Annotated in this window: 104 protein-coding genes (1 of these 104 cut by a window edge); 58 read left to right on the top strand and 46 right to left on the bottom strand. The window is 62.0% G+C overall.

Annotated elements, in window-relative coordinates; genetic code table 11:
• The 3 genes from BM079_RS06955 to BM079_RS06945 form a co-directional block, all read left to right on the top strand.
• On the top strand, positions 1-584 hold the 3' portion of the coding sequence (locus tag BM079_RS06955) for a thiazole synthase (RefSeq protein WP_090132273.1). It extends 220 nt beyond the left edge of the window; only the last 584 of its 804 coding nucleotides appear in the window; its start codon lies beyond the left edge, outside the window; the stop codon is at positions 582-584.
• A gap of 31 nt (positions 585-615) precedes the next feature.
• Positions 616-1335 carry a tRNA (guanosine(46)-N7)-methyltransferase TrmB gene (gene trmB / locus BM079_RS06950; RefSeq protein ID WP_090132271.1) on the top strand — a complete coding sequence of 240 codons (720 nt, stop codon included), beginning with the start codon at positions 616-618 and terminating at the stop codon, positions 1333-1335.
• 655 nt (positions 1336-1990) lie between these two features.
• On the top strand, positions 1991-2482 hold the full coding sequence (locus BM079_RS06945; RefSeq protein ID WP_090132269.1) for a hypothetical protein: 492 nt from the start codon (positions 1991-1993) through the stop codon (positions 2480-2482).
• A 376-nt stretch (positions 2483-2858) separates the two neighbouring features.
• Here BM079_RS06945 and BM079_RS06940 read toward each other — a convergent pair whose 3' ends face one another.
• Entirely contained in the window at positions 2859-3716 is an 858-nt protein-coding gene (locus BM079_RS06940) for an FKBP-type peptidyl-prolyl cis-trans isomerase (RefSeq protein ID WP_090132266.1), read from the bottom strand.
• Between the two features lie 105 nt (positions 3717-3821).
• On the bottom strand, positions 3822-4325 hold the full coding sequence (locus BM079_RS06935; RefSeq protein WP_175489629.1) for a TIGR02444 family protein: 504 nt from the start codon (positions 4323-4325) through the stop codon (positions 3822-3824).
• A gap of 50 nt (positions 4326-4375) precedes the next feature.
• Between BM079_RS06935 and BM079_RS06930 the strand changes: the two genes are divergently transcribed.
• Together BM079_RS06930 and chaB are read left to right on the top strand one after the other, a co-directional pair.
• Positions 4376-6292 (top strand): ABC-F family ATP-binding cassette domain-containing protein, encoded by a 1917-nt coding sequence (locus BM079_RS06930; RefSeq protein ID WP_090132263.1) that lies wholly within the window; start codon positions 4376-4378, stop codon positions 6290-6292.
• A 78-nt stretch (positions 6293-6370) separates the two neighbouring features.
• Entirely contained in the window at positions 6371-6601 is a 231-nt protein-coding gene (gene chaB, locus BM079_RS06925) for a putative cation transport regulator ChaB (protein WP_090132261.1), read from the top strand.
• A 111-nt stretch (positions 6602-6712) separates the two neighbouring features.
• Here the strand turns inward: chaB and BM079_RS06920 are convergent, their stop codons facing one another.
• The 4 genes from BM079_RS06920 to thiD all read right to left on the bottom strand — a co-directional run bounded on the left by BM079_RS06920 (position 6713) and on the right by thiD (position 9789).
• Positions 6713-7501, bottom strand: a complete 789-nt coding sequence (locus BM079_RS06920) for an SDR family oxidoreductase (protein ID WP_245742861.1) — start codon at positions 7499-7501, stop codon at positions 6713-6715.
• Positions 7502-7548: 47 nt separating this feature from the next.
• A complete protein-coding gene (gene dtd, locus BM079_RS06915; RefSeq protein WP_090132255.1) occupies positions 7549-7986 on the bottom strand; it encodes a D-aminoacyl-tRNA deacylase in 438 nt (145 codons plus the stop codon).
• A gap of 49 nt (positions 7987-8035) precedes the next feature.
• A complete protein-coding gene (locus BM079_RS06910) occupies positions 8036-8893 on the bottom strand; it encodes a universal stress protein (protein WP_090132253.1) in 858 nt (285 codons plus the stop codon).
• A gap of 95 nt (positions 8894-8988) precedes the next feature.
• Positions 8989-9789 (bottom strand): bifunctional hydroxymethylpyrimidine kinase/phosphomethylpyrimidine kinase, encoded by an 801-nt coding sequence (thiD, locus tag BM079_RS06905; protein ID WP_090132251.1) that lies wholly within the window; start codon positions 9787-9789, stop codon positions 8989-8991.
• A 356-nt stretch (positions 9790-10145) separates the two neighbouring features.
• Here thiD and BM079_RS06900 point away from each other — a divergent pair, with 356 nt between their 5' ends.
• The 13 genes from BM079_RS06900 (at position 10146) to nuoN (ending at position 25289) form a co-directional block, all read left to right on the top strand.
• Positions 10146-10580: an NADH-quinone oxidoreductase subunit A gene (locus tag BM079_RS06900; RefSeq protein ID WP_090132249.1), complete on the top strand. Its 435-nt coding sequence runs from the start codon at positions 10146-10148 to the stop codon at positions 10578-10580.
• Positions 10581-10655: 75 nt separating this feature from the next.
• Complete coding sequence (locus BM079_RS06895; protein WP_090132247.1) at positions 10656-11333, top strand: NuoB/complex I 20 kDa subunit family protein; 678 nt, start codon at positions 10656-10658, stop codon at positions 11331-11333.
• A 63-nt stretch (positions 11334-11396) separates the two neighbouring features.
• Entirely contained in the window at positions 11397-13166 is a 1770-nt protein-coding gene (gene nuoC, locus BM079_RS06890; RefSeq protein ID WP_090132244.1) for an NADH-quinone oxidoreductase subunit C/D, read from the top strand.
• Positions 13167-13168: 2 nt separating this feature from the next.
• Positions 13169-13726 (top strand): NADH-quinone oxidoreductase subunit NuoE, encoded by a 558-nt coding sequence (gene nuoE / locus BM079_RS06885; RefSeq protein ID WP_090132241.1) that lies wholly within the window; start codon positions 13169-13171, stop codon positions 13724-13726.
• Positions 13723-15060 (top strand): NADH-quinone oxidoreductase subunit NuoF, encoded by a 1338-nt coding sequence (gene nuoF / locus BM079_RS06880; RefSeq protein WP_090132238.1) that lies wholly within the window; start codon positions 13723-13725, stop codon positions 15058-15060. The genes nuoE and nuoF overlap by 4 nt, the downstream gene beginning before the upstream one ends.
• An 81-nt stretch (positions 15061-15141) precedes the next feature.
• Positions 15142-17883, top strand: a complete 2742-nt coding sequence (gene nuoG / locus BM079_RS06875; protein ID WP_090132235.1) for an NADH-quinone oxidoreductase subunit NuoG — start codon at positions 15142-15144, stop codon at positions 17881-17883.
• Positions 17880-18857, top strand: a complete 978-nt coding sequence (gene nuoH, locus BM079_RS06870; RefSeq protein ID WP_090132232.1) for an NADH-quinone oxidoreductase subunit NuoH — start codon at positions 17880-17882, stop codon at positions 18855-18857. The genes nuoG and nuoH overlap by 4 nt, the downstream gene beginning before the upstream one ends.
• Before the next feature lie 34 nt (positions 18858-18891).
• The gene (gene nuoI / locus BM079_RS06865) at positions 18892-19440 is read left to right on the top strand and encodes an NADH-quinone oxidoreductase subunit NuoI (RefSeq protein ID WP_090132230.1); all 549 of its coding nucleotides are present in this window, start codon (positions 18892-18894) and stop codon (positions 19438-19440) included.
• A gap of 27 nt (positions 19441-19467) precedes the next feature.
• Complete coding sequence (gene nuoJ / locus BM079_RS06860) at positions 19468-20034, top strand: NADH-quinone oxidoreductase subunit J (protein ID WP_090132228.1); 567 nt, start codon at positions 19468-19470, stop codon at positions 20032-20034.
• Positions 20031-20339, top strand: a complete 309-nt coding sequence (gene nuoK, locus BM079_RS06855; RefSeq protein ID WP_090132226.1) for an NADH-quinone oxidoreductase subunit NuoK — start codon at positions 20031-20033, stop codon at positions 20337-20339. Before nuoJ ends, nuoK begins: the two co-directional genes overlap by 4 nt.
• On the top strand, positions 20336-22189 hold the full coding sequence (gene nuoL, locus BM079_RS06850) for an NADH-quinone oxidoreductase subunit L (RefSeq protein WP_090132224.1): 1854 nt from the start codon (positions 20336-20338) through the stop codon (positions 22187-22189). The genes nuoK and nuoL overlap by 4 nt, the downstream gene beginning before the upstream one ends.
• 121 nt (positions 22190-22310) lie before the next feature.
• On the top strand, positions 22311-23834 hold the full coding sequence (gene nuoM, locus BM079_RS06845; protein WP_090132222.1) for an NADH-quinone oxidoreductase subunit M: 1524 nt from the start codon (positions 22311-22313) through the stop codon (positions 23832-23834).
• 6 nt (positions 23835-23840) lie between these two features.
• Positions 23841-25289 (top strand): NADH-quinone oxidoreductase subunit NuoN, encoded by a 1449-nt coding sequence (gene nuoN, locus BM079_RS06840; protein WP_090132221.1) that lies wholly within the window; start codon positions 23841-23843, stop codon positions 25287-25289.
• 121 nt (positions 25290-25410) lie between these two features.
• Here the strand turns inward: nuoN and BM079_RS06835 are convergent, their stop codons facing one another.
• Complete coding sequence (locus BM079_RS06835; protein WP_090132219.1) at positions 25411-26235, bottom strand: endonuclease/exonuclease/phosphatase family protein; 825 nt, start codon at positions 26233-26235, stop codon at positions 25411-25413.
• 72 nt (positions 26236-26307) lie between these two features.
• Positions 26308-26967, bottom strand: a complete 660-nt coding sequence (locus BM079_RS06830; RefSeq protein ID WP_090132216.1) for a thiol:disulfide interchange protein DsbA/DsbL — start codon at positions 26965-26967, stop codon at positions 26308-26310.
• Positions 26968-27184: 217 nt separating this feature from the next.
• Between BM079_RS06830 and yihA the strand changes: the two genes are divergently transcribed.
• Complete coding sequence (yihA, locus tag BM079_RS06825) at positions 27185-27811, top strand: ribosome biogenesis GTP-binding protein YihA/YsxC (protein WP_090132214.1); 627 nt, start codon at positions 27185-27187, stop codon at positions 27809-27811.
• Between the two features lie 109 nt (positions 27812-27920).
• On the opposite strand, the gene BM079_RS06820 is transcribed toward yihA, so the two are convergent.
• From BM079_RS06820 to argH, 8 genes are all read right to left on the bottom strand, one after another.
• Positions 27921-28259 (bottom strand): hypothetical protein, encoded by a 339-nt coding sequence (locus tag BM079_RS06820; RefSeq protein ID WP_090132212.1) that lies wholly within the window; start codon positions 28257-28259, stop codon positions 27921-27923.
• A 181-nt stretch (positions 28260-28440) separates the two neighbouring features.
• Positions 28441-29163, bottom strand: a complete 723-nt coding sequence (locus tag BM079_RS06815; protein WP_090132210.1) for an HAD family hydrolase — start codon at positions 29161-29163, stop codon at positions 28441-28443.
• A complete protein-coding gene (locus tag BM079_RS06810) occupies positions 29160-30122 on the bottom strand; it encodes a tyrosine recombinase XerC (RefSeq protein ID WP_090132208.1) in 963 nt (320 codons plus the stop codon). The genes BM079_RS06815 and BM079_RS06810 overlap by 4 nt, the downstream gene beginning before the upstream one ends.
• Positions 30119-30817 carry a DUF484 family protein gene (locus BM079_RS06805; protein ID WP_090132206.1) on the bottom strand — a complete coding sequence of 233 codons (699 nt, stop codon included), beginning with the start codon at positions 30815-30817 and terminating at the stop codon, positions 30119-30121. The genes BM079_RS06810 and BM079_RS06805 overlap by 4 nt, the downstream gene beginning before the upstream one ends.
• A gap of 21 nt (positions 30818-30838) precedes the next feature.
• Positions 30839-31669, bottom strand: a complete 831-nt coding sequence (gene dapF, locus BM079_RS06800) for a diaminopimelate epimerase (protein WP_090132204.1) — start codon at positions 31667-31669, stop codon at positions 30839-30841.
• The gene (lysA, locus tag BM079_RS06795) at positions 31666-32952 is read right to left on the bottom strand and encodes a diaminopimelate decarboxylase (protein WP_090132202.1); all 1287 of its coding nucleotides are present in this window, start codon (positions 32950-32952) and stop codon (positions 31666-31668) included. The genes dapF and lysA overlap by 4 nt, the downstream gene beginning before the upstream one ends.
• On the bottom strand, positions 32949-33329 hold the full coding sequence (lptM, locus tag BM079_RS17035) for an LPS translocon maturation chaperone LptM (RefSeq protein WP_090132201.1): 381 nt from the start codon (positions 33327-33329) through the stop codon (positions 32949-32951). Before lptM ends, lysA begins: the two co-directional genes overlap by 4 nt.
• Positions 33326-34753 (bottom strand): argininosuccinate lyase, encoded by a 1428-nt coding sequence (argH, locus tag BM079_RS06785; protein ID WP_090132198.1) that lies wholly within the window; start codon positions 34751-34753, stop codon positions 33326-33328. The genes lptM and argH overlap by 4 nt, the downstream gene beginning before the upstream one ends.
• A gap of 196 nt (positions 34754-34949) precedes the next feature.
• Between argH and hemC the strand changes: the two genes are divergently transcribed.
• The 9 genes from hemC (at position 34950) to BM079_RS06740 (ending at position 46930) form a co-directional block, all read left to right on the top strand.
• Positions 34950-35903: a hydroxymethylbilane synthase gene (gene hemC, locus BM079_RS06780; RefSeq protein ID WP_090132196.1), complete on the top strand. Its 954-nt coding sequence runs from the start codon at positions 34950-34952 to the stop codon at positions 35901-35903.
• Between the two features lie 9 nt (positions 35904-35912).
• Positions 35913-36701 carry a uroporphyrinogen-III synthase gene (locus tag BM079_RS06775; protein ID WP_090132194.1) on the top strand — a complete coding sequence of 263 codons (789 nt, stop codon included), beginning with the start codon at positions 35913-35915 and terminating at the stop codon, positions 36699-36701.
• Positions 36702-36718: 17 nt separating this feature from the next.
• Positions 36719-37978, top strand: coding sequence for a uroporphyrinogen-III C-methyltransferase (locus tag BM079_RS06770; RefSeq protein WP_245742860.1), 1260 nt, complete (start codon positions 36719-36721; stop codon positions 37976-37978).
• Positions 37975-39195 carry a heme biosynthesis protein HemY gene (locus BM079_RS06765; protein ID WP_090132192.1) on the top strand — a complete coding sequence of 407 codons (1221 nt, stop codon included), beginning with the start codon at positions 37975-37977 and terminating at the stop codon, positions 39193-39195. Before BM079_RS06770 ends, BM079_RS06765 begins: the two co-directional genes overlap by 4 nt.
• Before the next feature lie 128 nt (positions 39196-39323).
• Positions 39324-42035 (top strand): M16 family metallopeptidase, encoded by a 2712-nt coding sequence (locus tag BM079_RS06760; RefSeq protein ID WP_245742859.1) that lies wholly within the window; start codon positions 39324-39326, stop codon positions 42033-42035.
• A gap of 83 nt (positions 42036-42118) precedes the next feature.
• Positions 42119-42784 carry a response regulator gene (locus tag BM079_RS06755; RefSeq protein WP_090132190.1) on the top strand — a complete coding sequence of 222 codons (666 nt, stop codon included), beginning with the start codon at positions 42119-42121 and terminating at the stop codon, positions 42782-42784.
• The gene (locus BM079_RS06750) at positions 42771-44090 is read left to right on the top strand and encodes an ATP-binding protein (protein ID WP_245742858.1); all 1320 of its coding nucleotides are present in this window, start codon (positions 42771-42773) and stop codon (positions 44088-44090) included. Before BM079_RS06755 ends, BM079_RS06750 begins: the two co-directional genes overlap by 14 nt.
• Positions 44091-44283: 193 nt before the next feature.
• Positions 44284-46146 (top strand): copper resistance system multicopper oxidase, encoded by a 1863-nt coding sequence (locus BM079_RS06745; protein WP_090132188.1) that lies wholly within the window; start codon positions 44284-44286, stop codon positions 46144-46146.
• Positions 46139-46930, top strand: a complete 792-nt coding sequence (locus tag BM079_RS06740) for a copper resistance protein B (protein ID WP_175489628.1) — start codon at positions 46139-46141, stop codon at positions 46928-46930. The genes BM079_RS06745 and BM079_RS06740 overlap by 8 nt, the downstream gene beginning before the upstream one ends.
• A gap of 162 nt (positions 46931-47092) precedes the next feature.
• On the opposite strand, the gene BM079_RS06735 is transcribed toward BM079_RS06740, so the two are convergent.
• From BM079_RS06735 to BM079_RS06725, 3 genes are read right to left on the bottom strand one after another with little or no spacing between them, the layout of a single operon-like run.
• Positions 47093-48208, bottom strand: a complete 1116-nt coding sequence (locus BM079_RS06735; RefSeq protein WP_090132184.1) for a Gfo/Idh/MocA family protein — start codon at positions 48206-48208, stop codon at positions 47093-47095.
• Positions 48205-49281 carry a sugar phosphate isomerase/epimerase family protein gene (locus BM079_RS06730; protein ID WP_090132183.1) on the bottom strand — a complete coding sequence of 359 codons (1077 nt, stop codon included), beginning with the start codon at positions 49279-49281 and terminating at the stop codon, positions 48205-48207. Before BM079_RS06730 ends, BM079_RS06735 begins: the two co-directional genes overlap by 4 nt.
• 35 nt (positions 49282-49316) lie before the next feature.
• The gene (locus BM079_RS06725) at positions 49317-50303 is read right to left on the bottom strand and encodes a LacI family DNA-binding transcriptional regulator (protein ID WP_090132181.1); all 987 of its coding nucleotides are present in this window, start codon (positions 50301-50303) and stop codon (positions 49317-49319) included.
• Positions 50304-50609: 306 nt separating this feature from the next.
• Between BM079_RS06725 and BM079_RS06720 the strand changes: the two genes are divergently transcribed.
• Entirely contained in the window at positions 50610-51836 is a 1227-nt protein-coding gene (locus BM079_RS06720) for a nucleoside permease (RefSeq protein ID WP_090132178.1), read from the top strand.
• Here BM079_RS06720 and BM079_RS06715 read toward each other — a convergent pair.
• Genes BM079_RS06715 through BM079_RS06705 form a run of 3 tightly spaced genes read right to left on the bottom strand, consistent with a single transcriptional unit; the run spans position 51833 to position 56549 of the window.
• The gene (locus BM079_RS06715) at positions 51833-52756 is read right to left on the bottom strand and encodes a histone deacetylase family protein (RefSeq protein WP_090132176.1); all 924 of its coding nucleotides are present in this window, start codon (positions 52754-52756) and stop codon (positions 51833-51835) included. The two genes, BM079_RS06720 and BM079_RS06715, sit on opposite strands and share 4 nt — an antisense overlap.
• Before the next feature lie 7 nt (positions 52757-52763).
• Positions 52764-54752, bottom strand: coding sequence for a RecQ family ATP-dependent DNA helicase (locus BM079_RS06710; RefSeq protein ID WP_245742857.1), 1989 nt, complete (start codon positions 54750-54752; stop codon positions 52764-52766).
• 36 nt (positions 54753-54788) lie between these two features.
• Positions 54789-56549 (bottom strand): MFS transporter, encoded by a 1761-nt coding sequence (locus BM079_RS06705; RefSeq protein WP_090133223.1) that lies wholly within the window; start codon positions 56547-56549, stop codon positions 54789-54791.
• A 202-nt stretch (positions 56550-56751) separates the two neighbouring features.
• Between BM079_RS06705 and BM079_RS06700 the strand changes: the two genes are divergently transcribed.
• Both BM079_RS06700 and BM079_RS06695 read left to right on the top strand, forming a co-directional pair.
• A complete protein-coding gene (locus BM079_RS06700; RefSeq protein WP_090132173.1) occupies positions 56752-57771 on the top strand; it encodes a 2-hydroxyacid dehydrogenase in 1020 nt (339 codons plus the stop codon).
• 26 nt (positions 57772-57797) lie between these two features.
• Entirely contained in the window at positions 57798-59414 is a 1617-nt protein-coding gene (locus BM079_RS06695; protein ID WP_090132171.1) for an L-lactate permease, read from the top strand.
• 9 nt (positions 59415-59423) lie between these two features.
• Here BM079_RS06695 and BM079_RS06690 read toward each other — a convergent pair whose 3' ends face one another.
• A complete protein-coding gene (locus BM079_RS06690) occupies positions 59424-60626 on the bottom strand; it encodes an MFS transporter (protein WP_090132169.1) in 1203 nt (400 codons plus the stop codon).
• A 217-nt stretch (positions 60627-60843) separates the two neighbouring features.
• Here BM079_RS06690 and BM079_RS06685 point away from each other — a divergent pair, with 217 nt between their 5' ends.
• The gene (locus BM079_RS06685; RefSeq protein ID WP_175489627.1) at positions 60844-61515 is read left to right on the top strand and encodes a DUF2780 domain-containing protein; all 672 of its coding nucleotides are present in this window, start codon (positions 60844-60846) and stop codon (positions 61513-61515) included.
• Between the two features lie 51 nt (positions 61516-61566).
• Here BM079_RS06685 and BM079_RS06680 read toward each other — a convergent pair whose 3' ends face one another.
• Positions 61567-62301: a ParA family protein gene (locus BM079_RS06680; RefSeq protein ID WP_090132166.1), complete on the bottom strand. Its 735-nt coding sequence runs from the start codon at positions 62299-62301 to the stop codon at positions 61567-61569.
• Positions 62302-62493: 192 nt separating this feature from the next.
• On the opposite strand from BM079_RS06680, the gene BM079_RS06675 reads away from it, so the two are divergent.
• Both BM079_RS06675 and BM079_RS06670 read left to right on the top strand, forming a co-directional pair.
• Positions 62494-63387, top strand: a complete 894-nt coding sequence (locus BM079_RS06675; RefSeq protein WP_175489626.1) for an alpha/beta fold hydrolase — start codon at positions 62494-62496, stop codon at positions 63385-63387.
• A gap of 188 nt (positions 63388-63575) precedes the next feature.
• Positions 63576-63977 (top strand): DUF488 domain-containing protein, encoded by a 402-nt coding sequence (locus BM079_RS06670; RefSeq protein ID WP_090132161.1) that lies wholly within the window; start codon positions 63576-63578, stop codon positions 63975-63977.
• Between the two features lie 72 nt (positions 63978-64049).
• Here BM079_RS06670 and fnr read toward each other — a convergent pair whose 3' ends face one another.
• From fnr to BM079_RS06645, 5 genes are all read right to left on the bottom strand, one after another.
• Positions 64050-64793, bottom strand: coding sequence for a fumarate/nitrate reduction transcriptional regulator Fnr (gene fnr, locus BM079_RS06665; RefSeq protein WP_090132159.1), 744 nt, complete (start codon positions 64791-64793; stop codon positions 64050-64052).
• 117 nt (positions 64794-64910) lie between these two features.
• Positions 64911-66323: an oxygen-independent coproporphyrinogen III oxidase gene (hemN, locus tag BM079_RS06660; protein ID WP_245742856.1), complete on the bottom strand. Its 1413-nt coding sequence runs from the start codon at positions 66321-66323 to the stop codon at positions 64911-64913.
• A gap of 105 nt (positions 66324-66428) precedes the next feature.
• Positions 66429-66857, bottom strand: coding sequence for a carboxymuconolactone decarboxylase family protein (locus BM079_RS06655; RefSeq protein ID WP_090132155.1), 429 nt, complete (start codon positions 66855-66857; stop codon positions 66429-66431).
• A gap of 170 nt (positions 66858-67027) precedes the next feature.
• The gene (locus tag BM079_RS06650) at positions 67028-69634 is read right to left on the bottom strand and encodes a TRAP transporter permease (protein ID WP_090132153.1); all 2607 of its coding nucleotides are present in this window, start codon (positions 69632-69634) and stop codon (positions 67028-67030) included.
• A gap of 134 nt (positions 69635-69768) precedes the next feature.
• Positions 69769-70755 carry a TAXI family TRAP transporter solute-binding subunit gene (locus BM079_RS06645; protein ID WP_175489625.1) on the bottom strand — a complete coding sequence of 329 codons (987 nt, stop codon included), beginning with the start codon at positions 70753-70755 and terminating at the stop codon, positions 69769-69771.
• A gap of 253 nt (positions 70756-71008) precedes the next feature.
• On the opposite strand from BM079_RS06645, the gene BM079_RS06640 reads away from it, so the two are divergent.
• From BM079_RS06640 to BM079_RS06620, 5 genes are all read left to right on the top strand, one after another.
• Positions 71009-72250, top strand: a complete 1242-nt coding sequence (locus BM079_RS06640; RefSeq protein ID WP_090132151.1) for a pyridoxal-phosphate-dependent aminotransferase family protein — start codon at positions 71009-71011, stop codon at positions 72248-72250.
• The gene (locus BM079_RS06635) at positions 72243-73472 is read left to right on the top strand and encodes an allantoate amidohydrolase (protein WP_245742855.1); all 1230 of its coding nucleotides are present in this window, start codon (positions 72243-72245) and stop codon (positions 73470-73472) included. The genes BM079_RS06640 and BM079_RS06635 overlap by 8 nt, the downstream gene beginning before the upstream one ends.
• A gap of 71 nt (positions 73473-73543) precedes the next feature.
• Entirely contained in the window at positions 73544-74383 is an 840-nt protein-coding gene (locus BM079_RS06630) for a MurR/RpiR family transcriptional regulator (RefSeq protein ID WP_090132147.1), read from the top strand.
• Positions 74384-74619: 236 nt separating this feature from the next.
• Positions 74620-75804: an amidase gene (locus BM079_RS06625; protein WP_090132145.1), complete on the top strand. Its 1185-nt coding sequence runs from the start codon at positions 74620-74622 to the stop codon at positions 75802-75804.
• Positions 75805-75917: 113 nt separating this feature from the next.
• Complete coding sequence (locus tag BM079_RS06620) at positions 75918-76820, top strand: AEC family transporter (protein ID WP_090132143.1); 903 nt, start codon at positions 75918-75920, stop codon at positions 76818-76820.
• Between the two features lie 38 nt (positions 76821-76858).
• Here the strand turns inward: BM079_RS06620 and puuE are convergent, their stop codons facing one another.
• From puuE to BM079_RS06605, 3 genes are read right to left on the bottom strand one after another with little or no spacing between them, the layout of a single operon-like run.
• Positions 76859-77800 (bottom strand): allantoinase PuuE, encoded by a 942-nt coding sequence (puuE, locus tag BM079_RS06615; protein WP_090132141.1) that lies wholly within the window; start codon positions 77798-77800, stop codon positions 76859-76861.
• Positions 77797-78552 (bottom strand): aspartate/glutamate racemase family protein, encoded by a 756-nt coding sequence (locus BM079_RS06610; RefSeq protein ID WP_090132139.1) that lies wholly within the window; start codon positions 78550-78552, stop codon positions 77797-77799. The genes puuE and BM079_RS06610 overlap by 4 nt, the downstream gene beginning before the upstream one ends.
• Entirely contained in the window at positions 78549-79271 is a 723-nt protein-coding gene (locus BM079_RS06605) for a GntR family transcriptional regulator (RefSeq protein ID WP_090132137.1), read from the bottom strand. The genes BM079_RS06610 and BM079_RS06605 overlap by 4 nt, the downstream gene beginning before the upstream one ends.
• Before the next feature lie 446 nt (positions 79272-79717).
• Here BM079_RS06605 and BM079_RS06600 point away from each other — a divergent pair, with 446 nt between their 5' ends.
• Positions 79718-81178: an NCS1 family nucleobase:cation symporter-1 gene (locus tag BM079_RS06600; RefSeq protein WP_090132135.1), complete on the top strand. Its 1461-nt coding sequence runs from the start codon at positions 79718-79720 to the stop codon at positions 81176-81178.
• A 107-nt stretch (positions 81179-81285) separates the two neighbouring features.
• Here BM079_RS06600 and BM079_RS06595 read toward each other — a convergent pair whose 3' ends face one another.
• From BM079_RS06595 to BM079_RS06570, 6 genes are all read right to left on the bottom strand, one after another.
• Positions 81286-82593, bottom strand: a complete 1308-nt coding sequence (locus BM079_RS06595) for a TRAP transporter large permease (protein WP_090132133.1) — start codon at positions 82591-82593, stop codon at positions 81286-81288.
• Positions 82590-83204, bottom strand: coding sequence for a TRAP transporter small permease (locus tag BM079_RS06590; protein ID WP_090132131.1), 615 nt, complete (start codon positions 83202-83204; stop codon positions 82590-82592). Before BM079_RS06590 ends, BM079_RS06595 begins: the two co-directional genes overlap by 4 nt.
• Positions 83201-84217: a TRAP transporter substrate-binding protein gene (locus BM079_RS06585; RefSeq protein ID WP_090132129.1), complete on the bottom strand. Its 1017-nt coding sequence runs from the start codon at positions 84215-84217 to the stop codon at positions 83201-83203. The genes BM079_RS06590 and BM079_RS06585 overlap by 4 nt, the downstream gene beginning before the upstream one ends.
• Complete coding sequence (locus tag BM079_RS06580; RefSeq protein WP_090132128.1) at positions 84214-85257, bottom strand: LacI family DNA-binding transcriptional regulator; 1044 nt, start codon at positions 85255-85257, stop codon at positions 84214-84216. The genes BM079_RS06585 and BM079_RS06580 overlap by 4 nt, the downstream gene beginning before the upstream one ends.
• A gap of 93 nt (positions 85258-85350) precedes the next feature.
• Positions 85351-86796 carry a sensor histidine kinase gene (locus BM079_RS06575; RefSeq protein ID WP_090132125.1) on the bottom strand — a complete coding sequence of 482 codons (1446 nt, stop codon included), beginning with the start codon at positions 86794-86796 and terminating at the stop codon, positions 85351-85353.
• Positions 86793-87485: a response regulator gene (locus BM079_RS06570; protein ID WP_090132123.1), complete on the bottom strand. Its 693-nt coding sequence runs from the start codon at positions 87483-87485 to the stop codon at positions 86793-86795. The genes BM079_RS06575 and BM079_RS06570 overlap by 4 nt, the downstream gene beginning before the upstream one ends.
• Positions 87486-87737: 252 nt before the next feature.
• Between BM079_RS06570 and BM079_RS06565 the strand changes: the two genes are divergently transcribed.
• The 3 genes from BM079_RS06565 to BM079_RS06555 all read left to right on the top strand — a co-directional run bounded on the left by BM079_RS06565 (position 87738) and on the right by BM079_RS06555 (position 90785).
• Entirely contained in the window at positions 87738-88748 is a 1011-nt protein-coding gene (locus tag BM079_RS06565) for a Bug family tripartite tricarboxylate transporter substrate binding protein (RefSeq protein WP_245742854.1), read from the top strand.
• A gap of 66 nt (positions 88749-88814) precedes the next feature.
• Positions 88815-89273 carry a tripartite tricarboxylate transporter TctB family protein gene (locus BM079_RS06560; protein WP_090132120.1) on the top strand — a complete coding sequence of 153 codons (459 nt, stop codon included), beginning with the start codon at positions 88815-88817 and terminating at the stop codon, positions 89271-89273.
• 3 nt (positions 89274-89276) lie between these two features.
• A complete protein-coding gene (locus BM079_RS06555) occupies positions 89277-90785 on the top strand; it encodes a tripartite tricarboxylate transporter permease (protein ID WP_090132117.1) in 1509 nt (502 codons plus the stop codon).
• Positions 90786-90883: 98 nt separating this feature from the next.
• Here BM079_RS06555 and BM079_RS06550 read toward each other — a convergent pair whose 3' ends face one another.
• Both BM079_RS06550 and BM079_RS16575 read right to left on the bottom strand, forming a co-directional pair.
• Complete coding sequence (locus BM079_RS06550) at positions 90884-92170, bottom strand: exopolysaccharide biosynthesis polyprenyl glycosylphosphotransferase (protein WP_090132114.1); 1287 nt, start codon at positions 92168-92170, stop codon at positions 90884-90886.
• A 185-nt stretch (positions 92171-92355) separates the two neighbouring features.
• Positions 92356-92694, bottom strand: a complete 339-nt coding sequence (locus tag BM079_RS16575; protein ID WP_139215271.1) for a hypothetical protein — start codon at positions 92692-92694, stop codon at positions 92356-92358.
• Between the two features lie 117 nt (positions 92695-92811).
• Here BM079_RS16575 and BM079_RS16715 point away from each other — a divergent pair, with 117 nt between their 5' ends.
• The gene (locus tag BM079_RS16715) at positions 92812-92970 is read left to right on the top strand and encodes a hypothetical protein (protein WP_175489624.1); all 159 of its coding nucleotides are present in this window, start codon (positions 92812-92814) and stop codon (positions 92968-92970) included.
• 134 nt (positions 92971-93104) lie between these two features.
• On the opposite strand, the gene BM079_RS06540 is transcribed toward BM079_RS16715, so the two are convergent.
• Entirely contained in the window at positions 93105-93857 is a 753-nt protein-coding gene (locus BM079_RS06540; protein WP_090132109.1) for an alpha/beta hydrolase, read from the bottom strand.
• A 69-nt stretch (positions 93858-93926) separates the two neighbouring features.
• The gene (locus tag BM079_RS06535; RefSeq protein ID WP_090132107.1) at positions 93927-94928 is read right to left on the bottom strand and encodes a LysR family transcriptional regulator; all 1002 of its coding nucleotides are present in this window, start codon (positions 94926-94928) and stop codon (positions 93927-93929) included.
• Positions 94929-95184: 256 nt separating this feature from the next.
• Here BM079_RS06535 and rhmD point away from each other — a divergent pair, with 256 nt between their 5' ends.
• The 9 genes from rhmD to lldD all read left to right on the top strand — a co-directional run bounded on the left by rhmD (position 95185) and on the right by lldD (position 104443).
• On the top strand, positions 95185-96369 hold the full coding sequence (gene rhmD / locus BM079_RS06530) for an L-rhamnonate dehydratase (protein ID WP_090132104.1): 1185 nt from the start codon (positions 95185-95187) through the stop codon (positions 96367-96369).
• 16 nt (positions 96370-96385) lie between these two features.
• Complete coding sequence (gene rhaM, locus BM079_RS06525; RefSeq protein ID WP_175489623.1) at positions 96386-96724, top strand: L-rhamnose mutarotase; 339 nt, start codon at positions 96386-96388, stop codon at positions 96722-96724.
• The gene (locus tag BM079_RS06520; RefSeq protein ID WP_090132102.1) at positions 96711-97616 is read left to right on the top strand and encodes an amidohydrolase family protein; all 906 of its coding nucleotides are present in this window, start codon (positions 96711-96713) and stop codon (positions 97614-97616) included. The genes rhaM and BM079_RS06520 overlap by 14 nt, the downstream gene beginning before the upstream one ends.
• A 36-nt stretch (positions 97617-97652) precedes the next feature.
• Entirely contained in the window at positions 97653-98711 is a 1059-nt protein-coding gene (rhaT, locus tag BM079_RS06515) for an L-rhamnose/proton symporter RhaT (protein WP_090132099.1), read from the top strand.
• A gap of 11 nt (positions 98712-98722) precedes the next feature.
• On the top strand, positions 98723-99493 hold the full coding sequence (locus tag BM079_RS06510) for an SDR family NAD(P)-dependent oxidoreductase (protein ID WP_090132097.1): 771 nt from the start codon (positions 98723-98725) through the stop codon (positions 99491-99493).
• A 17-nt stretch (positions 99494-99510) separates the two neighbouring features.
• On the top strand, positions 99511-100314 hold the full coding sequence (locus tag BM079_RS06505; RefSeq protein WP_090132094.1) for an HpcH/HpaI aldolase family protein: 804 nt from the start codon (positions 99511-99513) through the stop codon (positions 100312-100314).
• Between the two features lie 86 nt (positions 100315-100400).
• Positions 100401-101678, top strand: coding sequence for an MFS transporter (locus tag BM079_RS06500; RefSeq protein ID WP_217639647.1), 1278 nt, complete (start codon positions 100401-100403; stop codon positions 101676-101678).
• 31 nt (positions 101679-101709) lie between these two features.
• Entirely contained in the window at positions 101710-103152 is a 1443-nt protein-coding gene (aldA, locus tag BM079_RS06495; protein WP_090132091.1) for an aldehyde dehydrogenase, read from the top strand.
• Positions 103153-103288: 136 nt separating this feature from the next.
• Positions 103289-104443: an FMN-dependent L-lactate dehydrogenase LldD gene (gene lldD, locus BM079_RS06490; RefSeq protein WP_090132089.1), complete on the top strand. Its 1155-nt coding sequence runs from the start codon at positions 103289-103291 to the stop codon at positions 104441-104443.
• Positions 104444-104466: 23 nt separating this feature from the next.
• On the opposite strand, the gene BM079_RS06485 is transcribed toward lldD, so the two are convergent.
• Positions 104467-105768 carry a hypothetical protein gene (locus BM079_RS06485; protein WP_090132087.1) on the bottom strand — a complete coding sequence of 434 codons (1302 nt, stop codon included), beginning with the start codon at positions 105766-105768 and terminating at the stop codon, positions 104467-104469.
• 159 nt (positions 105769-105927) lie between these two features.
• Between BM079_RS06485 and hemB the strand changes: the two genes are divergently transcribed.
• From hemB to BM079_RS06470, 3 genes are all read left to right on the top strand, one after another.
• Positions 105928-106902: a porphobilinogen synthase gene (gene hemB, locus BM079_RS06480; RefSeq protein WP_090132084.1), complete on the top strand. Its 975-nt coding sequence runs from the start codon at positions 105928-105930 to the stop codon at positions 106900-106902.
• A gap of 201 nt (positions 106903-107103) precedes the next feature.
• Positions 107104-108135 (top strand): hypothetical protein, encoded by a 1032-nt coding sequence (locus tag BM079_RS16570; protein ID WP_139215270.1) that lies wholly within the window; start codon positions 107104-107106, stop codon positions 108133-108135.
• Between the two features lie 158 nt (positions 108136-108293).
• On the top strand, positions 108294-110486 hold the full coding sequence (locus BM079_RS06470; RefSeq protein WP_090132079.1) for an OsmC domain/YcaO domain-containing protein: 2193 nt from the start codon (positions 108294-108296) through the stop codon (positions 110484-110486).
• Between the two features lie 69 nt (positions 110487-110555).
• Here BM079_RS06470 and BM079_RS06465 read toward each other — a convergent pair whose 3' ends face one another.
• Positions 110556-110897: a hypothetical protein gene (locus tag BM079_RS06465; protein ID WP_090132077.1), complete on the bottom strand. Its 342-nt coding sequence runs from the start codon at positions 110895-110897 to the stop codon at positions 110556-110558.
• A gap of 172 nt (positions 110898-111069) precedes the next feature.
• Here BM079_RS06465 and BM079_RS06460 point away from each other — a divergent pair, with 172 nt between their 5' ends.
• The gene (locus tag BM079_RS06460; protein ID WP_090132074.1) at positions 111070-112653 is read left to right on the top strand and encodes an alkaline phosphatase D family protein; all 1584 of its coding nucleotides are present in this window, start codon (positions 111070-111072) and stop codon (positions 112651-112653) included.
• Positions 112569-112979, top strand: a complete 411-nt coding sequence (locus tag BM079_RS06455; RefSeq protein WP_322787937.1) for a hypothetical protein — start codon at positions 112569-112571, stop codon at positions 112977-112979. Before BM079_RS06460 ends, BM079_RS06455 begins: the two co-directional genes overlap by 85 nt.
• On the opposite strand, the gene BM079_RS06450 is transcribed toward BM079_RS06455, so the two are convergent.
• Positions 112976-113820, bottom strand: a protein-coding gene (locus tag BM079_RS06450; RefSeq protein ID WP_090132068.1) for an IS5 family transposase whose coding sequence is annotated in 2 segments (ribosomal slippage) — positions 112976-113487 and positions 113487-113820 — 846 coding nt in all. Because the reading frame shifts where the segments join, the coding sequence is not laid out codon by codon here. The two genes, BM079_RS06455 and BM079_RS06450, sit on opposite strands and share 4 nt — an antisense overlap.
• 59 nt (positions 113821-113879) lie before the next feature.
• Positions 113880-114574 (bottom strand): DDE-type integrase/transposase/recombinase (locus tag BM079_RS06445; protein ID WP_175489622.1); only part of this gene is annotated, 695 nt, incomplete at its 5' end.

Here is a 114574-nt window from a genome sequence, read left to right as displayed (position 1 = left end):
ATACCATCCTGCCCAATACGGCCGGGTGCTATAACGCGCGTGATGCCGTGCGCACCTGCCAGCTGGCCCGCGAGCTGCTGGACGGTCATGACCTCGTCAAGCTCGAAGTGCTGGGCAACGATCACACGCTCTATCCGAACGTGATGGAGACAATCAGCGCCGCGCGAACGCTGGTCGAGGACGGCTTTGATGTCATGGTGTATACCAGCGACGATCCGATCGTGGCCGCCGAGCTGGAATCGATGGGCTGCTGTGCCGTCATGCCGCTGGGTTCGCTGATCGGCTCCGGTCACGGCCTGCTCAATCCGCACGCCCTGTCATTGATCATCGATAATGCGCGCGTGCCGATTCTGGTCGATGCCGGTATCGGGACGCCTTCGGATGCCGCCATGGCCATGGAGCTGGGCTGTGACGGGGTGCTGGTCAATTCGGCCATCGCGCATGCCCGACAGCCGGTGCTGATGGCCCGCGCCATGAAAAAGGCCGTTGAAGCCGGGCGTGACGCCCGCCTGGCCGAACGCATGGGCAGAAAGACCTATGCCGCCAGTCCGTCATCGCCCACTGAAGGGTTGTTCACCGGTTGATCCCGTTCCACTGTTTTTGACGATACCTGTAATGAAAGAAGAGACAACGCCGAACACCGATGCGGAGGAACAGACGCCGCACCGTGGCATCAAGAGCTATGTGGTGCGCAGCGGCCGCATGACCCAGGCCCAGCGTCGAGGTCTGGAGGATGTTTTTCCCCGGCTGGGCCTGACGCATGAACAGGGGCGGCTGGATCTGGAGGCGCTGTTCGGGCGCCGCGCACCGTGCGTGGTCGAGATCGGCTTTGGCATGGGCGGTTCACTGTTCGAGCAGGCCATGGCCAACCCGGGCACCGAGTTTATCGGCATCGAGGTGCATCCGCCGGGGGTGGGCAAGCTGCTCGATGACGTCGACAAGGCCGGCCTTTCCAACGTGCGCGTTTATCGCGAGGATGCGCTTGCAGTACTTGATGACTGCCTGCCGGCTGAATCGGTCGATACGCTGCAGCTGTTCTTCCCCGACCCCTGGCCCAAAAAGCGCCACCACAAGCGCCGGATTGTTCAGCCGGCCTTTCTTGCGCGTGTGCATCGCGTGCTGCGACCGGGCGGCTGCTTTCATATGGCCACCGACTGGCAGCCGTATGCCGAATACATGGTTGAGACCATGAGCGAGGCGCCCGGCTTTGTGACGATGGCTTGCGACGGTGATTACGTGCCGCGCCCGGACTTTCGACCGCTGACCAAGTTTGAAACCCGGGGCGAACGTCTGGGCCACGGCGTGTGGGATCTGATGTATCAGCGCATCAACTGACTTGAGCGAAGTCACGGAAAGCGCCGGCAAGGCGAAGAATAAAGGGTCGGTAGGACTGACATAAAAAAGCCGCCTCAAATGAGGCGGCTCAAGGACCGTGACTAGCTTGATGAGGAGATGAACCACTCGATACCTGACATATCGGGTTGTTCATGTGGTGACTGGCAATCACCACACCTCAAAGATAACCATTCTCATTTAGGCAGTCAAGGCAAATGAGAATATTTTTTAAATGAATATCTTCTTTTATTCATGTCTGCTGTGTGTGGTTCAGCGCCCGCTGACCAGCCAGGAAACCCGCGGCGAGCGTTAGGGGCATGGGATCTGATGGATCACCACATCAGCTGACAAGCCAAGTCACGAAAAGCGCCGGCAAAGCGAAGAACAGAGGGTCTGTGCGCCTGACGTAAAAAAGCCGCCCAATCGGGCGGCTCAAAGACCGTGACTAGCTTGATGAGGAGATGAACCACTCGATACCTGACATATCGGGTTGTTCATGTGGTGACTGGCGATCACCACATCTAAAAGATAACCATTCTCATTTTTTGCGTCAACAGTAAATGAGAATATTTTTTAAATGAATATCTTCTTTTATTGAAGTCACCCGGCATGGCCACGCTCCGGCCGTGCCTGTCTCATGAGTGGACGCCTGCCCATGTCAACCTCTGCTTCCTCCTCTTCCGTGGCCTCGTTGCGCTGGCTGAATACGCTGGTAGTGGTCACGCTGATCACGGTCACCGTGGCCATTACCTATCTGGGCTACTACTACGTGGGGGCGGGCAGCCGCTCGAGTGTGACCTGGTTTGCGCCCGAGCTTGAGTGTCAGCCGCTTGACGAGCGCTGTTTTACGGCACTGGGACGCTTTGGCCGGATGCAGACGCAGTGGCACTACCGCAATGGAAAGCTGAGTGTCGAGATGGTATTGACCGGTCTTGAAGCCGAGGGCGTCAGCGCGCGGCTTGAGGATGTCGGTGGTCATCGCACCACAACCATGACCCTGGCGCCAGCCACCTCCGATCATTATCGCGGCACGTTCGATCTGCCGCTGTGTGTTGGCAATGCGCATCGCATCCGGGGAAGTCTGGTAGTAAACACCAGCAGAGGGATGCTGGGCAGCTGGTATGATCTATCGCTGCCGTGTCGTTAATGCACAATGTCACCGGTGCTGAAACATGAATTTCACTATCAATTATCCACACGGCGTTAGGAATTTTTGCTTGACAGAAGCGAAAGTTGATCAGTGGTGTGGCTTGCAGGGCCGTCGTCGAAATTATCTGAAATATTTTGAATAAACAGTGTGTTATAAATTTTTCGACGTTTGTCTTTGCAGCAGTTGCCATGACCGGCATGCAGCGCTGCGACATTTATACACAGCTCTTCAGGCGTTGATAAAACAGTACCTCACAACCTTATCCACAGGGTATGTCGGGTCGTTTTATCCACCGATTGTCATGCGATGTCAGGCATAAAAAAACCACCGAGCCTGATGGCCCGATGGTTGTCGATCACTGCGTATTCACGCCTCAGTTGGTCGTCTGGGCCGCGGCACCGCTGTCCTGGGTGGCCTCAGTGTCGTCACTGTCAGCGTTGGTAGCGTCATCGCCTACGCCCAGCAGCTCGACCTTGAAGATCAGGGTTTCATTCGGCCCGATCGGACCGGTACCGGCTTCGCCGTAAGCGAGATCAGCCGGCACGTAGATTTCCCATTCGTCGCCCGGATGCATCATCTTGAGCGCTTCCTGCCAGCCGGGGATGACCTGGTTCACCTGGAAAGTCACCGGCTCGCCACGCTCGTAGGAGCTGTCAAAGACGTTGCCGTCGATGGTGCGGCCCTCGTAGTTGACGCGGACCTGGTCCTCGTCGCCGGGCTGAGCACCGCTGTCGTCACCTTCTTCCATGACACGGTACTGAAGGCCGGAGTCGGTGGTTTCCACACCATCCTTGTCAGCATTTTCCTTGAGGAACTGCTGGCCGGCCTGGGCGTTATCCTCGGCCTCCTGCTTCATCTGTTGCTGCTGCTGAGCCACCATCTGCTGCTGATACTGCTGCAGGGCATCGCCGATCTGCTGATCGCTCAGGCGGATGTCGTTACCACCATAGACATCCTTGATGCCGCTGGTGAAGTTATCAACATCCAGATCCTGCATGTCTTCCTGGAGGTTGCGGGCCAGCGTGACGCCCACGGCATAGGCCAGACGTGCCTGATCGGACTCGAAGTCGTCCTGCTGCTGGGCTTCGCCGCTGCTGTTGCCGTTCTGCTGGGCCTGCTCCTGCTGCGTGGCCTGATCATCAGCGCTGTTGTCCTTGCTGTCGTCGGCGTCGGAACAGCCGGTCAGTATGATCAGCGTGCTCAGAGTGACCGCGCTCAACAGTTTATTCATGAAAGCTCCTTGTACACATGGTCATCAAAAGATGTTGGACAACACCGCTTGAAAAAAATCACGCCGACCCTGAGGGAATTTCGGCTGTCCTTCAACGCACTGTCATTACGATGGGGGCGCCATGCGCTCACTTTCAAGTCGCAGACTGGAAATCAGGCGCTGATGGCGGGGCGCAAGTTGACCGGTCAGAGGCTCAAGACCTGTGTCGATGGCGGCGTGGCCCGGAGAGCGGCTCGAGGCTGACAGGCCCAGCGCTTCGAGTTGGCGCAGGGTTTCGCGCTCGCTTTCAAGTTCGGCTTTCTTGATGTGGGTGCGCATCGGTTCAAGCCATGGCTGTTCGATGGCGCGGGCCTTGAGATCGCGACGCAGCCGGCGCAGCGGCTGCGTATGGCACTGCTGCCAGTGGCGTACGGGGGCCAGCAGCGCATCGATCTCCGCGATCGGTGTCCGGCCGTGCGCCAGTAGCCAGAGCCCCCAGAGCAGCTCGCAGACGTCCAGACCCGCGTCATCCTGCAGTGTCAGCAGGGCTCTGGTGGCACCAGGGCGGTCATAAAGCGCCAGCGCCCAGGGCCAAAGCGGGGGAAGATTTCGGTTAGAATGGGCAGCCATTGACTTGTTCATTCGACCATTTATCGGCAACCGGCCGGACAGGATACTGCATGATCGCATTTCGCCAGCTCGAGCTCCAACGAGGCGGGGTCCCGCTGATCGAGTCCGCAGACTTCATGCTCTCGATGGGGCATCACGCCGGCATTGTGGGCGCCAACGGCACGGGCAAGTCGAGCCTTTTTCAACTGATACTCGGGCAGCTGTCACCCGAGCGCGGCGAAGTGGCGCTCAATGGCGGGGTGCGCATTGCCCACATGCGCCAGGAGATCGTGACGCTGTCCCGCAGTCTGACCGACTTCGTGCTGGATGGTGATCACGACCTGCGCGAGACCCAGACGGCGCTGGACGCCGCCCGTGAGGCCGGCGAACATCACCGCGAGGCCGAGCTGCACGGTACGATCGAATCGCTGGATGGCTACACCGCCCGCGCCCGTGCCGAGCAGTTGCTGGTCGGTCTCGGCTTTGCCCAGCGCGATCTTGACCGCCCGCTGTCGGATTTTTCCGGTGGCTGGCGCATGCGTGCCAACCTGGCCCAGACGCTGTTCAAGCCGTCTGACCTGCTGCTGCTCGATGAGCCGACCAACCACCTCGATCTGGACGCGTTGCTGTGGCTTGAGCAGTGGCTGGTGCGCTATCCCGGCACGCTTTTGCTGATTTCGCACGACCGGGATTTTCTCGATGCAGTGTGCGATCACATCGTGCATTTCGATCAGCGCCACGTGCAGCTCTATCGCGGCAACTTCACCACCTTTGAGCGCACTCGCGCCGAGCGGCTGGCCCAGCGTGAGGCCGAGCGCGAGAAACAGCAGGCCCGCCGCGCCGAGATCGAGGATTTCGTGCGCCGCTTTCGCGCCAAGGCGACCAAGGCCAAACAGGCTCAGAGCCGCCTCAAGATGCTCGAGCGCATGGAGGAGATCGCCCCGCTGCGCGCCGAATCGCCGTTTCGCTTTCGTCTGCCCTGTTCCGACAAGGTTTCCCATCCGCTGCTGTCGATCGATCATGCCGCCATTGGCTATGACGACACGCCGATCGTTGACAATGTGCGCCTGTCGCTGGCGCCGGGCAGTCGCATCGGCCTTCTCGGTCCCAACGGCGCGGGCAAGTCGACGCTGATCAAGGCGCTGACCGGTCAGCTGGCCCTGATCGGGGGCGAACGTACCGAGGGCGAGCATCTGGCGATCGGCTACTTCGCCCAGCATCAGCTGGATGCGCTGGATCTGAATGCCAGTGCCTTCACCCATGTTCAGCGTCTGTCGCCGCAGGCCGCCGAGCAGACGATTCGCGACTTCCTCGGCGGCTTCGGCTTTCGCGGCGATGACGCCTTCGAAGTCATTACCCGTTTCTCGGGCGGCGAGAAGGCTCGCCTGGCACTGGCGCTGATCGCCTGGCAAAAGCCCAATCTGCTACTGCTCGATGAGCCGACCAACCACCTCGATCTGGACATGCGTGACGCGCTGACGGAGGCACTATCCGCTTTTGAAGGGGCTGTGATGATCGTGTCGCACGATCGCCATCTGCTGCGCGCCAGCGTCGATGAATTCTGGTGTGTGGCCGATGGCCGGGTCTTTGCCTTTGACGGCACGCTGGAGGACTATCGGATATGGTTGAAAAATCGCCTCACCGACGACGCACGTCAGCCTGCCGGAGAGCCCGAAGCGGCGGCCGCGCCGAAAGAGGACCGCAGGGCTGCCCGGCGTGCGGCGGCCGAGCTTCGCGAACAGCTCAAGCCGCTGAAAAAGCAGCGCGACGCGGCCGAGAAATCGATGGACAAGGCCCAGAAGGCGCTTGAAGCGGTCGAGGAGAAACTGTCGGATCCGGCCCTCTATGAGCCTGACCAGAAGGCGCGACTCACCGAGCTGCTGCGCGAGCAGGGCGAGTGGAAGGCGCAACTGGAAAGCGATGAGCAGGCCTGGATGGAAGCCGAGGAGGCGCTCGAGGAGATGCAGGCGCAGCTCAGTGCGTCATGAGCCCCTGATTGGCAGGCGCTGACGCGGGACTACACTGGAAGGGTATTTATCGTTAACGGCAGATTTCAGGGAGGAGACATGCCTTACGATCATCGTGATGACATTCCGGACAGCGCGCGCAAGGTGCTGCCACCACATGCCCGAACCATCTACAAGGAAGCCTTCAACAGCGCCTGGGACGAGTATGCCGACCCCTCTGACCGCCGCGGCAACGCCTCCCGCGAGGAGACGGCTCACGCCGTGGCCTGGAAGGCGGTCGAGTCAAAATACAAGAAGGGCGATGACAACAAGTGGCACCCGAAGCACTAGCCGGCTGATGACTTTCGGGAATCCGGGGCTCCCGAGCAAGGGCCGCCACCTCATCGGGGCGGCCCTTTTTGTACCCGGTGGCGGGGGGTATCCGGCAAATGGTGTTGGCGGCTACTCGGCGTAGATCATCTTTCGCGTCATGCCGCCATCCACCGGGAAATGCTGACCGGTAATGAAGCCGGCCTCGGGGCTGGCCAGAAAGGCCACCAGCGCGGCGATGTCATCGGGATGCCCCACGCGGCCGACCGGGTGCTGCTGACGATCAACATCGCTGTGAACGGGCGTTTCCCGGCTGGCGGCCTTTTGATGCTCGCCGGTCTCGATCCAGCCCGGGCAGATGGCGTTGACCCGAATATCGGGGCCCAGGCTCACGGCCATGGCATGAGTCAGCGCCAGCAGGCCGCCCTTGCTGGCGGCATAGCCTTCGCTTTCGGGCTCGGACTGCAGGGCCCGGGTCGAGGCCATGTGGATGATCGATCCCGTTGTGCGGCGCAGCAGTGGGATGGCCGCGCGCGAGCAGAGAAAGGCGCCGGTAAGGTGGTTGTCCAGCCAGTGATGCCAGCGCTCGAGCGACAGCGACTCCAGCGGTCCGCAGTATGGATCGGCGGGACCTGCGTTGTTGACCAGCAGATCCAGCCGGTCCTGCCACTGCTTCAGTCGCTCGAATGCCGCCGCGATCGCCGTTTCGTCGCTGACGCTGGCGGTAACGGCCAGCAGCTGTGCTGCATCATGGCGCTCGCGCATCTCCTCGACGGCTTCTGCATCGATATCGATGATCATGACCTGCCAGCCCCGGGCAATGAGGTCGTCAGCAATGCCGCGTCCGATGCCCTGAGCGCCGCCGGTAATCAGCGCCACGCGCGTGTCGGAAGAGCGCATGTCGGAAGAATGGAAACTCATGATGTGTTGCCTGTTCGAGGTGATGCGTGGGGCCGGCCTTTCAACCTTCAGCTTTCCAGCAGGAACGTGACAGGGCCGTCATTGATCAGCGAGACCTGCATGTCGGCACCGAAGCGGCCGGTTTCCACGACGGGATGCGCCTGTCGCGCGCGCTCGACCAGATGGTTGAAGAGTCGCTCGCCCTCTTCCGGTGTGGCGCCACTGGAAAAGCCCGGGCGCAGCCCCTTGCGCGTGTCGGCCACCAGGGTGAACTGCGACACCAGCAGCAGGCCGCCCTGGATAGTGGCCAGCCCAAGGTTCATGCGGCCCTGTTCGTCGCTGAAGACGCGGTAGTTGAGCATCTTCTGCAGCAGTTTTTCACCGCGCTCCGGGGTGTCGTCTCGCTCGACGCCGATCAGGGCCAGTAGCCCACCCTCGATGGCGCCAATGCGCTCACCGTCAACATGAACGCTTGCCTGGCTGACGCGCTGAATCAGGGCCCGCATGGTCTCTCCGTTATCCGTTTCATGGTCACAACACGCCTGACGCTGCCGGCTACCAGGTGCGACACAGCATCAGATCGCCGCGGGTTTCGGTCAGCAGCCGCTCCAGCAGGCTGTCGGTAGCGCGGCCGATGCCGACGCGTATGTGGCTGCCCAGTGCCAGCAGATCGGGCGGCTGCTGACGCAGCCGGTCCAGCAGCACCTGGGAGGGGTCGCCCTGCTGCAGCACCAGTTCCAGATCGGGCTTTGCATGTAAATCGGCCATCAGGCGCTCGGTTTCAAGCTCGAGCTGCTGGCGCAGGCGCTGGCGCTCCATGTCGCGCCAGTGCTGATAATTGGTGCCCTCGCAGAGCTCCATGGCCACCGGCATGTCCCAGGCATGCAAAAGCGTCAGGCGCACGTTGGGAAAGCGCGTCAACACCTCCTTGAGGGTGTGGCGCGAGGCGAGCGAAAAGTCCACCGGTACCAGGATGTCCTGCCAGTCCGGCTCGCCATCATGCGGAATGCTGACCACCGGGCAGGGGGCCCGGCGCATGACGCGCGACAGGGTCGTGCCGCTGATCAGATCCGGCTGGCCCTGCTTGCGGTGGGTGCCCATGACGATCATCGAGGCGCTGCGCTCGTAGGCCTCGCGAATGATCTCGGCATAGGGTACGCCGCTGACGATGTGAATCTCTGTCGCGGCGGGACGATTGAGCTCGTGATGCTCGCACAGCGTGTTGAGCGTGCGATCGATCTCTTCCTCGATGGCATGCACCAGCGCCGGTAGCGTGTGCTCGGGCAGATAGGGGTCCACGACATGCAGGATGTCCAGTCGCGACTGGCTGCGCTGCGACAGATGCAGCGCCCGCACCAGGGCCGCCTGACATTCGTGGGAGAGATCAGTGGCCAGCAGCAGCGTCGTATTCATGGCTGAATCCTTGCCCGGTCAATAAGAAGGGCGCCCGCAGGTGTCGGTGTTGGCAGGAGCATCGCTGAAAGGATAGTGGTTGCCTGCCCTCGCATCTACCACCAGGCGTGAAAGTGATGGGCCGGCCCCTGGCCCTGACCGACCTCGAGACGGTCGGCAGTTTCCAGTGCCCGGGTCATGTAGGCCTTGGCCTGCCTGATCGCCTCGATCGGCGTGTCATGCCGGGGCAGCAGGGCCGCGATGGCCGAGGCCAGTGTGCACCCCGAACCATGCAGAGACCTTGTATGAACGCGCGGCGATTCCAGCCAGTGCGTTTCTTCGGGCGTCAGCACCAGATCGTTGCTGACGTCGCCGGTCAGATAGCCGCCCTTGAGCACCACGATATCGCTGCCCAGCGTGCCGAGTGCCGGCATCATGGCGGCCATCTCCTCATGGTTTGAGGGAATGTCGGTGTCCAGCAGCACGGCGGCTTCCGGCAGGTTGGGTGTGATGACGTCGGCCACCGGAATCAGGACGTCCCGCACGGCGTGAAAGCCGTCACGATCCACCAGCATGTCGCCACTCTTGGCGACCATCACCGGGTCCAGCACGACATGCGCCGGCTGATAGCGCTCGATGAATTCCTGAATGAGGCGAGCCGTGTCGAGATCGCTGACCATGCCGATCTTGACGCAGTCGATGGCGATATCGTCAAACACGGCCTCGAGCTGGGCACGAATCATGGCCTGCGGCAGCGGCATGACCTTGCGAACACCACAGGTGTTCTGGGCCAGCACGGTGGTGAGAACGCTGGTGGTATAGGCGCCCAGGGCACTGGCCGTCTTGAGGTCGGCGGACTGTCCGGCACCCCCACTGGGATCGGTGCCGGCAATGGAGAGAAAACGGATCGGGCGCATGAAATCTCCAGAAGGGTCAGCACCATCAGGGTGCCATGCAACATTCTTGAAATCGGCGATGCCGTAAAATATAAGACCAAGGTCTAATGCGTCGCGGCGATATTTCGATTGGATACATGAAGGCTACAGGGGGAACATTCCAAAATCGACATCAAAAAAGCCAATGACGGCATTGGAAAAATCCCGCGCTGGCTTCTAATTTAACGATGTGATCTCGACGCAGACCTGACCTTCCGCAACCGAGAATTCCTGTCATCCGGGCAGCTGTTATCCGAATAGTACCTCCCGGGTGGTTGAATAATGAAAGTTCCGATCGATGCAATGTCATCGGAGCAGACCAAGATGAGTGAGCGTCCATGGATCTGGCAGCGCAACTGGCCCAAAACTGGTCAGTCGGTGTTTTCATTGTCGCCGTACTGGCTCTTTGTACCTTCATGGTGACAGCTTCCGCCCTGCTGGGCGGAAGCGCCTGGGGGCACAGGAAAGAAACACCCTACGAGTCCGGCATCGTCCCGACCGGCAGCGCCCATCAGCGGTTTTCGGTCAAGTTCTACCTGGTGGCCATGCTCTTCGTCATTTTCGACGTGGAAGCGCTTTATCTGTTCGGCTGGGCCATTTCCATTCGCGACACCGGCTGGGCCGGGCTGATAGGCGCCAGCATCTTCATCTTTATTCTGCTGGCCGGTCTGATTTATGACAGCCGCGTCGGGGCACTGGACTGGGTGCCGAGACGCCGCACGCAGCCTGACCGGGTGCACCAGCCAGCCCAGCGCAATCACGCCGAAGACTGAGCCCTGATCGGGCGCTTTATAGCCGCCCCGGCAGGACCCGGTAACGATCAATGACGTTTTCAGGGAGGACCACGGATGTCCTACAAGCTGACGCGCATCGACCCTGATGCTCCGCAGGACAGCCAGTACCCGGTCGGAGAGCGCCGCGTCGTCGACGACCCCATGGACGATCAGATACATCGCAACGTGTTCATGGGCAAGCTCGAAAACATCATGCACAACGTGGTCAACTGGGGGCGCAAGAACTCCCTGTGGCCCTATAACTTCGGACTCTCCTGCTGCTACGTGGAGATGACCACGGCCTTTACCGCACCGCACGACATCGCCCGCTTTGGCTCCGAAGTACTGCGTGCCTCACCCCGTCAGGCCGACGTGATGGTGATTTCGGGGACCTGCTTTATCAAGATGGCCCCCATCATCCAGGAGCTTTACGACCAGATGCTGGAGCCCAAGTGGGTGATCTCGATGGGCTCGTGTGCCAACTCCGGTGGCATGTACGACATCTATTCGGTCGTTCAGGGTGTCGACAAGTTTCTTCCCGTCGACGTTTATATCCCGGGATGCCCGCCGAGGCCTGAAGCTTTCCTCCAGGCACTGCAGCTTCTGCAGGACTCCATTCAGCAGGAGCGCCGCCCGCTGACCTGGGTGGTCGGCGATCAGGGCGTCTACAAGGCCGAGATGCCTTCCCAGCGTGAAAAACGACGTGATGAGCGCATCGCGGTTACCGAGCTGCGTTCACCCGATGAAGTGTAACGACCGGCATACGGGCCTCCACGGGACAGGCAGGCCCGGTTCACTGGCGATGGAAAACAACGGATGACGACCGAGACTTCACAGGCAGGCGATATAACCTTCGCCATCGTTGATGAGCTGAAGGCGCGCTTTGGCGATGCGAATCTGGTGGTGCAGCCGACGCTGACCGGCATGCCGGTGGTATGGGTGAAGCGCGAACAGCTCATCGAGGTCATGCACTTCGTGCAGCAGGTCGACAGGCCCTTCGTGCTGCTCTACGACCTGCACGGTGTGGACGAGCGCCTGCGCATGCATCGCAACGGCCTGCCGCCGGCCGACTTCACCGTCTTCTATCAGTTGATGTCGCTTGAGCGTAACAGCGAGCTGATGATCAAGGTGGCGCTGCATGAGGACGATCTGCGCGTCCCGACCCTGTGCCAGGTCTATCTCAATGCCAACTGGTACGAGCGTGAAGTCTTTGACATGTTCGGCATCGAGTTCACGGGCCATCCGCACCTGAGCCGGATGCTGATGCCGCCGACCTGGAACGGTCATCCGCTGCGCAAGGACTATCCGGCGCGCGCGACTGAATTCGACCCCTATACGCTGACGATGGAAGGTCAGGACCGTGAGCAGGAAGCGCTGCGTTTCAAGCCCGAAGACTGGGGTATGAAGCGACAAAGCCGCGACACTGACTACATGTTTCTGAACCTGGGGCCCAACCACCCCTCCGTACACGGCGTGTTTCGCATCGCGCTGCAGCTTGACGGTGAAGAGGTCGTCGACTGCGTACCGGACATCGGCTATCACCACCGTGGCGCCGAGAAGATGGCCGAGCGCCAGTCCTGGCACAGCTATATTCCCTACACCGACCGGATTGACTATACCGGCGGGGTGATGAACAACCTGCCCTACATTCTGGCGGTCGAGAAGCTTGCCGGCATCACCGTCACATCGCGTGCCGAGACCATCCGCGTGATGATGGCCGAGATGTTTCGCATCAATTCCCACCTGCTGTTTCTGGGCACCTTCCTGCAGGATCTGGGCGCGATGTCGCCGGTCTTTTTCACCTTCAGCGACCGCCAGCGGGCCTATCACGTGATCGAGGCGATCACCGGTTTTCGCATGCACCCTGCATGGTTTCGTATCGGCGGTGTGGCGCACGATCTGCCGCGCGGCTGGGAAAAGCTGGTCCGCGATTTTCTGGACTGGATGCCGCCGCGGCTGGATGAGTACGAGCGCGCGATGATGGACAACTCGATCGTGCGTGAGCGTACGGTCAACATCGCCACGCATACCACCGCCGAAGCGCTGACCTGGGGGGTCACCGGGCCCAACCTGCGCGCCACCGGCCTCAAGTACGATCTGAGAAAGGCCAAACCCTACTCGGGCTACGAGAATTTTGACTTTGATATTCCGGTCGGCACCAACGGCGATGTGTTTGATCGCGGCATGCTGCGCATCGAGGAGATGCGCCAGAGCCTGCGCATTATCGAACAGTGTCTGAAAAACATGCCCGAAGGTGGCTACAAGGCCGATCATCCGCTGACCACGCCGCCGCCGCGCGACAAGATGCTTCAGCACATCGAAACGCTGATCACCCACTTTTTGCAGGTCTCGTGGGGGCCGGTGCTCAAGCCCAACGAGTCGTTTCAGATGATCGAGGCGACCAAGGGGCTCAACAGCTACTACCTGACCAGCGATGGCAACACCATGAGCTATCGCACCCGGATTCGCACGCCCAGCTTTGCCCATCTTCAGCACATTCCGGCCGTCATCAACGGCGGGTTCGTGCCGGATCTGATCGCGCACCTGGGCAGCATCGACTTTGTAATGGCCGACGTGGATCGATAACCATGACCATGGATACTCCCGCAACCGGCAATACCCGCGTCAGCAAGGCCAGTCAGGGCAACCTGATTGCCAGCGCTGGGCACGTTAATGATTTCGAGCTCACTGATGAAGAGCGCCACGAAATCGAGCACGAGATGGGACACTACGAAAACCCGCGTGCGGCCTCGATCGGCGCGCTCAAGATCGTGCAGAAGCAGCGCGGCTGGGTCTCGGATGGCGCCGTGATTGCCATCAGCGATGTGCTGGGGATTCCCTCCAGCGACGTTGAGGGCGTGGCGACCTTCTACAGCCTGATCTTTCGTCAGCCGGTCGGGCGTCACGTTATCCTGGTCTGTGACAGCAGCTCCTGCTTCCTGACCGGCCATGACGAGCTGCGCGATGCCCTCTCGAACGAGCTGGGCATCGGCCTGGGCCAGACCACCGGTGACGATCGCTTCACGATGCTCCCGGTGTGCTGCCTGGGGGCCTGTGATCGCGGCCCGGCGCTCATGATCAACGAGGACCTGCATGGGCCGGTAGACCCCGGCGACGTGTCGGCACTGCTGGAGCGCTACACATGACCAGTCATCTCTTCTCTACCAGCACCAATGGCGAAACTCATCCGTTGACCTATCGTCTGCGCGAGGATCGCGGCTACGTCGATCTGGCCGAATTCCAGCAAAAGGACGGTTATGAGGCGCTGCGCACCACGCTGCGCGACCTGTCACCGGATGATCTGATCGAGAACATGAAGACCGCCAACCTGCGCGGTCGCGGCGGCGGCGGTTTCTCCGCCGGCACCAAGTGGAGCCTGACGGCGCGTGGTGAGGACCATCCTCGCGGCTACATCGTCTGCAACGCCGACGAGATGGAGCCGGGCACCTTCAAGGACCGCATGCTGATGGAGGAGATTCCCCATCTGCTGATCGAAGGCATGATTCTGGCCGGCTACGCCAACAACGCACGCATGGGGTACATCTTTCTGCGCGGTGAGTATGTGCTGGCCGCCGAACGAATCGAAAGGGCGCTTGCTGAAGCCCGCGAGGCCGGCATTCTGGGCCCGAAGGTGTGCGACAGCGATTTTGACTTCGACATCTTCTTGCACACCGGCGCCGGGCGCTATATCTGCGGTGAAGAGACCGCGCTGATCAACTCGCTGGAAGGCCGCCGCGCCAATCCGCGCTCCAAGCCGCCCTTTCCGGGACAGAGCGGGGCCTGGGGCAAGCCCACTGTGGTCAATAACGTCGAGACACTGTGCAACGTGCCGGCCATCGCCCTGCATGGCGGCGAGTGGTATCAGAATCTTTCAGGTGGGCGCAGCGAGGATGGCGGCACCAAGATCTTCGGTGTGTCCGGTCGAGTGAAACGCCCCGGGCTGGTCGAGCTGCCGATGGGCGTGAGCGGCGCCGAGCTGCTGGACATGGCCGGCGGTATGCGTGATGGGCTTGAGCTCAAGACCTGGCTGCCGGGTGGCGGCAGCACCGGCTTTTTACTGCCGGAACACCTCGAGCTGCCGCTGGAGTTTGATGCCATCGGCAAGGCCGGCAGTCGTCTGGGGACCGGGCTGATGACCGTAGTGGCCCACAACCAGAGCGTGGTGTCGCTGACCCGTAACCTCGAAGAGTTTTTCGCTCGTGAATCCTGTGGCTGGTGCACGCCGTGTCGTGACGGACTGCCCTGGAGCGTGAAACTTCTGCGCGCCATTGAGCGCGGCGAAGGTGAAGAGGGCGATATCGATATGCTGGTGGCGCTGGCCCATGACATTGGTCCCGGCAAGACATTTTGTGCCCACGCACCGGGCGCGGCGATGCCACTGGAGACCGCCATCGAGCATTTTCGACATGAGTTCGAGGCCGGCATTCGACATGCGCAGCACAAGGCGCACGCCGAGCCGATTCCGGTCGGGTCGGTGTAGGCGCGGGCAGTACCAGACGAGTGGCATAACGATCAAAAAGCCCGGTGACTGCCGGGCCGTGACAGGCAAAAGGCAAGCTTCATGGCAACCATTCATGTAGACGGAAAGGACTACGAGGTCGACGGCAGTGACAATCTGCTGCACGCCTGCCTGTCGCTGGGCCTCGATATTCCCTATTTCTGCTGGCATCCGGCGCTGGGCAGCGTCGGTGCCTGCCGCCAGTGCGCGGTCAAGCAGTACAAGGACGCCGACGACGAGCGCGGCATGCTGGTCATGTCCTGCATGGCGCCGATCAAGGACGATTCGTATATTTCGATCGATGACGAGGAAGCGAAGGCCTTTCGCGCCAGCGTCATCGAGTGGCTGATGACCAACCACCCGCACGACTGCCCGGTCTGCGAAGAGGGCGGCCACTGTCATCTGCAGGACATGACGGTCATGACCGGCCACGACCGTCGCCGCTATCGCTTCAAGAAGCGCACCCACAGGAATCAGTATCTCGGCCCCTTCATCGGCCATGAGATGAACCGCTGCATTACCTGCTATCGCTGCGTGCGTTTTTACAAGGATTACGCCGGCGGCGAAGATCTTGGCGCCTTCGGGGCCCACGAAAACATCTATTTCGGTCGTACGGTAGACGGCACGCTGGAAAACGAGTTCTCCGGCAACCTGACCGAGGTCTGCCCGACCGGCGTGTTCACCGACCGCACCCACTCCGAGCACTATACGCGCAAGTGGGACATGCAGTTTGCGCCCAGCATCTGCCATCAGTGTTCCAGCGGCTGCAATACCAGCCCGGGTGAGCGCTACGGCGAGGTGCGCCGGATCGAAAACCGCTACAACGGCGACGTGAACCACTATTTCCTGTGTGACCGCGGCCGCTTTGGCTACGGCTACGTCAATCGAAGCGATCGCCCGCAGCAGCCGACCCAGCGTACCGGAGATCACGAGCCCGAGCTTTTGGGCGTTGATGACGCGCTGGATCGCACGGCCGAGCGTCTGAAGGGCAGCCGGCGGGTGATCGGCATCGGCTCGCCGCGCGCCAGCCTTGAAAGCAACCACCTGCTGCGCGAGCTGGTCGGGGCTGACAACTTCTCGACCGGTATCGCCCATCGCGAGCTCGAGTGTCTCGAGCTGATCCAGACACTCCAGCGCGAAGGGCACTGGCACATCCCGTCCATGCGCGAGATCGAGGATCACGATGCGGTGATCGTGCTGGGTGAGGATCTGATCCAGAGCGCGGCGCGTGTGGCGCTGGCCGTACGCCAGGCGGCCAACGGCCGCGGTGAAGAAATGGCCGAGGCCAACGGCATTCCGGCGTGGAATGCCAACGCGGTGCATACGCTGCGTCAGGGCCGTACCCGTCCGGTCTTTATCGCCTCGTTGACCGAAACGCGGCTGGATGACATCGCCCGTGATACTTGGCACGGCGCGCCGGAAGAGATTGCCCGGCTTGGTCAGGCACTGGCCCACGCGCTGGCACCTGCCGCGCCCGCCATCGAGGATATGGATGACACCGCGCGGGCGCTGGTCGAGTCCATGGCCGAGGCGCTCAAGGGCGCCGAAAGGCCGTTGATCATCTCCGGCACCAGCCTTGGCAGCACCGCCGTGCTGCAGGCGGCGGCCAATCTGGCGAAGGCACTGAATACGGTTGGAAAAGCGCCGTCGGTGTCGCTGATCAGCGGTGAGGCCAATAGCACCGGTCTGACCATGCTGGGCGGTCACTCTCTGGAGTGGGCGCTTGAGAGCCTGCAGGGCGGCGAGGCTCGCGCCGATGCGGCCGTCATTCTGGAAAACGATCTGTACCAGCGGCTGGCCAGCAGCACGATCGACCAGGCGCTGAAGGCGGTCGAGACACTGGTGGTCATCGACCATCAGCGCACGCCTACCCTTGAACGAGCCCACCTGGCGCTGCCGGCAGCGACCTTTGCCGAGGGCGACGGGACGCTGGTCAGTCACGAGGGTCGCGCCCAGCGCTTCTTTCAGGTCTACGACCCGGGCTATTACCGCCCCAACGACCTGACCCATGAGAGCTGGCGCTGGCTGCATGCGCTGCACACCACCATGGAAGGGCGCGGCGTCGACTGGACTCAGATCGATGACGTGACGGCCGACTGCGCACGGGTGCATCCCGAAATGGTCGGCATTCTCAATGCCGCGCCCAGCGCCTCGTTTCGTATTCGCGGACAGAAGCTGGCCCGCTCGCCACACCGTTCAAGTGGTCGCACCGCCATGCGCGCCAATCTTAGCGTCCACGAACCCCGCGCCCCGCAGGACACGGATTCCGCTTTCGCCTTCTCGATGGAGGGCTACAGCGGCTACGGTGAACCCCGTTCGCAGGTCGCCTTTGCCTGGGCGCCGGGCTGGAACTCGCCACAGGCGTGGAACAAGTTTCAGGACGAGGTCGGTGGCCATCTGAGCGCCGGGGATCCGGGGATTCGACTCTTCGATCAGCAGCGCCTCGAGAGTCGCCCCCGTGACTGGTTTACCGACATTCCGGAGACCTACGAGCCGCGCGATGACTGCTGGTACGTTGTGACCCTGCCGCAGCTCTTTGGCGGTGAGGAGATGTCGGCGCGTGCCGAGCCCATTCAGGCGCGCATGAGCGAGTCCTTCGTGGTGCTGGGTCAGGAGGATGCCGACCGGCTGGGTGTCGCACCGGGCGAATCGGTCTACCTGCAGACGTCAGGTCACCAGCTGCATCTGCCGGTGCGCGTCAGTCGCGACATGCGCGCCGGATTGATCGGTCTGCCGCAGCTGCCGGGCATTCCGCGCGGGCTTGCCGGTGAATGTGCCACTGTCACTGTGGAGGTCAGCGCATGAGCTGGATGAGTACCGATGTGCTGCTTGCCATCACGATCGGCGTTTTGAAGTCGATCGTGATTCTGCTGGCCGCCGTACTCAGCGGCGCCTTTCTGACCGTCATCGAGCGGCGCCTGCTGGGGCTCTGGCAGGATCGCCATGGGCCCAATCGGGTCGGGCCGTTCGGGGCGGGGCAGCTGATTGCGGACATGATCAAGATCTTTTTCAAGGAAGACTGGATTCCGCCCTTTGCCGATCGCAAGCTCTTCGTGCTGGCGCCGGCCATCGCCTTTGCCTCGCTGCTGCTGTCGTTTCTGATCATTCCCATCACGCCCACCTGGGGCGTGGCCGATCTCAACATCGGGCTGCTGTTCTTCTTCGCCATGGCCGGCATCAACGTCTATGCGGTGCTCTTTGGCGGCTATGCCAGCGCCAACAAGTACGCCCTGATCGGCGCCATGCGCGCCTCGGCGCAGACACTCTCCTATGAGGTCTTCATGGGGCTCTCGCTGATGGGGATCGTGGCGATGACGGGATCGTTCAACATGCGCGACATCGTCAACGGCCAGGAGGGGCTCTGGTATATCGTGCCGCAGTTCTTCGGCTTTCTGACCTTTCTGATTGCCGGCGTTGCCGTCACCCACCGGGCGCCGTTTGACCAGCCCGAGGCGGAGCAGGAGATCGCTGACGGTTACCACGTGGAATATTCGAGCATGAAGTTCGGCATGTTCTTCATCGGTGAATACGTGGGCATCGTGCTGATTTCGGCGCTTTTGACCACCCTGTTCATGGGCGGGTGGCATGGTCCGCTGCTGCCGCCGATCGTCTGGTTCCTGCTCAAGACGTCCTTTTTCATCATGCTGTTTGTTCTGGCGCGCGCGGCCCTGCCACGCCCGCGCTATGACCGCGTGATGCAGTTCGGGTGGAAGTTCTGTCTGCCACTGACGCTGATCAATCTTCTGGTGACCGGGGCGGTTGTCCTGCTGACGGCCTGAGTCCCTTCACTGAACAACGAACGAGGCAGAAAACATGCTGCATTCGATCATCAAGGTAGTGACCGGCACCGGGACGCAGCTGCGCACCGGCTGGATGGTGTTCAAGCACGCCTTTCACAAGCGTGAAACGCTCAACTACCCGGAAGAGCAGCCCTATCTGCCGCCACGCTATCGTGGGCGCATCGTGCTGACGCGCGACCCCGACGGCGAAGAGCGCTGCGTGGCCTGCAACCTGTGTGCCGTGGCCTGCCCGGTGGCCTGTATTTCGCTGCAGAAGGGGGAGAAGGAAGACGGCCGCTGGTATCCGGAGTTCTTTCGTATCAACTTTTCCCGCTGCATCTTCTGCGGTCTGTGCGAGGAGGCCTGTCCCACCTCGGCCATCCAGCTGACGCCGGACTTCGAGCTCGGCGAGTACAACCGTCAGGAGCTGGTTTTTGAAAAGCGTGACCTGCTGATTTCGGGGCCCGGCAAGGATCACAACTACAATTTCTATCGTGTCGCGGGCCTGTCGGTAGCCGGCAAGCCCAAGGGCGCGGCGCAAAACGAGGCCGAGCCGGTCGACGTCAAAACGCTTCTGCCCTAGGGCGCAGGCAGCATCGGGGAGTTCGTCGTGGAAATTGCTTTTTATCTGGCCGCACTGGTCGCCATTGTTGCCACCTTTCGCGTGATCACGCACACCAATGCCGTGCATGCGCTGCTGTATCTGATCATCTCGCTGCTGGCCGTGGCCGTGGTCTTCTACAGCCTCGGCGCGCCCTTTGCTGCTGCCCTTGAGGTCATCGTCTACGCCGGGGCCATCATGGTGCTTTTTGTCTTCGTGGTCATGATGCTCAATCTGGGCAGTCAGACCGCCGATCAGGAGCGCCGCTGGCTGGCCCCGCGCATCTGGGTGGGACCCTCGATCATGGCCGCTCTCCTTCTGCTCGTGCTGGTGTTCTCCTTCTGGCACGGCGGTGGCATCGGCACGATCTCCGGTGAGGAACTCAGCGCCAGAGAAGTCGGCACCCGAATGTTCGGTCCCTATCTTCTGGCGGTGGAACTGGCAGCGATGCTGCTGCTGGCGGCGTTGATTGCCGCCTCGCACATCGGCCGCAACGACGAGCCTCAGCTTGAGCGTGACATGAACGAAAGCGTGCAGCGGGCACCGGCCGGCAACGACGAAGGGAGGCAGTCATGAGCGGTATTCCACTGGAACACGGCATGGCGCTGGCCGCCATTCTGTTTGTCATGGGGCTGGCGGGACTGCTGGTGCGGCGCAACCTGCTGTTCATTCTGATGAGTCTCGAGATCATGATGAACGCTACAGGACTTGCCTTCATCGTCGCCGGTATGCACTGGGGACAGCCGGACGGACAGGTCATGTTCATTGCGATCATTACCCTGGCCGCGGCCGAAGCCAGCATCGGGCTGGGCTTTCTGATCCAGCTGCAGCGCCGGTTCAGGACGCTCGACATTGACGCAGCCAGCGAGATGAAAGGATGAATATACTGTTTCTGACCCCTTTGTTTCCGCTGCTGGGCGCGCTGATCCTGGCCTTCAACCCGCGCATGCCGATTCGGCTGGCCGGCGCGGTCGGCGTGGGCTCGGTCGGGCTTGCGGCGCTGGTCATGGTCTGGCTCAACGTGGCCTTTTACGGTGGCGCCAATGACGGCGTGACCCAGACACTCTGGCAGTGGGTCGCGGTGGAAGACTTCCGGATGGCCTTCTCGCTCTATCTGGACGGCCTGTCGCTGACCATGGTCAGCATCATTACCGGGGTCGGCTTTCTGATCCATTTGTTCGCAGCCTGGTACATGCGCGAGGATCTCGAAGGCGGCCCGGGTTTTGCGCGCTTTTTTGCCTACATGAACCTGTTCGTGTTCAGCATGCTGCTGCTGGTGCTGGGCGATAACCTCTTTCTGCTCTATCTGGGCTGGGAAGGGGTAGGCCTTTGCAGCTATCTGCTGATCGGCTACTACTATCAGAGCGAGTACAACGCCTGGTGCGCCTTCAAGGCCTTTATCGTCACCCGTATCGGCGATGTGTTTCTGGCCATCGGCATGTTTTTGCTGTTTGCCCAGTTCGGCACGCTCAATATTCAGGAGCTTTTGCGTCTGGCGCCCGAGGCCTGGGGCCGGGGTGATCTTATGGCGGAACTTGCGGCGCTGATGCTGCTGGGCGGGGCGGTCGGCAAGTCGGCCCAGCTGCCGCTGCAGACCTGGCTTGCTGATGCGATGGCCGGTCCCACGCCGGTCTCGGCCCTGATCCACGCCGCCACCATGGTGACCGCCGGGGTCTATCTGATCGCCCGGACGCACGTGATCTTCGAGCTGGCACCGATGACGCTCGAGCTGGTGGGGCTGATCGGTATGGTGACGCTGCTGGTGGCCGGGTTTGCCGCGCTGGCACAGACCGATATCAAGCGGGTACTGGCCTATTCCACCATGAGCCAGATCGGTTACATGTTTCTGGCGCTCGGCGTTCAGGCCTGGGACGTGGCGATCTTCCACCTGATGACGCACGCCTTTTTCAAGGCGCTGCTCTTTCTCACTTCGGGGTCGGTCATCATCGCCTGCCATCACGAGCAGAACATCTTCAAAATGGGGGGGCTGCGCAAGACGCTCAAGCTGCCCTATGCCTGTTTCCTGATCGGGGGCGCGGCGCTGTCGGCTCTGCCGCTGATCTCTGCCGGCTTCTACTCCAAGGACGAGATCCTGTGGCTCGCCTTTGATCACGGCCATACCTGGCTGTGGCTCGGGGCGCTGTTCGGGGCCTTCCTGACGTCGGTCTATACCTTCCGCATGATCTTTATTGTCTTCCACGGGCGTGAGCATATTCATCCGCATGCCGGGCGGGGGCTTTCGCATCACGTACCGCTGATCGTGCTGGCGCTGCTGTCCACCTACCTGGGGGCGATGATTCATCCGCCACTGGAGAACGTGTTGCCCGCAGGCCCCGGCGGTCAGTACGGCCACAGCGTGCAGCTGATGCTCGAGATTCTGGCCGCCATTGTGGCCGTTGTGGGCGTGGGCATCGCCGCGGGACTGTTCCTCGGCCGTCGCCGACTGGTGGACTCGCTGGTGCAGACGAAAGAGGGCAGCCGGCTATGGCGTTTTTTCAACAGCGCCTTCGCCTTCGACTGGCTCTACGACAGGATCACGGTCAAGCCGTTTCTGTTTATTGCATGGCTTCATCGTCGTGACTGGGTCAACAGCCTGATGAATCTCTGGCCGGGGCTGGCGCTGATGTTCAACGGGCTCCTGTCCGATACCCAGAGCGGCCGGCTGCGCTGGTACGCCGCGGTCATGACGGGGGGCGCCATCGTGATGCTGGTGCTTCTGCTATTGCTATGAGAGGCGCTGACATGACCGAGTCGTCTCGATACAGGGCCGTCACCCTGAAGCGTTCTGCCGCTGGTAGCAGGGCTGCCCGGCCTCTTGTGCCTACAACCACGATCAAGGATGCGATCACGCCATGATGTTGCCCTGGCTATTACTCATTCCCTTCATCGGGGGGCTGCTGTGCTGGCAGTTCGAGCTGATCAGGCCCAATACGGCCATGCCGCGCTGGATTGCGCTGTTCTCCATGGTGCTTTTGCTGGTGCTGGCACTCGGCCTGTGGGTAAGCGGTGATTACAGCCTGTCGCAGGCGGTCGGCAATACGCCCGAATGGCAGAGCCAGTTCCAGCTGCCCTGGATCGATGCCTTCGGCATTACCTTCCATCTGGCGCTCGATGGCCTGTCACTGATCATGGTGACCCTGACCGGGTTTCTGGGGATTCTGGCGGTGGTCTGCTCCTGGAAGGAGATCGATCGGCGCATCGGCTTTTTCCACCTCAACCTGCTATGGGTGATCGGCGGTGTGGTCGGGGTCTTTCTGGCCATTGACCTGTTTCTGTTCTTCTTTTTCTGGGAAATGATGCTGGTACCGATGTACTTCCTGATTGCCCTGTGGGGGCATGAATCGGAAGGCAAATCACCGGTGTCGGCAGCCATCAAGTTCTTTATCTATACCCAGGCCTCGGGCCTTCTGATGCTGGTCTCCATTCTGGGGCTGGTGTTCATGCACTACACCCAGACCGGGGTGTTCTCCTTTGATTACGGTATCCTGCGCGAGACACCGATCACCGGCGTCATGTCGTGGGTGCTGATGCTCGGGTTCTTCATCGCCTTTGCCGTCAAGCTGCCGGTGGTGCCGCTGCACGGCTGGCTGCCGGATGCCCACGCTCAGGCGCCGACGGCGGGCAGTGTGGATCTGGCCGGCATCCTTCTCAAGACCGCCGCCTACGGTCTGCTGCGCTTTGCACTGCCCCTGTTTCCGGAAACCTCGCAGGCCTTTGCGCCCATCGCGATGGGGCTGGGTCTGGTCGGCATCTTTTACGGCGGGGTACTGGCCTTTGCCCAGACCGACATCAAGCGCCTGATCGCCTGCTCCAGTATTTCCCACATGGGGTTTGTCCTGATCGGTATCTACTCCGGCACGCTGCTGGCACTGCAGGGGGTCATCCTGCAGATGGTCGCACATGCGTTTTCGGCGGCGGGACTGTTCATGATCAGCGGTCAGCTCTATGAGCGTCTGCATACCCGCGACATGCGTCAGATGGGCGGTCTGTTCGGCCGGCTGGGGGCGCTGCCGGGCTTTGCACTGGCCTTTGTCATGGCCTCGCTCGGCATGCCGGGCACCGGCAACTTCATCGGCGAGTTCCTGATCCTGTTCGGGGCCTTTGATGTCGCGCCCTGGGTGGTGGTGATCGCCAGTGGTGGTCTGGTGCTGTCGGCCGTCTACTCGCTGATTCTGATGCATCGGGTCTACTGGGGCCCGCCGCGCGAGAAGAGCACCATCGCGCATCTGGATGGCCGCGAGTACGCGATGCTGCTGGGCACGCTGGTGCTGACCATTGCGCTGGGGCTCTACCCCCAGGTGGTGCTCGATATTTCGCAGGGCGCGATGCATGAAGTGCGTCACTGGTTTGCTGTTTCACCTTCGTTTGCGGGCTGAGCCGACATGAATCTGACCCTGTCACATCTGATCGCCCTGTTACCGCTTCTGATCGTCTGCGCCACGGTCATCGTGGTGATGCTGGGCATTGCCTGGCGTCGCCATCATTTTGCGACTGCCACGCTGACCACGATCGGTCTCAACGCAGCGCTCTTTTCGCTGCTGGCGGTACTGACGGTCACGCCGATTCGCGTGTCGCCGCTTTTGCTGATCGACAACTATGCCGTGCTCTACATGGCGTTGATCCTGATTGCGGGACTGGCCTCGACGACACTGGCCCATGCCTATCTGGAGGGCTTTGACGATCAGAAGGAAGAGTTCTACATGCTGCTGGGCTGCTCGGTACTGGGCGGTCTGACCATGGTGGGCAGCGATCACCTGCTGTCGCTGTTCTTCGGGCTCGAGCTTCTCAGTGTGCCGCTCTACGGCATGGCGGCGTATGCCTATCGCACCCGGCTGTCCCTGGAGTCGGGTATCAAGTACATGGTGCTGTCGGCAGCCGCTTCGGCCTTTCTGCTCTTTGGCATGGCGCTCTTGTATGCCGAGTCGGGCTCGCTGGCCTTCGCCGATCTGGGCGCGCGTCTCACCGAGGGCGGTGGTCATGCCAGCTGGCTTTTGATGGGCATCGGCATGATGGTGATCGCGATGGCCTTTAAGCTGTCGCTGGTACCGTTTCACCTCTGGACGGCCGATGTCTATGAGGGCGCCCCGGCACCGGTAACGGCCTTTCTGGCCACGGTCAGCAAGATTGCCGTCTTTGCGCTTGTGATGCGTCTGTTCATGAGCGCGCCGGTCACCGATATGGCCAGTCTGCATACGATGGTGGCGGTCATTGCGTTTCTATCGATGCTGGTGGGCAACCTGATGGCGCTGCGTCAGGACAACATCAAGCGGCTGATGGGCTACTCCTCCATCGGCCATCTGGGCTATCTGCTGACCGTGGTGGCCGCCAGCGACGACATGGCGCTTCTGACCACCGGCATCTATCTGATCACTTACGTGGCGACGACGCTGGCCACCTTCGGGGTCATCGCGCTGGTCTCCAGCCCCTGGCAGGGCAGTGATGTGGCCTCATTGAAGTTCTATCGCGGCCTGTTCTGGCGCCGGCCCTATCTGGCGGCCGTCATGACGGTCATGATGCTGTCTCTGGCCGGCATTCCCATGACGGCAGGCTTCATCGGCAAATTCTACGTGCTGGCAACCGGTGTGGAGGCGCAGCTCTGGTGGCTGGTGGCCGGTGTGATCATCGGCAGTGCCATCAGCCTCTATTACTATCTGCGGGTGATGGTCATGCTCTATCTGCATCCCACCGAGGAGGAGGAGTATGACGCCTCCAGCGACTGGGGGCAGCGTGCCGGCGGCATCATGGTCATTCTGCTGGCACTGGCCGTGCTGGTGCTCGGGGTCTATCCGCAGCCGATGATCATGCTGGTCAGTGGAGCTTCGCTGGGCTGAGCCGTTGCTTTTGCTTCGTGGTCATGTCAGAGCGCCCCATCCTTTGGGATGGGGCGCTCTGCGTTTTACTGCGTCGTTGTGCTGCTTTGCATTGTGCTGTGTGGTACGGCCGCTGCGATGGCTAGCGCACGCTCTCCGGGGTGGTGCCCCCAAGCCCTGCAATGGAGATGCTGCGCGCACAGGGCAGCGGCAGGGTGATCTCCACGGCCAGCGGCAGATGATCGGAGTAAAGCGGCGGCAGCGCGCGCAGATGATGCATCTTCAGCGCCGGTGAGCCGAGGATGTGATCCAGCGCACGATTGGGCTGCCAGGCCGGATAGCTGGGAATGCCACGGCCCTGATCAAGGGCCAGCGCGCGGGAAAAACGCGGATGGGCCCTGAGCTTTTCAAGCGTGCAGTTCAGATCGCCCATGATAATGACGTTCTTGAGCGGAGCGATCAGTTCGCTGATGTAGTCGAGCTGGAGATGCTGAGTGCGCGTGCCCAGCGCCAGATGCAGCACGAAAAGGTGCAGGGCTTCAGGGCCTTCACCGAAGCGGATATGCATCGCGCCGCGCCCCTTGGGGCCCGGCAGTCGGTGATTGCTGGTATGGCTGATGGCCAGACGACTGAGCAGACCGTTGCTGTGCTTGGCAAACCGGCCGAAGTCGCGGTTGAGCTGCTGCGAGGCGTAGGGGAAGCCGGCCTGAGCGGCCAGATATTCCACGTGATTGATATTGCTTGAGCGAAAGCTGCCACCGTCCACTTCCTGCAGCCCGATTACATCGAACTCCCGGAAGGTGTCACACATCGCATCGAGCCGGGTAGCGCGACCGCGATTGGGCAGAAAGTGCTGCCAGCTGCGCGTGACGTAGTGATGATAGGCGTGCGTGTGGATACCCACCTGCATGTTGAAGGTGAGCAGCTTCAAAGAGGTTGTGCGATCGCTTTGGCTGTCGTCCTGCATTCAATATCCCGATGGGCAGAGCAGAGGAGAGCCCGACACGGCATTGCCGTATCGGGCCACCGGCACGAGGAATCAGTCGTTGCCTTCCTGCTCCTGACGCGTTTTCTCGATCAGGGCCTCGGCGATTTTAGGCATGTTGTCCAGGCCGTTGGCCGAGCGCGGCGTAATGACGTAGCGGCCATCGACAACCAGCGCCGGTACGCCCATGAGCTTGTAGGCCTTCATACGGGCATTGGCCTGATTGAGCTGGCTCTTGACGCCAAAGGAGTTGAGCGCCTTGAGGGCCTCATCCTTGCTGACGCCGTAATGGGTGAAGAACTCGGCGATCTCGTCGTCATCGGTCATGCGATGACCATCCTTCTGGATGGCGTCAAAGAAGGCACGATGAAACTTCGTGTTGAAGATGCCCAGCTCCTGTGCCGCATAATAGGCCGTGGCGTGACGCATCCAGACCTTGCCCATGGTGGCCGGCAGACGTTCGAAGGTGACGTCGTCAGGCAGGGTGTCTACCCAGGCTTCCAGCGGCTCTTCCAGTGCGTAGCAGTGCGGGCAGCCATACCAGAAGACTTCGGTCACACCGATCTGGCCATCGGGCAGTTCACTGGAAACCGGTTTATCGAGGACTTCGTAATCCTGTCCGGCGACCGGCTCGGCCGCCACGGCCATGCTCGACAGACCACAAACGGCAACGACGGCGATCAGCCAGCGAGCGCCCGGAACATTCTTCAGCATCACAGCGTTTCTCCCTGAACAGCCAATATGATTCGATATTCGAGTGCTGTTGTTATCAGCATGTTATGTCGCGTTACTTTGAACGTTCAACGCTCGAAGGGTTCCCTGCCATCATGGCAGACCCGGACACGACTGACGAGCGAGGCGTTCATCCGGGGTGTTACACTCGCGCCATTGTCTCATCGTTGCCCATTGCCTCATCGTTGGAAATAGCCCCATGTCGGATGTCATGCGTCATCATTTTCAGTCGGCCACCTTTCTGACCAGTGCCCCGACGCTGGCGAGCTGTCCGGCGGATAACGGGCTCGAGGTGGCCTTTGCCGGACGCTCCAATGCCGGCAAATCCAGTGCCATCAATACCCTGACCCAACAAAAGGCGCTGGCGCGCACGTCGAGAACGCCTGGACGCACGCAGCTGATCAATTTTTTCACCGTGGGTGATCCGCAATATCGGCTGGTCGATCTGCCCGGCTACGGCTATGCGAAGGTGCCGGAGGCCGTGCGTCGCAAGTGGCAGGAGCATCTGGCGCACTATCTGCGCGAGCGGCGCTCCCTGCAGGGGACGGTGCTGGTCATGGACGTTCGCCATCCGCTGACCGAGTTTGATCAGATGATGATGGGCTGGGCGGATGACAACGATATGCCCCTGCACATCCTGCTGACCAAGGCCGACAAGCTCAAGCGTGGGGCGGCCATGGGTGTGCTGTCGAAGGTGCGCCATCAGCTCAGGGAGTGGGAAGATCTGGTCAGCGTACAGCTTTTCTCGTCGCAGGAACGACAGGGCGTGGAGGCGCTCAACGACCGGCTCTGCCGCTGGCTGACGCCGGGCGAAGAGCCGACCTGATCAAGCGGGTCCGGTATGTTCTGGAGGCCGTGGGCTCTGAAGGGCTGGAAGCGACGGACCCTGAAAACGACGATTTTTCAGGAACGACGGCTTTTCATGAACGACAGGGTCAGAAGCTATAGATCTGGCGGCCGGCCGGGTAGCGCATGCCCATGGTGGGCGCAGGCGTTTCCGGGGCATGTAAAACCCCCGGCACGCTCTGCATCAGACGAGCGCCGTCACTGGAGCGGTCGGGGTCAAAAAGCGTGGGCCGTGACTGACCCTGCTCGCCCTCAAACTGCCAGAGCGCGCTGGTCTGTCTCTGCTGCCCCGGGTAGTGCAGGGTCGCACTGCGCTGCTCGACGCTCTGTTGATTTGAAAGCGTCACCTTGTCTGCCATGGGCAGTGCAATGACCAGTGCCATGCCACAGAGCACCAGCGTAATGCTGAGAATGTCGAGAGGACGCATGATCCGGAGAGCCTATCAGGGTCGATGAAAAAGGATGAACACCCGCGCCAGGCAGTCATTATTGTCGATCGGGGCATGCTTTGATGCCTCGTGAAGCGCTATAAAAGCGTGCTTATTATTTCATGACCCAATAATAGTCGAGTGTTTTAAAAGGTAACTGAATTTTTCCGGATTTCCGCTGTCACCGCTGATCATCACCTGAAGACTCAAGCGTTGCCAGCAGCGTTTCGAGCTCGCGAATGTGGGTCAGCCGGTGGATACCGCCGGGGGGCTGCTCGGGCAGTCCGGTATTTTTGGCATCGATCCAGGCCACATGCATGCCCAGGCGCTGTGCCGGCAGCGCATCCTCGGCCCATGAATCGCCCACATGGACCGTCTCGCGCGGTGCGGCCATGCCGAGCCGGGCCATGGCCGACAGAAAGCAGCGCGCATCGGGCTTGGGCGCCAGCGCCACGCCGGCCTTGATGATGACGTCAAAGTGCTCGGCGATGACCAGACGTTCCAGATCCACATTGCCGTTGGTGATCGCGCCCAGACGTATCCCGCGACCGCGCAGTCTTTCCAGCATGGCCGGCACTTCTTCAAAGATCGTCACGTCGTGGCGCAGCGTCAGCATGTGCTCGATGGTGTCATCGGCCCAGCGACCGGCCTCATCACCGGCCAGACCGAACTCGACCAGCATGTCGGTGAGGGTCTTGCGCCGCAGCCAGGTAAAGTCCCCCCGATACAACGGATACTGCTGTGCCAGCGCCATGCGGCGACGCTGATACTCCTCCAGCGGGAAGCGGGCGGCATGGCCGATCTGCTCATCGAGCCATTGGTAGTGACCGGGCTCGGTGGCGGCCATCACCGGGCCGTTGTCCCAGAAGGTGTCGTCGAGATCGAAAGTGATGGCCTTGATCATGAGGGCGTGTCCTGATTGTCCGAGGTCCCGGAAGGCGCGGCCTCACGGGAGGATGAGTGGCGTTCGGTGCCGGGGCGGCGGTGCGCGCGTGGATGAGCGCGATCAAAGGTGTCGGCCAGATGCTGCCAGTCCAGCCGGGTGTAGACCTGGGTGGTGGAGAGATGGGCATGGCCCAGCAGCTCCTGTACGGCGCGCAGGTCTTGGCTGGATTCCAGCAGATGGCTGGCAAAGCTGTGGCGCAGGCGGTGCGGGTGCAGATGCTCCGGCAGCCCGCGTTCGCGTCCAAGGTGCGCCATGCGCAGTTGAATGGCGCGATGGCCCAGGCGCTGCCCGCGGGTGCTGACAAACAGGGCCGGCTCATGCGGGCCGGCCAGCATGCCCCGCACCTTCAGCCAGTCGGCCAGTGCGGTAGCGGCACGCCGGCCGATGGGGACCTGGCGAGGCTTGTCGCCCTTGCCGCGGACCCGGGCGCGCTGCGCATCGATATCGCTCAGGTCGATACCGGCAAGCTCGGCCAGGCGCAGGCCGCTGGAATAGCAGAGCTCCAGCATGGCCTGGTCGCGCAGTGCCAGCGGTGAACCGTCATGCGGTGTATCGAGAAACTGTCCGAGCACATCGACATCGACCGGTCGCGGCAGATGCCGTGGCATTTTGGGCGTGTCCAGCAGCCGGGCGGGGTTGTGGCTCAGCAGATTCTGCTCGACCAGCAGATCGCAGAAGCGGCGGATGGCCGCCTGACGCCGTGCCAGGCTGCGTGCGGCCAGGCCACGGGTACGCTCACGGCCCAGAAACCGGCGCAGGTGATGCATGTCGAGCGCGTCCCACGAGGGAATCTCCTCGCGGTCCATGAATGCCATCAGCGCCGCCAGATCGCGACGATAGGCATCGATCGTGGCCGGGCTGTGCCGATGGCGCAGGCGTTCGATAAAGGTCTCGACCAGTGGCAGCAGGGCGCTCATGACGGGGTTCGCTGCAGCAGGCAGGCCGTGACCTGACCCAGCCAGGTCATGTTCTCCGTGGCCATGATCCAGGGCAGGGTGGTATCAAAGGGATGCGCCAGCACCAGATAGCCGTGACGCTCGCCCAGCGCCAGCCGGGTCGCGACGCAGCGGCCGCCCGCCAGGGATGTGCCGGGCAGCAGACGCTCGGCGGTGGTGCTGTCCAGCGTCAGGCCGTCACCGGCTGTCGGCAGCCGCGTGGCAATCCATTGATCGGTATCGTCATCAAGGGCATGGGTGGGCGGCTGGGCCCATTCACCGGGAAGAAGCTGTCGCCACAGCGCCAGATGCGACACGTTGAAACGCTCCCCCAGTTCGGCCGTCAGTGTCTGGGCCAACGAATCCCGGCTTTCCGACTGCAAAAGCGACAGGGTCAGTGCGCGCATGGCGCCTGCCTGCTGGTCGAACTGGCGCGCGGCATTCAAAAGCGCCTGATGCTGGCCCTCGGCCTGCTCGGTGCGCGCGCGCAGGGTTGCAATCAATCGCTCGACCAGCGATACGGCGCCGCCGGTCTGCGGGTGGGCAATGTGCAACGAGGCCAGCAGTGCCTCACGCCCTTCAAAAAAGTCGGGGTGGCGTGAAAGCCAGTCGCTGACCTGATCGGCGTCAAGTGTCTCGGCGCCGGGTTGATCAGGGGCAGTGCTGTCATCGGTCATGTCATCTCCCGAAGGGGCATGCTATATCACGATACGCCCGTCAAAGACGCGCTCGGCCGGCCCGGTCATGATGACCGGATGTTCCGGACCTGCCCACTCGATGCTCAGGGTACCGCCGGGCAGGGTCACGTCAACGTGCTGATCCAGCAGGCCGCGGCGAATGCCGCTGACCACGGCGGCGCAGGCGCCGGTGCCGCAGGCCAGGGTCTCGCCCACGCCGCGCTCGAACACCCGCAGCCGCACGCTCTGGCGGGACACGATCTCCATGAAGCCCACGTTGACGCGCCTGGGGAAGCGCGGATGCGCCTCGATGCGCGGCCCGAGGGTCGCCACCGGTGCGTGATCGACGCTGTCAACGTCGATCACGGCATGGGGGTTGCCCATCGACAGGGCGTCCAGATGCACCGTTTCACCGTCGACGTCCAGCGCGTAGTCATGCGCCGGGGCGTCGGCCGTCAGCGGAATGTCGGCAGGCGCGAAACGGGGCGCCCCCATATCGACACGAACCCGACCGTCGTCAACCACCTTCAGCAGCAGATTGCCACCGGCGGTCTGAACAGCAATCTCGCGTTTGGCAGTGAGCTTCTGATCCAGCACGAAGCGGGCAAAACAGCGGGCACCGTTGCCGCAGTTTTCCACTTCGCTGCCGTCGGCGTTGAAGATACGATAGCGAAAGTCCATGTCCGGACGCAGCGGTGGCTCGACCAGCAGCAGTTGATCGAAGCCGATGCCAAAGCGTCGGTCGGCCAGCGCGCGAATGCGCTCGCTGTCCAGCCGCGCCCGCTGGGTGACCAGATCGACCACCATGAAGTCGTTGCCCAGCCCGTGCATCTTGGTGAAATGCAGCATCATGAGGCGTGACTTCCCTGCGGGGCGATGGCCGCCTCCGGCAGCAGTGCCTCACCGGCCCAGAGCGTCTGCAGGGGTTCGCGCTCGCGCACCAGATGCATCTGATCACCGACCACCATGACCTCCGGCGGCCGCGACCGGGTGTTGTAGTTCGACGCCATCACGAAACCGTAGGCACCGGCGGAATGCACCGCCAGCAGATCGCCCTGGGCAATGGCAAGCTCCCGATCCTTGCCCAGATAGTCACCGGACTCGCACACCGGACCAACGATGTCCCAGTGCTTCATCTCGCGCGTCGCGCGCCGGTCCACGCCGGTGATGTTCTGCCAGGCCTGATAGAGCGTCGGCCGAATCAGATCGTTCATCGCTGCGTCGACGATGGCAAAGTTTTTCGCCTCGCCGGGCTTTAAATACTCGACCCGGGTCAGCAGGACACCGGCATTGGCGGCGATCGAGCGGCCGGGCTCGAAGATCAGTTCGACGCCGCGGCTGCCGATGCGCTGGCGCAGGGCGGCGATATAGTCCGCCACCGGCGGCGGCGTCTCGCCGGCATAATCCACGCCCAGACCACCGCCCAGATCCAGATGCTCGATGTGAATGTCCAGCTCCGAGAGCCGATCATACAGGGTGAGCAGGCGATCCAGTGCGTCCAGAAACGGCGAGAGCTCGGTGAGCTGCGAGCCGATATGGCAGTCAATGCCGACCGGGTTGACATGACTCAGCGCAGCGGCGCGCTGATAGACGCGTTCGGCATCGGCAATTGCGATGCCGAACTTGTTGTCCTTGAGTCCGGTGGAGATATACGGATGCGTACGGGCATCGACATCCGGATTGACCCGGATAGAGATCGCAGCCACCTGATCGCAACGCCCGGCCACCTCGTTGAGGCGCTCAAGCTCGGCTTCGGATTCGACGTTGAAGCACTTGATGCCCGCCTCCAGCGCCCGGACCATTTCGTCCTCGCGCTTGCCGACACCGGAAAAGACCACCCGGCCCGGGTCGCCGCCGGCGGCCAGCACGCGCTCGAGCTCACCGATAGAGACGATGTCAAAGCCTGCCCCCAGACGGGCCAGCAGGTTGAGAATGGCCAGGTTCGAGTTGGTCTTGAGGGCGTAGCAGATCAGATGACGCGTGCCCTCGAGCGGCCGGGCATAATCCAGAAAGTGCTGGCGAAAGGCGGCAGCTGAATAGACATAGCAGGGCGTGCCGAAGCGCTCGGCCACGCTTGAAAGCGGCAGCTGCTCGACGTGAAGCTGCTCATCATGCCAGACAAAATGCGTGCTCATGTGCCCCCCTGACCGGCAGCGGCCGGTGCAGCAGGCGCCCCGGTCGAGGCGGCACCGCCGACCTGACCTGCCGTCGTGGTTTCGGGGCTGCTGTCGCCTTCGGGAACGCTGACCGCGCTCTGGCCTTCAGCGTTATCGTTCTGCGGTGCATTGTTTTGCGGTGCATTGTTTTGCTGTGCATCGTTTTGCTGTGCATCGTTCGGCTGGGCGTTGTCCTGCTGCGCACCTTCCTGTTCCTGGTTGCCCTGTGGACCGTAGTCACCCTGCGGGTCGTATCGGTCGCGGGCCTGTTGGTTATCAGGCATATAGAGCGGGCCGGTCTGGCCGCAGCCGACCAGTACCAGAGCGGCCATCATGGCCATCAGCAGACGGTTCATTGGGTAGCCTCCTTCTGATCAAGGGCGTGGGCAGGGAGCGTCGCCAGTGCCTCGCGGGCGCGCTGGGCCGCGGCGCGGACCTGATCGGGGGCCGTGCCGCCGATGTGATTGCGCGCGGCTACCGAGCCTTCCAGGGTCAGCACCTCGAAGATGTCATCCCGGATGCTGTCAGAGAAGCGTTGCAGCTCTTCGAGCGTCATCTCGGACAGATCGCGACCTTTTTCGATACCAAAGGCAACCGCCTTGCCGACGATTTCGTGGGCATCGCGGAAGGCCACGCCCTGACGCACCAGGTAATCGGCGAGATCGGTGGCGGTGGCGAAGCCGCGTTTGGCCGCGACGTACATGTTGTCGCTTTTGGCGCGGACTGCCGGGATCATGTCGCCAAAGGCGCGCAGGGAGCCAAGCACGGTGTCGAGCGTATCGAACAGCGGCTCCTTGTCCTCCTGATTGTCCTTGTTGTAGGCCAGCGGCTGGGACTTCATCAGGGTCAGAAGGCTCATCATGTGGCCGTAGACACGCCCGGTCTTGCCGCGCACCAGCTCGGGCACGTCGGGGTTTTTCTTCTGCGGCATGATCGAGGAACCGGTGCAGAAGCGATCGGGCAGGTCGATGAAATCAAACTGGGCGCTGGTCCAGAGCACCAGCTCTTCGCTCATGCGCGACAGGTGCATCATCAAAAGGCTGGCAAACGAGGTGAATTCGATGGCGAAGTCGCGATCACTGACCGCGTCCAGCGAGTTCTCGGCCGGGCGCTCAAAGCCCAGCAGCTCGGCGGTCACGTGACGATCAATCGGATAGGTCGTGCCGGCCAGCGCTGCAGCGCCCAGCGGCATGATGTTGACTCGCTTGCGGGCGTCGAGCAGACGCTCCTGGTCACGGGCGATCATCTCCTGCCAGGCCAGCAGGTGATGGCCGAAGGTTACCGGCTGAGCGCTTTGCAGATGGGTAAAGCCCGGCATGATGGTGTCGGCCTCGCGCTCGGCCAGCTCGATCAGGCCCCGGCGCAGACGCGAGAGTTCGCCGGCCACGGCATCGATGCCGTCACGCAGATACAGGCGAATGTCGGTGGCGATCTGGTCGTTGCGCGAGCGGCCGGTATGCAGCTTCTTGCCGACAATGCCGATGCGCTCGGTCAGACGCGCCTCGATGTTCATGTGAATATCTTCAAGCGCCACGGACCACTCGATCTCGCCGCGCTCGATCTCGGCCTCGATCTGCTCAAGGCCGCTCACGATGGCGTCACGCTCATCCGTGGTCAGCACGCCGACGCCAGCCAGCATGGTGGCATGGGCAATCGAGCCGCGGATGTCGTGATGATAAAGGCGCTGGTCGAAGCCGATGGAGGCGGTAAAGGCCGCCACGAAGGCGTCGGTCGGCTCGCTGAAGCGACCGCCCCAGGATTGATTGGTGGTTTGTGTCATCTGCTGGCGATCCTGCATCGAAAGGGTCGGGACCGGGAGGCCGGGACATTGCCGCCTCCATGGGCGCGCCAGTGTAACAAGAAGTCGATGGCCTGTCGGCAGGCCACACGCCCGTCGAGGCAGGTGATGACTGTTTTTTGCCGGGCGCCACTGCTTTATCATGCCCTCCTCGTTTTGACCGCTATCAGGAGCGCTCGTGTCCGACAGAGCCACGATCAGAATTGCCACCCGCAAGAGTCAGCTCGCCCTGTGGCAGGCGGAACACGTCAAGTCTCGCCTTGAGGCCCTGCATCCGGGCATCGAGGTCGAGCTTGTCGGCATGTCCACGCGCGGGGACCGCATTCTGGATACGCCGCTGGCCAAGGTCGGCGGCAAGGGGCTGTTCGTCAAGGAGCTCGAGGAGGCGATGCTGGCAGGGCTTGCCGATATCGCTGTGCACTCCATGAAGGACGTGCCGATGAGCTTTCCGGACGGGCTGGGTCTGCATGCGATTCTGGATCGCGGTGCGCCGACGGATGCGTTTGTTTCCAATGATTATCCGAATTTCGATGCCTTGCCGCAGGGCGCGCGTATCGGTACTTCAAGCCTGCGTCGCGCGCTGCAGATTCGCGCCGCCCGCCCTGACCTGGAGGTGCTCAGCCTGCGCGGCAACGTGCAGACCCGGCTGAGCAAGCTGGATGGCGGCGAGTTTGACGCCATCATCCTGGCCACCTCCGGGCTTGAGCGGCTCAATCTGGACATGCGTATTGCCGAGCGTCTGGCGCCGGAAGTGATGCTGCCGGCCTGCGGTCAGGGGGCGCTGGGCATCGAGTGTCGCAGCGATGACGAGGCTCTGCGGGCTCTGATCGCTCCGTTGATCGATCCGCTCTCCAGCCTGCAGGTGCTGGCCGAGCGCGCCATGAACACGCGACTGGAAGGCGGCTGCCAGGTGCCCATCGGCGGCTATGCGGTGCTGGAAGATGATAACCAGACGCTGTGGCTGCGGGCGCTGGTCGGGGCGCCTGACGGCTCTCAGGTCATCCATGCCGAAGCGCGTGGTCCGGCCGACGACCCGGAAACGCTGGGCATTCGGGTGGCCGAGGATCTGCTGGCCCGTGGGGCCGGCGCTATCCTTGATGCCGTGTATGCTGACGAGCGGCCACCGCGCTGAAAATCTGACATGTCTCGATCGCCCTCGAATCATGACCGTGTTGCCCTGATCGCCCGCCCCGGTGCCCGTGCACAGGCGCTGGAGGAGGCACTCGTGTGGGTCGGTCTTGAGCCCTGCTCGCTGGAGATCATGACTTTGGTCGCACGCGAGCCGGGCCCACAGGCGCGTACGCTCCTGTATGATCTGGATGATTTCAGCCACATTATCTGCACCAGCCCGTTTGCCGCCGGTTGTCTGATCGAGGCCATCGAGGCGCGCTGGCCTCAGCTGCCCATGGGTCTGGAGTTTCATGCCACCGGGGTAAGTACCGCCGAGGTGTTGAAAACGGGGCTGGGCGTTGAGGTCAGCGCCCCGGCACCGGGCAGTGGCAGTGCCAGTGAGGCGCTTCTGGCGCTGCCCGGCCTTCAGGCCGTCGAGGGCGTGCGCATCGCGCTGGTATGCGGGGAAGGGGGGCGTGAGCTGATTGAGCAGACACTGACCGAGCGTGGCGCCCGGGTGTCTCGACTGGCACTCTATGAGCGCCGGCTTCAGCCACCCGATGAGACGGCCCGCGAGCGACTGGCGCGAGGGGAGTTTGCGGTATTGATCGTGACCAGTCAGGAGCAGATTGAGTACCTTGAACAATGGTGTACCCCGGTGGCCCGGACGCGACCGCTGGTCGTTTCCAGTCAGCGATTGGCTACAATGGCAGGCAGATGTCATTTTGAATGTGTTTTCATTGCCGGCGATGCCACGCCGCAGACATTGGCAGAGACCTCGGCCATGGCCTGGCAGCAGGCGCCGGGCATACCCGATTAAAAAAAGGGCAGCGATAAATGAGCAAGCAGGAAAACGATAACGACGATCGCAGCAAGGCTTCTTCCGACAGTGCCGCCACTGGCGGTACGTCTGCCACCGGTGCCTCGACGAGTGCCGGCACCGGGACAGGGGGCGCGGCGGAAAACGCCGCGGTGACCGGAGAGGGCGCACGTACCGGCGACACGGCCTCGCCGGAAACCGGGGTCAGCAGCAGCGGTCGCCCGTTTGAACCCGGTGACATGCGCCCCGAGAACCGCCCGCGTCAGAAGAAAGGGCGGCGCTCGGTCATGTTGCCCATCCTGCTTGTCCTGCTGTTGCTGGCTCTGGCAGCGCTCGGCTTCGGTGCCTGGCTGTTCGAGCAGCAGCGCAACGAGATGGATCAGCTGCGCCAGGACGTCAATCAGGTTCAGCAGAGCAGCAGCCAGTCCTCTCGTGAGGTCTCAAGCGCCCTCGACTCGCGCGATCAGCGTATCAACCAGCTTGCGTCACAGCTCGAGGACAATGATCAGGCGCTGTCGCGCGTGATGGAAGAGCTCACGCGCAGCCAGCAGACCGATGAGCGTCAGTGGCAGAGCGCCGAAATCGAATACCTGCTGCGCATGGCCAACCAGCGCCTGCAGCTCGAGCGTGACGTCAGCGGTGCTCGTTCGCTGCTTGAAACCGCTGACCGGCGGCTTCAGCAGATCGACAACCCGGCCCAGCTGCCGGTTCGTCGGGCGATCGCCTCAGAGCTTTCACAGCTGGAAAGCCTGCCCAACGTCGATCACAACGGTCTTTTCCTGACGCTGTCCGCGATGGCCGATCGTGTTGACGAGCTGCCGCTCTCTCAGGAAAGCGAGGCCTTGGCGGCCCAGCAGGATGATGGCTCGCTCTTCAGTGGTGGCTGGCGCGAGCAGCTCTCGCGCATGGGCACCCAGCTCAAGGATCTGGTGACGGTACGTCGTCATGACGAGCCGCTGGAAGCGCTGATCACGCCGACCCAGGAAGGCTATCTGCGCCAGAACGTGCGCCTGCTGCTTGAACAGGCACAGCTGGGCGTGATGCGCAGTAACCAGGAGATCTATCAGGACAGCCTCGAGCGTGCCGAGACGCTGATCACGACCTACTTCCGCACCGAGGACAGCAACGTTCAGCGCCTGCGCGACCAGCTTGAACAGCTGGGTCAGCAGAACATCAGCCCTGAGCTGCCCGATATCAGCGGCTCGATCGAGGCGATCAACAAGCTGCAGAGCGCCCGTCGTAGTGGCCAGAACAGCGGGCAGGGGGCGTCCTCATGAGAAAGCTGATCCTGTTCATTGTCGTCGGGCTGGCGGCCGGGGCGCTGATCGGCCAGCTGATGATGTCCACGCCGGGCTACATCCTGATCCGGGTCGGCGACATCTCGCTGCAGACCTCCTTCTGGTTCGGGCTGCTGCTGCTGTTCGCGCTGTTTCTGGTGGTGCATTTCGTCCTGCGCCTGCTCTGGCGCCTGCGCCGTCCGGTCAGCCGCATGAAGCTGTGGAATGCCCGTACCCGCAACCGTCAGGCCATGCACCGTACCGTCAAGGGACTGGTGGCGCTGGCCGAGGGCCGCTGGAAGCGCGCCGAGCAGTCGCTGACCCGCTCGGCCGAGGACTCCTCCACGCCGCTGGTCAACTATCTCTCCGCGGCACTGGCAGCGCATTATCAGGGCCGTCACGAGCAGGCGGACGAGCTGTTGAAAAAGGCGCACAACAGCACCGAGGGCGCCGACAGCGCCGTGGGGTTGATGCAGGCTCAGCTGATGCTGGATCGTCAGCAGTCCGAGCAGGCGCTGGCCACCCTGACCCGTCTTCAGACCCAGATGCCCGAGCATCCGCAGGTGCTCAAGCTGCTCAAACAGGCCTATCTCAACGTGGAAGACTGGGAAGGTATGCGACAGCTCCTGCCGAAGCTCGAGCGTCACGACCTGATCAGCGAGGAAGAGCGCAAAACGCTCGAGCGTCGCACCTATCTGGCGTTGCTGACCCAGGCCGATCAGCAACAGGACACGGATCGGGCCCGCACGCTCTGGGCCGAGATGCCGGAATCGCTCAAGGGCGATGTGGATCTGGTGCTCCTGCAGGCGGCCATTCTGGAGCGCGGCAACGACGCCGGCGAAGCCGAAAGCATGATCCGTCAGTCGCTGCGCAGCCGCTGGGACAGCCGGCTGGTGGCGCACTACGGTCTGCTGTCCGTCGAGCCCGAGCGTCAGCTGGTGACCGCCGAGAAATGGTTGCAGGAGCGTCCCAACGATCCGGAGCTTCTGATGGCGCTGGGGCGGCTGTCGCTGCGCAACGCCTACTGGGGCAAGTCGCAGGAGTACTTCGAGGCCAGCCACCGCCAGCGGCCCAGCGGTGTGGCCTGCGCCGAGCTGGCAAGGCTTTATGCCAGTCTGGGCCAGCACAGCAAGAGCCAGCACTATTATCGCAAGAGCGTGGAGCTGCTGGATCGTTCGTTGCCGGCCCTGCCGCAACCCAGCGAGCATACCAGCTAGTCTCGATGGTTTACTGATAGAGCGCCCCCGGGCGCTCTTTTTCATGGCGATGTCACGTCTTTTCAGGTCAGTCCGTACGGTCCGGCAAGCGGCCGTGTGGTGAAACAGGGTCTCAAGGATCAGCGAGCATGCAGTCAGCAGGCATCATGGATAACGTCAGCTCCCGCGGGTGGAGCGGAGTCTCACGGTCGAGGCGTCTTCTTGCGGGGCTGTGTCTGGTCGTGGCGAGTATCGGGATCGCTCAGGCGCAGGAACAGCCGGATGACGTCCTGCGCACCACGCTTGATAACGGTCTCGAGGTCGTAATCGTGCACAGTGATCTGGCGCCGGTAGTGACTACTCAGGTCAATTACCACGTCGGTTCCAGCGAAGCGTCCAGTGAGTTTCCCGGTACCGCGCACGCCGTCGAGCACATGATGTTTCGCGGAGGACCGGGCCTGTCAAAGGATCAGCTTTCCGTCATTTCGGCCAATATGGGCGGCAACATGAATGCCTTTACCGAAAATGACCGCACTCAGTATCACTTTACCGTGCCGGCCGATGACCTGAACGTGGCTTTGAACATCGAGGCTTCGCGCATGAAGGCGGTCGATATGAGCGAAGCGGACTGGGCACAGGAGCGCGGTGCCATCGAGCAGGAGGTGTCGGGCAATCTCTCCAATCCGGCCTTTCGTTTTTATACGCAGCTGGTCGGTGAACTCTATCGCGGGACGCCCTACGCCTGGACGCCGCTTGGCACGCGTGATTCCTTCGACAACACTACCGCGGCCGATCTGAAGGCGTTCCACGATCAGTGGTACGTGCCCAATAACGCCACGCTGGTGATTGCCGGCGACGTGGACCCGCAGCAGGCGCTCGGCCAGGTAAAAACCCTTTTTGGCGATATTCCCGAGAAAACGCTGCCCGAGCGGCCCGACTTTGACTTCGAGCCAGTCACCGCGCGCACCATCGAGCTGCCGACCAACAGCCCCTACGGTTCGATCTATATGGGCTGGCGTACACCGGGCCTTCAGGACGACGACTTTGCGGCAACCCAGGTACTGCTGGATGTGCTGGGCTCCGAGCGCGGGGAACTGACCGCCATGGGTTATGACGGCACGGCACTGGCGGGGGGCATGGGCGGTCAGCTGCAGCCACACGCGGGTCTGGCCATGGCCGTCGGTGTCTTTCCCCGCGGCGGTGACCCGGCGCCGATCAGGGCCCGTATGCAGGAGATCATTGCGGACGTGGTCAAAACCGGCGTGGATCCTTCGCTGGTCGAGGCCGCCAAACGCCGAATCATTGCCGAGGTGGATGCCAGTCGCGAATCGGTCTCCGGGCTGGCCAGTGCCTGGTCTGATGCCCTGATCAAGCGCGGACTCGACTCCCCGCAGGATATGAAGGCGCAGTATGAAGCGGTCACGGTGGATGACGTCAACGCACTCGCCAAAAGACTCCTGACTCCCGAGCGGGCGGTGACTGCAATACTGACGCCGGAAGCGTCCGGTGCCCCGACCAGCAGCGAAGGCTATGGCGAGCCCGAGAATCTGACGTCGGCGCCCGAGGGGCCGGTCGAGCTGCCGACCTGGGCCGAGCACGCCTTTGATAATCTCGATATCCCGGTCTCGACGCTTGCGCCAAAGGACTATCGACTGGACAACGGTCTGCGCCTGATCGTCCAGCCCGAGACCGCCAGTGACCGCGTCATGGTGAGTGGCGCCATCGATACCAACGCCAATGTGCAGATGCCCCCGGGCAAGGAGGGAGTCAGCGATATTCTGGAAGGCATGTACGGTTACGGCAGCCAGACGCTGGATCGCCGAGCGCTGCGCGCCGCTGTCGATGCGCTGGGCGCCGAGGAGAGCGCCGGCACCAGCTTTGGGCTGGTCGTGCCGAAGGCGCACCTTGATGAGGGACTGGCGCTGCTGGCCGACCATCAGCTCCACCCGAATTTTTCCGAAGAGGCCTTTAATACCATCAGGCAGCAGAGCGTCCAGGCGCTGCCGGGCCGTCTGGAAAGCCCGGGTTTCCAGAACGCCTATGCCATGCTCGGGGCATTGTTGCCCGAGGATGACCCCCAGCAGCGACACGCGACGCCCGAAACCCTCGACAGCATCACGCTCGAGGACGTTAAACAGTACTTTGCGCGTATTTCGCGTCCGGACATGACCACAATGGTGGTGGTCGGCGACGTCAATCCCGAGCAGGTGCGTGATCAGGTCGAGCGTTACTTCGGTGACTGGCAGGCGCAAGGGCAACAGCCTGATGTAGAGTATCCGTCAGTGGCGCTCAACGCCGCCGGTGCCTATCACACGCCCGACAGTGCCGCCAGCCAGTCGCAGGTCATCATGTCACAGATGCTCAATGTGAATCGCGACAGCCCTGACCGGTTTGCGCTGTTTCTGGGCAATCAGGTCCTCAGCGGTGATTTCGCCTCGCGCCTGCATCAGGACCTGCGAGAAAAGCGCGGTCTGGTCTACGGCGTCAGTTCGAATCTGAGTCTGGATGCCCATCGTGGGCGTTTTAATGTCAGCTTTGGCAGTGACCCTGACAAGGCCGCCCGGGCAAGGGATCTGGTCGTTCAGAACCTGAAGCGGATGCAGAACGAGCCGGTCAGCGACAGTGAATTGCATCGGGCCAAGAGTATCCTGCTGCGTGCCATGCCGATGCAGGCGGCAAGTTACGGTGCCATCAGCAGCTCGCTGCTGAATCTGGCGCTCTCCGACAAGCCTCTGGACGCCACGACCCGCGCCGCAGAGCAGTTCGTAAAGCTGACCAGCGATGACGTGCAGGAGGCCTTCAGGGCCCACATTCGCCCGGACGGGTTTGTCACCGGGGTTCGGGGGCCTGCAATGCAGTAACCGGCAGACGTCCGGTTTCAGCCGGCATTCAGGCAGGCGGTGCAGTCTGGATCATCGAGGCGCTGGACGCTCAGGGAATCTTGATGAAGCTCTTGCTGGTGGAAGATGATGCACTCCTGTCGGAGAGTCTGGCCGAGTGTCTGGAAGACGCCGGTTACAGCACGGATATCTCGGCCACGGTCCACGCAGCCCGCGCGCTGGCGGGAACCGAAGACTATTCGCTGGTCATTCTTGATCTCGGGTTGCCGGACGGGTCGGGACTCGAGCTTTTGAAACAGTGGCGGGCCCGGCGCTGGTCGGTGCCCATACTGATTCTGACGGCTCGTGATGGCTGGACCGACAAGGTGGAGGGGCTGCGCGCCGGTGCCGATGATTATCTTGTTAAACCCTTTCATGAAGAGGAGCTGCTGGCACGCCTGCAGGCGTTGCTGCGCCGGCACTCGGGCGCCATGGCCAGCGTTCTGGAAGTCAACGACATCTCCCTTGACGAGGATCGTCAGCAGTATCGGCTGGGGCAGGGAGCATGGCAGGTGCTGACCTCGACCGAGTTTCGCCTGCTTCGCTATCTCATGCATTATCCCGACCGTGTTCACTCCAAGCGTCACCTGCTGGATCAGCTGTATGCGCTTGAGCAGGATGCGGCCGCACCGAATCTGATCGAGGTCTACATTGCGCGGTTACGCCATCGCCTTGGGCGCGAACGCATCGTGACCCGACGGGGTGAGGGGTACATGCTTGTTTCGGCCTGATCGACGCAGCCTTCGCCTGCGCCTGCTGGGGACGCTGGCCATTGTGGCGCTGATGGTGGTCGCTCTGACCTGGCTGTTGCATGGCATGCTGCTCGACCGCCTGGCGCGCGAGTTTCTGTCCGATCGACTGCAGCAGGAGGCGCTCTACAGCGTCCGGCATCTTCAGAACACCAATGATCCTGAAAGACCAATGGCTCGGACGGTGACCGGCAATGTCGAAATCTTTCATCACTTCTATCTGCTGGACGCAGAGGGTCATGTTCAGAGCTCTCATCCCGATCTGATGTCAGCATTGGCCCCCTTGCTGAAAGGCCCCACCGAGCAGGCAGAAGAAGTGCAGTGGCGCGATCACCGGCTTCTGCTCTGGCGTACCCGCTTCATGCTGGACGGGCATCCCGCTACCCTGGTCATCGGGGAAGATTTTGCCAGCGTTGAGCGGGGGCTTGCACGCCTGCACCTGTGGATTGGCGCCATCTCCGCTGCGGTGCTTCTGGTGCTGCTGTTGCTGAATCTGGTGGCCGTCAATCGAGCACTGCGTCCCTTTTCACGCCTGGCCCGCCAGCTGGTCGAGCTGCAGCGGGGGACGCGCGCGCGCCTTGAAATCGAAACGGTTTCCGAGCTGGATGCGCCGATCGAACAGCTCAACGCCTTTCTGGATGATCAGGAGCGGCGCCAGCAGCGCTCGCGGGAGTCGCTGGCCAATCTGTCGCATGCCATCAGGACGCCACTGACGGCCGTCATTCAGTCGTTGCGTTCACGTCGCACGCTGGATGAGACGCGGCGGGCACGTCTTCTGGAGCGTCTTGACGACATCGATGAAAAGCTGGATGCCGAGCTGCGGCGTTCGCGCATTGCCGGTCCGCACACCGGGCAGCAGTGCACGACAATGTCGGACATCAACTCCCTGCTCGAGATGTTTTCGTCGCTCTATCCCGAGGTCATGTTTGCCCTGGAGGCCGGGACGCACACCGCTGATTACCAGCTGCCCATGGAGCGCCAGGATGGTATGGAAATGCTGGGCATTGTGCTGGATAACGCCGGTAAATGGGGGCGCCAGCGCGTTGAGCTGACCCTTTGCAGCCATCCGCCCGGTTTGAGACTCGAAGATGACGGCCCCGGCGTACCGGAGGCGCGATTGCCTCGGCTCGGTCAGCGTGGCTGGCGTCTGGATGAACAGCGTCACGGTCACGGGCTGGGACTCTCCATTCTGGCGCAGCTCATGGAGCGCTATGGTGGCCGGATACGCTACGCGAGAGCCTCGATGGGCGGGCTGCGCATCGATATCGATTTCCCGCCTGCCCGATAACCGCGCTTCGAGTGCGTTTCTTTCAGGCTCCTCTCAGGGAGTGCCTGCAGGATAGAGACACCACTACCTGACGCCATGCGTTGTGCCTGCTCCAGCGGTGAACCCGGGGCTGGTCGATCACCTGCCGCGGTGACGACGCCGAGGTCAATGTGTGGCGCAGGTTCACTCTCTATCCTATCGGGTTCGACACGCCATGACACATCATTCGATGGACCGCGAGCGACGCCGTCTGCTAATGGCCCTGGCCGGTACCGGCGTTCTGGCGGGTCTTGAAGGTCTGTTGCCGGGATATGCCCGGGGGGATGCGCTTTCGCCGCGTGCCGGACTGATCGGGCAGGTCAACGGTGGCGCCTCACGGTCGGTATCGCTGGATTTCAACGTGCGGCGCGAGCAGGTGGCCATCGCCAGCGGACATGGCGCCGGGGTCACGGTCAATCATGTGATTCCGGCGCCCCTGATCGAGTTCTGGGAAGGACAGAACGCGTCTCTGCGTGTCCATAACCATCTGGACGAGGACACCTCGATTCACTGGCATGGCCTGCTGCTGCCCTTTCAGATGGATGGCGTCCCGGGAGTCTCCTTTCCGGGTATCGCGCCGGGCACAAGCTTCGAGGCCCGATTTCCGGTGCGTCAGAACGGTACCTACTGGTACCACAGTCATTCCGGCATGCAGGAGCAAACCGGCCTTACCGGCCCGCTGATCATTCATCCTGCCGAGCCACCGCGACATCGTGTCGATCGGGAATACGTCATCATGCTCAATGACTGGACCTTTGAGGACCCTCATCGGGTCATGGCGCGGCTCAAGAGTCAGAGTGATTATTACAACCATCATGAGCGCACCGTCGGGGATTTTTTCGAGCATGTGGATAAAAAGGGCTGGGCCGCGACGCTTCGCGACCGTCTCGCCTGGAATAACATGCGCATGAGCCCTCGTGATATCGCGGATGTGACCGGCTCGACCTACACCTATCTCATGAACGGGCGCCATCCGGCGGTGGGCTGGGAGGGGCTTTTTACACCGGGTGAGCGTCTCCGGCTGCGGGTGATCAATGCCTCGGCGATGAGTTACTTCAACTTTCGCATTCCGGGGCTGGTCATGACGGTGGTGGCGGCCGATGGCAAGGAGGTGGTGCCGGTTGACATTGATGAGTTCCAGATCGGTGTGGCGGAAACCTACGATGTGATGGTTGAGCCCCGCGATGCGCTTGCCTTTACCCTGATGGCGGAATCGATGGATCGCAGCGGTTTTGCAGTGGGAACGCTCGCATCGCGCCCCGGGCTGAGGGCCGAGGTGCCCCCGCTGCGCCAGCCTCCCCGGCGAACCATGAAGGACATGGGCATGGCGATGGACATGAACATGGAAAAAGACATGGGCATGGGAAAGGACATGAACATGTCCCATGACAGTATGGGCGATATGTCCCATGAGGATATGACGTCACACATGGGTCGCCATGACGATTCCGGTGGTCATGCCGATTCCGATGAGCATGGCGCTGCCAGTGGCGTCGTTGCTCGCCACAATGCAGATCATCACGGTGCCGGTAACATCAGCGTCGCGCAGGTACAGTACGATCGGCTTGATGAGCCCGGCACCGGACTGGCCGAGGTCGATCATCGCGTGCTGGTCTACAGCCAGCTGCGCAATGTCGAGGCCATGCGTGACCGGCGCCCGCCCTCGCGCACCATCGAATTGCATCTGACCGGTAACATGGAGCGTTACATGTGGTCCTTTGATGGTCGTGAATATTCGCAGTCCACGCCCCTCGAGTTTCCCTATGGTGAGCGCATTCGACTGGTGCTGGTCAATGACACCATGATGGAGCACCCCATCCATCTGCATGGCATGTTCATGGAGCTGGAAAATGGTCAGGACGGGCATCTACCGTTCAAGCACACCATCAGCGTATTGCCGGCATCGCGGGTGTCACTGCTGGTGACGGCCGATGAGCCGGGACGATGGGCCTTTCACTGTCATCTGCTGTATCACATGGATGCCGGCATGTTCCGGGTCGTGCAGGTACGTCCGCAGGAGGCCGCCCATCATGTCTGATCAACGCCTGATCCTGCCGGCTCTGTCGATGACGACAACCCTGCTGCTGACGCCCATGATGGCGCATGCTGAGCCGACGCTGCCCGGTCGCGCATCACCGGAGAGTGTCACCCCCGATGGACCGGTCAATCCGCGTAGCGGCGCCCCGAGGAACTGGGAGGAGCCCGTCCATGATGATGCGCTCTATAGTCAGGTCATGGTGGATCGTCTGGAGTATCGCAGTGGCTCGGGCAGTCCGGATGCCTGGCTATGGGATGCTCAGGGCTGGTGGGGCAATGATCGAAACCGGTTCGTGTGGAAAACCGAAGGAGAGGGGCCTGTCAGCAATGGCTCGCCCGAAAGCACCGAGTTTCAGGCCCTGTACAGTCATCTGGTCGCGCCGTTCTGGAGTCTGCAGACCGGAGTGAGATATGACGTCAATCCCGATCCTGATCGCGCCTATGGCGTGCTGGGCATGCAGGGCACGGCCCCGGGCATGATCGAGACCGATGTGGCGCTCTTTGCCAGCGAGGAGGGGGACGTCAGCCTGCGAGGCGAATTCGAATATGACATGCGCCTGACTCAGCGACTGATTCTGCAGCCGCGCGTTGAAATCAATGCATCGCTGCAGGATGTGCCCGAATATGAGCGTGAGCAGGGGATCAACAGCACTGAAGCAGGGCTGCGGCTGCGCTATGAACTGATGCGTGAAGTGGCCCCCTATATGGGTATCAGTCACGAGCGCGATCACGACCGGAATGAGTCGACGACGTCGCTGGTGGCCGGGCTTCGGGTCTGGTACTGACCACGCCGCAGAGCTTTATCGGCGGCAAGCGTCTCGGTGATTGACGCGACGTGCGCTACGGCCATCTCTCCCCCTTTGCCGAGACACTGGCCGGCCCGGCAGGCTCGGCTTCCAGGGGCTCTGGAAGCCGAACGTAACGGTGATACGTTCAATCCCCTGCGATCACTCTTCCGGGTACGCCAAAGCGGTCCAGGCGCTATCCGCGCGGGCACTGGCCAGCATGGCCTCGACAAAGGCAAGCCCCCGACAGCCGGTATCGACATCGGGAAGCGTCACGTCGGCAGGCAGCTCGCCACGCAGATGGCAGGCAAAGTCGCGATACAGCTGGGCAAAGGCTTCGAGATAGCCCTCGGGATGGCCGGCCGGGACACGGCTGGCATGTTGATCCGCCGGGCCACTGCCGGGGCCGTTGCGAGACAGGCGCTGCATCGGCTCGCCCAGTTCTGCGAACCACAGCGTTTCAGGGCTTTCCTGATCGAAATACAGGCCACCCCGGCTGCCGTACACCGCCAGCTGCAGACGGTTGTTATTGCCCGGCGAGACCTGGCTGACCGACAGGCGCCCGCGGGCACCGCCCCGGTAACGCAGCATGGCCTGGGCGGCGTCGTCCAGCTGTCGTCCGGGGACGAACGTGTGCAGATCAGCGCTCAGGGTCTCGATGTCCTGACCGACGACATAGTCGGCCAGTTGCCAGGCGTGAGTGCCGATATCCCCCAGCGCGCCTGCCGGGCCGGCCAGTGTCGGGTCGCCGCGCCAGCCTTCATTGCCGGCTTCGCTCAGCCAGTCCTGGGCATAGTCCACCTGTACCAGCCGCAGCTCGCCCAGCGCGCCCTGACGGACCAGCTCTCTGGCGCGACGGATGGCCGGATAGCCCGAGTAGTTGTGCGTCAAAAGCAGCTGCACGCCGTGCTTTTTGACCAGTGCGCGCAGTGACAGCGCTTCTTCGAGCGACACGGCCAGCGGTTTCTCGCAGATGACATGGATGCCGGCTTCGATAAAGGCACGGGCGATCGGGGCGTGCAGATGATTGGGGGTCACGATGCTGACGACATCAATGCCGTCCTCGCGGGCAGCCTCCCGTTCGGCCATGGTGGCAAAGTCGGTATAGACCCTGTCCGGGTCGAGGTGAAGGGCCTCACCGCTGCTGCGCGCCTTGTCGGGGTCGGCGGAAAACGCGCCGGCGACCAGCTGATACTCGCCGTCCAGGCGTTGAGCCATGCGGTGCACACGGCCCATGAAACCGCCACCGACCATGCCGATGCGAATCGGAGCCGTCATGATTGATCTCCCGGTTGTTCCTTCAGACCCAGCAACTGGCGGCGCTGAGCGCTGTCCAGCGTGACGCCGGCAAAGTCATCAAAAGCGTTTTCGGCCACATCGATCATGTGGCGGCGGATGAATTCAGCCCCTTCACGGGCGCCCTGTTCCGGATGCTTGAGCGCACACTCCCACTCCAGCACCGCCCAGCCGTCATAGCCGTACTGCGCCAGCTTCGAGAAGATGGCACCGAAGTCGATCTGGCCATCACCCAGCGAGCGGAACCGCCCGGCACGTTCCACCCAGCCGCTATAGCCGCCATAGACGCCCTGGCTGGGAGAGGGTCGAAATTCGGCATCCTTGACGTGAAAGGCGCGGATGCGGTCGTGATAGCGGTCAATGAAGCCGAGGTAGTCGAGCTGCTGCAGCAGCATGTGGCTCGGGTCATAGAGCAGTTGCGCTCTGGGGTGATGGTCCACGGCGTCCAGGAAACGCTCGAAGGTCGTGCCATCAAAGAGATCCTCGCCGGGATGCAGCTCGAAGCACAGATCCACGCCCTGTTCATCGCAGGCATCCAGCAGCGGTCGCCAGCGCCATGCCAGCTCCTCGAAGGCGGCCTCGACCAGACCGGGCGGGCGCTGCGGGAACGGGTAGAGGTAGGGCCAGGCCAGGGCGCCGGAAAAGGCCGGCAGGGTGGTCAGGCCGAGTCGGTTCGAGGCCCGGGCCGCCAGTCTGATCTGGTCGCAGGCCCACTGCTGACGCGCATCGGGCTGGCCGCGCAGTTCGGGCGGGGCAAAGCCGTCCATCAACTGATCATAGGCCGGGTGCACCGCCACCAGTTGGCCCTGCAGGTGTACTGACAGGTCCGTGGGCTGCAGGCCATGGCGATCGAGGGTGGCCAGTACATCGTCGCAGTAGGCCTGGCTATCAGCGGCCTTCGCCAGATCGAACAGCCGGGATTCACCGCTGGGGATCTGTACGCCACGATAGCCGTGTCCGGCAGCCCACTCGGCCAACCCTTCGAGCGTGTCAAACGGGGGCTTTTCGCCCACGAACTGGGCGAGAAACAGCCCGGGGCCCTTGAGTGATTTCATCGTTTTCATGCCTCCTTGGTCCGATCCGGTGAGCGTCAGGCGCTTTCCCGGACGATGAGTTCATGTTCAAGCAGAGTGCCTGCTGGCGGCAGCTCCGGATCGTTGAGCTGTTCGAGCAGCAGGCGTGCGGCATTCTCGCCCAGCCGTTGCATCGGCTGGGCCACCGTCGTCAGTCTGGGGCGCACCATGGCAGCCAGCGGAATATTGTCGAAGCCGATAATGGCGATGTCATCGGGGACCTTCAGCCCCGCATCGTGAACGGCCTGCATGGCACCCACGGCCAGCGGGTCAGACGCGGCAAAGAGGGCATCGCAGCGGGGCGAGGCCGACAGCAGCCTTGTGGTCAGCCGATAGCCATCATCGAAATCGGGTTCGAAGGTATCCAGAGGGCTTCCCGGGGGCGGTGTCAGCCCGGCCTCTTCCAGTGCGGTCAGATAGCCCCGGCGTCGCTCGCGGGCGTACATGAAGCGCTCATCGCCGCCGATCATCGCGATGTGTCGTCGGCCGCGTTCAATCAGAAAGCGAACGGCGTCCGTCGCGGCACGTGCATTGTCGATCCCGACCCAGGGCACGCCGCTGGCGGCATCAAACTCACAGCAGGCCACCCAGGGCAGATGGCGGGTCTGTTCGCCCGTCAGGGCCTGAATGCTGTCGGGGTCCAGACAAATGGCGCCATCGGCCATCCGATTGGTCAGAAGTTCCAGATAGGTGCGCTGGGCATCGGGATCGGCGCCGGTGTCGCACAGCAGCATGTGATAGCCCCGGCGTCCCGCTTCGGCATCAATCCCCCGGACGATGCCCGCATAGAAGGGATTACTGTAATCCGGCACCAGCACCAGTATCAGGCGGCTTTCCGCCGTACGCAGGTTGCGCGCCAGTCGGTTGGCGCTGTAGCCAAGCGTGGCGATGGCGGCTTCCACCCGCTCCCGCGTACTGGGCCGTACAGCGCCGGTGTTATTGATGACTCTTGAGACGGTTGCAATCGATACACCGGCTTCGCGAGCCACTTTGTTAATCGACATCCTGAAGACTCAAGGTAAACGTTTTCACAATAAGCCTGATCCATATTCAGGGCAGGAAGAGATGCCAGACAACATGACGAACGGCTTTCACACATCCTTATCTGCCCATACTGGTTCAACAGGGCGGTCATGTCGAGATGATTGAAGCATCCTGGACCTTTTGCGGATATTACTGACGCGCGTTCTAACGTAGTTTTGGAAAGCGTTAAATGTAAACGTTTACAATAAAGCGGGTTCTGCTTCCAGGCGCTCGGCCGAGAATGTTTTGAAGCAACCCATGAGCGGGCAGGTAGAGGGGATCAGTCAATGACAATGCTTCGTTCACGACTCGGCATCATGATGTTTCTGCAGTTCTTCATATGGGGGGGGTGGTTTGTCACGCTTGGCACCTTCCTGGGCAGCAATCTGAGCGCCTCTGGCGGACAGATCGGCATGGCCTTTTCGACCCAGTCCTGGGGAGCGATCATTGCGCCTTTCATCATCGGGCTGATTGCCGATCGCTACTTCAATGCCGAGCGATTGCTCGGGGTGCTGCACCTGGCCGGCGCAGGGCTGCTGTTCGCGCTCTATCGCAGTGACGACTTCACCGCCTTTTATCCGCTGGTGCTGCTGTACATGATCCTTTACATGCCGACGCTGGCACTGGTCAATGCGGTCTCCTTTCGTCAGATGACCGACCCGGCCCGTGAATTTGCCCGCATACGTGTCTGGGGCACCATCGGCTGGATCATCGCCGGTCTGGTCATCAGCTTTGTGTTCTCCTGGGATTCGGGCGCCTCGATCGAAGCCGGCGCGCTGCGTTACACCTTCCTGATGAGTGCCATCGCCTCGCTGCTGCTGGGGCTTTACAGCTTCACGCTGCCGGCCACGCCCCCGCGTGCCGAGCGGGGGTCACAACTCAGGGATGTGCTGGGTCTGGATGCCCTGAAACTGCTCAGGGATCGTCATTACGCCATCTTCTTTGTGGCCTCGATTCTGATCTGTATCCCGCTGGCGTTCTATTACCAGAACGCCAATCCCTTCCTGGCCGACATCGGCATGACCAACCCCACCGGCAAGATGACCCTGGGTCAGTTGTCGGAAGTGCTGTTCATGCTGCTGCTGCCTCTTTTCATCAAGCGTTTCGGGATCAAGCTGACCCTGCTGGTGGGCATGCTGGCCTGGAGTCTGCGCTATCTGCTGTTCGCCTTTGGCGATGCCGATGGGGTGGCGTTCATGCTGCTGGTCGGGATCGCGCTGCACGGCGTGTGCTATGACTTCTTCTTTGTCTCGGGGCAGATCTATACCGATGCCCGGGCAGGCGAACACGTCAAGAGTTCGGCGCAGGGCATGATTACCCTGGCGACCTATGGGGTGGGCATGCTGATCGGCTTCCAGGTGGCGGGCTGGATCACGGAGCATTTCGCCAATGCCGGCGCGACCGACTGGCAGTCCATCTGGCTGTTCCCGTCGCTCTTTGCACTGGGTGTGCTGGTGCTGTTTGCCCTGCTGTTCAAGGACCGTCAGGGCTCGGGTGTGTCTACCGACCGCTAGTCGAAACGCGATAACCATAATGAGCGGGCCACGCAATGAAGCCGCGCATGGCGATCGGCCAGCGCGGCCAGGTCACGGTCGTAGCCGCCGCCGATCACGGCGGCGGTGGGGACGCCCGCCGCCAGACACTGCTCCAGCACATACGTCTCCCGCTGCGTCATGCCCGCATCATCGAGTTCAAAATGCCCCAGTCGATCTCCTGAGTGGACATCGGCGCCGGCATCATAGAGCACCAGCTCGGGGCGGACCTGCTCGAACAGGGAGGGCAGGTGCTGCGCCAGGGCTGACATGTATGCCGCGTTCCCTGTCCCACGGGGCAGGGCCACATCCAGATCGCTCTGGCGCTTGGTGAACGGAAAGTTTTGCGCCCCGTGGATCGAAAAGGTGAACACCCTGGGGTCGTGACGGAAGGCATACGCGGTGCCATCGCCCTGATGAACATCGCAGTCGATGATCAGAATTTTTCGAACGCCGTAAACCGCCATGGCCTCGTGCGCAGCCACGGCCAGATCATTGAGCAGGCAGTAGCCACTGGCCGCGTCGGGATAGGCATGATGTGTGCCGCCAGCGGTGTTGCAGGCCAGCCCGGTGTTCAGTGCGGCCTCGAGGGTTGCCAGTGTGCCGCCTACTTCCAGCAGGGTGCGCTCGACCAGTGCCGGCGACCAGGGAAAACCGCTGCGCTGTCTGGCCTTCGGGTCGCTGTCGCCCAGATAGAAGATCTGCAGATACTCCGGCGTATGGGCCCGCAGCAGCTGGGGGCTGGTGGGCGGGGTTGGCGCGATCCATTCGATGACCGGGTCATCATCGAAGCCCAGTGCCGAGAGCCTCTGGCGCAGGGCCCGAAACTTGGCCATCGGGAAGGGATGGCGTTCGGGCCAGTCAAACGTATAGCCCGGGTGATGAATCAGCGGCAGACGCATCCAGGCCTCATGCCGTCAGAATCTGTTCGGTTCTGGCACGTACCTGCGGGTACGGATAGCCCTCCAGCGCGCCGAACGCGGCAAGCCCGCGTACCTTGAGTGGGGTAAATATCGGCATGGCCAGCCCACAGAGAAAGTGCGCAACCCGCTCCGGCGTCGGCGGGCGCTGGAAGTGCGCCTGATGACGCTCGATGAAGGGCTCGGCCAGAGCCTCTAGGTCGATCTCCTCGAGCGGCGTGGCGATCGGCAGGGCCGGCAGCCGGGCCACATGACCGTCACACACCGAGCAGTGACCGCACCGCTCGGGCACATGCGAATCGCCAAAGTGCAGCGCCAGGCGCCGGGACAGGCAGGTGTCGGTCTCAAACAGTGCCAGCATTTTTGATAGCCGCTCGATGTCGGACTGCTCGCGGTGGCAAAAGCCGTCGTACAGCTCGCGCGCCAGGCCTGGTGGGTCGATATCGGGTTGGCAGACTTCGAAGACATCCGTCATGCGCTTGCCCTCCAGCACCACCCAGCCCTTGTCCTGAAAGTATTCCAGCGCGGTGATGACGCGGGAGCGCGTGGCTTCAATGCCGGTGGCCAGCCCGGCCTGATGAAGGCGTTCGAAATCCACGGTTCCCCAGGTGCGGGCCATGGGAATGTTGTCGATGATCAACCGGACAAACCCTGCGCGCTCGCCTTCGAACTGCGCCGCCAGCGCCTGCGGAGGCAGCACGTAGCGCAGGCGATATTCGGCCAGATAGGTAAAGCGGGGCGCGATCACTTCCTGCATTTCAAGGCGTACCAGCAGGGTCTTGAGCGGCAGTGCCCGGATATTGCTGTCTCGCGAGAGCGTATTCATCACGACCGGCCACTGACGCTCCGGTGTCTGCCCTGCCGCCCTGATCTCCTCCAGTACCCGCTGGATGCCCTCGCGCTCGGGCGTGTCGCCGTGCGTGAAATTCTCCAGTACGCCCAGCCCGTCACGACCGGCCAGCATCAGGCAGGTCGAGGATGCACCGTCACGGCCGGCACGGCCGATTTCCTGGCTGTAGTTTTCGATCGACTTGGGCAGGTCAAAATGCACGACGTTGCGAATATCGCGCTTGTCGATGCCCATTCCGAAGGCAATGGTTGCCACAATCACCGGCACTTCACCGCGCATGAACGCTTGCTGAATCTCGTCGCGCGCCTCGGCGCCCAGGCCGGCGTGATAGGCACGCGTCCCGATTCCTCGGGCCGACAGGGCGCGCGCCAGCGTCTCGGCACTCTGCTGCAGGGTGACATAGATGATGGTGGCCGCTTCCTGACCCGCCACCTGCTGCGGGGCCAGCCATGTGATCAGCGCGTCAAGACGCTGCGGCTGTGCCACCGGGCGCACCTGCAGATTCAGGTTGGGGCGATAAAAGCCGGTGGTAATGACATCGCCCTGATCGATGGCAAAGCTTCGCTGCATGTCCCTGATGACATCGGGCGTGGCCGTGGCAGTCAGCAGCAGCGCCTGGGGAATATTGAACTCGCGCTGGTACTCGGGCAGACGCAGATAGTCCGGGCGAAAATTGTGGCCCCACTCGGAGATACAGTGGGCCTCGTCGATCACCATCAGCGAGATCGGGATCTGATGGAGAAAGTGGCGAAAGCGTTCGTTGCGCAGCCGCTCGACCGACACCATCAGGATTTTCAGTTCCCCCTGGCGGGCATGCGTCATCACCTCGCGTACGGCATCGCGGTCCATGGTCGAGTCGATGCTTTCAGCCGCGATACCGCGGGACTTCAGAAAGGCGAGCTGGTCCTGCATCAGCGCCAGAAGCGGCGAGATCACCAGTGTCAGATGGGACAGGTGTATCGCTGGCAGCTGATAACACAACGACTTGCCGGCGCCGGTGGCAAAGATGGCGGCCGTGGAGCGCCCGGCCAGTACCCGCTCGATGACCGGGGCCTGGCCGCCGCGAAAGTCTTCAAGGCCGAAGACCGTGGTCAGGCTGTGGTGGGCGGCGGTCATGTCAGCACGCATGCAGGGCTCCGGTCATCGCGGGAAGGGCAGCACAGCCTAACGCCCGGAGGCGGCGCTGTCAGGGGCCGTGGGATGATCCTCAAGCGCCCAGGGCGCATGGTCATCCTCAACGGTGGTCTGCACCGGCCTGAGGGCAGCGCCTTCGCTGTCGTAGCGGGCCGTGCGATAGCTCACGCCGTGGCGGATGCGGGGTGGTTCGGTGCCCACATGCATGGCGGTGACCCGTTCGATGATGGCGCGGTCGGCCAGCGTCTGGCGGTCCTGCATGCGCAGATGCTGCAACCAGTTGGGCACCAGAAACACCTCCTGCCATAGATCGCGCGCTTCCACATCGCGATACAGTGACCAGCGTTTGGCCCCGTTGCGCAGTCGAAGCCGGCGCAGTGCGCGTACGGCTCGGGCGAAGTCGCGGACCTGATCGGCATCAATGCGATATTCGATGGTCACCATCACCGAGCCACGGGCAGGGTCAAACTCGAAGTCCGGCGCCTCGGTCGGCGTTTCCGGGGCGCCCATGAGGCTGTCGCTGTCCAGCGCCGGCAGGCGCGAGGGCAAAAACACCAGTGCTGATGCCAGCAGCAGGCCACCGGCCATCAACAGTGCCATCTGCGTATCGAGGCTCTCGGCCATATGTCCCCAGAGAAACGAGCCCATCGTCAATCCGGCGTAGAGCGCCGTCTGATAGAGCGCCAGGGCGCGGGCCTTGACCCAGTCCGGCACGAGCACCTGTACGGAAGAGTTGTAGGACGCGACCGCGGCAATCCAGCAGCTGCCGCCAATGATCAGGGCCGGAAACACGGCCCAGAGCGCATCGACTGCTCCCAGCACCAGCATCACCCCACCCAGGGTCATGGCCGCCAGACTGATCAGGCGACTGCTGCCCAGCCGCCTTCGAGCCCGATTGACCAGCGTACTGGCGGCAATCGCCCCGATGCCGAGCCCGCCCAGCATGTAGCCATACAGCGAGGCATTGCCGCCAGGGTGCTCATGGGCCAGCAGCGGCAGCAGGGCCCAGATGGCGCTGGCCGAAATCCCGAAGATGAACGAGCGCAGCATGATCAGGCGCGTCACGCTGGAGTACTGGGTGAAGTGGATGGCGGCCTTGACCCCTTCCCACAGCCGCTCGGGGGGCAGATGCTTTTTAGGCACTGCGCGTCGCCAGCGCCACAGTGCCCAGATCAGGCTGCAAAAGCACACGACATTGAGCAGGAATATCCAGGCAGGCCCGAGCGCGGCCAGCAACATGCCCCCGATGGCCGGGCCGATGGCGCGGGCGGCGTTGTAGTTGACGCTGTTGAGCAGGACGGCGCTGCTGACCAGATTGCGAGGCACCTGCTCGTTCACGGCTGCCTGCCAGGCCGGTGTCGTGATGGCCCCGCCAACGGAGACACACAAAATCGAGGCGATCAGAAGCGTTGGTGTGAGCAGCTCCATGAACGCAATCACGGTGATAAAGACCCCGCCCAGCACCTCGATGGCCAGCCCGAACAGCATCACCTTGCGCCGGTCGTAGTTGTCGGCGATCACTCCGGTCACGATCGACATCAATACCAGCGGCGCGGCGGCGGCGACTTGGATCATGGCCACCATGACGGGGCTGGACTGAGCCGAGGTCACCACCCAGGCCGCAGCCACCGATTGCGCCCAGACGCCCAGGTTGGCGAAGAGGTTGGCGATCCAGATGATGCGAAAGGCGGGAATCGACAGCGGGGCCCAGGTACTGACATTGTCCGGGCGTGGCGGAATGGCGGTCTTCTCGAGCGTCAGGTCACTCTGGCGGGATACGGGTTGCAGCATGAGGCACTCTTCGGGTCGATAGCGTCTGATCGGATCAATAACGTTCAGAACCGGGCCGGGCAAGAGATCATGTTACGCCGTTTCATGGTGGCGTGAAGGGTGCCTTTTTCTGGCCGTTTGCCCTGCATCAAAATCGCTGCGGCGCCTCCTGCTAAAGTCGTAGTCCATCACCTGTCAGAGCAGACGCCATGTGGAGTACTTCATGAAAGTGACCTTCTATAGTGCCCAGCCCTACGATGAACGCTTTTTTGAAGAGGGTCGGCTCGAAGGGTTTGCCGATACACCCTTCGAGCTGATCTATCAGCGGGTGGCCCTGTCACAGCAGACCACGGCACTGGCCGAGGGCAGCGACGCCGTGTGCGTGTTCGTCAATGACGTGCTGGATGAGGGCGTACTCGAAGCGCTGGCGGACATGGGGGTGAAGGCGATCGTGTTGCGCTGTGCCGGGTTCAACAACATCGACCTGGATGCCGCCGAACGGCTCGGTTTTTTCGTTGCCCGGGTACCGGCCTATTCGCCCGAGGCGGTGGCCGAACATGCGCTGGCGCTGGCCATGACCCTCAACCGTCATACCCATCGCGCCTTCAACCGTGTGCGCGAAGGCAACTTCGCCCTTGATGGCCTGCTGGGCATGACACTACAGGGCAAAACGGTCGGCATTGTCGGTACCGGTCGTATCGGTCTGGCCACGGCGCGCATCTTCAAGGGACTGGGGTGCCGGGTGCTGGGCAGTGATCCCTTCCCTGCCGAGGCCTTTGCCGACCTCGGCGAGATCGTGACGGTGGATGCGCTGCTGTCTCAGTCCGATATCGTCTCGCTGCACTGCCCGCTGCTCGAGGCCACCCACCATCTGATCAATGACGCCTCGCTTGCCCGCATGAAGCCGGGCGCGATGCTGATCAATACCTCCCGCGGCGCACTGATCGATACCCGCGCCGTGATCGAGGCGCTCAAGTCGCGCCAGCTCGGCGCGCTGGGCATCGATGTCTACGAGCAGGAAAGCGGGCTGTTCTTTCAGGATCACTCCTCCGAGATCATTGATGACGATGTCTTCTCGCGGCTCATGACCTTTCCCAATGTGCTGGTAACCGGCCATCAGGGCTTTTTCACGGCCGAGGCCCTGCGCGAGATCGCTCAGGTCACGCTCAATAATCTGCTCTGCCTGACGCGTGGCGTCCCCTGTGACAACGCCCTCATGCAGGGAAACGCTGACTCGCGCTAATACCTGTTTCCCCGGAGGCAAGGCTCATGTGGCAACAGATTTATAATCCCCTTGGTCAGCCGCTGTTGTCGGCGCTTGTCGCGGCCCTGCCCATGGTGTTTTTTTTACTGGCCCTGACGGTATTCAGGCTCAAGGCGCTGACGGCTGCGGTCATGACACTGGGGCTGTCGTTGATCATGGCGCTGTGGCTGTTCGGCATGCCGCTGCACAAGGCGGTCATGGCTGCCCTCTATGGCATGGCCAATGGCCTCTGGCCGATCGGCTATATCGTGCTGATGGCGGTGTGGCTGTACCGGATCGCGGTCAAGAGTGGCAAGTTCGAGATCATCCGCGGCAGCATTGCGACCATCTCGGAGGATCAGCGCATCCAGGTGCTCTTGATCGCCTTCTGCTTTGGGGGCTTTCTGGAAGGTGCCGCAGGCTTTGGGGTGCCGATTGCCATCTGTGCTGCACTGCTGGTGGAGCTGGGGTTCAAGCCGATCCGAGCCGCCATGCTGTGCCTGGTGTCCAATGCCGCGGCGGGCGCCTATGGCGCCATCGGCATTCCCATCATTGTCGGTGCGCAGCAGGGCGGCGTGACCACCGGCGCGCTGGCGCCCATGCTGATCGCCATCCTGCAGCTTTCCACGCTGTTCATCCCGGCCCTGCTGGTGATGATTCTGGACGGCTGGCGCGGCCTGAAACAGACCTGGCCGGTGGTCACACTGGTGGGCGTACTGTTCTCGGGGAGTCAGGCACTGGTGCTCTACCTGCTGGGGCCGGAGCTGGTGGACATCGTGCCGCCGCTGCTGTCCATGGCTGCGCTGGCGCTGTTCATGCGTCTCTGGCGCCCGACACATGTCTATCGCGAGCCCGGCGCGCCGCCGGTCAGTGCCAGACGCTGGCCTCTAACAGCGGTTCTGCTGGCCTGGTCGCCGTTTTATATTCTGACCGCCATCATCATGGTCTGGAGTCTGCCGGCCTTTCGTGCCCTGTTTGCTGCAGGTGGTGCGCTGGCAGTCACCGTGATTCAGTGGCCGATGCCGGGGCTTCATCTGCAGGTGCAGGAGCTGCCGCCCATTGCCTCGGCGGCGCATTCGCTGGCGGCGCTCTGGAGGATCGAGCTGGTGGGGGCGTCGGGTACGGCCATACTGCTTGCCGTGATCGTGACCACGCTGACCTCGAAAACCCTGTCGCTGCGCCAGAGTGCCGGCCAGCTGCTGACCGTGACACGCGAGCTCTGGAAACCGCTGGCGACCATCTGTCTGGTGATGTCGGTGGCCTATGTGGCCAATTTCTCGGGCACCTCGTCAACACTGGGGCTGGCGCTGGCGGAAGCCGGCAGAGCCTTTCCGCTGATCTCCCCGGTGATCGGCTGGCTGGGCGTGTTCATCACCGGCTCGGTGGTCAACAACAATGTCCTGTTTGCCCACCTGCAGGCCGTAACGGCCGGGCAGATCGGGGCCAGTCAGCCCCTGTTGGTGGCGGCCAACACGAGTGGCGGGGGCATGGCCAAGGTGGTGTCACCCCAGTCGATCGCCATTGCCGCCGGCGCCGTGGGGCTGGTGGGTCAGGAGTCCGACATCATGCGGGCCACGCTGCGCTACAGCCTGGCGCTTTTGGCCTATGCCTGCCTGTGGACCTTCGTGCTTTCATTGATGTGAAACAGGGGATTACCCTTCACGGCGCTGGCGCCGGATCAAAAGGCCCATCGCCGTCAGCGCCAGCGCCGCCACAATCACCGAGAAAACAATGCCGGCGGCCACCAGACTGGTCAGTGCGGCCGTGACGCCCAGGCCCACCACAGGCAGCGAGATCGCCACGTAGATCACCACAAAATAGGTCGAGGTGACCTCGCTTTTGCGATCTGCCGGCGAGGCGCCTACCACTTCCCCGAGGCCTGCGCGCAGGGTCAGCCCCTGGCCGGCGCCTGAAATGGCGGCCCCGATGAGCATTAGCCAGAGCGAGGCCAGACCAATCGCACTGCCGACCACCAGTACGCCCGTGGCGAGAATCAGACAGCCGATGATTAGACGTCGACGCTCGGGAATAAAACGCATGCCTGCCTGACCGAGCGCCGAGGCGATAAACAGCGTGATGACCACCACACCGATCATGGCGAGATTGTCGATCTCGAGGAGCTTCTGAACGAACGATGGCGCGGCCGCGGTAAAGAGTCCCAGCACGGCGGTACCGGCAAAGCCCGCGATCCCCGCCGGTATGAAGACACCGCGCACCTCATCGGGCACGCCGAGGCGCTGGATATGGAGATGCACCCGGTCGGGGCGTTCGACGGTCTCCGGCGCCCACCACACGCCAATGATGGCCAGCAGGCACAGCACGATGTGCAGAGCGTAGGGAAGATGCAGCGGCCACACCGCATACTGCGCCAGCACGCCCGCCACCAGCGGGCCCAGCCCCAGTCCCATGACGTTGGTGGCGGTGGCGGTCAGCGTTGCGCCCTTTTGCCACTCGGGCGGGGCCTGTTCGATGACCGCGACCGTGGCGGTACCGGTAAAGATACCGGCCGACAGCCCCGACAGCAGACGGCCGATCAACAGCGGGACCAGCTGAGGGCTTGAGAGAAAGACCACATTGCTGACGATTGCCAGCCCCAGTCCTGCTATCAGAAGACGTCGTCGGCCCAATTGATCCGACCAGCTGCCAAAACCGATCAGGGCCGCGATGACGCCTACGGCGTAGGCAGCAAAGATCACCGTGATGATGATCTGGGAATAATCCATCCGGGTCTGATAGATCGGATAGAGTGGCGTGGGCAGGGTGGTGCCCAGCATGGCCATCAAAAAGGCGAAAGTGACCAGCAGAAATGAAAGCCGCCCCGGAGAGCGCTGTATCGGTGTACCAGAACCGGACATGAGAGGACTCCCTGTTGTCTCGCAAGCCTGGTACAGATCGGCGCGCGAGTCGCATGGGATCGGAATAAAATGGCGCAGGCTTGTGGTTGCTGCGGCAAAAGTATGGCGGCTGTGCCAGGGTTGGCCGAACCCGGATGGCAAGTGTCTGTCCAATCCTTTCGGGATGATCACTTTCGGACGCGCCGTTTGCCGGCGTGTCCATGGCAGGAGAGCAGCGTTGAAAAGGACAATCGCGATACTGGCAAGCGCAGGGATGGTCAGTCTGTCGACCTCGGCCATGGCGTTCAATCTGGGGGACGTCAATCAGGCCATGGAAGCGATGAACAGTCAGAACGGTCAGGGCCAGCAGACACGAACGCCCGTGCAGCAGGGACAACAGGGCCAGCAGAACCGCTCGGGACTCTCTTCGCAGCTGGGGCAACTGCTGGGGCAGGACAATGCGCCGCGTCAGCAACAGGCGGCCGCGGTGGGCACGACAAATAACAATCTGGGGCAGGCGTCGCAGCTGATTGGCCAGCTGACCGACCAGCTCGGGGTCAGCCAGGCCCAGGCCATCGGCGGCTCGGCAGCGCTGCTGGCGGCAGCGAAGAGCCAGATGGGCAGCGATCAGTTCAACCAGCTCTCCAATCAGGCGCCGGGTGTGGATGGCCTGCTCTCCAGCGCTCAGGCGATGTCCGGCAGCCAGTCGATGCTGTCGAAACTCTCCGGCATGGGTGGCGGCCAGAGCGGCAACACATCGTCGCTGACCTCGAGCGCCTTCAGCATGCTGGGCATGGATGCCGGCATGGTCAGCCAGTTTGCCCCGGTCATGCTCAACTATCTGGGCGGTCAGGGCGTGTCCGGTAATCTTCTGAGCTCACTGGGCAGTATCTGGGGCGCAGGGCGCTAGAATCAAGCGTTCGTCGGGGCAATGGTCTGCATTGCCCCAATGCCGGGCGCCTTAAAGCCGTCCAGCAATCTCCTCCCATAAATTGCGGTAGGCCACGGCGGCGGCTGTACGCGGGGCGAACTGTGTCAGGGGGGCCTGATGCACGCCCATCTGCTCGACCGCGCTGGCATAGGGGATGTTGGCCGACAGTCGGGCGGGCCACTGCTCGTGAAAGCCTGTCATGCTCTCCTGATGTAGATTACGGCGGCGATCCACCAGAGTGAAAAAGGGCCACAGCGGCGTCGTGATGTGCTCGCCGTCGAGATGCTGCTGCAGCTGGGTCAGGGTCCTCATCGACAGCGTCGTGGGCACGACCGGTACCAGCAGGGCATCCACGCTTGAAAACACCTGCTCTGACAGTGTGGACAACCCCGGCGGACAGTCGAGAATGACGAGATCGTAATCGTTGCTGACCGGCTTGAGCATCTTGCGCAGGCGGCTTGCCTTGCGCCCCTCCAGCAGCATGTCCATGTCACGGGCCTCAGGGCTGGCCGGCAGCAGATCCAGGTGGTCGAGCTCGGTGCCGCGGATGGTCTTTTCCAGTGTGGCCTTGCCCTTGACCAGCTTTTCGACCCCGCCACCGCGTATTCGGGGCTTGTTGCGCAGATAGAAGGTGGTGGCCGCCTGCGGGTCCAGATCCCATAGCAGTACGCGCCGGCCGCTAAGGCTGGCTTGGGCGGCCAGGTTAACGGCGGAGGCCGTCTTGCCCACGCCGCCCTTGATACTGTAAAGCGCCAGCATCTGCATGATGTTCTCCCCATTGTTATTGCTGTTGAATCCCGTAAGACGATTCGAGTTTGTGTCCATTCAATGACGTTCTGATGACAGGGCGCGAGGTCGGGCGTCTCGCCGCCGGTTCTGGTGATCTGTGTCATGATGGATGGGCCGTGAAGGATGACGCGGGTCAGCAAACAGCATTCAGGCAACGGGAGCAGCAGCATGGAAAGTGATGTGACAGAAGAGACGCTGCACTGGACGTGGGGCGGGATGACCATCGAGGTTGGTATGACCCGCCGCGGCCAGGGGCCGGAAGTGCTGCTGCTGCCGGCGCTATCGAGCATTTCAACGCGTCACGAAATGGATGCACTGCAGGCGGGGCTGACCGAGCGTTTCACAACGGTTTCGGTGGACTGGCCGGGGTTTGGTGATCGCCCGCGACCTTTCATGGAGGCCGAGCCGGGCATGCTGACGGCCTTTATCGACTACCTGCTCGATGAGGTCGTCTTTCTTCCCGAAATGATCATTGCGGCCGGCCACGGTGCCGGGATGGTCATTCGTCATCTGGAGCAGCATCCGGATGCTGCCGACCGGCTGGTGCTGATTGCGCCCACCTGGCGCGGGCCGCTTCCGACCATGGCCGGCGAGCACAAGCCGTGGTTCGGCCATCTGCGCGCCTGGTTTGATCGCCCGGTCATCGGCGCCGGGATCTATCGACTCAACGTCAGCAACTGGTTTTTGCGCCGTATGGCCGGCGAGCATGTCTATGACACCCCGAACTGGCTGTCGGGCGAGCGTCTGGCGGCCAAGCGTCAGGTGGCGCGTACGCCCGGTGCGCGTCATGGCTCGATACGCTTTGTAACCGGCGCCGTGGACCCCTTCAATCGCCGCGAGGCCTGCGTTGCCGCGCTCAAGGGGGCCAGCGCCCGAACGCTTGTGATCATGAGCGAACGGATGCCGCCGCGTTCCCGCGCCGAAATGAAGGCGCTGGGCACGCTGCCCGGCATCGATATGGTATCGCTGCCCCATGGTCGACTGTCGGTGCACGAGGAGTACCCCGATGAGGTACTTTCGGCCATCCTGGCATGGCATGACCGGGCAGGTCAGCACGAGTGATCTCCGCCACTGACCTGTATTCGCTATCAGCCGCATGGTTGGCGGGTATGAGACATTGGAAGGCAGGGCGATTGTGCCGCGCCGTCCCTCGCGGGTGAAACGACCTGGCACCGGGTGTATTCTTGACGTGCTGTCACCTCAAAAGAAGAAGGGCCCTCGGGTCCGGGAACATCATTGCAGGGGGTAATATGCTTATTGGCGATGTCCGCCTCAAGCGCGTCTATCAGCACTCGAACCAGCAGGACGGGGCGCGCTGGCTGGTGGATCAGGTCTGGCCGCGCGGCAAGCGCGAAGAGGAACTCTCGGTCGAGCAATGGTATCGCGCCGTGGCGCCGTCGCGTCGGTTGCGCCATGCCTGGGAAAGTGGGCGCATTGATCGCACGACCTTCGAGCGTCGCTATCGTCTGGAGCTCAATCCGGGCGATCTTGAGCCGCTGCTGGATCAGGCGCGTCAGAGCCGGCTGACGCTGGTCAGTGCCGTTCGTGATCTGGAAGGCTCGCATCTGCCTGTCCTGCGCGAAGTGATTCTCGAGGCGCTGCAACAGGAACGTGCAGACAGCGCGCCGATCGCGGTCGCCGAGGCGCACTGAAGCTGCCTGCCATGCATACCGAAACGCCCCGACACGATCGGGGCGTTTTTGTTTATGGCCCGTCATCAGCAATCAGGCGTGTTTCTGCTCGCCACAGCAGGGAGTGACGATGCCCGCGCGCTCGCTCAGGGCCACCATGTCCAGAATCTCGACCTGACGTCCCTGGATGTTGAGCAGTCCCTGCTGCTGGAATCGGCCCAGTACGCGGCTGATGGTTTCGATGGCCAGTCCCAGATGGGTGCCGATATCGCTGCGTGACATCGGCAGGCGAAAGCGCACGGCGCTGTGGCCGCAGCGATCAAGGCGCACCGACAGATTGCGAAAGAAGCTCGCCAGACGCTCATCGGCCGTCTTGCTGGATAGAAGTCGCATCAGGCGACGGTCATCGACAATCTCGCGGCTCATGCAGCGATAGAGCTGATGGCGCAGCTCCGGCAACTGCTCCGAGAGGCTTTCCAGCCGCTTGAAGGGAATTTCACAGACCGTGGTGCGCTCCAGCGCCGTCAGAAAGCCCGGGTGTGTGTCGCTGTCGATGCTGTCCAGGCCGACCAGCTCGCCGGGGAGATAGAAGCTGGTGATCTGCTCCTCGCCGTTGGCCTCAATGATGGTCTGCTTGAGGCTGCCACTGCGCACGGCATAAACATTTTCAAACTTTTCGCCCTGCATGTAGAGGGTCTCACCGCGTGTCAGCGGTGAACGGCGGCGCACAATGGTGTCGAACTGCTCAACATCATCAAATGACAGGGACAGCGGCAGACAAAGCGAGCTCAGCGAGCAGGTCTGGCAGCGTGTCCGGTGAAGATGAGAGGTGTTCATTGGCCTGGCAGGCTCCTGTGCATGGGTGTGAGGTGGCGGGCTCACCAGGATCCGCGGCCACCTGGTGCCAGTGGCGAACATTGAGCCGGCCAGTTGATCCCTGCCCGGAACGTACGCCTAGAGCATCCGCGAAAACCGCTGCCGTGGTTCGGACGGCAGATGCGCATCAAAGGTCATGGCCAGCTGGCGGATCAGCAGTCGCCCCATGGGGGTTACCATAAGCAGGTTCTTATCATATTCGATGAGACCGTCTCGTCGAAAGGTGGCAAGTCTTTCAAATACATCAGCGAAATAGTATGACGCATCGATGCCGAAATTCGCTTCGATGGCGTCGAAATCAAGCTGCATGTCGCACATGAGCCGATGGATCACGTCGCGGCGCAGGCGGTCGTCGCCGCTCAGCCGCACGCCGCGACAGGTGGCCAGCCGTCCGTGGTCGATGGCGTCCTGCCAGCCCTCGAGCTGCGTCGTGTTCTGGGCATAAACGTCATCGATCTGGCTGATGGCCGATACGCCAAGGCCGACCAGGTCGCAGTGGGCGTGGGTGGTATAGCCCTGAAAGTTGCGCTGCAGTTCTCCCTCGCGCTGCGCCACGGCCAGGCTGTCGTCGGGTCTGGCGAAGTGGTCCATGCCGATATGGAGGTAACCTGCCTGTGTCAGCTTCTCCACCATCATGCACTGAATGGCCAGTCGGGTGGCCGTGTCCGGCAGATCAGCGCTGTTGATGCGCCGCTGGGGCAGAAAGCGCTCGGGCAGATGGGCATAGTTGAAAACTGACAGTCGGGCCGGGGCCATGTCGATCACCTGGTCCAGGGTGTCGGCAAAGCTGGCCACGCTCTGATGCGGCAGGCCGTAGATCAGGTCCAGATTCAGCGAGCGAAAGCCGAGCCGATGGGCCTCGTCGATGAGGTTCTCGCTCAGCTCTCGCGGCTGGAGCCGGTTAATGGCCTTCTGCACCCGCACGTTCAGATCCTGCACACCCAGACTCAGCCGATTGAACCCCAGCGACTGTAGATGGCGCAGGGTGTAGATATTGGCCTCGCGGGGGTCGATCTCGATGGCAAAGTCACGCTCCGGCGCACTGGAGAGTGTGAAGTGCGCACCGAGCTGGTCCATCAGCCGACTCATCTGATCAAGGTCCAGAAAAGTCGGTGTGCCGCCGCCCCAGTGAAGCTGTTCGACCACACGATGGTTGTCCAGGTGACGCCCGATCAGGGTCATTTCACGCGTCAGCCGATCCAGATAGGGCTCGGCCATGGCCGTCTGGCGGGTAGCGATGCGGTGGCAGCCGCAGTAAAAGCAGATGCGCCGGCAAAAGGGGATATGGACATAAAGCGACAGACCGCGATCACCGGCATTGCTGCGCGACAGTGCCCGGGTCAGCTGTTCAGAGCCGAAATGATCGGTAAAGGCCGTGGCCGGCGGATAGGAGGTATAGCGTGGCCCGGCGCCGTCATGACGCTTGAGCAGATCAGCGTCCGGAGAGAACGGAACAGCGGGACAATCGGGTCGAGGGGCAGGTGACAACATGACGATGCTCGTGGCAGGCGGTGATATCGCCATGCTACGAGCATCGTATCTTTCGAGGTCTGATCCAGATCAAATCATGCCGGTGGCGACCACCGGAAAGACATGTCAGCCCACGCGAGCTTCGCTGTCCATGTGGCGTGCCACGCGCGACATGGTACTGGTCAGTTCGATGGCCAGGGTCAGGTCGGCCAGTTCACGCGGCGAGAAGGTGTTGATGGCCATCATGCGGGTACTGGCATCCACCGGGCGGAAATGAGTGAAGGACTCACACCAGGCCAGCGCCGCGCGCTCGCGAGCGGTGAAGCGGTCGGAGTCGGCCCAGCGTGCCAGCTCGCGGATCTTGTCGGCATCAATGCCCAGTGATTCGGCTTCACTGACGCGCAGGTTCTCGCAGTTGTCGCAGCCGCCGTTGATCTGCGAGGTGCGAAGCTCTGCCAGACAGCGAATGGAAGGATCGAGACTGCAATGTCGTACCGCACGGGTCGTGTGGTAGATATCGGTCGCATCGATTCGCCTGGGTCTTTCACCGGTCATGGTCCACCTCGAATTGGTATTGATCTGGTCCTATTTAACGCTCATGACAGCAATTAATCCACAGCCTGCCTTTAAAAAGTTGAGCGCGGTTTAAACTTTTATCTTTTTGACAGGATCTGTCGGGCATCGTAGCCGGCGCCGTCCGGACCTGCACGGGCGGCGCCAGCGGGTCAGGAAGCCGTTGATGCCGCACGTGTATCAGTCTGATCCGTTCGACGCCTGCGCTGCAAGTAAATAATCAGTGCCAGTACCGCAAGCGCCGGTATCCACAGCCACTCCTTGGCAAATCGTTCGCGGGGCAGGCCCACCGACGTGATCGTCTGGTCCATGTCAAAGCCCAGTTCGCTTGCCTGGCTCCCCCAGCCGACCATGTCCACCAGCGTGGTATCACCGTCCTGTCGAAGCGTCAGCCCCAGAGTGTCCAGCCGTGCCTGACCGTCATCGCCCTCGACGGCCGGTACTTCGATGATCAGGCTCATCGGCGCGCCGTAGTCGTCGATCCCTTCAATGCCGACGCGCATGGACTGTTGGTCACCCAGCTCGCCGTAGGCCTGGGAAAACTGCGCCGGCGGTATCTCCTCATACGGCGGGACGATCATGTCCTGCCAGAAGCCCGGGCGAAACAGGGTAAAGGCCACCAGCAGCAGCAGGATGGTGTCGTACCAGCGGTTGCGCACCACAAACCAGCCCTGGGTGGCCGCCGCGAAGACCAGCATGGCGACAGTGGCCACCACAAAAATGATGATGCCGTGCCAGAGATCGACATTGATGAGCAAAAGGTCGGTATTGAAGATGAACAGAAACGGCAGGGCGGCCGTGCGCAGACTGTACCAGAAGGCCTGGAAGCCGGTGCGGATCGGATCGGCGCCCGAGATTGCCGCCGCGGCAAAGGAGGCCAGACCCACCGGCGGGGTCACATCGGCCATGATGCCGAAATAGAACACGAACAGATGCACCGCGATCAGCGGCACGATCAGCCCCTGCTGCTGGCCCAGCTGCACAATGACCGGCGCCAGCAGCGCCGACACCACGATGTAGTTGGCGGTGGTCGGCAGGCCCATGCCCAGAATCAGACTCAGGATGGCGGTCAGCAGCAGCATCAGAAACAGGCTGCCCATGGAGAGATGTTCGACCAGATCGGCCAGTACCAGGCCGACGCCGGTCTGGGACACTGCGCCGACGATGATACCGGCCGTGGCGGTTGCGATGCCGATGCCGACCATGTTGCGCGCGCCGTCGACCAGCCCGTTCCACAGATCAATAAACCCCTCGCGCAGGTGGTTGCCGAGCTCCAGCCGGCCGCGGAAAAGAGCGCTCAGCGGGCGCTGCGTTACCATGATGACCATCATCAAAACGGTGGCCCAGAAGGCCGACAGCCCCGGCGAGAGCCGCTCGACCATCAGGCACCAGACCAGCACCACTACCGGCAGCAGATAGTGCAGACCCACCATGACGGTCGGTCGCGTCTGGGGCAGGGTCGTGATGCTGGTGTCAGGCGTATCGTGTTCAAGCTCCGGATAGCGTGCGCCAAGCTTCAGGAGGGCGACATAGATCACCACCAGCGCCACCGACACCACCCAGGGCGTCGAGTCGCCCAGCACCGGCTTGAGCCAGCCCAGCCCGTAATAAACCGCAGCGCTGAGCGCCATCAGACCGACCAGACCGGTGGCAAATCCCAGCAGTTTGAAAAGCCAGGGCTTCGGTGGGTTGGCGCTCTTGAGTCCCTGCATACCGGCCTTCATGGCCTCGAGATGAACGATATAAAACAGTGCGATGTAGGAGATCATCGCCGGCAAAAAGGCGTGCTTGATGACCTCGATATAGGGGATGCCGACGTACTCGACCATCAAAAAGGCCGCCGCACCCATGACCGGCGGCATGATCTGACCGTTGACCGAGGAGGCGACTTCAACCGCACCGGCCTTGGTCGAGGTGAACCCGACCCGCTTCATCATCGGAATGGTAAAGGTGCCGGTGGTGACCGTATTGGCAATCGAGGAGCCCGAGATCAGCCCGGTCAGCCCGGAGGCCACTACGGCCGCCTTGGCCGGCCCACCTCGATAGTGGCCCAGCATCGAGAAGGCGACCTTGATGAAATAGTTGCCGGCACCGGCCTTGTCGAGCAGCGCACCAAAGAGCACGAACAGGAACACGAAGCTTGTGGACACCCCCAGCGCGATCCCGAAGACCCCCTGGGTGGTCAGCCACTGGTGATTGATCAGGGCCTCAAAGCTGACGCCGCGGTGGGCCAGCATGCCCGGCATGTACGGGCCTGCCAGCGAGTAGCCCAGAAAGACCAGCGCCACGATCATCAGCGGCGGCCCCAGTGTCCGACGCGCGCCTTCCAGCAGCAGTATCAGTCCGGCAACGCCAACGATCACATCCTGTGTGATCGGGTTGCCGGGTCGATTGGCAAGCTGGTCATAGAACAGATAGATATACAGCGCGCAAAAGGCGGCCACAAAGGCCAGCACCCAGTCCGTGACCGGAATGCGATCCTTCGGCGAGCGCTTGAGCGCCGGCCAGGAGAGAAAGGCGAGAAAGAGCGCAAACGCCAGATGGATCGAGCGTGCCTCGGTGGCGCCAAAAACGCCGAAGCCCAGGGCATAGGGCAGCGGTGAGGTGATCCAGAGCTGAAACAGCGACCAGGCCACGGCCACGATTAGCAGCAGGCGGGCGGCAGCCCCCTGCAGCTGGCGGCCACCGGTGTCGGCCGCGGCGGCCAGTTCTCTGGCATCCACGTCCGGGCGTTCGGTCGAAGAGGGAGTTGTGTTCATGTCCGCATCCTCTGGCGGCAATACCTTTCCGGAGCACAGGCCCGGATCGGAAATGACGCAACGCCCCCGGATGGAGGCGTTGCGTCGTCAAGGGTGACCCGTATCGCCATTGATGCGGCCCGGGTCAGCCGGGCTTACTCGCTGAGCCAGCCCTTTTCCTGATAGTAGCGCTTCGCGCCGTCATGCAGCGGCGCCGACAGGCCCTGATTGACCATGGTTTCGGGGTCGAGCGTGGAGAAGGCAGGGTGGAGCTTCTTGAAACGATCAAAGTTGTCGAACACAGCCTTGACGGCGGCGTACACCAGATCGTTGTCCACCTTCTCGGAACTGACGACGGTCGCGCCGACACCGAAGGTTTTCACGTCGTCCGGATTGCCTTTGTACATGCCACCGGGCACGGTATAGAAGCTGTAGTAGGGATGTTCTTCGACCAGTTTCTGGATGACTTCACCGTCAAGCGGAATGATGCGGGCATCGGTGGTAGTGGTGGCTTCCTGAATCGAACCGTTGGGGTGACCGGCGACGAACACCATGGCGTCGATGTTGTTATCAGCCAGTGCGGACGCCTGTTCGGCGCTGTCGAGTTCGGAGGCAAGCGCAAAGTCGCTGGTGGTCCAGCCCTTGGCGGCCATCACCACTTCCATGGTGGCACGGTTGCCGGAGCCCGGGTTGCCGATGTTGACGCGCTTGCCCTTGAGATCATCCAGCGTTTTGATGCCGGAATCGGCGCGGGCCACCAGCGTCAGCGGCTCGCCATGCATGGCAAAGACGCTGCGCAGGTCTTCATGGGCCTTGCCTTCGAACTGGCCTTCACCGTTGTAGGCGTTGTACTGCACGTCGGACTGGGCCACGCCCAGATCCAGATCGCCATTTTCAATACCGTTGACGTTGGCCACTGACGCGCCGGTCGACGGGGCATTACAGCGATAGCCGCTGTCCCCCTGATTGACGAAGCGACAGATCGACTGTCCGACCACGTAGTAGACGCCGGTCTGACCGCCGGTGCCGATGGTCATGAACTTTTGTTCGCCGGCCTGAGCGCTGGTGGCAGACATGGCGAGCGCCCCCAGCGTCATGACGGTCGCTGACAGCATTGCAGTAAGCGTCTGGCGTTTGATCATGGGAAGGTTCCTTTTTATGGCTTGTTATCCCTTGTGACAGGCAACGCCTGTCCGGTGACGCTACGTTACTGCTGCAATCATGACACTGCAAAACGACCATCCTACTAGGTTAAGTTTCATAAAAGCTTGATGCGCTCGCTCGATCAGCGTTCTGGCCCCGGGGTGATGATAAAAATCAATCATCAGGGGGTCGCGCTGCAACCATGGTTTCCTATAGCATCGTTATGAAACGATCGTAACGAGGTTGCCTGCCATGTCGCTTGAGTCCTTCAATCCCCCCACACGTCTTCTGATGGGCCCCGGCCCGATCAACGCCGACCCGCGCGTGCTGCGCGCCATGTCTGCACCGCTGATCGGCCAGTATGACCCGGCGATGACCGCCTGCATGAACGATACCCAGGCGCTCTATCGCGAGGTCTTTCGCACAACAAACGACGCCACACTTTTGATTGACGGCACATCGCGCGCCGGCATCGAGGCCGTTCTGGTGTCGCTGATCGAGCCGGGTGACCGGGTGCTGGTGCCGGTGTTCGGCCGCTTTGGCCATCTACTGCGCGAAATCGCCGAACGCGCCGGCGCCGAGGTGCACATCATCGAGGTCGAGTGGGGCGAGGTCTTTACGCCCGAGCAGGTCGAAACCGCCATTCGCGAGGTGAATCCGAAGGTACTCGCCATGGTGCAGGGCGATACCTCGACCACCATGTGCCAGCCGCTGGAAGAGATCGGCCGGATCTGCCGCGCGCATGACGTGCTCTTTTATACCGATGCTACTGCCTCGCTGGCGGGCAACGTGCTGGACACCGATGCCTGGCAGCTCGACGCCGTCACCGCCGGTCTGCAGAAGTGCCTGGCCGGCCCCTCCGGCAGCGCACCGACGACGCTGTCGCCGCGCGCCGTCGAGCGCATCCGCGCCCGCTCGCACGTTGAAGCCGGTCTGGTCGGTACTGGCCATGACGGTGGCCGGGGCGAGCGCATTCGCTCGAACTACTTCGACCTTGGCATGATCCTTGATTACTGGGGTGAAGCGCGTCTGAACCACCATACCGAAGCCACCAGCATGCTCTACGGCGCGCGTGAATGTGCCCGACTGCTGGTCAATGAAGGCATGGATCAGGCCATCGCCCGGCACGCCCTGCATGGCAGCGCGCTCACGGCAGGGCTGTCGGCCATGGGGCTTGAGCTGTTCGGTGATCAGGCCCATCGCATGAACAATGTGGTCGGCATCTACATTCCCGACGGCGTGGAGGGCGAAGTGCTGCGTCGCACGCTGCTGGAAGACTACGCCATCGAGATCGGCACCTCCTTCGGTCCGCTGCACGGTCGCATCTGGCGCATCGGCACCATGGGCTACAACGCCCGTCGCGACACCGTCATGACCACGCTTTCCGCGCTCGAGGAAGTACTGCGTCAGGCCGGCGTCAGCATCACGGCCGGCAGCGGCGCGGGCGCTGCGCGCGAGTACTATCAGCAGCATGCGGGGAATACCCATGCATAACGGTGAAGCGATCGTTGCGGCCTGTGACCAGCTCGCTGCCATCTCGGCTGATGAAGGACAGCTCACGCGCTGCTACCTGACGCCGGAACACGCCCGTGCCAACGCGCAGCTGGCGCGGTGGATGCAGGATGCCGGGATGCAGACCTGGCAGGATGCTGCCGGCAACCAGTGGGGGCGGCTGGAAGGCAGCGACCCGTCACTGGCGGCGCTGGTGCTGGGCTCGCACAGTGACAGCGTCATCAACGCCGGGCGTTTTGATGGCCCTCTGGGCGTGCTGCTGGCGATCGGCGTAGCGGCGCGTCTCAACGCCGCCGGGCAGCGTCCGAAACGCTCGGTGGATGTGGTGGCCTTTGCCGACGAGGAGGGTACCCGGTTCGGCACGGCGCTTCTGGGCAGCCGCGCCGTGGCCGGTACCTGGGATCCGGCGTGGTGGGAGATCGTCGGCCGCGACGGCGTGACCCTGCGCCAGGCGTTCCTCGATTTCGGTCTCGACCCCGAGCGCGTGCATGAGGCCGCCCGTGCCCCCGAAAGCATGGCCGGCTATCTGGAAGCGCATATCGAGCAGGGGCCGGTGCTGGAAGCCGAGCGCCGCTCACTGGGCGTGGTCACGGCAATTGCCGGTGCCCGGCGTTTCAGCATCACGATCGGCGGTGAGGCCGGTCATGCCGGTACCACGCCGCTGACGCTGCGCCGTGATGCGCTGTGTGGTGCGGCCGAAGCGGTGGTGGCCATCGAGACGCTGGCACGCGCCGCCGGCATCGTCGCGACGGTTGGCTCGCTGGAGACCTTTCCCGGCGCGGTCAACGTCATTCCCGGCGAGGTGCGCATGAGCCTTGATATTCGCGCCGAGCGCGACGAGGACCGCGACCGTACGCTTGCCGCCATTCGCGAGACCTGTGACCGCATCGGGGAGACCCGTGGTCTGGTCTGGCGCTGGCACGAGACCCATGCGGCACCAGCGGTCGCCTGTTCACCAAAGCTTGTCGAGGCGCTGTCGACGTCGATCGAGACGGCCATTGGCAGCGACAATGTCCCGGTGATGCGACTGGCCAGCGGCGCCGGGCACGATGGCATGGCAATGGCGGCGGTCTGTGATATCGGCATGCTGTTCGTGCGCTGCGACCGCGGTATCAGTCACCATCCCGACGAGTCGGTCCAGGCCCGCGACGTGGACGACGCGCTCAACGCCATGAGCACCGCCGTCGCTGCGCTGGTGGACTGACCCCCTGCCCTGAGCCGCGCCCGGGCCGAAGACAGCCCGGGCGTGATGTTACGCCATCTTTCGGGACCCTCATGGATCAGCACCTGGGACAGCGGCTGCGCCAGCAGTTTGACCAGCTCACCCCCAACGAGCAGAAGGTGGCGGGGTTCATCCTCGACCACTTCGATGACGTGGCCATCTACAGCGCCGCCGAAATCGCCCGGTTGACCGGCGTCTCCAAGGCCACGGTCAGCCGACTCTTTCGACGGCTGGGCTTTGCAAGCTTCAGCGAGGTAAGACAGCACGCCCGTGAGCTGCGCTATCACGGCGTACCGCTGGTGACGGACTCGACGGCGCTGGGCAGCGGGCTGGAGCGCTTTCAACGCCATTTCGAGCGCGAGCGCGATAATCTCCATCAGATGCTGGCCGCCATCGATTCGGCGACCTTTGATGCGCTGATCGAGGCACTTGATCACGCTCCCGAGGTGCTGGTGATCGGCTATCGCAACGGCTATCCGCCGGCTCTGCACCTGCGCCAGCAGCTGATCCAGATCCGGCCCGACGTGCGTCTGGCACCGCTGCCCGGTCAGTCACTGGGCGAGGAGCTGGCCGGCGTAAAGCCGGGAACGCTGGCGATCGTCATGGGCTTTCGACGCCGGGCAAATGGTTTTTCAAACCTGCTCGCACAGCTCGGCGATCGCGGTCTGGACACGCTGGTCATCGGCGACCCTACCCTGGCCGCCACCGGTGTCTCGCCGACCTGGCAGCTGGAGTGTCCGCTGGACAGCGTCTCGGCTTTTGACAGCTACACCTCGGTGATGAGCCTGATCAATCTGCTCGCCAACGCGCTGTTGCACCGGCGTCTGGGTGAGGGGCGCGCGCGCATTGATGCCATCAGCGAGCTCTACTCCAGCCTTGACGAACTCTCCTGACGCGCTATCGGCGGGGTCAAAAAGGGCGGCCTTCGGGTCGCCCTTTTGCATTCCAAAAGAGCGCGCCGGATCTCCTGCGCACCGAGTGTGTGCATTTCTCTGGTCTGCCCGGTGCTCAACGATGACCGCCGGGCGCCCCGGCGCCGCCAGTGAGTAGGGGCGCGCTTGTTCTGGCATGAAGGTTGCAACGGGGTCATGAAAACCCCCAACAGCGCCTGCCGGGCAAGGGAGAGCACATGAGTGATGTCATCGAGCGCGTGGATCGCAGCGTCTGGGTCAAGGGCCATTCCGAGTGCAACGCGCCTGCCATGGGGCGTGGCCCGCTGGTCGGTCTGCGGCTGGCGGTGAAGGACCTTTTCGATATCGAAGGCGAGATCACCGGTGCGGGCAATCCCGACTGGGCGGCTAGGCAGTCCCCGGCCCGGCGCACCGCCCCCGGCGTACAGGCGCTTTTGAGTGCCGGTGCGCCTTTGGTCGGCAAGACCCAGACCGACGAGTTTGCCTACAGCCTCAATGGTGCCAACGTGCACTACGGCACCCCGATCAATCCGAAGGCGCCCGATCGCCTGCCGGGCGGCTCGAGTTCCGGTTCGGCGATTGCCGTGGCGCGCGGCGAGGCCGAGATCGGGCTGGGCACCGATACCGGCGGCTCGATTCGTATCCCGTCCAGCTATAACGGGCTTTGGGGGCTGCGCCCCTCGCACGGGGCGATCAGCTGTGACGGCCTGCTGCCACTGGCGCCGTCGTTTGATACGGTTGGCTGGATGTGCCGCGACCATGACACCCTGGCTGACGTGGCCGACGTGCTGCTGCCCGCCGCCCGGGGCAGCGCCCCCGATCGCGTCATGACGCTGCTGGTGCCGGAGGCGCTGTCGCAAGAGGCCTCGCGTTTTCACCATACGCTTGGCGCGCGGCAGGACCTGCTGGTGCAGTCGCTGTCGAGCCAGTGGCTGGCCCATCTGGGTCACACTTTTCGAGTGCTGCAGGGGCGTGATATCTGGCGGGTGCACGGCGAGTGGCTCACGCGTGAGCAGCCGTCGCTGGCGGGCGATATCAAGGCGCGCTTTCAGTGGTGCGCGCAACTTTCCGAGCTGGATGAGCAGGCTGCACTCAGGGCCCGGAAGGAGGTCATCGAGGCGCTGCGCACCATCAGCGATGATGGCGCCCAGCTGCTGGCGATGCCCACCGCGCCGGGGGCTGCGCCGCTGCTGAGCCTGACGGGCCGACCACTTGAAACCTATCGCGAAAACCTGATGGGCATGACGGCGCTGGCCGGGCTGTGGGGCGCGCCGCAGCTTTCCATGCCGCTTTTGAGCGATCATCGCAAGGGCGGCGGTCACGCGCCCTGGGGGCTGTCGCTGCTGGGCGCGCCGGGGCAGGATCACTATCTGATCGCCCGGGCCGGCGTTTACGGCGCATGAAAGGTGAAAACGCGCACGCATAGGCACACGGCGCCCCGGTGGTTATGATGCAAGGCTACCCGGGCGCCCACCACTTCATTCGCGCCATGGACACATGACCATCAGGAGTCCCCATGGCCGCCATACTCGCGATCCTGCCCATCTTTACGCTGATCGTGATCGGCTATGTGCTGGGCTGGCGGCAGTGGTTGACGCCGTCCAGCGCCGGGGGACTCTCCTGGGTCACCTTCAAGCTTTTCCTGCCCTGTCTGCTGTTGACCGGTATCGCCCGCGCCCCGCTGGGCGATGCGCTCTCGCCGCTGTTACTGGTGGTCTATTTCATCCCGGCGCTGCTGCTGTTTGCCGGTTTCAACCTCGTGATGCGCCGGCGCACGGGCGAAGCCTCTACCATCGGGCTGGCCGCAAGCTACTCCAATAACGTTCTGATCGGCATTCCGCTGGTCACGGCGCTGTTTGGTCACGAGGGCCTGGTCTATCTCTTTGCCCTGCTGGCGGTGCACAGCCTGATACTCTTTTCGACCCAGTCGCTGTATGCCGCGCTGGGGCAGGGGCGCGAGCAGCGCCCGAGTGTGCTGAGCCTTCTGAAGACGCTGGCCAATCCGATCGTGGTGGGGCTGTTGCTGGGCGTTGTGATCAATGTCTCCGGTCTCGGATTGCCAAAACCCCTGTGGCAATTGCTGGACTGGCTGGCTCGGGCAGGGCTGCCGTGCGCACTGATCGTGGTCGGGGTAGGACTGACGCGCTACAGGCTTCGCACCTCACCCACCATCTGGGCCATTTGCATCGGCAAACTGGCCATTTTCCCCATATTGGTGCTGGCGCTGGGCAGTCTCATGCCGGGGCTGTCGCCGATGGCACTGCACGTACTGGTGTTGGCTGCGGCCAATCCGATCGGCGTCAATGTGCTGGCGTTTGCCGGTCCTGGGCAAGAGCAGCATACCGTGGGCGCCAGCATCTTCCTGTCGACGCTGCTGGCCGCCGGCACGCTACCGCTGTGGATGCTGCTGATGGGCTAGCCCGCCGCGAATGGGCGGGCCTGTTGATCGGGCGAAAATCAGCGCCCGACCGGGGCGTGATGCTCATGCCAGTGGCGGGCGATGTCCACGCGCCGCGTGACCCACACATGTTCATGGGCTTCGATGTGGTCAAGGAACCGCTGCAGGGCGCGGAATCGGCCGGGGCGGCCGATCAGGCGGCAGTGCAGGCCGATCGAGAGCATTTTCGGCGACTCGGCGCCTTCCTCGTAGAGCACATCAAAGGCGTCCTTCAGGTAGTTGAAGAACGGGTCGCCATAGTTGAAGCCGCCCGGTGAGGCAAAACGCATGTCGTTGGTGTCCAGGGCGTAGGGCACTACCAGATGATCACGTGTCTTGCCTTCGGCGTTGCTGACCTGTGTCCAGAAGGGCAGGTCATCGCCGTAATAATCCGAGTCGTAGAGGAAGTGCTCATGCTCGCCGACCAGCGTGCGGGTATTAGGGCTGTCTCGCCCGGTATACCATCCCAGTGGCAGCTCTCCGGTCAGTTCACGATGCAGCTCAAGTGCCTGCACCATCATGGTGCGCTCTTTCTCGGGGCTCATGTCCTGATAGTGAATCCAGCGCAGGGCGTGGCAGGCAATCTCGTGACCGGCTTCCTGAAAGGCGCTGACTACTTCGGGATAGCGTGCCATGGCCATGGTCACGCCGAACACGGTCAGCGGCAGATTACGGCGTTCGAACTCGCGCAGGATGCGCCAGACCCCGGCACGTGAACCGTACTCGTAGAGCGACTCCAGGCTCATGTGGCGGTCGGGGAAGGGGGCGGCGCCGATGATGTCGGAGAGAAACGTCTCGCTGTGGGCATCGCCATGCAGCACGTTATTCTCGCCACCCTCCTCGTAATTGAGCACGAACTGCACCGCGACCCGGGCACGCCCCGGCCATTTCGGGTCCGGCGGGTTGGCGCCGTAGCCGCGCAGGTCGCGTGGGTAGTGGTCCAGATAAAGATCATGACTCATGACATGCTCCGGCTCAGGTGTTCAAAGGCGCCGCGAATGGGCTTGGCGATCGGGACGGCACGGTCGTTGTGCTTCGACACCGGGTAGCCGGTGGCGCTGACCGCCTCCAGCAGGGCGACTCCGGCGGTGACGCCGTCAATGACCGGTACGCCGAGGGCCTGGCCCAGACGCTCGGCCAGCTCGCTCATGCCGGCACACCCCAGCAGGACAGTGTCGCTGCCATCGGTTTTGAGCGCTTCACGGCAGGCAGCGAGCAGAGTCTCGTAGACACTGTCATCCTCGGATTCAAAGGCGGCCACCGGCAGCTCACAGGCGTGCAGGCCGGCGCACTGCTCGCGCTTGCCGTATTCGTGCAGCAGCCGTTCGGCGATCGGCAGCGTGCGCCCCAGCGTGGTGACTACCGAAAAGCGCCGCGCCACCATGGCTGCCATCTGCATGCCGGCTTCGGCCACACCCATCACGGGCACCGAGGCTACTTCGCGGGCCGCGGCCAGCCCCGGGTCGCCGAAACAGGCGATCAAGTAGCCGTTGACGCGAGTGTCGCCATTTTCGGTTTCGATGATGCGCTCCAGCAGTCCGGGCACAGCGATGGCTTCGTCAAAGTGACCTTCGAGACTGGCCGGGCCATGGCGCGAGGTGTGCATGAGAATCTCGCCGCGAGACACTCGACGGGCGCTGGTGGCGATGCCCTCGCTCATGGCGGTGCTGGTGTTGGGGTTGATGACACAAATGGTGGGGGTATGAGACGTCATGACGCGTTTTGCTCGCGATGGTGGCCAAAAAGGTGTTCGAAATCGGGCAGAGCATCACCGCTGGCGGTGAAATCAAGGCTCGCCTCGATGCCTGTCAGGTGTTCATGCATCCATTTCTGAAGAGCGGCGAGATCATGGGTCTCCAGCAGCTTGATCAGCGTGTGATGCTCACAGGGGCAGCCGGCCTGGCCGCGACCGTAGACGGCAATGATCAGCGAGGTGCGCGAGATCAGCTGGGACAGCGCCTCCGACAGAGACGCATTGCCGGCCATTGCCATCAGTCGCGTGTGGAAGCGGGCCGACAGACGGATCGCCTGTTCACGTGATGCGTGATGCTCCTGGTCGGCAATCTGCGCCAGGGCCTGTAGATCCGCAGGTTTGATGTTGCCGACAACCTCGGTCAGCAATGCTCCTTCAAGCAGTCGGCGTGCTCTGAAAACATCGCGTGCCTCGCTGGGAGTGGGACTGGTGATCTGGGCACCGCGATGAGTGCGAAGCGTCACCAGCTGCTCCAGCGCCAGGCGCTGAAGCACGCGGCGAATCATGGTGCGACTCACCCCGAAGGCACCAGCCAGTGCGTCTTCCGGCAGACGGGCGCCAGGAGAAAGACGATGCTCCACGATGGCTTCCCACAACGACTGATAGATGGCGTCATCGCTGCGGGCGTCGCGCCCGGTCGCGAGCCCGGCCAGCAGATGGAACTGACGAGTATCGTTCATGAGGCTCCTGTCACGCTGTTCCTGTCGAATGGCTGCCTTGAGGATTGTATACAAGCATTTTCCATGCCACTGCATTTAAACGCTTGTCGAGGTCAGAGAATGAATAAAAAACGCTATCAAAATGGTGCAATGGATGCACTATCCGAGCCCGAAGAGCACTTTTTTGGTGCGCCGCGAAACGGTTTGGCACTTTTATGGTGCATCGGCAGGGCGGTTTTTAGACCCTGGTCGTCGTTTTATGCGGTATTCCGAATTCACTTCGGCTCTGATGTGCTAGCCAAAAACTCGCGCCACAACAAGGTTTTGTGGCCAGATAACAAATTTTTGTTGATGCTGGCATCAATCTGGCACGGAGATTGTATACGAATAAGGTGACAGACGATGTCGGCCATCCGACTATCGCAGGGCTGCCAGCGGCAGCGCAACGATCCTTCATGGAGTCGCTCATGAACAGCACCAGGACACAGGGGCAACAGCCCGCCGCGCCCGATCCGCACCTGTACAACGAGGATCTGGCACCGGCCCGGCAGGACTGGAATGCCTATAATATTTTCGCTTTCTGGATGGCCGATATTCACAGCGTCGGGGGCTACGTGCTGGCCGCCAGTCTGTTTGGCCTTGGGCTGATGGGCTGGCAGGTCCTGATTTCACTGCTGGTCGGCATTCTTGTCGTGCAGTGTTTTGCCAATGCAGTCGCACGGCCCAGCCAGCGTACGGGCGTCCCCTTTCCAGTGATCTGTCGCATGTCTTTCGGCACGAAAGGCGCCAACGTGCCGGCTGTCATTCGCGGACTCATTGCCGTTGTATGGTATGGCATCCAGACCTGGCTGGCCTCCAACGCCCTGCTGCTGGTGCTGTTGCGCTGGTTCCCGGGGCTCGAGTCATGGACCAATGCAAGCTTTGCCGGTCTGTCCGGGCTGGGCTGGTTCTGCTTTGCACTGATGTGGGTGCTCCAGGCGCTGGTCTTCTGGCGCGGCATGGACACCATTCGCCGTTTCAACGACTGGGCCGGCCCGCTGGTATATGCCGTCATGTTTGCGCTTGCCGGCTGGATTGTCTGGCGCGCAGGTCCGAGCAACATCAGTCTGTCGCTGTCGAGCGAGACGCTGACCGGGGGCGAGGCGCTATGGGAAATGGTGGTCGCTGCCGTGCTGGTGGCCGGTTACTTCGCCGGGCCCACGCTCAACTTTGGTGATTTCTCACGTTACTGCGCTACCGAGAAGTCGGTTCGCCGCGGCAATTTCTGGGGGCTGCCGGTCAACTTCCTGGTGTTTTCCATCATCACGGTGGTGGTGGTTTCCGGAACGCCGCAGGTCTTTGGTGAGATGCTGACTGATCCGATCGAGACGGTCGCGCGCATCGATAGCGTCACGGCCGCCGTGCTGGGCGTCTTTGCCTTCGTGGCCGCCACCATCGGTATCAATATCGTGGCCAATTTCGTGGCGCCGGCGTTCGACTTTTCTCATGTTGCCCCCGAAAAAATCAGCTGGCGCATGGGCGGCATGATCGCGGCTGTTGGCTCGATCTTTCTCACGCCGTGGAATCTGTTCAACAATCCCGAGCTGATCCACTACACGGTGGGGGTGCTGGCCGGTCTGATCGGGCCGCTTTACGGCATCATCCTGATGGACTTTTACAAGGTGCGCCGCCAGAAGATCGATCTCGACGCGCTGTTTTCCTCCGAGGAGGGCAGCACCTATCACTATCAGCGCGGCGTCAATCCTGTGGCGGTGCGTTCACTCATCATCGGAGGTCTGGTAAGCGTGCCGGTCAGTCTGGCGCCACTGGGCGATATCAGCAGCTTTGCCGTCTTCTTTGGCGGTGGTGTGGCGGCGCTGGCGCACGGCTGGCAGTCCGGGCTGTGGCGTCGCGGCGCTGACAGCAAGCCGGTGTCCTCACGCTCCTGAGTGCGGGCGGGTCCTATGGGGGCATCGGGTGTCGAAAGACGCCCGATGCCCCTTTTTTGTGCATGGCCTTCGAGAGCAGGCGGTCGAGCTGCCCGGCTCGGGGTGGCTCAGCCGCTGTCGGGCCCGAAGGTGTTCGGCAGATAGAGGATCAGGTCGGGGAAGATGATCAAAAGCGCGATCACGCCCAGCATCACCAGCAGATAGAGCATGGTGGTGCCGAGTGCCTTTAACAGCGGGATGCCGCCGATGCGGGCCGAGATCATCAGACACAGCCCATAGGGCGGCGTGATCAACCCCAGGCCCAGCGCCATGACGCTGATGACGCCGAACTGCAGCGGATCGATGCCGGCATGGGCGGCCAGCGGCTGGAAAATGGGGGCCAGAATCGCCATGGCCGGCAGCGAATCCATGAAGGTACCAACCAGCAGCATGACGCCGGCGATCACGATCAGAAGCACCGTCGGATCGGTAATCTCTACGCCCACCATCAGCTGTGGTGGAATGCGATAGAAGCTGATCAGATAACCGAAGATGGCGGCCCCCACCAGGCTGAACAGCGACAGCGAGCAGAGCCGGACAGTATCGGTCGAGGCGTCCAGTACGCTTTTGAAACTCAGCTCGCGATAGACCACAAAGCCCAGCACCAGCGCATACAGCACCGCCATTACGGCCGCCTCGGTCGGCGTCATGATGCCCAGCGTGATACCGCCGATGATCAATACCGGAATGCCGGCGGCCAGCAGGCCGTCCTTGCCGGAGTGCAGAATCTCCCTGAATGTGGCGCGCTTACGGCGGGGTACGTCGTAGCGGCGCACGTAGCCCAGATTCATCAGAAGCTGGGTGATGGCGATCAGGATGCCGGGGATGATGCCGCCCAGAAAAAGCCCCGCGATCGAGGTGCTGGTCAGCGCACCCCAGACAATCATGTTGATCGAAGGCGGAATGATAATGCCCATCACCGAGGAGGCCGCCGTCACCGCGACGCTGAAGTGCGCCGGATAGCCTTCCTTTTTCATCGCCGGAATCAGCACCGTGCCGATGCCGGCGCTGTCGGCGGTCGAGGAGCCTGACACGCCGGCAAACAGCATGCTGACCAGCACATTGACATGCGCCAGGGCGCCTTTCACATGCCCCACCAGATTGAGACACAGCGTGATCAGGCGGTCGGTGATGCGTGCGGCGTTCATCAGATTGCCGGCCAGCAGAAACAGCGGCACGGCCAGCAGTACGAAGGAGTCCATGCCGTAGTACATGCGCTGAAACAGGATCCATGGCGTCAGGCGTGGATCGAGAACAATCACGCTAAACGAGGTCAGCACCAGCGCCATGGCGATGGGCACGCCCAGAATGATCAGAACGCCCAGCAGCGCAAACAAAAGCCACGGCAGCAGAAAAAGCCAGTCAGCCGTCATCATGAGCGTTTCTCCCGGTAGTTCTGGGCGGTGGAGGTGTCGGTAGAGGTATCGATGGAGGTGTCGATAGCGGTAGTGGGCGGCGCCGTCTCATCGATATTCGAGGGCGTGTCGAGCTCGCGCTCCATGGCCTCCAGCCCCCGGGTCGCACCCAGCAGAAGACGCTGCAGGCTGAACAGCACGATCAGCACGCCGCAAACCAGAAAGGTCGAATAGGTCACGACCATCGGCAGCTGCGAGGCACTGGCAATGCGGTTGAAGCCGGACTGTGCAAACCCCTGGCCGAAGACGATGAAGATAACGCCCACGCTCAAACAGGCCAGATCGCGCAACGTCCGGGTGACGCGCCCCATGACGCTCTGGCGCGCAAAGGCCTCGAGCACGAAGTGATCGGCATGCAGCACGCCTATCGCGGTGCCCAGCAGGATCATCCACTGGAAGGCGAAGCGGCTGAGTTCCTCGGTGGCATAGACCGTGGGCAGAAAGCCCAGATTGCGGCTGGCGATCTGATAGAGGATCAGAAGGATAAAGCCTGCCAGCAGCATCAGCAGCACCACATTGAGCAGCCGTTCAAGCCCGCGGTTGAATCGGCCCAGGGCCGCGATAACGCTCATGGTGCGCCTCCTTGGTCGGTGTTGATGATCAGGTTGTAAAGATCGCGCAGGCCCATGTCGTCGATCACCTTACCCAGCGGCTCGGCCACCATCGCCTGCATGCGCTCGCGATCCATCGGATAGAAGGTGGCACCTTCCTCCTTGAGCTTCTCGCGGGATTCCTTGTCCAGCCGAATCTGCAGGTCCCGGGCGTACTGCTCGCTCTCATCGGCGGCGGCCTGCACCTCACGCTGCTCCTCGGGCGTCAGCGACTGCCAGGTCTGTGACGAGACGGTCAGCAGCCGCACGGTAATGTCGTGTTCGGAAAGTCCGATGTGGGAGGCCACCTCGTGAAAACGCATGCGATAGATCCATTCGGCCTCGTTGAGCAGCCCGTCAATGGCGCCGAGCTGCAGCCCGGTATAGATCTCGTGATAGGCCATGACCGTGGGGCGGGTGCCCAGCGCCGCCCAGGCGGTGACCACCGGCCGGGTCGGGTTGGTGCGAAGCTTCATGCCCTTGAGATCATCAAGGCTTTCCAGGGGCCGGGTACTGACGATCTGACGGGTGCTGCCGCCGTAGTAGGCCAGCACCTTTACCCCGGTTTCCGCCTCGATGCGCCGGGCGATTTCGCGGCCGGCTTCGCCGTCGAGCACGTGTTTCCAGTGGTCGATATCGCGATAGAGAAACGGGATCGAGAAGATACTGGCGGTGTGGGAAAACTCCGAAATCAGCCCCGGATTGACGATCGAGAAGTCCAGTGCTCCGGCGGTCTGCTGCTCGAACATCTCGGTTTCATGGCCCAGCACCGAATTGCTGTAGATGTTGACGCTCAGTTCGCCGTTACTCTTTTCCTTCAACAGTTCCCCAAAGCGCTCGGCGCTGGCGTGATAGGCGGTCTCCTCGGTTGCGCCGTGGCCAAAGATCAGCTCGCGTGCGCCAGCCCTGGAAGGGGCCAGTAACGACAGGCCCAGAAACATGAGCGCCAGCAGCAGCGGGAAGCTACGGCGCAACGTAGACAGACAGGACGTCATAACGGCTCCCGTGAACGATGAAGGAAGTGGTCAGCGCTGGCGCGCAGGTGAAGAGAGGTCTCCAGCACGAGGTGCTGCGGCTCGAGGCCGGGATGGTCAAGACACTGCAGCGCCAGCTCGGCGGCGGCACGGCCGATGGCGTGTGGATGCGTGGCAATGCTGCTCAGCGCCGGCTCGCTCAGCGCCGCTTCATCGCTGTCATCAATGCCGATGACCGCACAGTCAAGCCCCGGCGTCAGGTTCAGGCGCGCCAGTGCGAGCAGGGCGCCCAGTGCCATCAGGTCGTTGTGACAGATCAGCGCCGTGGGCGGCACAGGTTCAGCCATGATCTCGAGGGTGCGCTCAAGCCCGGCGCGACGGGTCAGATCGTGGCGCCCGGTGCGGATGTCCGGGACCAGACCGGCCGTCTCCATGGCTTGCTGATACCCCGCCATGCGTTCTCGGTCGGCGGAGCTGTGGCCGGCGCCGGTCAAAAGCGCGATGCGGTGATGGCCCTGCTCGACCAGGTGCGACACGGCGCGGGCCAGTCCCGCGCGAATGTCGGCGCCGACGTAGTGGCCGCGGGGCGTCTCGCCGACATGGCGCATCACTTCGATGCAGGGCAGACCACAGCGGTCAAGGGTGTCGAGCAGGCTGCTGGAGGTATTCTCGGCCGGACAGAGCAGCAGGGCATCGATGCGCTGTTCACGCAGCCTGGTGACCAGGCGCGCCTGACGCGCCGGATCATCGCCGGAGCTTGCCAGAAAGGAGACGTGATCGGCGTTTTGCAGGGTGTCATCAATGCCCGCGACCATGGCGCCGAAAAAGGGATTGGCGATATCGTGAACCACTACGCCGAGTGTGGCGGTGCGGGCGCTGCGCAGGGTGGCCGCGCCGCGGTTATAGACGTAGCCCAGCGCCTCGACGGCGGCCATTACACGTGTCCTGGTGCTGTCGGCCACCAGCGGGCTCTCCTGCAGCACCAGCGAGACGGTCGAGCGCGAGACGCCGGCATGCGCGGCCAGATCCTTGAGCGTGACGGATTTTCCAGACTGGGGCATGTCGATGTCCTGTCGAATCATCTTTTTGGATCGATCCAAATGCGTTCGACAGGTTAGCGCTCTCGTGGGGCGCGCGCCTATTGCGCTTTAGTGCTACGACCTGAGTCCAGGAGCCGGCGACCGGACGGCAACCCTGAACGTCACGCGGGCCAGCGTGCCACCGCAGGCCCCCTCATGAAGGGAAATGCCGGCCCCCAGTGCCGTACAGATCTGGCGGGCAATCGCCAGTCCGAGGCCGGTACCGCTGATGGCGCGATCGGAATCCTCGGCCGGCTGTGCGGTCTGCCGGGCACGATAGAACCGCTCGAATACCCGCTCGCGCTCGCTTTCCGGAATGCCCGGACCGTCGTCTTCGACTTCGATGACGGCCTCCGGCAGAACGCGCACGGTGATATGGCCGCCAGCGGGCGTATAGGCCTGGGCATTGCCGATCACGATCGCCAGCAGTTCGTTGATCAGCGCGCTGTCGGCATGCACTCGCACCGGATCTTCGGCTTCGAGTGCCAGCGTCAGCCCGCGCTGCCAGGCCAGCGACACCATGCTCATGCAGAATTCCCGCGCGGTCTCGCTCAAATCCAGCACGCCGAAATCACGTCGGCGAATATCGTTTTCGACCCGGGCCAGCGACAGCAGCCGGTTGGCCAGCAGCGTCAGGGCTTCCAGGTCGCGCTGGACGCTTTCAAGCGTGGCTCTCAGGGCGTCGCTGTCGTGAGCCTGCATGCCCAGCTCCAGGCGGGCACGCAGGGCAAAAAGCGGCGTGCGAATTTCATGGGCGGCATCGGCCACGAAGGCGCGCTGGGCGCGCAGGGTGTCATCAAGCCGTGCGGTCAGGTGGTTGATGGCCTCGATCAGGCCTCGAACCTCCCGCTGCACGTTCTCGGTGGGTAGCGGCTCGAGATTGTCCGGCGAGCGACTGGCCACCATGTCGGTGATCCGTCTGAGCGGGCGCAGGGCCGCATCAATGGCCAGTAAAAAGAGAATAAAGGCACCGATGGCAAAGAGCGTCAGACGTATCAGCGAATCGCCCAGCAGGTCGTGCATCAACTGGGCGTGAATGTCGCGATGCTCGGCCACCCGAATCTCGACCATGCCCTGATAGCCCGGCTGGCTGACCGGTACCAGCAGTGACACCACGCGCACGTCGCGGCCGCCATAGGTGGCATTATAAAAGCGCGCCAGTGACGGATATCGCGTCGTCATGGCCACCGAAGACGGTGGGGCGGGCAGGTCTTCAAAGCCCGCGACCGAGCCCTGTTCGGGCGTAATCACCTGATAAAAGGCGCTGCCGCCGCTGTCGAGCGAGAAGGGGTCGAGCACGGCGCGCGAGATGCGTACCTGGACCTCGCCATCCTGAACGGTCAGCGAGTCGCCCAGCACGCGTGCCGCGATCAGAAGCGGTCGATCATAGGCGCTGCTGGCCACCCGCCAGGCGTCCAGCCAGGCACCGGCTACGCCCACACCGATCAGCAACAGCAGTGCTGCGCCGATGCGTCGGGTCAGGCGCCCGCGCAGGCTGCGTGGCGAGAGACTGGTCTTCATGACAGGGTGGCGGGGGCATCCCCCTGGGCGGACTCGAGCTGATAGCCGAGACCGCGAAAGGTCACGATGCGCACGTCGCTGCCTTCCAGCTTGCGGCGCAGGCGCGACACATAGACCTCGATGGCGTCAAAGGAGCCGTCTTCCTCCATCGAAAACATCTGCGCGGCCAGATGCTCCTTGCTGACCGTACGCCCCATGCGCGCCATCAGCGCCTCCAGCAGCGCCAGTTCCCGTGGGGGCAGGGTGAGCGGCTGTTCAAGCAGGGTGAAGCTGCGCGCGCTGACGTCAAAAGCCAGCGCCCCGCAGCGATGAATCTGCTGGCCGTCGTGACGGGTACGGCGGATCAGGGCATTGATGCGCGCCTGCAGCTCGGACAGCGAGAAGGGTTTGATCAGGTAGTCGTCTGCGCCGAGGTTAAGCCCCCGGACGCGGTCATTGATGCTGCCGCGGGCGGTCAGCAGCATCACCGGCAGGCGCGTGTCGCGTTTTCGAAGCCAGCTCAGCAGAGCAAAGCCGTCCATTTCCGGCAGGCCGATATCGAGCAGCAGCAGGGCGTAGCTTTCGGTTTCAAGGGCCGTGCGGGCCGAGACACCGTCGTACATGACGTCCACCCGCCAGCCGGCATCTTCCAGCGAACAGCGGATACTGTCTGCCAGCGAAGGGTGATCTTCGACCAATAGCGTACGCATTGCCGCCCCCGTGAAAGGTTGTTGAAAGCCTGCAGGGCTATCGTGCCAGCAAGCGAAGTCCGGGCCCGTCAATACCGTCACGCGTCGATCGGTGCAGGCATTGCCGCTCCTGTCGATCCGGATGGATCAGGCTCAACAGTATGCACGCCCCCTGGCCGGCGACCAACGCACCGGTGACTTCGCAGGTGACATAACAGGTGACATAACAAAAGCTCCGGGCCAGTGGCCGGACAGACGTGAGGAACAGCCAACATGACAATGACGCGACGTACTTTCGGCAAGGGACGCATGGCGGCGCTGGCGCTGATGGGAGCCCTGAGTCTGGGCGCTGCCCTTCAGGCCCATGCCGCAGACGAGCCCAAAAGGCCCGAGTGTATTGCGCCTGCCGCCCCCGGCGGCGGTTTTGACCTGACCTGCAAGCTGGCCCAGAGCGCGCTGGTCGAGGAGGGCATCCTCTCCACGCCGATGCGTGTGACCTACATGCCCGGCGGTGTTGGGGCAGTGGCCTACAACACGGTGGTGGCCCAGCGCCCCTCGGATGACAACGCCATTGTGGCCTGGTCCAGCGGTTCGCTTCTGAATCTGGCCCAGGGCAAGTTCGGCCGCTTTGACGAGAGCGCCGTACGCTGGCTGGCCGCTGTGGGCACCAGCTACGGTGCGGTGGCTGTGCGCGCCGATTCCCCCTACAAGAATCTTGATGACCTGGTGCAGGCGCTGCGCAAGGACCCGAGCAAAGTGGTGATCGGTGCCGGTGGCTCGGTCGGTGGTCAGGACTGGATGCAGACCGCGCTGCTGGCCAAGGCGGCCGGTATCGACCCGAAAAAGATGCGCTATGTGGCGATGGAAGGCGGCGGCGAGCTGGCCACCTCCCTGCTGGGGGGGCATATCCAGGTCGCCAGTACCGATATCGCTGACTCCGTGCCGCACGTGCAAAGCGGTGACATGCGCATTCTCGCCGTGTTCTCCGAAGAGCGCCTGCCCGGCGAGGTCACCGGTGACATTCCCACTGCGATCGAGCAGGGCTATGACGTGCAGTGGCCGGTGATCCGCGGTTTTTATGTCGGGCCGAAGGTCAGCGATGACGCCTACAACTGGTGGAAGGACGCCTTTGACAAGCTGCTGGCCTCCGATGACTTCGCCAAACTGCGTGAAAACCGCGAGCTCTATCCCTTCGCAATGACCGGTGATGAGCTCGACGCCTACGTCAAAAAGCGCGTGGGTGAATACCGCGAGCTGGCCGGTCAGTTCGGTCTGGTCCAGTAACATCGACTGCAGCGCAGGCAGCCTGTCGGGTTGTCTGCGCTGCCGGCTGTCTGTCCGGAGCCTGCCATGATCTATCAACGTCTTTTCCTGACGGCCCTGCTGGTCGTCTATGCGGTGCTGGCCTACGCCACCACCACCTATGAGGCGCCCTTTTCCTATGAGCCGGTCGGCCCGCGCGCCTTCCCGCTGCTGCTGCTGGCCCTGCTGGCGGCCGGTACGGTCTATCTGATTATCCGCCCGGGGCACATGGCAGAGGAAAACGCCGATACCCCGCTGACCCGGCAGGTGCTGGGACGGCTGGTGCTGTGCGTACTGGCGCTGTCCCTGTTTGCGTTTTTCTTTGAAAAGCTGGGCTTTGTGGTCTCGGCCTTTCTCTTCGCCATCGCCATGTGCCGGCTCTACAACGGGCGCTGGGTAACCAGCGTGATCACCGCCGCCGTCATGGCACTGGCCTTTTACGGTCTGTTTGACCGGCTGCTGGATGTGCCGCTGCCGCTGGGCGTACTGTCAGGACTGGGAGTCTGAACCATGGAAACACTGGGATATCTGGGCCAGGGGTTTGGCGTGGCGACCACGCCGCTGAACCTGTTGACGGCCCTGTGCGGCACGCTGATCGGCACCGTCGTCGGCCTGCTGCCGGGGCTGGGACCGATCAACGGCGTGGCGCTTCTGATTCCGATCGCCTTTGCGCTCGGTCTGCCGCCGGAAACCTCGCTGATTCTGCTGGCGGCCGTCTATCTGGGCTGTGAGTACGGCGGGCGTATTTCGTCGATTCTTTTGAACATTCCCGGTGAGGCCTCGGCGGTCATGACCGCCCTGGATGGCCACCCGCTGGCGCGTCAGGGCAAGGGCGGCATTGCACTGTCCATCTCGGCGGCAGGCTCCTTCATGGGCGGACTGATCGCCACCATTGGTGTGACCATCTTCGCACCGCTGCTGGCCAGATGGGCGGTGGCGTTCGGCCCGGCCGAATACTTCGTGATGATGGTGTTTGCCATTGCCTGTCTGGCGGGCATGGCCGGTAACAAGCCGATGAAAACGGCCGTGGCCTCGCTGATCGGCCTGCTGCTGGCCTGCGTCGGCATTGATGCCAACAGCGGTGTCTATCGCTTTACCTTTGGGGCGCTGGGGCTGGCGGATGGCATCCAGTTCGTGGTGCTGGTGCTCGGGCTTTTCAGCATCAGCGAAATTCTGGTGCTGCTCGAGCGTACCTATTACGGCCAGAGCGCGCTCAAGACCAGCGGTCGAATGCTGTTCAATGCCAAAGAGGCCATGCTGGTCAAATGGACGGTCATTCGTAGCGGTGTCGTCGGCTTTTTCATGGGGATTCTGCCGGGTGCTGGAGCAACGATGGCCAGTGCCGTGGCCTACATGAGCGAAAAGCGCATGGCCACGCGTGACAACCGCTTCGGCGAAGGTGATCTGCGCGGTCTGGCCGCGCCGGAAACCGCCAACAGTGCCGCAGCATGCGGCTCGATGGTACCAATGCTGACGCTGGGCGTGCCCGGCTCCGGTACCACGGCGGTCATGCTGGGGGCGCTGACGCTTTACAACATCACGCCCGGTCCGCTGCTGTTTCAGACCGACCCGCAGCTGGTCTGGGGGCTGATTGCCTCGCTGTTTATTGCCAACGTCATGCTGGTGGTGATGAACATTCCGCTGATCCGCGTGTTCACCAAAATTCTGGCCGTGCCCTACTGGGCGCTGGTGCCGGGCATCGCGATCGTGACCGCCATCGGGGTCTATGGGGTGCATGCCACCACCTTTGATCTCTTTTTGATGATCGTGATCGGCGTGGTGGGCTATATCCTGCGCAAGTTCGACTTTCCGCTTTCCGCGGTGCTGTTGGGCTTTATCCTGGGCGGCATCATGGAGCAGAACCTGCGTCGTGCGCTGTCGATCTCCAACGGTGAGCTATCGATTCTGTGGTCGAGCCCGATCACCTGGGGGGGCTGGGCGCTGGTAGTGCTGATGGTGGTGCTGCCGATGTATCGCGGCTGGCGCCGACGCCGTGCCGTGGTGCCGGCCAGTCCCTGATGCCTGTGGCTTTCAACGCAACAAGGCCCGCCATTGGCGGGCCTTTTCATGTGTCGACCATATCCTGTTGGCTATAACCTGTATGAATCAAATCAGGATCAGCGCGACCCGGAGCCGGTGAAGACAGTACGAATGGTGCGAATCACGACCAGCAGGTCCATCCAGAACGAGAAGTTGCGGATATAGTAAAAGTCGTATTCGAGCTTGATGCGCGAGCCTTCGACTTCCGAGGCGTAGCCCTGCTCGACCTGCGCCCAGCCGGAGATGCCGGGTCTGACCACATGGCGATAGCGAAAGAACGGAATGTCGCGCTCGTAGGCCTCGGTCAGTGCCGGCGTCTCGGGACGCGGGCCGATCAGACTCATTTCGCCCTTGAGCACGTTGAAAAGCTGAGGCAGCTCATCGATGCGGTACTTGCGCAGATATTTGCCGACCTTCGTGATGCGCGGGTCATCGCCCTCCTGGGTAGGGCGAACATCATCCGGGTTCACATACATGCTGCGCATCTTGTAGACGTCGAACTCCTCGCCCTGAAAGCCCGAACGGCGCTGGCGAAACAGGATTGGACCCGGGTCGTTACGCTTGATCAGTATGGCGGCCACGCCCATGATCGGCAGCGCTGCCGGCAGCATCAAAAGCGCTGCAAGAATATCGGCCAGTCGCTTGAAAAGCTCATAGCTGGTTCTGGGCATCAGCGAGCCATAGCGATTGGCATGAATCTGATCGAGGCCGATACGCCCGGTGAAGGCCTCGCCAAAACGGCGAGCATCATGCACTGGAATGCGTTTGATGGTGCAGTCGGCCAGAAAGCGCTGCCACTCATCGCTTAAATCGCAGGAGAGATCCACGATCACGCCATCCACGCGCAGGTTGTCAAGGCCCGGTTCTGACAGCCAGCGCTGATCAATGTCCTGATGACTGAACCATTCCCGAATATTGCCCAGCGGTACCAGCGCCATCTTGCGTCGACGATAGCGTCGCGTGATCCGATAGCCGACCCAGCCGCATAATAGGGCGAGCACGCCTGACATCAGCAGTTGTATCAGGTCAAAGGGGATGGCCATCAGCTCCAGCAGCGCCAGTATTGATAGATAAACAGCCGTGACCACGGGGAAAACATACATACAGGGGTCGGCACCCGGATGCCGGGAAAGTTGATGCACGGCGCGAAACGCCACCATCCAGGCGACGGCGCTGGCCAGCATGGCAGTACTGGTCCCCATGCCTTCCACCGATGAGCCGTGCCACTCACGACTCCACAGGGCCGGCAGCAGGGAAGTCAGCGTCAGCCCGAGAAGGTAGTGAACCCGAAAGCTCAAGAGAATGCGCTCATACCACAGCGAGTGCCGGTGGTTGCCTCGTATCGGTCGTGTTGTCATGTCCATGATCCATTCCTGAATGTGTTGCTTTTATTAATTGATCACGTTTTAAAACATCAGGTGGTTGCAGGCCGGCAGGGCTGTCGGTGCAGGCTGCAATTTTTTATTCGGATGTGAACGGTAATATCGTTTTATTAGGCAGGTTTATCTATGCAATATTGTGCGTCGATAAAAAGACTGAGAGGTGTGTTTTAAATATCAAAAAGGCTGCATTTAAAGTGTTGATGACGGTCAGGGCGAGAAGCCTTGAAGCGCTGTTTAATCAGTTTTTTATAAAATAAAGACGAACGTCCTATCGGCCTTTCGCCCAAGAGAGATCCTCCAGAAACCGCGATTTCAGGCGTCATGGCTGGGTTTTCAAGCGCCTGAGCATAATTACATTTCATTACTTTTTGTAGACCATCGGATAATCCCGTTGACGAATAATGTAAGGCATGATGATTGTGTCGATTGTATGACGAGCGCTGAATTTCAAACGACTTTTTGCTCTTGATTAACAACAATCGACAACTGATTTTAGTACGGTACATCGTGGATCTTGCATATAAAATTATAAAAGGTTGTTTGCCCTTGTAATAGAAAGAACAAACAAATAATGGGCAGGGCAGTATCGAGACGCGTGATAATCGCTACCAGGGAGCACCGCTATGGGAATTCTGATTGTTTATTTTGTCGTGACTGCGCTGGCTGTTCTTGCTGTTTTTGCCGCCATGGGGGTTTCGGCGAACAGCGGTCACTTCATGGAGGCCGTGGAAGACGCTTATGCTGGTGGTCAGGGTGAAACGTTCCACCGCGGTTATCAGTAAACGTTGGTGATCACCGAACGTTAATGGACATACTGCCCTGAAGACTACGACACCCGGCTACGTGCCGGGTGTCGTGTTTCTGACGGGGGCCGTGTTTTTGAAAGGGCGTCTTGAAAAAGGGCATCTTTAAGGTGTCAACGATGCAAGGGCGAGTGGTGGATCGGCAGCCATTTGAGCACCCGCTGTATCTGACGGTCCCAGTAACGCCACTGGTGATCGCCGGGGCTCTCGTACCAGTCCAGCGCCAGTGCGCTGTCGCGAGCAGCATCACGAAAGCGCAGGTTCACTTCATATAAGAAGTCCTGTTGACCGCACCATTGAAACAGCGCTGGCTGACAGGCGCAGGGCGTCGCGTAGCGCTTGAGCAGTTCAAACAGGTCATCATCGGTGCCGGCAGGAGAGCCATCAAAGATCAGCGGATACTCCGGTGGCGGCGTCTCGCGCTGGCCCACGGCCACGATGTCCAGCGAGCCTGACAGGCTGGCAGCCGCGGCAAAGCGCTCGGGCTCGAGCAGTGCCCACTTGAAGGCGCCATAGCCGCCCATGGAATGGCCGACCACAAAGGTATCCTCCCGACGGGTCGAGATTGGAAACAGTCGCTCGCTGATGACCGGCAGTTCTTCGCTCAAAAACCGATACCAGTCTGGTCCATACGCCATGTCGGTGTAATAGCTTCGCCCCACCTGCGGCATGATCACAGCAATGCCGTACTGTTCGGCATAGCGCTCGATGGCACTGAAACGCTGCCACGCACTATCGTCGTCGGACAGGCCATGCAGCAGGTAGAGCACGGGGGACGGTTCCCGGGCATGTTCGGGAACGATGGCATTGAGAGACAGCGTGATGTCGAGAATCTGCGAGGCGAAGCGGCAGGTCAGCTGTGCCATGAGGGGCTCCGACAGTCAGTGGGCAAAAAAGTATGCAGGGCTTACGGTATTCGGGGCGTGTCTTTTCCATTACTGGCTACTGGCAGTGAAAGGCACTGGATGGGAGCTGTCCAGCGCCAGCGTCGAGCGCTCCCGGCGGGCCGCGATCGAGCGCAGATGAGCGCAGAGCTGCTGCATCGGCTCGCTCAACGGCTCTTCCCGCCGCGTCATGATGCCATAGGGCGGCAGCGTTCGACCCAGCGACAGCGGCAGGGGGATGATCATGCCGGTATGCAGGTAATCGCGCAGCACCGACTCCGCCATGACCAGAATGCTGTCGCTGCACCGGACCAGCTGCAGGGCAGCAAAAATGGAGCCGCACTCAATGATATCGCGCGGTGACATCAGCCCTGCCATTTCGAACTCCTTCTCCAGTGCCTGCCGGGCCGGGCTCTCGATCGGCTGAAGTATCCACGGCCACTGCTCCAGCGTCTCTGCCAGTGCCACTTTTCCAGCGCCAGCCAGAGGATGTCCCTGACGCACGACGGCCAGCATGCGCTCATTGCCCAGCGGCTCAAAATCGAACAGGTTGTGCTGTAGTGCCGTGACATGACGGGCAATCGCCATGTCGATCCGGTTTTGCGTCAAAAGCTCGACCAGTTGGTCACTGGTTTCGCCCAGCAGTCGTACCTGAAGCAGCGGACGCTGACGCTTGAGTTCGATGACAGCTTCCGCCACCAGATCCGGCGCAGCCCCCATCACCGCCCCAATGGCGAGTTGCCCCTGATCGCCCAGCTGATGACGCTGCAGCGAGGTCGCGCAGCGATCCAGGCGATTGAGCGCGCCGTGGGCAAACTCGATCAGCACCTCCCCGGTATCGGTTGGCTGGACACCGCGGGGCGTGCGCTCGAACAGCGTGCAGGCAAAGATATTTTCGATATCGTGCAGCATGCGTGTCGCGGCCGGCTGCGACATGTTCAGAATCACGGCCACCCGATGCAGATTGCGCTGCTCGTCCAGCAGTGCCATCAGACGCAGATGCTTGTAACGCAGACGATTGAGCAGTGCGGCCTGCCTGTGCGTCTCCGACATGTGAGATCTCCTCCTGAGCCATCATTGGTGACAGCGTATTGATAACGCAGGCGCATGGCAGCTTCCGGCCATAAGACATTGGTCCAGGCGATGTACACTTCTTTTATCAGCTAAAACGCAGGGTTACCGGTATGGAGCGCTTCTCGCGGTGTGATAACCAAAGGGTATCGAAAGCGCCGTAGCCTGCATTAGCCAGTCTTTGCATTTCCCGGTATTCCTTTTTTGTCTCTGATTCGGACTTCAAAAGGGAAATGCCATGTCGATGCCCACCATCAAACAGATACGTGCCTACACCGTTCGTGGCGGTGGCGCCGACTATCACGATCAGGGCGAAGGTCACTGGATCGACAGCCAGATCTCGACGCCCATGAGCAAGTACCCCGACTACCGCATGACGCGTCGCAGCTTCGGTCTCAACGTGCTGGGCACACTGGTGGTCGAGGTCGAGGCCAGCGATGGCACGGTGGGATTCGGCGTGACCACCGCCGGCGAGATCGGTGCCTTTATCGTCGAAAAACACCTGGCCCGATTCGTCGAGGGGCAGCGTGTCACCGACATCGAGAAGATCTGGGATCAGATGTTTCACGCCACGCTGTTCTACGGCCGCAAGGGCGTGGTGCTCAACACCATTTCCGGTGTCGATCTGGCCCTATGGGATCTGTTGGGCAAGATTCGTGATGAGCCGGTACATGCCCTGCTGGGCGGTCCGGTCCGCGATGAGCTGCAGTTCTACGCCACCGGCGCGCGTCCTGACCTGGCGCAGAAGATGGGCTTTATCGGCGGCAAGATGCCCCTCAAGCATGGCCCCGCCGAGGGTGATGCGGGCCTTGAGAAAAACCTCGCCCAGCTGGCCGACATGCGTGAGCGCGTTGGTGACGACTTCTGGCTGATGTTCGACTGCTGGATGAGCCTGGATCTTGACTATGCCACCCGGCTGGCACAGGGCGCGAAAGCGCACGGTCTCAAGTGGATCGAAGAGGCACTGCCGCCGGATGACTACTGGGGGTATGCCGCGCTCAAAAAGAGTGTTCCGGCGGGCATGCTGGTCACCACCGGCGAGCATGAAGCCACCCGCTGGGGCTTTCGCATGCTGCTGGAGATGGGCTGCTGCGACATCATCCAGCCCGATGTCGGCTGGTGTGGCGGTGTTACCGAGCTGGTGAAGATTTCTGCTCTGGCGGATGCCCATAACACCCTGGTCGTACCGCACGGCTCTTCCGTCTACAGCTATCACTTCGTGGTGACCCGCACCAACAGCCCCTTCGCCGAATTTCTGATGATGGCGCCGCAGGCCGATGAGGTCGTGCCGATGTTCAACCCGCTGCTGCTGGATGAGCCCGTGCCGGAAAACGGGCGCATGCGGGCCTCGAAACTCGACGCGCCGGGCTTCGGGGTGCGCCTCAATCCGGACAGCACCCTGGCCCGGCCCTACACGCATTGATGCTTCGGAGGCTCTCATGACGCTGCGCGCCTTTCGCATGACGCTGAACCCCGGCCAGGAGGCCGAATACCGGCGTCGTCACGACGAGATCTGGCCGGAACTGGTGGGCGCCCTGCGCGCGGCCGGCGTGCGGGACTATCGCATCTTTCTCGATCCACAGTCGTGCCATCTGTTCGCCGTGATGCAGCTCGACGATGACCATCGCGTCGATGCGCTGCCCGAGCTGCCGGTCATGCAGCGCTGGTGGGAGCACATGGCCGACCTCATGGCGACCCATGACGATGCCTCGCCGATCGCGGTAGGGCTGGATGAGGTGTTTACGCTCAACGAGGAGGCCAACGATGCGCGTCGTTGATCCCCACGTCCATTTCTGGCAGCTCGATCTGGGCATCCAGCCGTGGCTGGAGACCCCGCAGCCCAATCTGCTCGGCGACTATTCGCCCATGGCTCGCGACTTCGGCCCCGCCGAACTGCTGGCGGGTGCCGGTGATATCGACATCGAAGCCGTGGTGCATATCGAGGCCGACGCCACCGATCCGCTCAGGGAGACGCAGTGGCTGACGGGGCTGGCCAATGAGGCGGGGGCACCTGACCTGATTGGCGCCCTCGTCGTCGGGGCCGATCTGTCGGCTCCGAACGCCCACGAGATGATTTCACGCCAGATGGCCGCCTGCGATCGGGTGCGGGGGGTGCGTCAGATTCTTAACGTCCATGCCGATCCACTCTATGACTACGTCGGGCGCCATTACATGCGCGAGCCCGAGTGGCGGGCAGGTTTTGCCCTGCTGGCCGAGCATGGCCTCTCCTTCGACCTGCAGCTCTATCCGGGTCAGATGCCGGCCGCCGCACAGCTGGCTGCAGACTTTCCGGATGTGACCTTCGTGATCAATCACGCCGGCATGTATGTCGATCGCACCACCCCGGCCGGCTGGCGCGCCTGGCGCGATGGCCTGACGGCGCTGGCAGCGCGGCCCAACGTGGCGATCAAGCTCTCCGGCTTCGGCATGCTCGATCACGACTGGACACCCGGCAGTATTCGGCCGCTGATCCTTCAGGCCATCGATACGTTCGGCGTTGAGCGCTGTCTGTTTGCCTCGAACTATCCGGTCGACGGTCTCTACGCCGGCTATGCCGACATCTGGCGCGCCTACGCCGAGGTTGTCGGCGGCGTGAGTGCTGCCGAGCGTGATGCGCTGTTTGCCGACAATGCACGTCATGTCTATCGCATCGACGCGGCCAATCCTTAAATCCCGAACGACCGAACAACACAACAAGGAGGCGTCATGGGCATCATCATGATGGGGGTACTGCTGCATTTCATCGGCGGTCTTGCCGCGGGCAGCTTTTATATCCCCTACAAGGAGGTCAAGCGCTGGTCCTGGGAGAGTCTGTGGATTCTCGGCGGGCTCTTTTCCTGGCTTCTGGTGCCCTGGCTGGCGGCGGTGCTGACGGTACCGGGCTTCGGCGCGATTCTGGCCGAGGCGTCGCCGTCGACCCTCTTCTGGACCTATCTGTTTGGCGTGCTGTGGGGCATTGGCGGGCTGACCTTTGGCCTGACCATGCGTTACCTGGGGTTGAGTCTGGGCATGTCGATCGTGATGGGGCTGACCTCGACCTTTGGCGCCCTGATGCCGCCGCTCTATCGCGATCTGTTCACCGATGACACTACCGGCACGCTCAGCCATATGTTCTCCACCACCGGCGGCCTGCTGGTGCTGGGCGGGGTGGCGGTGTCCCTGATCGGCATCGCGGTATGCGGGCGTGCCGGCATGATGAAGGAGAAAGAAGTCTCCGATGCCGACAAGTACGCCGGTGTGGCCGAGTTCTCGCTCGGCAAGGGGCTGGTCGTGGCCATCATCTCGGGCGTGTTGTCTGCGGCCTTTAACTGGGGCATCAACGCCGGCCATCCGCTGGCCGAGGCCGCGCTGGCCAGCGGGGCCAACTCGCTGTTCCAGAACAACGTGACCTTCATGGTGATCATGTGGGGCGGGCTGACCACCAACGCCCTCTGGTGTGTCGCGATGAACATTCGCAACCGCAGCTACGGCGACTATATCAATACCGACTCGCCGCTCTTGCGTAACTATCTGCTGTGCGCCGTGGCCGGCACGATCTGGTTTTTGCAGTTCTTCTTCTACGGCATGGGCGAGTCCCGGCTGGACAACGATGCCAGCTCCTGGGTGCTGCACATGTCGTTCATCATCATCATCTCCAACCTGTGGGGGCTGTTCTTCAAGGAGTGGCGCGGCACCTCCGCGGCCAACCGCCGAGTGCTGATCACCGGCATTGGCATCATTCTGGTCTCGGTCGCCATGGTCGGCTTCGGTAACTATCTGCGCTAGGAGAGAACATCATGTTGCTCAAGGATCGAAATGTGTTTGTCACCGGTGGCTCCAAAGGCATCGGCCGCGCCATCGCGCTGAAATGTGCCGAGCATGGCGCCAACGTGGCGATCAGTGCCGAGGACACGGCCGAGTCGCGCGAGGCGCTGGCAGCCACGGCGGATGAGATCGCCGCGCTGGGCGTCAGATCGACCTGGGTGGCCGCTTCCGCCGAAGACCCCGAGACCGGTGAGCGGCTGGTCGAAGCCGCCGTCTCGGCCTTCGGCCGGCTCGACACGTTCATCAATAACGCCGGTATCTGTCCGTTTCATTCGTTTCTCGACATGCCGCGGGAGACCTATCTCAAAACCGTCGATGTGAACCTTAACGGCGCCTACTTCGCCGTGCAGGCCGCGGCCAATCAGATGGTCAAACAGGGCGACGGCGGGGCCATCATCGCGGTCAGTTCGATCTCGGCGCTGGTCGGTGGCGGCATGCAGACCCACTACACGCCCACCAAGGCGGGCGTGCTGTCGCTGATGCAGTCCACCGCCATCGCCCTCGGGCCGCACGGCATCCGCTGTAACGCGCTGCTGCCCGGCACCATCGAAACCGACATCAATCGCGACGATCTCGCCGATCCGGACAAGCGTGCCTACATGGAGGGCCGAACGCCGCTGGGCCGGCTGGGCACGCCCGATGACCTGGCCGGGCCGGCGGTCTTTCTGGCCTCTGATCTGGCCCAGTACGTCACCGGCGCGGCGCTGCTGGTCGACGGTGGCCTGTTCGCCAATCTGCAGTAATTCGCGGAGTCTCTATCATGGAACACCCCCGTAACCCTTTCACTGCCTTGCTGACCGGTACCCCGCGCTACGGGTGCTGGCTGGGCACCGGCAGTGCCTATATCGCCGAGATCATGGCCACGACCGGCTTCGACTGGCTGCTGATCGACGGCGAGCACGCCCCCAATACCGTGCCCACGATCCTGAGCCAGCTGCAGGCGATCGCCGCCTATGATCCGGCCCCGATCGTGCGCGCGGTCAATCACGACCCGGCGCTGATCAAGCAGCTGCTGGATATCGGCGCCCAGACGCTGATGATTCCGATGGTCGAGACCGCCGAGCAGGCGGCAGCGCTGGTGGCTGCCACCCGCTATCCCACGGCCGGCTTTCGAGGGGTGGGCGGCGGGCTGATCCGCGCGGCGCGCTGGGGCGCCGTCGAGGACTATCAGGCCAATGCCCGCGATGACATCTGCCTGATCGTCCAGATCGAATCCCGCACCGGGGTGGACAACGCCGAGGCCATCGCGGCCACCGACGGAATTGATGCGGTCTTCGTCGGCCCGGCCGATCTCTCGGCCAGCGTTGGCCATCCCGGTGATCCCAATCACGACGCTGTCCAGACCCTGATCGCCCGGGCGCTGAGCGCCACGAAACAGGCGGGCAAACCGGCCGGCATTCTGGCGCCGGCCGAGGCGGATGCGCGTCGCTACGGCGAAGACGGTTTCGATTTCATCGCCACCGGTATCGATATCTCGATGCTGCGCGACAGCGCGGTGGCCACGGCGCGTCGACACACCTCTGTGGGATCGGCCGCCGAAACGGCGTCGCGGCCAACCTATTGAGCCGGGCGTTTTGCCTGGATAACGGCTCAAACATCGCAGCGCTTCGGTGCTGAACGGAGGGATTCCGAGATGACAAGGAGCACAATGTGACGGCGCTCGACACTGCGGTGACCAAAAATCGCTATCGGCTGGTGCCCTTCATGCTGGCCCTGTATGTCCTGGCGTTCCTGGACCGCTCGAACATCGGTTTCGCCAAGGAGGCCTATCAGCTCGATACGGGCCTGAGTAACGAAGCCTATGCCCTCGGCGCCGGGATCTTTTTCGTGCTCTACGCCGCGCTGGGGATGCCGGCCAACCTGATCATGTATCGCTGGGGCGCAAAGAAGTGGATCGGCACCACCACCGTGCTATGGGGGCTTTTGTCCGCCAGTATGGCGTTTGCCGATACCGAGGTGAAATTCCTGCTGGTGCGTACTCTGCTCGGCGCCGTGGAAGCCGGCTTTTTTCCCGGCATGATCTATCTCACCTCGCTGTGGTTTCCGCGTGACAAGCGGGCCGGGATCATGGGCCTTTTCTACATGGGGGCGCCGCTGGCGCTGACGTTTGGTTCGCCGTTGTCCGGGGCACTGCTTGAAATGCACGGCTTTCTCGGTCATCCCGGCTGGTACTGGATGTTCATGATCGAGGGGCTGATGGCCGTCGTCGCCGGCCTGTTTACCTTCCTCTGGCTTGTGGATACCCCTGACAAGGCTGGCTTTCTCACCCGAGATGAGAAGCAGGCGCTCAAGGCGCAACTGGACAGTGAGCGCCGTGACGCCGCCACCGGCAGCATTCGGGAGGCGGTACGAACCCCGCGCATCTGGCATCTGGCGATCATCTACATGACGATCCAGATTGCGGTCTACGGGCTGATCTTTTTCCTGCCGACTCAGGTCGCCGCGCTGATGGGATCGAAGGTCGGTTTTACCGCCTCGCTCGTGGCCGCCATCCCCTGGGTCGCCGCGCTGGTCGGGACCTGGTACATCCCCAGACTGTCGGACCGGCTGGGCGAGCGGCGCAATATTGCAGCTGTCACCCTGCTGGCGGCGGGCGTGGGCATTGGCGTGTCCGGGCTGGTGTCACCACTGGTGGCGATGGTGGCCCTGTGCGTCGCTGCGGCCGGTTTCATCGCCGTGCAGCCGGTCTTCTGGACCATGCCGACCCAGTTGCTCTCGGGCACGGCGCTGGCGGCCGGGATTGGCTTCGTCAATCTGTTTGGCGCTGTCGGGGGTTTTCTGGCGCCCATGATTCGGGTGCACGCCGATGAATTCTTCTCCAGTCAGACGGCGGGGCTGTTAACGCTGGCCGCCATCGCCATCCTCGGTGCCGGGCTGATTCTGGCGCTGAAACGTTCATCGGCCGCCGCGCCTGCTGTACCGGCATAACGGCGTTTCATCACTTCAGGGAGAGCGAACAATGAGCAACGTCAAGACCTATCAGAACTACATCAACGGTGCCTTCGTCGACTCGGCGAGGGGCGAGCTGCGCGACAATTACAACCCGGCCACCGGCGCGCTGCTGTCCCGGGCACCCGAGTCCGGTGCCGAGGATGTCCAGCGTGCGGTCGAGGCCGCCCGCGCAGCGCAAAAGGAATGGGCGAAAAAGCCGGCCATCGAGCGTGCCGGATATCTCCATACGCTGGCCGACAGGATTCGCGGCGAGGTGGATCATCTCGCCGCCATCATCGTTGCCGAGCAGGGCAAGGTGCGCGCGCTGGCGGAAACGGAGGTCAATTTTACCGCCGACTATCTCGACTACATGGCCGAGTGGGCCCGCCGCATTGAAGGCGAGATCATCGAGAGCGACCGCCCCAATGAAAACATCTTTCTGTTTCGCAAGCCGCTGGGCGTGATTGCCGGCATTCTGCCGTGGAACTTCCCGTTCTTTCTGATCGCCCGCAAGATGGCGCCGGCGCTGGTGACCGGCAACACCATCGTGATCAAGCCCAGTGAGGAGACGCCCGACAACTGTTTCGAGTTCACGAAACTGCTTGACGGCATCGATCTGCCCAAAGGCGTGTTCAATGTCATCTCCGGTGGCGGCAAAACGACCGGCAGTGCGCTGAGCGGACACCGCGATGTCGACATGATCAGCTTCACCGGCAGCGTCGCGACCGGTTCGGCGATCATGCACAACGCTGCCGACCACATCACCAAGGTGAATCTGGAGCTGGGCGGCAAGGCACCGGCGATCGTGCTCGACGACGCCGATCTCGATCTGGCCGTCAGGGCGATCAAGGATTCCCGCGTGATCAACAACGGCCAGGTCTGCAACTGCGCCGAGCGCGTCTATGTGCAGCGCGGTGTGGCCGAGGCCTTCCAGCAGAAGATGGCCGAGGCGATGCAGGCCACCACCTACGGTGACCCGGGCGCCGATGCGTCGGTCGATATGGGCCCGTTGATCAACCAGGCCGGGCTGGACAAGGTCGCCGCCATGGTCGATTCGGCCCGGCAGGCGGGCGCCGATGTGCTGACCGGCGGCCGGGTCGCCGACGTCAGTCAGGGCTATCACTACGAGCCGACCGTGCTCGGCAATTGCACCGCCGACATGGCGGTCATGAAAGACGAGATCTTTGGCCCGGTGCTGCCGATCCAGATTGTCGAGGATCTTGACGAGGCCATCGCGCTTGCCAACGATTCCGATTATGGCCTGACCTCTTCGATCTATACCCGCAGCCTGACACAGGCGATGAAGGCCGTGCGCGAGCTGGAGTATGGCGAGACCTACGTCAACCGCGAGAACTTCGAGGCGATGCAGGGCTTTCATGCCGGCACCGGCAAGTCGGGCATCGGGGGCGCCGATGGCAAGCACGGTCTCTATGAGTACACGCGTACCCATGTGGCCTACATCGAGACCTGAGCCTACCCTCGTTGGCCAGGCGGCCTGATCAAGACGCCGCGTTCGGACATTCAGCAACGCCCGCGAGCACCGCCGCCCTCGATTGGTCGAGGGTGGCCCCCGACAGGATCGCGGGCTTTTTCATGCAGGTATTTCCATGATCATCTCCGCCTCCACGGACTATCGTCGCGCCGCTCGACGTCGGCTGCCGCCGTTTCTGTTTCACTATGCTGACGGGGGCTCCTATGCCGAGCACACGCTGGCGCGCAACGTCAGCGATCTGAGCGACATCGCCCTGCGTCAGCGCGTGCTGACCGACATGTCGGAGCTCTCGCTTGGCACCGAGCTTTTCGGCCGCAAGCTTGCCATGCCGGTGGCGCTGGGGCCGGTAGGGCTGGCCGGGATGTATGCCCGCCGCGGCGAGGTGCAGGCCGCCCGCGCGGCTGCCTTGAAAGGCATTCCCTTTACCCTGTCGACGGTGTCGGTGTGCCCGATCGATGAGGTGGCCCGCGCCAGCGAACAGCCTCTCTGGTTCCAGCTCTACGTGCTCAAGGATCGCGGCTTCATGCAGCACGCGCTGGAAAAGGCCTGGGCGGCGGGCGTGCGCACGCTGGTCTTTACGGTGGATATGCCCACGCCCGGCGCGCGCTATCGTGATGCGCACTCCGGCATGAGCGGGCCGTTTGCCGCTCAGCGCCGCATGCTTCAGGCAGCGTTGCATCCGCAGTGGAGCTGGGATGTCGGCCTGCATGGCCGCCCGCATGATCTGGGCAATATCTCCGAATATAGAGGGCAGGTGACCGGACTCGAGGACTACATTGGCTGGCTGGGCAAGAATTTTGACCCGGCGATCTCGTGGAAGGATCTGGAGTGGATTCGCGAGTTCTGGAAGGGGAGCATAATCATCAAGGGCATTCTCGACCCCGACGACGCTCGCGATGCGGTGCGCTTCGGTGCCGACGGTATCGTGGTGTCCAATCACGGTGGCCGACAGCTTGACGGCGTGCTCTCCAGCGCCCGTGCGTTGCCACCGGTCGCAGACGCCGTCAGCGGCGAGCTGAAGATTCTGGCCGACTCCGGCGTGCGCAATGGCCTGGACGTGGTGCGCATGCTCGCCCTTGGTGCCGATACCGTGATGCTGGGGCGCTCGTGGATCTTTGCGCTGGCGGCCGCCGGGGAGGCCGGCGTGGCCAACCTGCTCGATCTGTTTGAAAAGGAGATGCGGGTCGCGATGACGCTGACCAGCAAGCGCTCGATTGCCGAAATCGATCAGAATGCGCTGGTCAGTGCGCTGGAAACGTCAAATCCCTGAGCCCGAGGGCTACCAGTGCCCGATCATGAACGGTCCTGGTGGCGCGCGCCTTGTTCGTTTGAAGATTCCTGGCTGTCACTGTCCGTCAATGCCTTGACATGCTGCTGGCGAGCCTGCTGGCGATAGCCGTAGGTGGCGCTTCGTACGGTTTCATCGCTTTCCAGCCCCGAGCCAAGCGCACCGCCGATGGTGCCCATCGAGGCTGCCAGCCACGCCAGCGACAGAAACTGTAACCAGCCAGCCTCGTGGCCCAGGGTCTGGCCCATCACGGCGGGCGGCACGAGCAGCCACGCACACAGGAAAAACAAAATAAACAGCGTGACGTAATAGAACAGTACGCCGATGCCGAGCGTAAAAGTGGTTGCCAGGTTATAGAGGCCAGCGTTCGGAAAGGCATTTTTGTGGCGCAGCGGCTCCCACAGATTGTGATCGACAATGATCCAGAGGGTCATCGCGATCAGCGAGGCAAGCATCATGGCCGCAAACCGCCACGGTTCATAGCTGTCGGCCAATCGCCACATCGAGGTGAAAATCATGCCGTAGGCGCCGGTGGCGAATGCCGCCACGCCGATGCGTCGAAAGGCAGGAAAGATGGTCCATGGCCGGTTGGCGCGTACCATACCGCCGATCAGCTTGATGTCGCCGGTCGGGCGAAACTTCGAGACGAAACGCACATCAATGCGATGCTGGTCGTCATCGACATTGAGCCTGGCGATGGGGGCAATCCATTCCGACAGCCGCCTGCCTACCAGCTCGCGGGCATTGCGGCGACGATGGGTGCTGTCCTTGTGGTGATACTGCTGAGCGTTGGCCCGGCCCTCTTCCGAGCTGCCGAAATGCAGCTCGCTGACCAGTTGAACGATCGCCTCTTCCACACGCCGTGTCATTGGCGAGGCACCCAGTGCCGGCTGTGATAAAAGCGCCACGCCACGCGCCTGACTGGCCTCGGCGATGACAAGCTGGCGCCCGCGAAACAGGGGCAGGTCCGTGATGCAGACCGCATAGCGCCAGCCGCTCGAGGACTTGAGCGATGTTGCCTGATCGAGAATATCCTCGCCCTTGTCGTCGGCGCCGACCAGTGGGTCGACCTGGACTTCCAGCCGCCACTGCACCTCGCTGGAAATCTGGTTTTCCAGTCGTTTGATCAGCGACGCCTTGATGTTCTCGATAATGCGCTCCGGCAGCTCCGGTGCCGGCAAAAGGCCGAGGGTCCAGACCGGGCGAGGGTCGTGTTCCTCGCCGGAACTGGAAGTGCGGCTGCGTGCCTGTTCGGCGCTGTTATCGCCATCATTGTCTGTCTCGGTGCCGTACTGCCCGGTGCTCATTGAAATTACGCTTCCCTGTCAGGCCTCATGTTGTGCCCTGAGCATAGTCTCCTGGTCGGCATGGCGGGAAACTCCTGTGGCGTATCGTCCGCATGCCCTGACCGTTACCGGTGGCAGCGTTATACTCAAGGGATCAGACATCCATCTCAAGGAGCGCCCATGTCGGCCCAGTTTCCGCAGGCCCGTCTTCGTCGCCTGCGCTCGAGCGACGCCCTTCGCGACATCGTGCGGGAAACCTCCCTCAAGGCAGAACATCTGGTCTATCCGATTTTTGTCGAGGAAGACACCGATGAGTTCACGCCCATTGAAGGCATGCCGGGGCAGTCTCGCATTCCGGAAAGCAGACTGGGGGAAGAAGCCCGGCGCCTGAGCGCGCTGGGGCTGAGAAGCATCATGCCGTTCGGCATTTCCCATCACAAGGACGAGACCGGCAGCGACGCTCTGAAGGAAGACGGCATGGTGGCGCGCATGGTGCGCATCATCAAGGAGGCCGCCCCGGAGCTGGTGGTCATTCCGGACATCTGCTTTTGCGAGTACACCAGCCACGGCCACTGCGGCATTTTGAAAGGCAACACCGTCGACAACGACCTCACCATCAAAAACCTCGGCATTCAGGCCGTGCAGGCCGCGAAGGCCGGCGCCGACATCATCGCGCCATCATCCGCGCAGGACGGCCAGGTCGCCGCGATCCGCGAAGCGCTGGATGAAACGGGCTTTACCGACATCCCCATCATGGCGTACTCCACAAAGCTTGCCTCTGCACTTTACGGCCCGTTCCGCGAAGCCGCCGGCACCGAGCTGAAAGGCGATCGCAAGACCTACCAGATGGACCCGATGAACCGCCGCGAAGCGCTCAGGGAATCCCTCGCCGATGAAGCCGAAGGCGCAGATTTTCTGATGGTCAAACCGGCGCTGGCGTATCTCGACATCATGGCCGATATCCGCCGCAACAGCCTGCTGCCGCTGGTGGCGTACCAGGTCAGCGGCGAGTACGCGATGATCAAGTTCGCTGCCCAACAGGGCGTGATCGACGAATCCGCCGTCGTGCGCGAAACGCTCGGCTCCATGCGCCGCGCCGGCGCCGATCTCATCATGACCTACTTCGCCCCGCAGCTGCTGGAGGAGGGGTTGTAAGGTCGATCCGTTATTGAGTGATTGAGACTAGAACCGCGCTTCGGCGCGGTTTTTGGTGGGCACTGTTTGTTGACTCATGACAGCATAAGAGATTGTTTTTTTTAATGTTCCTAAAATATAATATTTTTATTTTGGTGGGCGCTCTGTTTTACGGCTATGGCAAATCATTAAAAATTTTATTTCAGTCGAGCAATGAATGTTATGAAAATATATGAAGTTCCTGATGGAAGAAGATACTGGGTGGTAAGGGCGGAAGGTGGGCGCTATTACGATCATTTTGTTAAGAATGATCTTATGGCATTAGGTCATTTAAATGATTTAGGGGTTGCGGTAGAAGATTGTGAGCTTTTTGCTCCAGAAGAGGGCTGGTTAAAAGATACAGTTTCTAAAAAGCGCCAAGAAAATAAGTCCAGCAAACGAGCAGAGTCAGCAAGTTTTAATCAAATAAAAAAATTCATCTTTTCTATAAAAGAAGGTGATTGGGTAATAACTGTCGGAGAGTGGTCGCTGAGCGTAGGTATAGTCATTGGAGAGGCATATATAGAAAATAGAGGGTTGGTGGTTTATTACGATGTCGAAAAAGATAAAAAGGTTGAGATGGGGTCAAGCTTAAGAAGGAAAGTAAAATGGGGGCCAAGGATTTCAAGGTCAATGGTACCCTTCGGCCTTTCGTCTAGTCTGAGAGCGAATCAAACCGTATTCAATATAGATAAACATTGGGAAGCTATCTATCACTCGTTGTATCCTGCCTTTATTAAGGATGATGATCTCTATCTTTCTTTAAAGATACGCCAAGAAAAAGGGATTGATAATTACAGTGTTGTGCAAATTCTTGCTTTTCTTAATGAGATAGAGGTAATTGCCAAAGAGATAGATGGAAAGCTGGTTGAGAACAGATTTGAAGCCGTTTTTAGAGAATATGCTAATAATGGGCTTCTAACGTTGACCACTAAAGCTCAGTTTTATTCTCCTGGGGATGTGTGGAACAAATTTCCAAGCCTAAAAAGAGTAAAGATGCGTTACCTGCTTGTTGGTTATGCAATGTTGTTTGGTAACGATCAAATAGGTATGGATGGGGTTTTGGACTTAGAAACTCGACATAGGCTGTGGAGTATTTTTCTTGAGCGCATTGAAGAGAAAGATATAAAGCAAGTGGTGTCAAATTTGGAGCTAAGCAAGCCTGTATATGACACTTCGACGCTCGAATATAAAGATAAAAGGCAAGAGCTTTAAATAAATGGGTTATAATTCTATAAAAAGTTTCGTGTTTTATGTCTTTGACATGGCGCATTAAGCAATCATTGCCTTACCCAAGACACACCCTCTCCAAATCCGGATAATGGCGGGCAATTCGCCCAGCGCGACACCCGTCACCAATCCGGTTCTGCCTCATGGAAATCAAGGTCAACTATCTCGACAACCTCCGTCAGGAGGCAAAGTTCGACGACTTCACCGTCATCACCGACCAGCCGATTCGCTACAAGGGCGATGGCTCCGCGCCCGGTCCGTTCGATTACTTTCTGGCTTCCACCGTGCTGTGCGCGGCCTATTTCGTGCGCGTGTACTGCAACGCCCGCGAGATCCCGACCGAGAACATCCGGCTCTCCCAGAACAACATCGTCGATCCGGACAACCGCTACAACCAGATTTTCCGCATTCAGGTCGAGCTGCCGGAGGACATCTCCGAGAAGGACCGCACCGGCATTCTGCGCTCGATCGAGCGCTGCTCGGTCAAGCGGGTGATCCAGAACAACCCCGAGTTCCAGATCGAGGTGGTCGATAACATCGATGAGGACGCCCAGGCGCTGCTGATGGGCGGCATGGCGGGAAAGGAGGGTGAAGGGGAGAGCACCTGGATCGAGGGCAAGGACCTGCCGCTGGAGCAGACCATTGCCAACATGACCGGCATTCTCGAGCGCCTGGGGATGAAGATCGAGATCGCCTCGTGGCGCAACATCGTGCCCAACGTCTGGTCACTGCACATCCGCGATGCAGCCTCGCCGATGTGCTTCACCAACGGCAAGGGAGCCACCAGGGAAGCCGCGCTGTGCTCGGCGCTGGGCGAGTTCATCGAGCGTCTGTCGTGCAACTTCTTCTATAACGATCAGTTCTTCGGCCCCGAGATCGCGGATAGCGATTTCGTGCACTACCCGAATGAGCGCTGGTTCCAGCCGGGCCCGGAGGACGCCCTGCCGGAAGGGCTGCTGGATGACCACTGCCTCGACATCTTCAACCCGGATGATGAGCTGCGCGCCTCGCACCTGATCGACACCAACTCCGGCCGCGCCGATCGCGGCATTGTCGCGCTGCCGTTCACGCGTCATTCGGACGGCGAGACCGTCTGGTTCCCATCGAATCTGATCGAGAACCTGTTTCTCAGCAACGGCATGAGTGCGGGCAACACGCTGGCAGAAGCGCAGGTGCAGTGCCTGTCGGAAATCTTCGAGCGAGCGGTGAAGCGCCAGATCATCGAGCAGGAGATCGCCCTGCCGGACGTGCCGGAAGACGTGCTGGCGCGCTATCCCGGCATCAAGGCCGGCATCGATGCGCTGGAAGCCCAGGGCTTCCCGGTGCTGGTGAAGGATGCCTCCCTTGGTGGGCGCTACCCGGTGGCGTGCGTGACCCTGATGAACCGGCGCACCGGCGGCGTGTTTGCCTCCTTCGGCGCGCATCCGAGCCTTCAGGTCGCCATCGAGCGCAGCCTGACGGAGCTGTTGCAGGGCCGCAGCTTCGAGGGCATGGATGATCTGCCCCAGCCGACCTTTAATTCGCAGGCGGTGGCGGAGCCGAACAACTTCGTTGAGCACTTCATCGACTCCTCCGGTGTGGTCTCCTGGCGCTTTTTCAGCGCCCGCGCGGACGTCGAGTTCTGCGACTGGGATTTCTCCGGCGACACGAGTGAGGAAGCTGAGCGGCTGTTCGGCATCCTGGCGGAAGACGGCCATGAGGCGTATGTCACCCACCATGAGGACCTGGGCGCGCCGGTGTGCCGCATTCTGGTGCCGGGCTACTCCGAGGTGTATCCGGTGGATGATCTGGTGTGGGACAACACCAACATGGCGCTCAACTACCGCGAAGACATCCTCAACCTGCACGCATTGGAGGATGAGCAGCTCGCGGACCTGCTGGCGCGGCTGGAAGAGAGCGAGCTCGACGAGCAGATGAAGATTGTCACGCTCATCGGCGTCGAGTTCGACGACAACACCGTCTGGTCGGAGCTGACGATTGCCGAGCTGAAGCTGCTCATCAGCCTCGCACTCGGCCAGTACGAGGACGCGCTCGACCGCACGCAGATGTTTTTGCAGTTCAACGACAACACCCGCGACCGCGGTCTGTTCTATCAGGCGCTCACCGCCGTGCTCGAGATCGCGCTGGATGACGAGCTGGAGTTCAACGACTACTACAGGAACCTCTCGCGCATGTTCGGCGAAGAGAAGATTCTTGCCGCGGTGGGTTCGGTCAACGGCGACGTGCGCTTTTATGGCCTCACCGAGACCAACCTGCATCTTGAAGGCATTGACCGGCACCAGCGCCTGGTGACGAGCTACAAGAAGCTCCATGCCTGGCGGGCGGCGAAGGCCTGAGGTGGCGGGCCCGCCCCATCAGGGCGGGCCCATCATCGATTCGATGGATTCTGAATACTGATCCGGGCGTCAGCCGCTAAGCTCTACGTGACCCTGACAGGTCAAAAGCCCTGTAAATCTGCCGCTTGTTGTCTCGAAGGGAATCGCCAGAATATCGCCGCGCTTTGACTCGGTATAGCGTCGCTCTCCCAGCATACGATAGCCCTCCATACTGAAAGACTCCGGATGCCTCGACGCGTAGGCCTCGAGATCCCTTTTGACCTGTGCATCAGAGCGGTCAGCGCAGTCGTGGCCGGTATCGGCATAGCCCGACAGCACCACTCCAGCAATGATCAATACCGTCATGAGTCCGATGAGCGCTAGAAGTCCGATCACGATATAAAGCAATACTTTCAATGATTTGAAAAACATTCTGATGAGTTTTCCTGTGCATCGAGCTGCCGTTAAATCTCTGCCGCTGTCTTTCGATTAACTGCTGACCCTGACCACGGTTTTTCCATCAAGGGGTCATTGGGCTGTCATTGAACGCCATTAGTCTGCGCTTCTCGATACTGATCCACCATAACGCGAGAGGAGAACACGCATGACGAAGCCTTCCCGGATTCTGACGCGACGCGATTTCCTGATCACCAGCGGACAGATGGGCGCTGGCCTGGCAGGGATGGCGCTTTTTGGCGCGCCGGCGATCGTGCTCGCCGAAGGCCGGCGCCCGAGCGTTGAAGGTAGCGTCATGAGCGGCGATGTACTCCCCGACCGAGCCATGCTCTGGGGACGGGCGAGCCAACCCTCACGGATGCTGGTCGAGGTCGCCGACAATCCCGGGTTTCGCGGCGTGCGTCAGCTTGCGCCCGTCGATGTCCTGCCCGGCAGTGATCTGATCGGCAGGATCGACGCCACCGGTCTGGGCGGTATGGATCAGATTCACTACCGTGTGCGCTTCGCCACGCTCGGCGATGAGCGTGCGGTGAGCGAGCCGGTGACAGGGCAACTACGCCTGCCGCCAACCACGCCGCGACACCTGCGCTTCGTCTGGTCCGGCGACGTGGTCGGTCAGGGCTGGGGCATCGACGAATCCCGCGGCGGCATGCGTACCTGGGAGGCGATGCGCCAGGTCCAGCCGGATTTTTTCATCCATTCCGGCGACAGCGTTTATGCCGATGGTCCGCTGACGGCCGAGGTGGCACTGCCCGATGGCGGCACCTGGCGCAATCTGATGACGCCGGCCAAGCAGAAGGTGGCCGAGACGCTGGCCGAATACCGCGGCCAGCACGCCTACAACCACCTTGATGCCAACTTCCGCCGCTTTGCCTCCGAGGTGCCGATACTGGCGCAGTGGGATGACCACGAAACGGTCAACAACTGGTATCCGCAGGAGATCCTCGACGACGACCGCTACACCGAGAAAAACGTGGCCCTGCTTTCGGCCCGTGCCCGTCAGGCATTTGTCGAGTACATGCCGATTCGCATGTCCGCCGAGGCGCAACAGCGCATTTATCGGCGCTTCTCCTACGGCCCGGGCATGGAGGTCTTCATGCTCGACATGCGCAGCTACCGTGGCCCCAACAGCCCCAATCTGCAGTCGGATGCCTCGGACGCGACAGCGTTTCTCGGCGAGAACCAGTTTCGCTGGCTGCGTCAGGCACTCAATGACTCGACTGCGACCTGGAAGATCATCGCCGCCGACATGCCCATCGGCATGGTGGTCCCGGATGGTGACCACTTCGAGGCGATCGCCAACAATGACCCTGGTCAGCCGCTGGGGCGCGAGCTGGAGATCGCCCGGCTGCTACAGGCGATCCGCGATGACAATGTTCAGAATGTGGTCTGGTTCACCGCTGACGTGCACTACACCGCCGCGCACCACTACGCCCCGGAGCGCGCCGCGTTCAAACAGTTCAAGCCGTTCTGGGAGTTCGTCAGCGGGCCACTCCATGCCGGCACCTTCGGCCCCAGCGAGATGGATGCCACCTTCGGCCCGGAAGTGGTTTTCCACAAGGCGCCGCCGGAAGGGCAGTCGAATCTACCGCCTTCGGCCGGTTATCAGTTCTTCGGACAGGTCGATCTGGATGGCGACAGTGAAACATTGACGGTTCGGTTGAAGGACAGCGACGGTCAAACGCTGCACACCCAGGTGCTGGCCCCGGAAGCTCGCGTTGCCAGCGCCTGACCACCACTTGGCCGCCGACTGAATCGCTGGATGCTCAACGTGATCGCCCGCGGATGTTTTTGCAGTACAACCACATCACTTGCGACCGCGGTCTGTTCTATCAGGCGCTCACCGCGGTGCTTGAGATCGCCCTCGATGACGAACTCGAGTTCGAGGACTACTACAGGAACCTCTCGCGCATGTTTGGCGAGGAGAAGATTCTCGCCGCGGTCGGCTCGGCCTACGGCGATGTGCGCTTTTATGGCCTTACCGAGACCGGTATGAACCTGGACGGTCTCGATCGGCACCAGCGCCTATTTACCAGCTACAAGAGACTTTATGCCTAGGTTCTGTCTGAAAAGTCGGCTCTCATGCATCGCTCGATACAGGCCAGTGTCACCATGGCCCTGAAGCTGCTGGCCAGCTTGTCGTAACGGGTATTCAACCGGCGCTTTTCCTTGAGCCAGCCGAACAGCCGCTCTACTACATTGCGCTGACGATATTTTGGCCGGTCGAACTGATGCGGCAACCCCGGGCGTGGGCGGCGATGCATACGGCGTCGGGGAATGATCGGACGCATGCCGTAACGCGTGCAGTAGCGTCGCAATGCATCACTATCGTAGCCCTTGTCTGCCACGAGATAGCGGCTGCGCTTTCGAGGGCGGCCGGAACGACCCGGCAACCGGACCTGCCCGAGCAGGTCAGTCAGGTGGGTCGAGTCGGCGCGCTGACCTGCTGACAGGGAGAAGGTGATGGGAAATCCGCAGCTATCGCACAGCAGGTGTATCTTCGTGGTTAGACCGCCACGACTGCGACCGAGGGCATGATCCAGCGGTTCTAGCGATCCCCCTTTTTGCCGGCACCGCTGGCCGACCGGGTCGCTCTAATGGAGGTGGAATCCACCATCCAGGTGTCGAGATCCATATAACCGTCTTCTCGCAGACGAAGGTGCAGGCGCGTCAGGATCTGGTCGAAGGTACCGTCATCGCGCCATTGTCGGAAACGTTGATAAACGGTCTTCCATGGCCCGTAACGCTCCGGCAGATCGCGCCACTGTGCCCCTGAGCAGAGAATACCATTGAGCATCTGTCGATCATCCCTGCGCGGGCGCCCCATGGTCTGCGGGGGAGAAACGATGTCCTCGATCATGTGCCAGCGCTGATCGGAAAGCTCGTAGCGGCCTGCCATGCCAGTCTCCTGTTCGGTGAACAGGGGCAGCGTAGCAGTCATGACTTTTCAGACAGAACCTAGATATTTGGTCCCGGGAAGTAATGGTTCGGGTTTTGATGGAACCTGTCCGGGTCATCCTGCCATCTTTCCAGAATAAATCCGATGGGTGTTTTGCCCTTCAAAGAGCGTAACGGCCGGGCACTGTTATAGGCCCACAGGTAGTCCTTCAGGTGTTCTGCCAGCTCCTCGAGCGTGGCGTAGTGGAAGCTGCGGATAGTGGCGTCCTTGAGGGTTCGGTTCATCCGTTCCACCTGACCATTGGTCCACGGATGGAAGGGGCGAGTCAGGCGGTGCTCGATGCCGTGTTCACGGCAGACCACATCAAAGCGATGCGGCTTATAGGCTTCGGTGCCGCGGCGTTTGGCAAACTGTGTGCCGTTATCGGTCAGCACCGTATGCACCCGGTAAGGCAGCTGCTGCACGGCGTCTTCCAGAAATGTGGCAGCCTGCTCGCGATTGGCCTTCTGATAAAGCCGGGCATGAACAAATTTGGAGGTACGATCCACCGCCACGAACAGATAGGCCCGGCCTTCGCCGGTGCGGACTTCACAGATATCAAGATGCAGATAGCCGATCGGATATTCGCGGAACGCCTGAGCGTTTGTTTGTGGCCGGGGTTCACGTGGCAACCGGCTGATGTCATGGCGCTGATAGAGACGATGCAGGCTGGAGCGGGTCAGATGCGGGATAAAGCGCTGCAGTGCAAACAGAC

The organism is Kushneria avicenniae (assembly GCF_900112585.1).
Taxonomy (GTDB): Bacteria; Pseudomonadota; Gammaproteobacteria; order Pseudomonadales; family Halomonadaceae; genus Kushneria; species Kushneria avicenniae.
Note: the sequence above shows the minus strand (reverse complement) of the source record. Positions and strands in the feature narration are given on the sequence as shown.

Excerpts from the sequence above, each read along its gene's own strand:
- trmB (WP_090132271.1), top strand. The coding sequence starts at position 616 with ATGAAAGAAGAGACAACGCCGAACACCGATGCGGAGGAACAGACGCCG.
- BM079_RS06945 (WP_090132269.1), top strand. The coding sequence starts at position 1,991 with ATGTCAACCTCTGCTTCCTCCTCTTCCGTGGCCTCGTTGCGCTGGCTG.
- BM079_RS06940 (WP_090132266.1), bottom strand. The coding sequence starts at position 3,716 with ATGAATAAACTGTTGAGCGCGGTCACTCTGAGCACGCTGATCATACTG.
- BM079_RS06935 (WP_175489629.1), bottom strand. The coding sequence starts at position 4,325 with ATGGCTGCCCATTCTAACCGAAATCTTCCCCCGCTTTGGCCCTGGGCG.
- BM079_RS06930 (WP_090132263.1), top strand. The coding sequence starts at position 4,376 with ATGATCGCATTTCGCCAGCTCGAGCTCCAACGAGGCGGGGTCCCGCTG.
- chaB (WP_090132261.1), top strand. The coding sequence starts at position 6,371 with ATGCCTTACGATCATCGTGATGACATTCCGGACAGCGCGCGCAAGGTG.
- BM079_RS06920 (WP_245742861.1), bottom strand. The coding sequence starts at position 7,501 with ATGAGTTTCCATTCTTCCGACATGCGCTCTTCCGACACGCGCGTGGCG.
- dtd (WP_090132255.1), bottom strand. The coding sequence starts at position 7,986 with ATGCGGGCCCTGATTCAGCGCGTCAGCCAGGCAAGCGTTCATGTTGAC.
- BM079_RS06910 (WP_090132253.1), bottom strand. The coding sequence starts at position 8,893 with ATGAATACGACGCTGCTGCTGGCCACTGATCTCTCCCACGAATGTCAG.
- thiD (WP_090132251.1), bottom strand. The coding sequence starts at position 9,789 with ATGCGCCCGATCCGTTTTCTCTCCATTGCCGGCACCGATCCCAGTGGG.
- BM079_RS06900 (WP_090132249.1), top strand. The coding sequence starts at position 10,146 with ATGGATCTGGCAGCGCAACTGGCCCAAAACTGGTCAGTCGGTGTTTTC.
- BM079_RS06895 (WP_090132247.1), top strand. The coding sequence starts at position 10,656 with ATGTCCTACAAGCTGACGCGCATCGACCCTGATGCTCCGCAGGACAGC.
- nuoC (WP_090132244.1), top strand. The coding sequence starts at position 11,397 with ATGACGACCGAGACTTCACAGGCAGGCGATATAACCTTCGCCATCGTT.
- nuoE (WP_090132241.1), top strand. The coding sequence starts at position 13,169 with ATGACCATGGATACTCCCGCAACCGGCAATACCCGCGTCAGCAAGGCC.
- nuoF (WP_090132238.1), top strand. The coding sequence starts at position 13,723 with ATGACCAGTCATCTCTTCTCTACCAGCACCAATGGCGAAACTCATCCG.
- nuoG (WP_090132235.1), top strand. The coding sequence starts at position 15,142 with ATGGCAACCATTCATGTAGACGGAAAGGACTACGAGGTCGACGGCAGT.
- nuoH (WP_090132232.1), top strand. The coding sequence starts at position 17,880 with ATGAGCTGGATGAGTACCGATGTGCTGCTTGCCATCACGATCGGCGTT.
- nuoI (WP_090132230.1), top strand. The coding sequence starts at position 18,892 with ATGCTGCATTCGATCATCAAGGTAGTGACCGGCACCGGGACGCAGCTG.
- nuoK (WP_090132226.1), top strand. The coding sequence starts at position 20,031 with ATGAGCGGTATTCCACTGGAACACGGCATGGCGCTGGCCGCCATTCTG.
- nuoL (WP_090132224.1), top strand. The coding sequence starts at position 20,336 with ATGAATATACTGTTTCTGACCCCTTTGTTTCCGCTGCTGGGCGCGCTG.
- nuoM (WP_090132222.1), top strand. The coding sequence starts at position 22,311 with ATGATGTTGCCCTGGCTATTACTCATTCCCTTCATCGGGGGGCTGCTG.
- nuoN (WP_090132221.1), top strand. The coding sequence starts at position 23,841 with ATGAATCTGACCCTGTCACATCTGATCGCCCTGTTACCGCTTCTGATC.
- BM079_RS06835 (WP_090132219.1), bottom strand. The coding sequence starts at position 26,235 with ATGCAGGACGACAGCCAAAGCGATCGCACAACCTCTTTGAAGCTGCTC.
- BM079_RS06830 (WP_090132216.1), bottom strand. The coding sequence starts at position 26,967 with ATGCTGAAGAATGTTCCGGGCGCTCGCTGGCTGATCGCCGTCGTTGCC.
- yihA (WP_090132214.1), top strand. The coding sequence starts at position 27,185 with ATGTCGGATGTCATGCGTCATCATTTTCAGTCGGCCACCTTTCTGACC.
- BM079_RS06820 (WP_090132212.1), bottom strand. The coding sequence starts at position 28,259 with ATGCGTCCTCTCGACATTCTCAGCATTACGCTGGTGCTCTGTGGCATG.
- BM079_RS06815 (WP_090132210.1), bottom strand. The coding sequence starts at position 29,163 with ATGATCAAGGCCATCACTTTCGATCTCGACGACACCTTCTGGGACAAC.
- BM079_RS06810 (WP_090132208.1), bottom strand. The coding sequence starts at position 30,122 with ATGAGCGCCCTGCTGCCACTGGTCGAGACCTTTATCGAACGCCTGCGC.
- BM079_RS06805 (WP_090132206.1), bottom strand. The coding sequence starts at position 30,817 with ATGACCGATGACAGCACTGCCCCTGATCAACCCGGCGCCGAGACACTT.
- dapF (WP_090132204.1), bottom strand. The coding sequence starts at position 31,669 with ATGATGCTGCATTTCACCAAGATGCACGGGCTGGGCAACGACTTCATG.
- lysA (WP_090132202.1), bottom strand. The coding sequence starts at position 32,952 with ATGAGCACGCATTTTGTCTGGCATGATGAGCAGCTTCACGTCGAGCAG.
- lptM (WP_090132201.1), bottom strand. The coding sequence starts at position 33,329 with ATGAACCGTCTGCTGATGGCCATGATGGCCGCTCTGGTACTGGTCGGC.
- argH (WP_090132198.1), bottom strand. The coding sequence starts at position 34,753 with ATGACACAAACCACCAATCAATCCTGGGGCGGTCGCTTCAGCGAGCCG.
- BM079_RS06775 (WP_090132194.1), top strand. The coding sequence starts at position 35,913 with ATGTCTCGATCGCCCTCGAATCATGACCGTGTTGCCCTGATCGCCCGC.
- BM079_RS06770 (WP_245742860.1), top strand. The coding sequence starts at position 36,719 with ATGAGCAAGCAGGAAAACGATAACGACGATCGCAGCAAGGCTTCTTCC.
- BM079_RS06765 (WP_090132192.1), top strand. The coding sequence starts at position 37,975 with ATGAGAAAGCTGATCCTGTTCATTGTCGTCGGGCTGGCGGCCGGGGCG.
- BM079_RS06760 (WP_245742859.1), top strand. The coding sequence starts at position 39,324 with ATGCAGTCAGCAGGCATCATGGATAACGTCAGCTCCCGCGGGTGGAGC.
- BM079_RS06755 (WP_090132190.1), top strand. The coding sequence starts at position 42,119 with ATGAAGCTCTTGCTGGTGGAAGATGATGCACTCCTGTCGGAGAGTCTG.
- BM079_RS06745 (WP_090132188.1), top strand. The coding sequence starts at position 44,284 with ATGACACATCATTCGATGGACCGCGAGCGACGCCGTCTGCTAATGGCC.
- BM079_RS06740 (WP_175489628.1), top strand. The coding sequence starts at position 46,139 with ATGTCTGATCAACGCCTGATCCTGCCGGCTCTGTCGATGACGACAACC.
- BM079_RS06735 (WP_090132184.1), bottom strand. The coding sequence starts at position 48,208 with ATGACGGCTCCGATTCGCATCGGCATGGTCGGTGGCGGTTTCATGGGC.
- BM079_RS06730 (WP_090132183.1), bottom strand. The coding sequence starts at position 49,281 with ATGAAATCACTCAAGGGCCCCGGGCTGTTTCTCGCCCAGTTCGTGGGC.
- BM079_RS06725 (WP_090132181.1), bottom strand. The coding sequence starts at position 50,303 with ATGTCGATTAACAAAGTGGCTCGCGAAGCCGGTGTATCGATTGCAACC.
- BM079_RS06720 (WP_090132178.1), top strand. The coding sequence starts at position 50,610 with ATGACAATGCTTCGTTCACGACTCGGCATCATGATGTTTCTGCAGTTC.
- BM079_RS06715 (WP_090132176.1), bottom strand. The coding sequence starts at position 52,756 with ATGCGTCTGCCGCTGATTCATCACCCGGGCTATACGTTTGACTGGCCC.
- BM079_RS06710 (WP_245742857.1), bottom strand. The coding sequence starts at position 54,752 with ATGCGTGCTGACATGACCGCCGCCCACCACAGCCTGACCACGGTCTTC.
- BM079_RS06705 (WP_090133223.1), bottom strand. The coding sequence starts at position 56,549 with ATGCTGCAACCCGTATCCCGCCAGAGTGACCTGACGCTCGAGAAGACC.
- BM079_RS06700 (WP_090132173.1), top strand. The coding sequence starts at position 56,752 with ATGAAAGTGACCTTCTATAGTGCCCAGCCCTACGATGAACGCTTTTTT.
- BM079_RS06695 (WP_090132171.1), top strand. The coding sequence starts at position 57,798 with ATGTGGCAACAGATTTATAATCCCCTTGGTCAGCCGCTGTTGTCGGCG.
- BM079_RS06690 (WP_090132169.1), bottom strand. The coding sequence starts at position 60,626 with ATGTCCGGTTCTGGTACACCGATACAGCGCTCTCCGGGGCGGCTTTCA.
- BM079_RS06680 (WP_090132166.1), bottom strand. The coding sequence starts at position 62,301 with ATGCAGATGCTGGCGCTTTACAGTATCAAGGGCGGCGTGGGCAAGACG.
- BM079_RS06675 (WP_175489626.1), top strand. The coding sequence starts at position 62,494 with ATGGAAAGTGATGTGACAGAAGAGACGCTGCACTGGACGTGGGGCGGG.
- BM079_RS06670 (WP_090132161.1), top strand. The coding sequence starts at position 63,576 with ATGCTTATTGGCGATGTCCGCCTCAAGCGCGTCTATCAGCACTCGAAC.
- fnr (WP_090132159.1), bottom strand. The coding sequence starts at position 64,793 with ATGAACACCTCTCATCTTCACCGGACACGCTGCCAGACCTGCTCGCTG.
- hemN (WP_245742856.1), bottom strand. The coding sequence starts at position 66,323 with ATGTTGTCACCTGCCCCTCGACCCGATTGTCCCGCTGTTCCGTTCTCT.
- BM079_RS06655 (WP_090132155.1), bottom strand. The coding sequence starts at position 66,857 with ATGACCGGTGAAAGACCCAGGCGAATCGATGCGACCGATATCTACCAC.
- BM079_RS06650 (WP_090132153.1), bottom strand. The coding sequence starts at position 69,634 with ATGAACACAACTCCCTCTTCGACCGAACGCCCGGACGTGGATGCCAGA.
- BM079_RS06645 (WP_175489625.1), bottom strand. The coding sequence starts at position 70,755 with ATGATCAAACGCCAGACGCTTACTGCAATGCTGTCAGCGACCGTCATG.
- BM079_RS06640 (WP_090132151.1), top strand. The coding sequence starts at position 71,009 with ATGTCGCTTGAGTCCTTCAATCCCCCCACACGTCTTCTGATGGGCCCC.
- BM079_RS06635 (WP_245742855.1), top strand. The coding sequence starts at position 72,243 with ATGCATAACGGTGAAGCGATCGTTGCGGCCTGTGACCAGCTCGCTGCC.
- BM079_RS06630 (WP_090132147.1), top strand. The coding sequence starts at position 73,544 with ATGGATCAGCACCTGGGACAGCGGCTGCGCCAGCAGTTTGACCAGCTC.
- BM079_RS06625 (WP_090132145.1), top strand. The coding sequence starts at position 74,620 with ATGAGTGATGTCATCGAGCGCGTGGATCGCAGCGTCTGGGTCAAGGGC.
- BM079_RS06620 (WP_090132143.1), top strand. The coding sequence starts at position 75,918 with ATGGCCGCCATACTCGCGATCCTGCCCATCTTTACGCTGATCGTGATC.
- puuE (WP_090132141.1), bottom strand. The coding sequence starts at position 77,800 with ATGAGTCATGATCTTTATCTGGACCACTACCCACGCGACCTGCGCGGC.
- BM079_RS06610 (WP_090132139.1), bottom strand. The coding sequence starts at position 78,552 with ATGACGTCTCATACCCCCACCATTTGTGTCATCAACCCCAACACCAGC.
- BM079_RS06605 (WP_090132137.1), bottom strand. The coding sequence starts at position 79,271 with ATGAACGATACTCGTCAGTTCCATCTGCTGGCCGGGCTCGCGACCGGG.
- BM079_RS06600 (WP_090132135.1), top strand. The coding sequence starts at position 79,718 with ATGAACAGCACCAGGACACAGGGGCAACAGCCCGCCGCGCCCGATCCG.
- BM079_RS06595 (WP_090132133.1), bottom strand. The coding sequence starts at position 82,593 with ATGATGACGGCTGACTGGCTTTTTCTGCTGCCGTGGCTTTTGTTTGCG.
- BM079_RS06590 (WP_090132131.1), bottom strand. The coding sequence starts at position 83,204 with ATGAGCGTTATCGCGGCCCTGGGCCGATTCAACCGCGGGCTTGAACGG.
- BM079_RS06585 (WP_090132129.1), bottom strand. The coding sequence starts at position 84,217 with ATGACGTCCTGTCTGTCTACGTTGCGCCGTAGCTTCCCGCTGCTGCTG.
- BM079_RS06580 (WP_090132128.1), bottom strand. The coding sequence starts at position 85,257 with ATGCCCCAGTCTGGAAAATCCGTCACGCTCAAGGATCTGGCCGCGCAT.
- BM079_RS06575 (WP_090132125.1), bottom strand. The coding sequence starts at position 86,796 with ATGAAGACCAGTCTCTCGCCACGCAGCCTGCGCGGGCGCCTGACCCGA.
- BM079_RS06570 (WP_090132123.1), bottom strand. The coding sequence starts at position 87,485 with ATGCGTACGCTATTGGTCGAAGATCACCCTTCGCTGGCAGACAGTATC.
- BM079_RS06565 (WP_245742854.1), top strand. The coding sequence starts at position 87,738 with ATGACAATGACGCGACGTACTTTCGGCAAGGGACGCATGGCGGCGCTG.
- BM079_RS06560 (WP_090132120.1), top strand. The coding sequence starts at position 88,815 with ATGATCTATCAACGTCTTTTCCTGACGGCCCTGCTGGTCGTCTATGCG.
- BM079_RS06555 (WP_090132117.1), top strand. The coding sequence starts at position 89,277 with ATGGAAACACTGGGATATCTGGGCCAGGGGTTTGGCGTGGCGACCACG.
- BM079_RS06550 (WP_090132114.1), bottom strand. The coding sequence starts at position 92,170 with ATGGACATGACAACACGACCGATACGAGGCAACCACCGGCACTCGCTG.
- BM079_RS16575 (WP_139215271.1), bottom strand. The coding sequence starts at position 92,694 with ATGTACCGTACTAAAATCAGTTGTCGATTGTTGTTAATCAAGAGCAAA.
- BM079_RS16715 (WP_175489624.1), top strand. The coding sequence starts at position 92,812 with ATGGGAATTCTGATTGTTTATTTTGTCGTGACTGCGCTGGCTGTTCTT.
- BM079_RS06540 (WP_090132109.1), bottom strand. The coding sequence starts at position 93,857 with ATGGCACAGCTGACCTGCCGCTTCGCCTCGCAGATTCTCGACATCACG.
- BM079_RS06535 (WP_090132107.1), bottom strand. The coding sequence starts at position 94,928 with ATGTCGGAGACGCACAGGCAGGCCGCACTGCTCAATCGTCTGCGTTAC.
- rhmD (WP_090132104.1), top strand. The coding sequence starts at position 95,185 with ATGTCGATGCCCACCATCAAACAGATACGTGCCTACACCGTTCGTGGC.
- rhaM (WP_175489623.1), top strand. The coding sequence starts at position 96,386 with ATGACGCTGCGCGCCTTTCGCATGACGCTGAACCCCGGCCAGGAGGCC.
- BM079_RS06520 (WP_090132102.1), top strand. The coding sequence starts at position 96,711 with ATGCGCGTCGTTGATCCCCACGTCCATTTCTGGCAGCTCGATCTGGGC.
- rhaT (WP_090132099.1), top strand. The coding sequence starts at position 97,653 with ATGGGCATCATCATGATGGGGGTACTGCTGCATTTCATCGGCGGTCTT.
- BM079_RS06510 (WP_090132097.1), top strand. The coding sequence starts at position 98,723 with ATGTTGCTCAAGGATCGAAATGTGTTTGTCACCGGTGGCTCCAAAGGC.
- BM079_RS06505 (WP_090132094.1), top strand. The coding sequence starts at position 99,511 with ATGGAACACCCCCGTAACCCTTTCACTGCCTTGCTGACCGGTACCCCG.
- aldA (WP_090132091.1), top strand. The coding sequence starts at position 101,710 with ATGAGCAACGTCAAGACCTATCAGAACTACATCAACGGTGCCTTCGTC.
- lldD (WP_090132089.1), top strand. The coding sequence starts at position 103,289 with ATGATCATCTCCGCCTCCACGGACTATCGTCGCGCCGCTCGACGTCGG.
- BM079_RS06485 (WP_090132087.1), bottom strand. The coding sequence starts at position 105,768 with ATGAGCACCGGGCAGTACGGCACCGAGACAGACAATGATGGCGATAAC.
- hemB (WP_090132084.1), top strand. The coding sequence starts at position 105,928 with ATGTCGGCCCAGTTTCCGCAGGCCCGTCTTCGTCGCCTGCGCTCGAGC.
- BM079_RS16570 (WP_139215270.1), top strand. The coding sequence starts at position 107,104 with ATGAAAATATATGAAGTTCCTGATGGAAGAAGATACTGGGTGGTAAGG.
- BM079_RS06470 (WP_090132079.1), top strand. The coding sequence starts at position 108,294 with ATGGAAATCAAGGTCAACTATCTCGACAACCTCCGTCAGGAGGCAAAG.
- BM079_RS06465 (WP_090132077.1), bottom strand. The coding sequence starts at position 110,897 with ATGTTTTTCAAATCATTGAAAGTATTGCTTTATATCGTGATCGGACTT.
- BM079_RS06460 (WP_090132074.1), top strand. The coding sequence starts at position 111,070 with ATGACGAAGCCTTCCCGGATTCTGACGCGACGCGATTTCCTGATCACC.